Here is a 115343-nt window from a genome sequence, read left to right on the forward strand (position 1 = left end):
CCTTGTCGAAGCCTTGCGTGACGGTTTCCGGTCCGTGACAAACATTGTCCTGGCTCTTCGCCTGCGCAGTCACCGGACCCGTCTCGAGTATTTGCCGGGTTTCAAATCGGACCCCGGCAATTGGTTCAAAATGGCCGACGATGAATGTCTTGCCGCTGGTTTGGCGCTGTCGCTGGATACGTATCCGGTAACGGCCACCCTTCAGCGGATGTGCAAACAACGCCGCCTGGTCTTTGCCGAATACCAGGCTGCGGCGTTCTTTCTCATCGCGGTCATTCTGTTCGACGGAATCAAAGTGCTGATGGCTCTGTTGGCCGACAAGAGATTCAGGCGGACAATCCCAAAGCTCCGCATAGGACGCGTTGACCGCGACATACCGAAGTTCGGAATCCTTTACGAAGGCAGGATTGGGGTCACGCTGGACCCGCTCGCATGCCAAAGCCAGCGCCTCATCGCCCACGATGTTGTCCACTTCACCCACCCGGCAGTCCCCATTAATGCAAATTCGGTCTGGTATACCGTCTGTCACATTGCACAGCGGCGTTGAAGAAAGGGTTAACCATATTTCTTGGGCAATCAGTGCGGCCTGCACAATCTTGTCCGCGCTGCGGGTGTGCACCGCGAAGCTGGAATTCAGCGTGGACCGATGAATAGAGCGTACTCTGTTTATCGCGCCAGGATTTTAGCGTGCTGGGGCGGCTTGCGGGAACGCGCCGTCCGGCATAGCGTCTTGCAAATGGAGGCCCGAAACCGATCAATCCGGATCCGGAAGACGGCAAGCCCCGACCATCACGGAGCCAGATTCAAAATGAGCAGCATCGACGATATCGTACCCGCCGCCATCGAGAACACAGCAGGCGCGCCAGAGCGGCGCAGGCGCATCGGCGGTGGACGTGGTGGGGAACGAGGCAAAGGCAGGAAAAGCCCGGTGACCTTGCGCTACCGGTCTATCCTCAACACACAGGATCCGTCGCTGCTCCTCTCTGAAGAGGGTCTGGAAGCCATCCACGAAGCCTCACTGAACGTCCTCGAACAAATCGGCATGGACTTCATGCTTGCCGAGGCCCGGGATCTGCTCAAGGCTGCCGGTGCGGATATCGCTGACGGAAGCGAACGCGTGCGGATGGATCGCGGCCTGATCATGGATCTTGTCAGCCAGGCACCTGGACCGTTCACGCTGCATGCCCGCAATCCCGAACGGAATGTCTCCATTGGCGGACGCAACATGGCTTTCGCCCAGGTTGCCTCTGCCCCCTATTGTTCGGACCGCGACAATGGCCGCAGAACCGGCACCCAGGAAGACTTCCGCAATCTCGTCAAGCTGGCACAGTCTTTTGACATCATTCACATGAGCGGTGGCTACCCGGTGGAGCCAACCGATATTCATGCTTCGGTTCGTCATCTCGATTGCCTGTCGGACATGGTCAAGCTGACGGACAAGCCTTTCCATGCCTATTCGTTGGGCAGAGAGCGCAATCTGGATGCACTGGAGATCATTCGCATCGGCCGCGGCCTGACCGCCGAGCAACTGGAAGCCGAGCCATCGCTGTTCACGATCATCAACGCCTCGTCACCGCTTCGCTACGATGCGCCGATGCTGCAGGGCATCATCGAGATGTCATCCCGCAATCAGGTGGTGGTGATCACGCCCTTCACGCTTGCCGGCGCGATGGCCCCGGTCACCATTGCTGGCGCCCTGGTGCAGCAGAACGCCGAAGCGCTCGCCGGGATCGCCTTCACACAGTTGGTCAGGCCCGGCGCGCCGGTAGTCTATGGCGGCTTCACCTCCAATGTCGACATGAAGTCGGGCGCCCCAGCCTTTGGAACGCCCGAATACATGAAGGCGGTGATGGCAGGCGGACAATTGGCCCGCCGCTACGGCATTCCCTATCGCACATCCAACACCTGCGCCGCCAACACGCTCGATGCGCAATCGGCCTATGAATCGATGATGTCGCTGTGGGCGGTGGTTCAGGGTGGCGGCAATTTCGTCATGCATGCAGCCGGTTGGATGGAAGGCGGCCTGACAGCGTCGTTCGAGAAATTCATCATGGATGTCGACATGTTGCAGATGGTGGCGGAATTCCTGGCCCCGATCGACACCAGCCCGGACGCACTGGCCATGGATGCCATCTCGGAAGTCGGACCGGGCGGGCATTATTTCGGCACAGCACACACGCTGTCGCGTTACGAGACCGCATTTTACTCGCCGATTCTGTCGGATTGGCGCAATTTCGAGAGCTGGAGCCTCGCCGGTCAGCCGACTACCTACGATCACGCCAATCGCGTCTGGAAAGATACTTTGGCGAATTATGAAGCGCCACCGCTGGATGAAGCCGTTGCAGAAGAACTCGACGCCTTTGTCGCTCGGCGTAAGACCGAAGGCGGCGTGCCGACAGATTTCTGATCAGGCAATCATGCGCGTTTTGCGGTTGGTCAGCCAGACACCGAAAACAACGATCAGGGTTCCCAGGATCATCGGCAGCGTCAGCACTTCTCCGAAAAGAAACCAGCTTTCGACGGCAATGGCGGGCGACACCAGATAGGTCAGCGAAGCGGCACGGGAGACCTGACCGCGACGGATCAGATACAACAACAGCATGATCGAAACCAGCGACAGCCCGAAAACCGACCAGCCCATGGCGAGAACAAATTCGAGGTTCCAGATTATCTCCAAGGGCTCCATCAACAACGCCAACGGCATGACCACCAGAAACCCGCCGACATATTGCAGCGTCGCGATGGCGCGCAGATCACCCTCCTGCAAGTATCGTTTCTGATAAATGGTGCCCAAGGCCACCGATGCCATCGCCACCACATTGATCAGCAAGGGTATCAAGGCCGTCTGCAGCATGGCGGTATCGAGGGCGAGCAACCCCGGCAGGATGGCAATGCAAAGACCAGCAAAACCAAGAATGATTCCAGTTCGTTGAGGCCCGGTCAGACGTTCGCCAACAATGAAGGGTGCGACTAGTGCTGTCAGCAACGGTTGCAGCGCCGCGATTAGGCCTGAAACCGACGCCGGCACTCCCTGATCGATCGCCCACCAGACCCCACCAAGGTAAATGCCGTGCAGAAACACACCTGAAAAGACTGCGTGCAACCAGCCGGCCCGCGTCGATGGCCAGGCGGCGCGACTGACAAGCGTGATGATGAGAAACAAGGCTGCTGCGAGCGTAAACCGAAGGCTGAGAAAGGTCAGCGGATCAGCGTAAGGGCTCGCATATTTTGCCACGATCCATCCGGTCGACCACAGCAGAACGAACAATGCTGGGGCTATGCGATCTAGTGTCATAAAGGGGAGCCTATTTGATCCAGAGCAAGGGAGCATGCCCTCAATGAGGTATATGTTGCCAAGCGATAGACCCGGCCTACCTGATGCGCAAGCATGATGTCCCGGTTAATCAGATCAACAGCAAGACTGCGACCCAATCGCAACAGCGGCAAATAAAATGCACTCTGCGGCGGGAACCGGAGAAACCCTGCATGGTTCTTGCTTTCTGTAACCTGATGCGATCTTATATCCTCAAAATGGGAGCGCCAAACACGTGCCTTTCGATGAAATGCTGACAACGGAAAGCCTGCCGCGAGCACCCTACGAGGGGTACTTCAAGTGGCACTCAGAACAGAAACCCTCGGATCTGATAAAAAAGTCCCGAGACGCGGAGAACATCTTCCGCAAGACCGGCATCACCTTTGCCGTTTACGGCAAGGAGGACTCGGCAGAACGGCTCATTCCTTTTGACATCGTGCCGCGGATCATTTCCGGCTCCGAGTGGCGAAAACTGGCGCAGGGAATCGAGCAACGGGTGATGGCGCTCAATGCTTTTCTCGATGACATCTACCACAAGCAGGAAATCATCAAGGCCGGCCGTGTTCCGCGCGCGTTGATCGAACAGAATGATGCGTTCTTGCCCGAAATGATCGGCATGCGCCCTCCCGGTGGCGTCTACACCCACATCATTGGAACCGACATCGTCCGCACTGGCGAAGGCCAGTTCTATGTGCTGGAAGACAATGCACGGACACCGTCGGGCGTTTCCTACATGCTCGAAAACCGCGAAACCATGATGCAGATGTTTCCCGAACTGTTTCACCTCAACAAGGTGAGACCGGTCGAGAACTACCCGAAGCTTCTGCGGCAGAGCCTGGCTGCCCTGGCCCCTCCCGGCTGCACCGGCAAGCCACGGATCGCCGTATTGACACCAGGCATCTTCAATTCCGCCTATTATGAGCATGCCTATCTCGCCGACCAGATGGGTGCCGAACTGGTTGAAGGCTCGGACCTGCGCGTGGTCAACGGCAAGGTGGCGATGCGCACCGTCCAGGGTTATGAGGCAATTGATGTTCTTTACCGCCGGGTCGATGATGATTACCTGGACCCGCTGACGTTCCGGCCCGATTCGACGCTTGGCGTCCCCGGCATCATGGATGTCTATCGCGCCGGCAACATTACAATCGCCAATGCGCCGGGCACGGGGATTGCGGATGACAAGGCGATCTATTCCTACATGCCGGAAATCGTCGAGTTCTACACCGGTCGCAAACCCTTGCTGGAAAATGTGCCGACTTACCGCTGTTCCGAGCCCGACACCCTGAAATATGTGCTGGAAAATCTGGCTGAACTGGTGGTCAAGGAAGTTCATGGATCCGGCGGCTATGGCATGTTGGTGGGACCGGCGGCGAGCAAGCGCGAACTGAGTGAATTTGCGGCCAAGCTCAAATCAAGGCCAAGCAATTACATCGCCCAGCCGACGCTGTCGCTCTCGACCGTGCCGATCCTTACCAAGAAAGGGCTGGCACCTCGGCATGTGGACTTGCGTCCCTATGTTCTGGTTTCCAACAAGGTTCAGATCATTCCCGGCGGCTTGACCCGGGTGGCGCTCAAAGAAGGTTCACTGGTGGTCAATTCCAGCCAGGGAGGCGGCACCAAGGACACTTGGGTGCTGGAGGATTGAACATGCTGGGAAGAACCGCAAACGGCCTGTTTTGGATGTTTCGCTATATCGAGCGCGCGGAAAACACCGCACGCCTGATTGATGCCGGTCTGCGCATGGCGCTGACGCGAATGGATGGGCAAGAGGAAGACTGGGAATCGGTGCTGCGCAGCTCCGGTGTGTTCAACGGCTACAAGCAGGCCAACGAGGAAGTCACCAGCGCCGACGCGGTGAATTACCTGCTGCGCGACAAGTCAAATCCGTCGAGTGTTCTCTCGGCCATCGAATCCGCCCGCAACAATGGCCGGATGGTGCGCACAGCGTTGACGCGCGAGGCCTGGGAAGCAACCAATGAATGCTATCTCGACATCAAGGCGCAGCTGTCGCGGCGGGTGTCGAGCGCCGACATGCCCGGGATCATCGACACCATCAAGCAACGCACCGGCCTGATCCGTGGCGCCTTTCACGGAACCATGCTGCGAACCGAACGCTATAATTTCTCGCGCATCGGCACCTTCATCGAGCGCGCCGACAACACCTCGCGCATTCTCGACGTCAAATATTACGTGCTGCTGCCTGCGAGCTCTTATGTCGGTTCGTCACTGGACAATGTGCAATGGGAATCGATCCTGCGGTCGGTTTCGGCGCACCGCTCCTATGGCTGGGTCTATGATGATGAATACAAGCCTTCAAACATTGCCGATTTTCTGATCCTGAACGGGCGCATGCCGCGCTCGCTGGCCTATTGCTACGACAAGATCAATGCCAACCTGTCCTATCTGGAACGGCAATATGGAAAGCGGACGTCGTGCCACGAGACCGCGGCTGCGACGCAAGGCATGTTGCGGGACCACGAAATCAAGGAAATAATGGATACGGGCCTGCACGAATTTCTCCAGGGTTTCATCAGCCAGAATAGCCGGGTTGCTGCCGAGATCGCCGAAGCCTACCGGTTCTACCAGGACTGATTCCATGCTGCTTAAAATTTCCCATGTGACTGAATATGCTTATGCGCAGCCGGTTCGCTACGCCTTGCAGCGGCTGAGACTGACGCCGCAGGACAGCCCGTTGCAGACGGTCCATTCCTGGTCGATGCAGGTCGAGGGCGGAGCTGTCGAAGCCCAGTATGTCGATCATTTCGGCAATGTGGTCGAACTGGTCAGCGCAAGCCGCGACACCGATGCAATCCGGGTGGTGGCCACCGGTTCGGTTGAAACCTTTGACAAGATCGGTGTATCCGGCCCGCATCGCGGATACATGCCGCTATGGCTGTATCAACGGGAATCGGCGCTGACCAAACCCGGCAAGATGATCCGAGAACTGGCGCGCGGTGTTGCAAAGGGCGAACCGCTCGAGCAACTTCACGGCCTGATGACGTCGCTGCACCAGGCCATGGCCTATGTGCCGGGCGCAACCCAGACCCAGACGATTGCCGAAGACGCTCTCGCCTCGGGAAAAGGCGTGTGTCAGGACCACGCGCAAGCCTTTGTCGCCGCTGCCCGAGTGATGGGATATCCAGCGCGCTATGTCTCAGGCTACCTGATGATGGAAGAAACGCCCGACCAGGCCGCCAGCCACGCATGGGCTGAAGCCCATGTCGACGGGCTGGGCTGGGTCGGATTCGATCCTGCCAACGACATGTCGCCTGATGACCGCTATGTCCATCTGGCTTACGGCCTTGACTACAAGGATGCGGCGCCAATTTCAGGCATCCGCACCGGGACCGGTGAAGAACAGCTTGCAGTCCGCATCACAGTGGAGCAATAGATTCGCCTAACTCATTAACGGGCGGATTCGCTGATCATGACTTATTGCGTCGGACTACGCCTCAACAAGGGCCTCGTGTTCATGTCCGATACACGGACAAATGCGGGCGTCGACAATATTTCGACCTTTCGCAAGATGTACACTTGGTGCGCGCCCGGCGACCGGTTGATGACGATCATGGCGGCCGGCAATCTGGCAACCACCCAGACGGTTGTCAGCATGCTGGAAGAACATTCCAAGGCCGCCGAAGACCGCCAGCCGAGCATCATGAAGGTGCCTTCGATGTTCGAAGTCGCCCGGTTGATCGGCGAGACCGTGCGCGAAGTCATCAAGACCGCATCGGACAATGGACATCAGAGTGAATCCACCTTCAGCGCCACCTTCATTCTTGGAGGCCAGGTCGCCGGCGGCGCGATGCGGATGTTCCTGATCTATCCGGAAGGCAATTTTATCGAAGCCACAGAGGACAATCCGTTCTTCCAGATTGGCGAGCACAAATACGGCAAGCCGATTCTGGTGCGCGCCTATGATCCCGACATGAGCTTCGAGATGGCGACGAAGCTGCTCTATGTCTCGTTCGATTCGACACTGAAATCGAACCTGTCGGTGGGACTGCCGCTAGATCTGCAGTTTTACGAAATCGACAGTTTGACCAAGGGCTACGAGAAGCGCGTGGTGGCCACCGATCCCTACTACAGCAAGATCTCAGACGGATGGTCGGATGCTTTGCGCGCGGCTTTCAACAGCCTGCCGGATTTCACACGCGACTGAACGACGATCTGCAGGATTATTGCGCAGCCGACGCCACGCGCAATCCGCCAGCCTCTGCGATAAAGGCCACCACATCTTCAACGCCTGCGCCGCGGCGCATGTCGGTGAACAGATGCGGGCGCCCCTTGCGGCCTGCTGAGGCGTCGCGTTCCATCACCGAGAGATCAGCTCCGACATGCGGTGCCAGATCCATCTTGTTGATCACCAGAAGATCCGACCGGGTGATCGCCGGCCCGCCCTTGCGCGGGATTTCCTCGCCCTGACACACCGAAATCACATAGATAGTCAGATCGGCCAGGTCGGGCGAAAAGGTGGCCGCGAGATTGTCGCCGCCGGATTCGATGAAGATGATGTCCAGATCAGGATGGCGCTCGTTGAGGGCATCGATGGCGCGCAGATTGAGCGATGCATCCTCGCGGATCGCCGTGTGCGGACATCCGCCGGTTTCCACGCCAATGACCCGGTCGGACGGCAATGCCTGCATCCGCACCAGCGCCTCGGCATCTTCACGCGTGTAGATATCATTGGTGATAACGCCGATCGAGTAGTGCTCGCGCATCGCCTTGCAGAGCTTGTCGGTCAGCGCGGTCTTGCCGGAGCCAACAGGTCCGCCGATGCCGACGCGCAAGGGGCCATTGGATGATGTCATGACAAAAACAACCTGGGTTCGAGGAACTCGTGGTTCATGGAGGCAGTATCGGCAATGAAGGCCGCACCGCCAAGATCGTCCAGTGTCGCAGTCGCCGCGCGTCCGGCGGTCCGCTCAATGACGGGTTCCAGGCCGGCAAGGGCCTTTGCAGCGCCCTCCTGACCGACAACCGACAACCGGATGGCGCATTGCAACTGGTTGGAAACAAACGCGTGCAGATAGGCGCTGACGGTCAGGCGCGGATCAATCCGCTCATGCCCTGCGGCCGCACCGACGGCAACCGGCAACGGCGTGTCCCTGCCCGGCATCATACTGCGCTCCACCCAATGCGACACCGCCGCAATGAAGGATGTGCCCTGATTGATGGTCTCGTTGAGACGTTCCTGTCCGACACACAGAGCCAGGCAGAGACGGGACAACTCGCTGAGCGCCGGGTCATCACCGGTAGAGCGGTGCGCTTCCACAACAATGACGGCGTCGTTCCAAAGTGTGCCTTGGGTAATCTGCACGGCGATCCAGTCTTCGAGCGACGCGCGATCACCGACGTGACCGGCATGGACGGCTTGCTCAAGACCTGCGGAATAGGCGAAACCACCGATCGGAAACACCGGCGACAGCCAGCTCATCAGCCGCAAAAGCGTTGTTGATCCGGTCATTTCGCCGCCTCGCGGCGCTGCCATTCCGCCACCGCATCCTGCATGGTTGATCCCCGATGGGATTTCATCCATGCCATGAATGGCCGATCGAATTTGAAATGATCGCCGATTGCCGTCTTGAAAAAGCGCCGCACATTCTGCGTGTTGCGGTAGTCCGCATCAATCATCGTCTCGTTTGTGATCGGGTCGCTGTGCCAATCCCGCTTTTCAATCATGGCTGTGCCCCTGATGATCAGGCCCGTGTGGATGATCATGCCCGTCATGATGATGACCGGCATGCTCGCCGCCATAGGCACCGCCTTCAGGATCAAATGGCGCCTCGATGTCGGTGACCGACGCGCCAAGGCCGATGAGCATGTCGAGGATTACATGATCGCTTCTGAGCCGAATCGTCTCCGTGGTGATTTCGGCGGCGAGGTGCCTGTTGCCGATTTGCCAGGCAAGCGACAGCAGATGGCGGGCGTCCCTGCCCCTTACCTCCATCAGCGCTTCAGGTTCAGCGCGCACCTCAATGATGCGTCCGTCATCAAGCACCAGCCCATCGCCATGGCGCAACAGCCGCGCCTGTGGCAAATCAAGCAAAAAAGCGATGGTCGATCCGTTGTCCAGCCGGTCCGAGACCATGCGCATCCGGCGGCGATGCCGCGCTGTTTCATCCAGCGTGATAATGGCGGCAGAAATGTCGAAGTCGGTGGTGACTGAGGAGGCGGTCGGCAGGGTCATGCAACTTTCCTCACCATGGTTCCCGTTTTGAAATCTGGCATGGAAAACCTGATCAAACTGGTTTTAGAGACCAAAGCAACCCGGCGGAGAGGGATCAGAAATGACATTTGCATTCAGCATGACCAGCAACGTTGCATCGGTAAAAACCTTGCCGGGTCGATCAACTGGAGAATTGCGTCCCGGTAGCGAGGTGATCATATGGGCAAACCCATACCTCGCCAAGCGATGCCTGATGATTTTACGCAGACAGATTCTTGAGGCGTTGCGCCACCTCTAAACAACAGCCGCGGCTGTTGGATACGGAAGGCAAGTCCACGTTACCATCTACGGCGCTGCCAATGCACGAACGCGGTGCAGGCTGCGTCAGCTAGTCTTACAACTGGTCCATCAAGTTCCGAATAGCCTGTTCACGAGTAGTCCCGCGTGCCCTGAAAGTCGCGTCCGAGGTATGCGAAAGCAGGTTAGCTTGCCTGGCAAAGCTGAAGGAATCGGCGACACCGCTGAAAAAACGGCGAAAGCGGCTATGGTTCTCATTTTTCATGGCGAAACTCCAATGTTGCACCGCAACAATATCTATTTGTTGCGATTCATAAACTGCTTATTCCATAGGGCAACCATGCGTTTAGCGCATAGCTTGCCTTGCGGGCATATGCGCTTAATTGTCCGGCGTCAGCCTGTGCGTCATCGGCCATCGGACCTGAGGCAGCTATCAGCAACCTCAGGCATGGTGTCTCATCTTAAAAAGGTAGAGCGATCCGAGTGCATCCGAATGGACGCACGGTGCATTATCCAAACAGCATTTTTTCGATATCACGCACCGGGTGACGGGTGAGATCCTTGGCCTCTTCCGCGACAATCCTGTCGGATACGGCTTTTGTCATAGACTTGCGTAACTCACCCAGCACCACCGGCGGCGCAACGACGATCAGTTGGTTGAAACGGTCGGCCTGTGCATTTTTCTCCAGCACCGCTGCGACCTCATGGGCAAATTCATGCTTGGCCAAACGATGCCAGTCGGTTTCCTGCACGGCGCTGCGGTGCGCGCTGCCCATGCCATCGGACAAGCGGCCCGGCCGATCCACGCCCTGAGCTGCAGTTTTCGGGTTTGGCTGCTCGAAAGCATTGAACACCCGCAATGCCGGCTTGTCCGGTGTGCCGGAATTTTCCAGAAACAGCGCTTTCTCGCCATCGGCAACCACGACCCAACCCTTGTGCTTCAATCTGATACCGGACATTGAACTCTCCAATTTGATCTGTGAACACTCCATTTAACCGCATATCGCGGCATTATGGCTTGACCGGGATCAAGGCGGCAAAAGAGATCAAAACAGGAAGTATCTTTGCGCCATCGGCAGCACGGTGGCGGGTTCGCAGGTCAACAATTCGCCATCGGCGCGAACTTCGTAGGTCTCGGGATCGACCTCGATATGCGGCAGGGCGTCATTGAGCATCATCGAGGTTTTGGAAATGCCGCCACGGGTGTTTTCGACGGCCTCCATCTGCTTGGCGGTGCCGAGTTTGTGCGCCAGACCATCCTCGATCGCTGCCTGGCTGACAAAAGTGACTGACGAATTGGTCCGCGCCTTGCCGTAAGCACCGAACATATAGCGGTAATGGACAGGCTGCGGCGTCGGGATCGAGGCATTGGGATCGCCCATGGGCGCAGCGACAATCATGCCGCCCAACAGCACCATGTCGGGTTTAACGCCAAAAAACGCCGGGTTCCACATCACCAGATCGGCGCGCTTGCCGACCTCGATTGAACCGATGTGCCGGGAAATGCCCTGGGCGATGGCCGGATTGATGGTGTATTTGGCAATATAGCGGCGAACGCGGAAATTGTCGTTGTCGCCGGTTTCCTGCGGCAGAGGCCCGCGCTGGCGTTTCATCTTGTCGGCGGTCTGCCAGGTGCGGATGATGACTTCGCCTACGCGGCCCATGGCCTGGGAATCCGACGCTATGATCGAGAATGCGCCGATGTCGTGCAGGATGTCTTCGGCCGCAATGGTTTCCTTGCGGATGCGGCTTTCGGCAAAGGCGATATCCTCGGGGATGGCGCTGTCGAGATGGTGGCAGACCATCAGCATATCCAAATGTTCGGCGATGGTGTTGACCGTGTAGGGCCGGGTCGGGTTTGTCGATGACGGGATGACGTTTTTCAGACCGCAAACCTTGATGATGTCCGGCGCATGGCCACCGCCGGCGCCTTCGGTGTGGAAGGCGTGAATGGTGCGGCCCTTGATCGCGTCGACGGTGCTTTCGACAAAGCCGCTCTCATTGAGCGTGTCTGTGTGGATCATCACCTGCACGTCATACTGGTCGGCGACGGACAGGCAATTGTCGATGGCTGCCGGCGTCGTGCCCCAGTCCTCATGCAGCTTGAGCGCGCAGGCGCCGCCCAAAATCATTTCCTCAAGTGCGCCGGGCAGCGAGGCGTTGCCCTTGCCGGCGAAGGCCAGGTTCATCGGGAAGGCGTCGGCGCTTTCGATCATCCGAGCCAGATGCCAGGGACCGGGCGTGCAGGTGGTGGCGAGCGTGCCGTGGGCAGGACCGGTACCGCCGCCGAGCATGGTGGTCACCCCGCTCATCAGCGCTTCCTCGATCTGCTGCGGGCAGATGAAATGGATATGGCTGTCAAAGCCGCCGGCTGTGAGGATCTTGCCTTCTGCGGCGATCACCTCGGTGCCGGGGCCGACAATGATGTCTACGCCGGGCTGCATGTCGGGATTGCCGGCCTTGCCGATGGCGGCGATGCGGCCGTCCTTCAATCCGATATCGGCTTTGAAGATGCCAGTGTGATCGACCACCAGCGCATTGGTGATGACGGTATCCACCGCACCATCGGCGCGGGTAACCTGGCTTTGGCCCATGCCGTCGCGGATCACCTTGCCGCCGCCGAACTTGACCTCCTCGCCATAGGTGGTGAAGTCTTTCTCCACCTCGATGAACAGTTCTGTGTCGGCCAGCCGGACCTTGTCGCCCACGGTCGGACCATACATTGCGGCATAGGCGGCGCGGGAGATTTTTGCGGGCATGGGTGATCCTCGTTGCGTTCAAACACTCACATAATCAGCAAGCAAAAAACGGGCCATTATCGCTCATCGATCGCCTGGCGGAGTTGGTAGATGCGCTCCCGGGTGATCTGCGCCAAACAGAGACTACCGGCCATTGACTGGCCGGTACCGCCGAAGAACGAATAGGATTGATATTCACACTCGGCGTCGCGGAATTTCAGCCAGGCCCGCTGCGCCGTCAACAGTGCTTCATATGTCGTCGGCACTCCCATCGACTTGGCCTGCTCGGCAACATATTCGTCTCTTTCCTTCGCTGCCGCCGCCACTTCCGGCCACAGCGCGTTAAGCTCATTATCAGCCTTTTCATAATCGACACCGGCGCAATAGGTCATTTCCACCTGAAATTGCGGATCTATGCAATCAGGCAACTCGTCGGCAAGCGCGGGACTGCCCCAGAGCAGGCCTGCGATAGAAAGTGATAAAAAATAAGTCCGAAACATATTAGTTTCCCTTCAAGGTAAAACCCGCTTCGACAGCCGCTTGCGGTTTGCGCGCGCCTTGGTAGTGAGGGATTTGGTGGCAGCCGAAAAGACTTCATCCATTCGTCCGCCTTGCATCGCCACTGTGGTCGCCGCTGATGCGGCCTTGGCGAAGGCGGGTTGCTTTTCCGACATCATGCGATCGTTTTCAGACTTTTCCACTGGCCAGATGCCAGCCATGCCCATCATCCGCATGGTGACGACGGCATGAGTTTCAAATGCCAGTGCGCTCAACTCGGCGCTGGAGCGCCAGATATTGAATGGATCCGACTTGCGCGGCGCCATCAGAGCTTGCCCATGATCTGTTGACGAAAACCATAGACCGTTCGTCCACCCGACAAAGGCACGAGCGTCACATCGCGTTCCTGACCCGGTTCGAACCGGACGGCGGTGCCCGCAGCAATATCGAGCCTTTGACCTCGTGCCATATCGCGGTCAAAGCGCAAGGCAGGATTGGTTTCAAAAAAATGGTAGTGGCTACCGACCTGGACCGGACGGTCGCCGGTGTTGGCCACCTTCAACGTCGCCGTGGCGGCACCGCTGTTGAGTTCAATGTCGCCATCCGGCGTGATGATTTCACCTGGGATCATGAGCAGCTTCCTATGCAATTCGTTTCTGTGCGCAAACCGGCTTGTCCGAGTGAACGCGGAGTTTGGACGGTGGATATTTTTCAAGCAACCGCACGGGACGCTCCGGGCGGCGGACAAATTCACCACCGCAATTGGGACACGCGCCTTGTAGCACACCGCTGACGCAATCGCGGCAAAAGGTGCATTCAAAACTGCAGATCATTGCATCGGCGCTGTCGGGCGGCAGATCCCGATCACAACATTCGCAATTTGGTCGAAGCTCAAGCACTGCTCATTCCCCTTTATTCACCGGATCATTTACCCGGTTCCCATATCTGGGGAGCCTGGTCAGCAAATAAGGCAACATATCAGATTCAGGGCACTTTCCAGTCATGAAATGCCCACGAAATGACCTTGGATCGGAACGCAACCAACTGGACGCGACACCGTTCTTCCTCTGCCACGCGCCAAGATGCGGGTGGAAAATGAAACTGCAGAAGGAACTACACCATGAAACGCATGACCAAGATTCTTACCGCAGCCATGATGACGTCGACGCTTGTTGCAGCCCCGGCCCTTGCGGGCTCGCTGGGCGCTGACGCCGGCGTCAGCATCGGAGCCGACAGTGGATCGAACAGCGGTTCGGCGGACACCTCCATCGGCATCGACGCAGACACCAAGGATGGCAACGCCAAACTGGGACTGGATACAGCTGCAAACGCCACAACCGGAACCCAGGCTGGCACCAGTCAGGGCGAGATCCTCTCGGCAATCAGCGGCAACGCCGGCGCCACGTCCGACATCAATGCGATGACGGATGCGAGCAACCTCACAGTGGTCAATGTCGGATCGACGGCGGACGCTTCTGCCGCGGAAATCGATCAGGCCGTGAGCCAGAACCAGGCAGCTATCTCGGAGCTGCGCACGTCCATCCAGGCCAATGCCGACGTGTGGAACAAGCTCGAAGCCAAGGGCGTTCGATTGGCGAGCGTTGTCGCCGCCAAGACCAGCGCAGACGGCTCGCTGACCGTTTTCGTACGCTAACTCCGTCGCGGAGTGACAGAGGCGCGGGCTTCGGCTCGCGCCTCTTTTGTGCACGCAATCCACGATCATGGAGCGCGCCGATACCATCCCTAGCGGATCGGCTCATGGACGGTGACCAGTTTGGTTCCGTCGGGAAATGTCGCTTCCACCTGAATGTCGTGGATCATCTCGGCGATGCCCTCCATCACCTGAGCGCGGGTGATCACATGGGCGCCGGCTTCCATCAGTTCGGACACAGGACGACCGTCACGAGCGCCTTCGACGACAAAATCGGTGATCAACGCAATGGCTTCGGGATGATTGAGCTTGACGCCCCGCTCCAGCCGTTTGCGCGCAACGATGGCTGCCATGGCGATGAGCAGCTTGTCTTTTTCCCTTGGTGTCAGGTTCATGGCGTCTCTTTCATATCGACCAGACTTTCGGCACGCCGCCCAATGGATTGAGCAGGTGGATCAACGGTACAAGAACTTTGCGCAATTCATAGCTGTCCTTGGCAACAACCCGAGCAAGAAGCTTGCCAGTCTCAGCCATTCCGGGTCCTCCGGGTCGGCGGGCACCGATGTAGCTGACGCCGCCCGATTGTGAGATGATAGTGCGAGCCGAATTCAGCCGGGCTTCGGCATCGGGCGCCACCAAAAGCAGCGTCGCCATGGCCAGCCCGCCATTAGCAACCGCGGTCCGGCCCAGCGCGCTGGCAATATCCGGACCGAGACGCATGTCTTCGGCATGCAGCAGCTGTCCGTCGAGGCGGATGCGCCAGCGATCGCGGAACAGGCCTTCAGTGACCGCTTCGTTCATCGCCAACCGTCCGAACACCACCGGCTCCAGCATCAGCAGGCGCGACCCGGCCACCATGTCCACGTCAATTGTACGCGCCAGCCGCGCCCGATCGAACAGGATGGTTTCCTGCGGCAGCCAGGCCAGCGAGCTTGAGGGGTTAAGCTTGAGTTTCACCGAGACACGAGCCTCGCTCAGACCATGCGCCTTGTAGGTCTTTTCGCAAGCCTGCGTCGCGAGCGTCATCGACGCGCCCTCTCCTGCCTCGAAAGACCATTCCATGCGATCGCCGCCGGTCAGGCCGCCCGCCGTGTTGATCAGCACGGCCTCAAGTGGAGAACCCTGCGGCACCCGCGGGACACGGATGCGGGCAGCACCTTCCTGGAAAAGCCGGTCGATGCGGCTCTGACCAGATGTCAGCTTGACGGAAAGACGCCCGCCACCCTGCGTGCGTTGCATGGGCACGCTGGATTGCGGCGCAGGAAGAGGAAACATGGAAGTCATCAGCACTCATCGGGTTGCCTGCAGATCATCGGAAAAGCCTCGCCCGGGCGCAAGGAGTTTCCGATCATGACCAGTTGAATTTACTGCATGACGGAAGAGCCTGACCAACCAGCAGGCAACATGCCCAATGATTGGGCATGTTGCCTGCTTGCAGATTAACGGCAAAACCGCACCGTTCGGCCTTGATGAGACAGAAAGGCTTGGTCGCGAGAGAATCCATTCATGTGGCGTTCAGGTGAAAGGGTGCAAAAACCCAGCGTTGACGCCGCGAGGAATGCCGTCAAGCCGGTCAATAATAATTCGGCATCTGAAATGAAACCAATCCCGCGGTGCCACGTTGTATGGCTGAACACGCTTAGTTTAGACCCGAAAGGACTGACCATGTTGATTTCAACGCTTGCACTTGCGATGAGCATCGCCATGATGGTGTCAGCCATCGTTATTCTGTACAATGAAACCTTGGCCCGGAAGCAGCCGCCCTCGTTTGAGTGAAACTGCCTCCGTTTTGTAGCCGCATTCAAATGGAGCCTTCGATGACCAGACTCATTCTTTCCACACTTGCAGCTGTCGCTCTTCTTGCCGCAGCTGGTTGCTCGACAACTGAAAAACGGGCTGGTACCGGCGCAGTTGTTGGCGCTGGGACAGGCGCGCTGATCGCAGCGGCTACAGGCAGCAGCGGACGTGGTGTGGCAACCGGTGCCCTGATTGGCGGAGCCGCAGGCGCGCTGATCGGCGCAGCGACTACCCCGGGTATGTGCCGTTACCGTGACAGCTATGGCCGCATCTACGAAGCACGCTGCTGATATCAGATTGCCTTGAAGCGAAGTCTGACCCCGAGCATTCGGGGCCAGACCAATGCTTGCCGCGTTCAAATGGATTCGTTTGAACGCGGCAAGCATGAAATAAAAGTCCTCCAGCGTTCTCTGCGCATCCAATTAGATGCGCGACGCTGCAGGCTCTCGCTGCAGCGTCAAGCTTTCAGCCTGAAGCGCAACCGGACCTTCGCTGAAGGAATTCCGGGGCATAATTCAGAGCGCGTATGCCGCCACACTCGAAACCCAAGATCAAACTGTCCTTGTCAGGGCTTACAGACGTGAGCTTGCTCTCTCCCTGAATGGCGGCGCAGGCGCCAATCACCTGACGAACAACAATGCTCCGGCCCCCGCCCAACTCAAACGCAGTCGGAGCGCCCGCGCGGGTGAATTCATTTTCTTTACAGGAATTCGAATGACCGAGCGGCGAAGCCCGGGCATCCTCGATGCCCAGAACGCCGGTGTGGAGGCCGGACCAAGGCGCATAATTCCGTCCGCCATTGCTCATCCACATCATCGTGACAGGCAGATTTTCCGGACATTTGAGAACGATGATCCGGTCTTGCTCCGCCTTACGGCTGACGACGCTCCACCCCAGTGATTGTTCGGGCGCTTCAACCAGAGTGACAAAATCCTCGTGACTGTCGCCGGGCGGATAGTGCGTCAGGTCGGCAACGCCCCCGCCAGCCAGCGGAAAAGCGGTCAGATCGGTCGTCTGGGCAGGATAGGCAAGAAGCGACCTTCCCCGCGATGGATCGGGCTCCAGCGGATCCGCCGGCGTGAGCGCACGCGTCTTGGGCGAAAACGCAAGGTCGCCGCCATCTTGCATATGCACCATCACATGATGTGCTGCGGAAACGGCCCCTTCGCCGCCGGTGAACCGGTGCTCCTGATAAATGAATGGATGGCCGGCGATCAACGTGATGATCTTTTCCACCTTGGCACCCATTACGGTACGCTGCAGTTGAAACACGATGGTGGTCCGATCATCATGAGCGTTGGTCTCCATGTAATCCCATTCGCTGTTGGCGGGCCAACCATGAGATGGCGCATCCTCGATGTCATTCCGGCCAAACGGCGCACAGAAAAAATCGCCCGACAGGCGCTGCACATTCGGCGCAGTTCCAACCGGAAACGTGACGGCGGGATCGTCCACCCAGGGCGCGCGATGCAGCGGGGTCAAGATTCGGGCACCGTCACGGATCGTCAAACCGGCAATATGCCCGACGCTGGCGTCGATGCTCAGCGAGACGGGGTCAGAATCAAAGCTATGAATGGTCATGGGCAAATCCAACGAGAGCGCGGACAACATTCCTACAGGCGGAGCCGCGGCGATGGCAACAGCGGCGATTGGGTTGATATGCGGGGTTTGTTGCGCCCCTCCATTCTGGTATTGCCTGCGGTCTCAAGGCGGCGGGCGTGATCCGTCCACCCGTTGATCCGGAGCCCATATGTCAGCAGTGAACAAAACCGATGTGGTGATCCTAGGCGCTGGCGCCGCTGGCATGATGTGCGCCATTGAAGCTGCACGACGAGGTAAAAGCGTCACTGTGATTGATCACGCCCGCGCACCAGGCGAGAAAATCCGGATTTCCGGTGGCGGGCGCTGCAATTTCACCAATATGCACTGCACTCCGGCCAATTTCCTGTCGGCCAACCGGCATTTTGCCATCTCGGCGCTCAAATCCTTCACCCAGCATGATTTCATCGACCGGGTGAAAGCCCGCGGCATCGCCTTTCACGAAAAGGCTCTGGGCCAATTGTTCTGTGACGGATCAGCCCGCGAGATCATCGCAATGCTGACCGATGACATGCGTGACGCCGGGGTGCGGCTGGAACTGGCGACGGATATTTCCGATGTCAGTCAGTCCGAAGCAGGCTTCGAGACCCGCACCAGCGCAGGGATCTGGCATTCCACCTCGCTGGTCGTCGCGACCGGCGGCAAATCGATCCCGAAAATGGGCGCCACCGGACTTGGCTATGACATCGCCCGGCAATTCGGACATCAGATCACTGAGACCCGCGCCGGACTGGTGCCCTTCACTTGGGCTTCCAACATGCATGACAGCTGGGGTGCGCTGTCCGGCGTCTCACTGGATGTCCATGCGGCCTGCAACGGCGCGGGATTTGACGAAGCCATGCTGTTTACCCATCGCGGGCTGTCCGGCCCGGCCATGCTGCAGGTATCATCCTACTGGCGCGAGGGTGACGCCGTGGCGATAGATCTCGCACCCCAGATCGATCTGGCCTCCCATTTCAAAGCCGAGCGCAGCGCGCGCCCGAAAACATCAATCTGGACCGCATTGGCTGACGTTTTGCCCAAGCGGCTGGCCCAACAACTCGGAAGCGAGGCTGGCTCAGCACCATCAAAACTGGCTGACTTGAGCAATGCCGCAATTGAAGAGATAGTGGCTGGCATCAGGAATTTTCGCATCGTGCCGGGCGGCACAGAAGGTTATCGCACCGCCGAAGTTACGCTGGGGGGCGTTGAAACGGCTCAGATCAACCAGAAAACCATGGAAAGCCAATTGGTACCGGGGCTGCATTTCATTGGCGAAGTGATGGATGTCACCGGCCATCTTGGTGGGCACAATTTTCAATGGGCATGGTCTTCCGGTGCTGCCGCAGGACGCAGCGTCTGAGCTTTGGCTCAAGCGAATTCCAAAAGAGGAGATAGCAATGCGTGTATTGTTTACTGGTGGATCCGGCAAGGCCGGACGGCATGTCGTTCCCTATCTGGTTGATCAGGGTCATCGTGTGGTCAATGTCGATCTGACACCGCTAAATCATCCGGGCGTCGACAATCTGACCGCCGACATCACCGATTCCGGACAGATGTTCAATGTCATGTCCAGCTACGCCAATTTCGATGAGTTGGAACCCGGAACTGGCGTTCCAAAGTTTGATGCGGTGGTCCATTTCGCTGCCGTGCCACGTATTCTCATACGGCCAGACAATGAGACCTTCAGGATCAACACCGTGGGCACCTACAATGTGATCGAAGCGGCGGTGAAGCTCGGCATCAAGAAGATCATCATCGCCTCGTCGGAAACCACCTATGGGGTCTGTTTCGCCGATGGCGAGGTCAGCCCTGAATCCCTGCCGGTGGAAGAGGACATGGACGTCAATCCGATGGATTCCTACGGCATGTCGAAGGTCGTCAATGAGCAGACCGCGCGCAGCTTCCAGCGCCGCTCAGGGTTCGACATCTACGCGCTTCGCATCGGCAATGTGATGGAGCCGGATGAGTATGACCGGTTTCCCGGATTCTTCGCCAACCCCGAAGTGCGCCGCCGCAACATTTTCTGCTACATCGACGCACGCGATCTTGGCCAGATCGTTGATCGGTGCCTGACAACCGACGGGCTGGGATATCAGATCTTCAATGCCGGTAACGACACCAATTCCGTCGATATACCGACAGCGGAGATTGCTGAGAGGTTCTTTCCCGGCGTTCCCTTCAGCCGCGAGATGGGCGAGCATGAAGCGCTGTATTCAAACCGCAAGATCCGCGACATGCTGGGCTTTGCCGAAGAGCATGACTGGCGCAAGCATGTGAAATAACGGCTGGTGGATTATGGCGCGACACGGCATTCAAGCCTGATCGTCAGTGTTTGAAAATGGAGGGTGAGATGGCGCGATCAATTGCACTTGTCGTCGGGGTGGGAGACGGATTGTCCGCCTCGGTGGCGCGGCAGCTTCATTCGGCAGGCCATGAACTGGTGCTTGCCGCCCGCAACACCGGCAAAATCGCCAGCTTGGCCAATCAACTGGGCGCACGCACGGTGGCATGCGATGCGTCCGATCCGGGAGAGGTCGATGCGTTGATGGCCTCTATTGACGGGCCGCTGCGGGTTTGCGTCTACAATCCGTCTTACCGCCAACGCGGGCCGCTTGTGGATCTCGACCCGATCGAAGTGGAGCGTTCAATCAGGGTGACCGCCTTCGGCTCCTTTCTGGTTGGTCAGTCCGCGGCCCGAAAAATGCTCGATCAGGATGAAGAGGCAGGCGTGCGCGGCACCATTTTGTTTACCGGCGCGTCCGCGGGGGTAAAGGGCTTCCCGCAGTCCGCTCCCTTCGCGATGGGGAAGTTTGCCCAGCGCGGACTAGCGCAATCGATGGCCCGCGAACTGCATCCGCAGGGTATCCACGTCGCCTGGATCAACATCGATGGCGCGATCCGCAATCCCGGACGGACAGAACCGTCCGACAAGCCGCAATCGATGCTTGATCCGGATGAAATTGCCAAAAGCTATATCGCTCTAGTTGAGCAAAACCGCAGCGCATGGTCGGACGAATTGACACTTAGACCGTGGGTCGAGCACTTCTGACCAAGGCTCCGCACGCAAGTTTCAGGCTACCCAACCCGTGCTAATGACTGTTTTAGCCAATTCTTATTGATTGTCGGCTAATTCTTCTGCCCAACTTGGATCGCGCGGGACAGTGGAAACGCTCTGCAAGCGGTGCGATTTTGTCGGAGACAGAGATGCTGAAGAATGCCATGAAATCTCTGGGGCACGGGCATTTCCTCCTGCGCCCGAGCTTTTTGGCTGCAGGCATTGCGCTGGCAGTGACTCTGGCCACAGGCATTTTCGCCGAGCATCAGAACCGTGTTGTCTACACTCAAGCCCTCCGCGCCGACGTAAGCGAGCAGCTCAGTCTGATCCGAGCAAAGCTAGAAGGCAACATCAGCAGCAACATCCAGTTGGCCCGCGGGCTGGTGTCTGTCATTGCCAGCCAACCCGACATGGATCAACGGCAATTCAGCAAGATCGCCTCAGGGCTTGTTGGCGATCACTCACAATTGCGCAGCGTTGCCGGAGCACCTGGTCTGGTGATCAGCCTGATGTATCCGGTCGAGGGCAACGAGAAAGCTATCGGACTGGATTACCGGACAAACGAAGCGCAACGCGAGGCAGCGATGCGCGCAGTCGACTCCGAAAAACTGGTGCTGGCAGGCCCTGTGAAGCTGCTGCAGGGCGGAGAAGGCTTTATCGGCCGGTTCCCGGTTTTCATCGACGATGGCGACGGCGCCAAACATTTGTGGGGTCTCGTATCGGCAGTCGTTGATGTGGACCGGCTTTATGCCGCGAGCGGGCTTTTTTCGTTAAACATGCCGATCGAGATTTCAATTTCCGGAAAGGACGAAACCGGAAGCGAGGGCCCGGTTTTCTTCGGAAAACCGGGGATTTTTAACAACAATCCGGTCTTGTCCGAGGTATCGCTGCCAAGCGGCAGCTGGCAGCTTGCCGCAATTCCCGCCGGCGGCTGGTCCCGCACTCCCGACAATGCCTGGACATTCAGAGCGCTGATTTTGCTCGCCGGATTGCTGGTGGTGACACCCATCTCGATTGCCGGGTACCTCTATGACCAGCGTCGGACAAGCATCCACAGGCTCAAGCGCAACCAGATCGACATGCAAAGGCTGTCTCATCGACTGACCCTTGCCTTGAACACTTCGAAAATAGGCGTGTGGGAGTTCAACCCCTCGACTTCCGAACTGACCTGGGATGAGCGGATGCGGGAGCTCTACACAAATGAGGCAAATCCGGTCAGACTTGGCGGAACTTTGCATGTTGACGACTGGGCACTGAAGCTTCACCCGGACGACCGGGCAAAGGCTGAAGCAGAGTTCAAAAAGGTGCTCGTCACCGGTGGCAGCTATACGTCCGAATTCCGTGTGCTCAATTCCAACGGAATCACACGCTGGATCCGGTCGATTGGCGCGGTCCAGCACGATTTCGACGGTCGCCGCTATATCGTCGGGGTGAACTGGGATGTTTCCGCCGATGTCGAACTCAAGACGCGGTTGCTGGCCGCCAAGCAGAATGCCGAATTGAGAAACAGTCAACTCGAGGACGCTCGCGCACAGATGGAGCGCAACTCGCTGCATGACAGCCTTACCGGCTTGCCCAATCGGCGCTTCATCGACGAACGTCTTCTCAACAACAGTGGCGGGCAGACGGTGACAGCCATGCTGCATATCGACCTTGATCGCTTCAAGCAGATAAATGACACATTGGGACATGCGGCCGGCGACGCCATGCTGGTTCATGCGGCGTCCGTGCTGAAGTCGAATACACGTATCGGCGACATCATCGCCCGAGTTGGTGGAGACGAATTTGTCATTGCCACCACGTCGGAAATCAGCGACGCGCAATTGGCCTCTCTCGCGGACCGCATCATCATACAAATGCGCCAGCCGGTTCCCTATGAAAACCATGAATGCCGGTTCGGGGTCAGCATCGGCATCGCCACGGTTGATCAAAATGACGATCCTTGCGGCAAACGCTTGCTGATAGATGCCGACATTGCACTCTACCGGGCCAAGAACAACGGTCGCAACCGCTTCGAGTTCTTCACGGCCTCGCTGAAAGCTGAAATCATTCGCACCAAGCGGGTTGCCGATGATATCCTTTGCGGCCTCGATCGCATGGAATTCATACCTTTCTTCCAACCGCAGTTCGACGCCAGAACGCTGGATGTCGTGGGTGTCGAGGCACTGGCGCGGTGGAACCACCCGACCGAAGGCCTGCTTGCACCCGACGCCTTCCTCAAGACCGCAAGCGAGTTGAACGTCGTGCCGATCATTGATCGGTCCATCCTTGAGCAAACGCTTTGGCAATCGACTCGCTGGAAAGCAGCCGGCATCTCGATCCCGAAGATGTCGGTCAACGTTTCCGCCGGCCGTCTTTTCGAGGCTGATCTGATCGACAGCCTCGACGGCCTTGCGATCGAAAACGGGACGCTCTCGTTCGAATTGCTCGAATCCATTTTCCTGGATGACCAGAACGAGACAATCGTCGCCAATATCGAACGACTGAAGGCCATGGGAATCGACATTGAGATCGACGATTTCGGCACAGGTTTTGCGTCAATCGTCAGCCTCATCCAGGTGCGCCCGACGCGGCTGAAGATCGACCGTCAGCTGATATCGCCGATTGTCGAGTCTGACAGCCAGCGTCGCCTGGTTGCCTCGATTATCGAGATCGGCCAATCACTTGGGATCAAGGTGATCGCGGAAGGCGTGGAAACCATGCAACATGCGGCTGTTCTGCGCGACCTGGGCTGCGATACGCTTCAGGGCTTTGCCCTGGCCCGGCCGATGTCGTCGGAGGAACTGATGGAATTTGTTCGCGCTGAAAATTGGCGTCAGGTGGCGTAAGGGCAGAGCCTGACATTGCACACTCCACCCCCCTTCCCCTGCTGGGCAGCAGGCAGAATTTACGCGGGTATGACGATTTTCTGATCGTCATCCAGGGCATCATGCGGGAGATGGTTGTCTTCGAGAACCAGAATATTCTCGGCGCCGATGATATCACTCTTGGTCTTGTAACCGATCAAATCCATGACAGGCATATCAAGATGGCGCGCCATCAGCATTGTTTCCTCGGAGGAGAAGTTGGTCAGGCCGCGGGCGACTTCGTCCCCATCTTCGTTGTAGACGTGCAGCACATCGCCCTTGGTGAAATCACCCTGAATTGAAATCACGTCGCTTCGCGTGATTCCGCAGTTGCCCGCTATCACGGAGGCGGCCACTTCGTTGGAAACGACCAGCGTGCCAGCGACCTGCAACCGGTTGGAGAGCCAGACCTTGAGCGGCGATGCCGTTTCGCCGGTAACGAGACACCGGGTGTAACGGCGCTCGTTATTGAGGACAGAGGAAACGGGCCGTTCGATGATCCCATCCGCGATGATTGTCTCAACACCTGCATTCTGCGCCATATTGGCGGCCTGCATCTTGGTCAACATACCGCCACTGCCCAAAGCGCTGATGCCTGTGGTCGACTCCAGGTGCTCGCTGACATCTTCGATTTCCGCGATGAATACGGCGTCGGGGTCTGATGGATCGCGGTCGAACAGGCCCTCGACGCTGGTCAGAATGACGAGGAGATCGGCCTCGACCATCTGAGCTACCTTGGCAGACAGCCGGTCGTTGTCGCCAACCCGCAGGTCGCGTGTCGCGATGGAATCATTTTCATTGATGATCGGCATGATGCCGTTTTCGAGCAACCGCAGCATGGTGTTCTTGATGTTGAGGAACCTGCGCCGTTCTTCCATGTCCTCGACCGTCACCAGCATTTGGGCGACATCCATGTCATGCTCCGAGGCAACCTGCCGGTAGGCATTCATCAACAGTGGCTGGCCACAGGCGGCCGCCGCCTGCTTGTCCAGAATACCCGCATCCTCGGGTCGCTTGCCGATCATGTTCAACCCCAGCGCCACCGATCCCGATGAGGTCAGAATAATGTCGTGTCCTTCTTTCTGCAGCTGCGCCAGGTCGCTCAGCAGACCGTTCATGAAGGCATAGCGCAGGGTCAGTTTATCGCTGTTGGCCAGCAGGCTGGATCCGATCTTGACGACGATCTTCTTTTTCTTCAGCAACTCAAGTCTCCGATATCGTTTTGTTTTTTAAGGCAAAAATGCGAACGGTTTGCGTTTTTCAACGCCAACCTGTAGCACTGCCCTCTTTGATGCATGGGTGCTCTATAGCACGCACACGAGATGTGAATGCAAACAGCTCGCCGCTGCGCACCGCCCCAAGAGGTGCGTCACAGGCGCCAGATGACGAAATAAGAGCCGGGGGATTCGACCTGAACGCGCTGCCTTGCAGCGCGATATCTGACGAGTCCGCCAAAGCAAAGGATGACGAAGATGAACATACTTCTGATTGGATGCGGCAAGATGGGCGGCGCCATGCTGCGCCAATGGGCCACCAATGACGCCAACAAATTTACCGTCGCCGACCCTGCCGCCACCGGCCTGCCCGACACGGTCACCCACGTGACCGACGCGGCGGACGTGCCCGTCGGGGCGTTTAATGTGGTGCTGATCGCGATCAAGCCGCAGATGATCGTGGATGTCCTGCCAAACTACGCCCATGCGCTCAAACCGGGCGGTTGCTTCGTCTCGATTGCCGCCGGCTGCAGTGTCGCCACCGTTGCAAAGGCTGTGGGCGACGTGGCGATCATCCGTCTCATGCCCAATCTGGCCGCGATGGTCGGACTTGGCGTTTCCGGGCTTTATGCCAACAGCGCCTGTACCGAACGGCAGATAGCGGACGTGACCGCGCTGATCGCCGAGACAGGAAGCTGTGTGCGGCTGGCAAGCGAGGACGAGATCGACCGCCTGACCGCCGTCAGCGGCAGCGGTCCGGGCTATGTTTTCGAGCTGATGCGCAGCTATGTCGAAGCAGCCCAATCCGTGGGCTTTGATCAGGCAACATCGCGGACCCTGGTTTTTGATACCATCTGCGGCGCGGTTGAAACGGCACGCCAGTCGGACGCCACGCTCGAAGAGCTGCGCGATTCCGTGACCAGCAAGAACGGCACCACGCAGGCCGGACTGGCTGAATTGATGCGCGATGGTCAGCTTCACCAGCTGTTTGAAAACACCGTGCAGGCCGCCTATCGCCGCGCTGCCGAACTGAAATAGATAGCGGCGTTTCGACCGCCGCCCTGGAGACACTGGAATGAACGACATGAGCACAGATACAGAAAAAATGGACGTCGCAACTCTGGTGGCCGATCTTGGCCAGCGCGCCAAAGCCGCATCGCGCGAGCTCGCCTTGGCCAACGCCGAACAGCGCAACCTGGCGCTGACCGAGGCCGCCAGAGCGCTGCGCGCCCGCGCGACCGAGATCCTGCAAGCCAATGCGAAAGACCTCGACAGCATTCGGGATAGCGGAAAGGACGCGGCCTTCATCGACCGGCTGACGCTGACTGCCGACCGCGTTGCCGCAATGGCCGACGCTGTTGACGCGATTGCCGGCCAGGACGATCCGCTGGGCCGCATACTGGCGACGTTCAATCGGCCTAATGGCCTCAAGATTGACCGTATCAGCGTGCCTATCGGCGTCATCGCCATGATCTATGAATCCCGCCCGAATGTCGGGTCTGACGCAGGTGCGCTGTGCGTGAAGTCCGGCAATGCCGTCATTTTGCGTGGCGGCTCGGAAAGCCTGCACTCGTCGCGCGTCATCGTCTCCTGCCTGGCTGAGGGTCTGAAGGCCGCCGGCCTGCCCGAGGACGCCGTGCAACTGGTCGACACCCGCGACCGGGAAGCCGTGAAACTGCTGCTGCACTGCATCGACTGTGTCGATCTTGTCATCCCGCGCGGCGGACGCGGGCTGGTGTCACTTGTGCAGAAGGAAGCCCAGGTACCGACCCTGTTGCATCTGGACGGCAACAACCACAGCTATGTTCACGAGAGCGCCGATCTCGAAAAAGCCGTTGGCATTGTGGCCAATGCCAAGATGCGCAGAACCGGGATCTGCGGCGCCACCGAATGCGTGGTGATCGACCGCAAGATCGCAGCCCAGCTGCTACCACGTCTGGCAGAGGCGCTTGGCGATTGCGAATTGCGCGGCGATGCAGAGGCACGGGCAATCATGCCGGAAATCACCTCTGCAACCGATGCGGATTGGGACACCGAATATCTCAGCAACATCATCTCGGTGAAGATCGTCGGCGGCTTGCAGGAGGCAATCGGCTTCGTGCAGGCGCATTCCTCGGGGCATACCGACGCGATCATCGCAGAAGACATGGCAGCGGTGAGAGCCTTCATGACGGCGGTGGATTCCGCCGTGGTGATGCACAATGCCTCGACCCAGTTTTCAGATGGCGGCGAGTTCGGCATGGGCGCGGAAATCGGCATCGCAACCGGCAAGATGCATGCGCGCGGGCCTGTCGGAGCAGAGCAACTGACCAGTTTCAAATATTTCGTCTTCGGCAACGGGCAGCAGCGTCCCTGAAGACCGGGGAGAGGAGCAACAAGCTCCTCTGCCGGGTGGGCTGTCTAGTCGATATATTTCCAGAAGCCGTGCTTCCTGCCGTGCCTGTATCTGAGCCTGGAAAGATAGGCGTCGTGGGGTTTGCCATTGCCGAAATCATCAATATGGGGAGCAAGCGCCAGGCATTCGCCGACATGCCGCGCCGCATGCCTGTAGCGGCTGGATCGGGCGCGATCGAGCGTGAAGTCGATCATCGACCGCAACAAAATGGTGGCCGCCAGCGGATGCTTGACTTGCAGGGCCTCGGCGGCCGTCGTCATCAATTCATACAGGTCACCATTGAGCTCGGTCTGCCGCGCGGTGACGAGCCTGGCTGCCTGATCGAGTGACGGCCAGTGCAAGAAGAAAGCGAGCGCCAGGTTAGCGTCGGGGAAAGCCTGGGCGTAGGTGAACGCCTTTTCCTCGGCCTCCATGTCATCGAAGTCCGGCAGACGGCGCAGGAAATCCCGCAGATGCTGGTCGTTCAGCGTTTGCTCGAAGCACATCCATCGATAGGCCTGCGCCTCCTTGCCACGCTCCAGAGCCTCGAGCGTTTCGACGCGGGCCAGGTGCCACTCGAAAGGCACGTCGCGCCGGGCCTGCGTATCCGCTTCATCCAGGGCCATCAGCGCCTCTTCTGCCCGGCCTGCGGCAAGCAGACGATTGGCGATATCCGCCGCGATCAACGGCACCTTGCGCGTGGTCTTGGGTTGCTGAGCGATATAGGCATCAACATCGCCAAGTGCATCGGCGATTTGCTCCAGGGCAATGCGGGCGGTCAAGTTCCCATCGGTGCGGTAGATCTCGTCCTCGTGAACCGGACCTTTGCTGCTCCGCCCGATGACGTGCCGATCCTGCTCAACTGAGTTTTCCTGTGGCTCTTCGGATGACGCCACAAACAAAGTCCTCAGCTGTTCCAGCCCATCCTCGCCAAGCGCAGGCACCATCGCCGTGATCAGCCGGTCATATTGGCCATGATCATTGCCCTGTACGGCGACGAAGATCTTGTCGGCAAGCGCATCGCCATCGATACCGGCCAGTTTGGCGATGGCGCCGGCATCGATGCAGGCCTGATGGAATATTTCCATCAGGGTGCCGCTGGAATCGTCTGACCGGGCAAAGATGGAATCACCCAAAGCGAGGAACTGCCAGATTAGCTCGAAAGCTTCCGCCGGATCTTCGGGGGCAAGAGTATCGACGATCGCCATCCGCTGCGTCTCGAGATCCTTCTTCAACGTCCTCACCTTGCGCCATTTGATGATGCTGCGGGCACGGGCAATGCTGACAAGCCTTTTGCGAATTTCACGCGCGACCTCGGCGCTGCCCTGGCTTCCGGCAAGCTCGAGACGCAATCGCCTTTTGCTAGCTGCACTCCCGGTGCTGATCTCAATCAGGAGCTCAGCAAGACGAGGCGCGCCGAGTGTCTCAAGGTTTTTTGCGTTCAATGTCTTTTTCGGTGCCATGGGATGCCTGTAGAACTTCGTCATTTCAAATTGAACGCGCTATTCACGAACTGCATGCTGATTCTGAATAACTGAACAAGTCAACGCAACGAGAACGACAACCGACACACCACCGGCACGCCCGTCAGGGTTCGAAGCTCTTACTGGCGCTTGGAGAGAGCAGTACCAACTCGATGATTATTGCATTGATGCGCCGCGCATGATGAGCTAGAAGACCGCTTGTCAGCTGCTTCGCGGCGGTGAATTCAAACCGGATTTCCGGATTGACCCCGCCCGCCAGGCGCCACGGATGCACCCGTAGCTCAGCTGGATAGAGTGCTGCCCTCCGAAGGCAGAGGTCACAGGTTCGAATCCTGTCGGGTGCGCCACTTATTTCAACGAGTTATGAATTTTTTTGGCTTTTCTCGCGTTTGCAGAAGAAACCGCATAGTAACCCCCGTCCCGAGATTCACCGGCGATCAGACATCACCCATATCGTCGTCAAACACCCGAACCAGTGACATCAATTTTCCCGTCACCCGTTTGACAATCGTCTTGTTTCGCCAGTCTCTGGCAGTGACCGAGCCACCCAACATTCGTTTCTCCTTGCCGCTCGGGTGTATTCACTGTCCCGAAAGTTGCAATATGAACATTGCAAACAATTCCGATTGACTGGAAACATCGAGCTTTTGGTAGATGTGCTTGCGGTGGTTTTTCACGGTCCCCTCGGCGATGTTGAGACGTCGGGAAATCGACCCACTGGAGTGTCCACGCAGGACAAGGGCGGAGATCTCGATTTCGCGTGGTGTCAGGATGCCATCGGTCATCCGATTGAGCGTTTCATCAATCGGATCACGCGACACCTCGGTCTCCTCACCGGCGGACGTGCTGGCCGAAGCGCTCTGGTTCCAGTGCCGCTTTGCCAACGTCTGGATCACCGGCTCTGCAGCCCTGATTGAGGCAAGGTCACGGCGGCCGAACGCCGGGGCGTCGACCGGCCGGGTGAAGCTGATGACGACGCCGGTCCAACCGGCGGGCCGGCAAACAATGCCGACTTCGTCACGTATCCCTGTTAGCCCATAATGCCGCCTGTAATATTCAGAATTCTGGAACCGGTCGGGCGCCATATCGCGGAGCCGCAGCACGCCCTTGGTGCCTTGATCTGTTGCTGCGCTGAAAAACGGGTCCAGAAGATACGGACCGGACACATAGGCGCCAACCACGGTTTGAGCCCGTTCCGGATCCATGTTGTGATGAAGGCAGACTGGCTTTTCCGACCCCAGATACGCAAACACCATCAGGATGTCGAAGTCGATTATGCTCGCAAGTGCCGCTTCGATTCGGTGTGGGAAATTATCTGATCCAACCGCGCCGATCGCCTCTGCAATAGCTCCGTTCCACGCGGCAAATTTTCGGTGCAATTGACACCATTCCCTTCTGTTGCGTGCCAAACGGAGCACAATTTTGTTTGGCCTACTGTCCCCATAGGGCTATTCCCTTGCCCGGAAGGCAGCCCTAGTCTCGGCATATTGTAAAGAGAGCCACCCCGAGATCAAGCCACATGCCCGATAGTTTGCAAACCGCACTTCAAGAGATCAATGCCCGATCGGTTCACGTCGGCATGGTCGATCCTGAAGCTGAGTTTCGCGACAAGCTGATAACCGCGGACAAGGCAGTGAAACTCGGGCAGGCTGGCTATCCGTTCTGTGAGGTTCTCTATTTCTGGGACATTGCCGAGAAGGCTTACAGGGATGGCGCCTTTATCGATCGTCCGGCGAAAATCTTCGCCGATAGCGTACGAAAATACCCGTTTGCCGAAAACTCCGCCCTGTGCCTCGCCGATTTCACCGGCGAGTTCGGCAAGCGCTCGCCACGCAATGTCTGCATGGCGTTGCTCGCCGAGGCGGCCGACATGGGCTTTGACGTCTATTCTGCCTTCGAGTTCGAATTCTTCGTCTTTGACGAGACGCCGGAAAGCCTGCGGGCCAAGAATTTTCGCGATCTTACCCATTTTGCTCCGGGCAACCGCACTTATTCACTGCAGACCTCTGCGCTTCACGGCGAGTTGCTTGAGGGACTCGATGAAACCATGACGACCATGGGCATTGGGCTGGATGCCATTCACACCGAGCTTGGACCCGGCTGCTTCGAGGCACCCTTGACCTATGCAAAGGGCATGAAGTCGCCTGACGACGCCATGCTCTTCAAGAATTTTGCCAAGGCCTATTTCTCCCGCAACGACCTGACGGCGAGCTTCATGTCTAAGCTCTCTCCGGCACTTTCCGGCCAGTCCGGTCACTTGCACGTTTCCCTGCGCGACAGTCAGGGCAATCCGGTCTTTTCGGATCCTGATGCACCCGATGGTTTGAGCCGCACGGCCAGACATTTTATCGGCGGACTTGTGCAGCTGATGCCGGAGCTGCTGGCCATGTGCGCCTCCACGGTCAATGCCTACAAGCGATTGGTGCCGGGAGCCTGGGCGCCGACCTCGTCCAACTGGGGCGTTCAAAACCGCACTGCCGCAGTCCGCGTCATCAACGATGTACCGGAAGCCACGCGGCTTGAATTTCGTGTTCCTTCGGCGGACACCAATCCCTATCTGGCCTTGGCACTTTGCCTCGGCGCGGGTCTGCACGGCATCCGCAACGGCATCGAGCCTGCCGCCGGCAGTGACGAGAATTTCTATGCAGCAAAACCAGCCGCCGAAACCGCCTTTCCGCGCGATCTCGGCGAAGCAGCGGCGCGGCTCGACCGCAGCGCCGTGGCCCGCGACATCTTCGGGGCCGACTTCGTCGACTGGTTCGTGGCAGCCCGGCAGTTCGAATATGCCGAATATCAGAAGCATGTGAGTGAATGGGAGATCAGACGCTATCTCGGCGTAGTCTGAGTATCCCCAATCTTGATGTTTGACGACAGGAAGGAACACAAAATGAAAAAAGGAACAGCGGACATGAGCAATCAACTCAATGACATGAAGCGCCGTTCGGTGCTCAAGGGCATGGGCGGCATGGGGCTGGCCGCTGCCGGCGCCGGATTCTTCGGAACACCACGCGGCGCATCGGCTGCCGAAAGCCTCAACTACATGTGCTGGGAGGGCTACAATTCGCCATCCATCCTCGAGCCGTTCCAAAAGACCAAGGACGCGACCATTGCGATCGATCTGATCACCGACTCGGCCGGGGGCTTCGCCAAGCTCGCTGCTGGCGCTTCGCGCGATTTCGATCTCGTATCTTCCGATAGCCCCTGGATCCAGCGCATGGGACCTGCCGGCTTCTGCCGCTTCATTGATGACGCCGATTTCGCCGAGCAATATGCCGATTTCTATCCGCAGTTTCGCGCGCCGTTCGAGCCATTGCAGTTCGAAGGCAAGGCGACCGGTCTTCCAACCCGCTGGGGCTGGGTCGGACCGACGGTCAATACCAAGTTCGACAAGCTGGAAGCATGGTCGAGCTATGCACCGGTTTTCGACAGCGCCTACAAGGACAAGATCTGCCTGCTCGATTGGGGCGACTGGCCGATCATGCCGCTGGTTCTGTATGCCGGTATCAATCCTTATGAGGAACTCGATGAAGCTGCCCTCGGCGAGGTCCGCAAGGTTCTCCGTGCGGCGTTCAAGAACACCCGCGCCATCGTCGGTGACCTCGCGGTGGCCCAGAAAGGCCTGCTTGACGGATCGTTCCGGGCCCTGATCGGTGGCGGCACCTATTGCACCTCCTCCCTGCGGCTCAAGGGCCACGATTATATCCACTCGATCGTACCTGAGCCGAAAGACGGCCTCAAACAGGGCATCATCTGGATGGAAGCCACCGGCCTCATCGACAATGGCACCAACTCAGAGGTCGCTGCCGACTTCCTGAAATATATCGTCTCGCCGGAAGTTGCCAAGCAGTTGGCAATTACCGAGGCAACCTGCAATCTGGTGCCGAACCAGAAGGCGGAAGCGCTGTTCTCCGAAGAGGAAAAGAAGGCGTTGCAGATGGACTACATGTGGACGGCCTGGGAAAACAGCCAGTTCCACACAGTCGCGCCGAACATCGACGACATGCTGGCAATCTGGCAGGAAGAACTCGCTGCCCGCTGATCCGGTCAAAATTCAAACCATCCCGTCCGCTTTCGAGCGGGCGGGGCAGATGACGATAATCCCAAGCCGAGGAACGCTGCCATTGGCAACTCCGATTATTGATGCAACCTTGATCATCAAGGATTATGGCAACGTCCGCGCGCTGCACGGCGTTTCTCTTGAAGTGGCGGCCGGTGAATTCGTCGCCCTTGTCGGGCCTTCCGGTTGCGGCAAGACTACATTGCTGAAGATCCTGGCCGGTTTCGAGGACGCGACGGACGGGCGGCTCGAAATTCAGGGCAAGGACATGGACGGGGTCCCGGCAGCAAGCCGTCCGACCCGCATGGTGTTCCAGAAACTTGCACTGTTTCCGCACAAGACCGTTGCCCAGAATATCGGCTTCCCCCTGAAATTGCAGAAAGTCGAAAAGGCAGAACTTGACCGGCGTATCGCGCGCATGCTCGAGCTGATGCATCTCAAGCCCGAATATCTCGATCGCTACCCGGCGCAACTCTCCGGCGGTGAACAGCAGCGCGTTGCGCTGGCCCGGGCCCTGATCTCGCAGCCGGGCGTTTTATTGCTGGACGAGCCAATGAGCGCGCTCGATGCCAAACTGAAGAAATCGCTACAGGCAGAGCTCAAGAAACTGCACCGCGAACTTGGAACCAGCTTCGTGCTGGTGACCCATGATCTCGAAGAGGCGATGATGCTGGCCGACCGGATTTGCGTGATGCGCGCTGGCCGTGTCGTGCAGATCGGAACGCCGTCGGATATTTATTACCGCCCGGCCAACATGTTTGTCGCAGGTTTCATCGGCGAGACGAATTTTCTGCCGGTCGATGTCAGCCACTCGGCAGGCGGTGCCGTGACGGTAAGGTCGTCACTGGTGAAGGGCGACAACGTCACCATGGCTACCGGCAATGTTTCGGAGTTCCTCGGCGACGGCAACACCGCGCTGCTGGTCAGGCCGGAAACCGTCGGCTTTGTCACGAGCGAGCCGATGCCTGACGAATGGACGCTTGACGGTGTGGTTGAAGAATACTTCATCAAGGGGGCTTCCACCCAATACCGCGTTCGTGTCGACGGATTGGAAGCGCCCGTCATCATGGACCTTCAGGGATCCATCGATCTGCCGGCGAAAGTCGGCGAGAAGGTCCGTGTCGGCTTCGAACCGTCGCGCGCCTTCCTGCTGTCGGAGTAGCTTATGAAGACCGAAGCGAAAAAATGGAACGACCCGGTCCTGCTTGCCGCTGTGGCGCCGCTGGCTGTCGTCATGCTGGTCTTCTTCCTTGTTCCGCTGGTCATGACGGTGATCTTGACGTTCCAGACAACGGAATATTACCGGTTGAACTGGACTTGGGATCTGAGGATATGGACGGAGATTTTTTCCAAGCCGCATTACTGGACAGTGATGCTGCGGACAGTCTGGATGGCCGTGGTCTGTGTGGTGATTTCCATTCTGATCGCCTTCCCGGCAGCCTATGCGCTGACGACACGGTTGAAGACCTACAATACGCAGATCCAGATCCTGATTATTTTCGCCTTCCTGACCGACGCCGTACTGAAGACATTTGGCTGGATCCTCGTGCTCGACAAGCACGGCGTGGCCAATTGGCTGTTGTCCTATCTCGGGCTCGGGCAAGAGGCCGCGGACATTCTCTTCACACCGACGGGAACCATGGTCGGCATGGTCTATAATCTCGCTGTCTATCCGATGTTTACCATCTACTTGTCTCTCGTCCGCATCGACCGCGATCTGGTTCTGGCCTCCTATGACGCCGGCGCCTCCCGTGTCCGCACGTTTTTCGAGGTGACGCTGCCGCTATCGCGCCCAGGGCTTTACTCGGGTGCAGTGCTGGTTTTCGTGCTCAGTCTCGGGGCATTCCTGGAACCCAAGGTGCTGGGTGGCGGCATGAAGCCGATGGCCTCGGAATTGATCCGACAGAGTTTCGAAACGCGGGTCAACTGGCCGCTCGGCGCGGCATTGACGATCGTGCTGATTGCCATTGGTGCGCTGACACTGGCGATTGCAGCAGCCTTCGTGTTTCGCAGCACAAAGGCGACAGGGAGGGCTGCATCATGATATCGCAACGCTTGAGCAATGCCATTGTAGATGTAGCGCTCGTCGGCACCGTTGTCCTGCTACTGCTGTTCTTCTACGCCCCGATCATGACTTTGGTGGCCTTTTCGTTCACATCGAGCCGTGTCCTGACCTTCCCGATCGAGGGCTTTTCGCTGGAATGGTATGGCGAATTGATCCGCAAGCCGGATTTCTTCCCCGCCGTCATCAACTCGGCCACAGTTGCTGCCATTTCGACGGTCTTTGCATCCGTGCTTGGCACCGCCGGGGCAATCGCCTGGATCCGCTACCGGTTCCGTTTTCAGAACCTGTTTCGCGCCGTGACCTTCGCCCCGCTGTTGTTTCCGCAGCTTTTGCTCGGTGTCGTCATGTTGTTGTGGTTTTCCGTTCTCGGCAACTGGCTCGGATTTTCCAATGGTCTCGTTACTGTCATCATCGGCCATATTGTCTACATCACACCTTTCGCGCTGGTGATTGTCGCCGTGCAAGTCTACGGCTTTGACGAAGCGCTGGAAGATGCTGCGCGTGATGCCGGCGCCAGCGGGTGGGAGGTTTTCCGCGAAGTGACATTTCCGCTGCTGTGGCCGGGAATATTTTCAGCGGCGATCTTCGCTTTCCTGCTGTCCTGGGGGAATTTCTACGTTTCCTATTCCCTTGCCGGTACGGTGCGCACGCTGCCAGTCTTTGTCTACAGCGGCATCGCCGTGGGTTCGTCTCCCATCTATCCGGCTCTGGCAACGCTGAATTTCATTCCGGCATTGCTGCTGGTCGGACTTGCCGAGTTCATGCGTCGCAGGGCGCTGAAGCGGCAAAGCATCACGCACACCCCCTCCTGACGTCACCCTGTAGAGGCAATGATCATGTCCTTTGATACCAAAGCTGTATCCAGCAATTGGAGCTTTCCAACCTCCGTACGTTTCGGCAGTGGCCGAATTTCGGAACTTGCTGCCGTGGTGCGCGAACTCGGTTCCCATCGTCCACTGGTGGTCACCGACAATGGATTGAAGGATCTGTATCCGGTGCAACGCACGCTGGAGGCGCTGCGATCGGGCGGTGTGGATGCCAAACTGTTCCATGGGGTCAAACCGAATCCGACTGGTTCCAACGTCACAGACGGAGTGGAAGCCTTTCGGGCCGGCGGACACGATCTCATCGTCGCTATCGGCGGCGGCAGTGCGCTTGATGCTGCCAAGGCCATTGCCCTGATGGCTGGCCAGACGATCGAGATGTGGGACCTGGAAGATATCGGGGAGAACTGGAAACGCGCGAACACGTCGCATCTGGTTCTGGTCATTGCCATTCCCACAACAGCTGGAACCGGCTCGGAACTTGGTCGATCATCGGTCATCACCCATGAGGCCGAAATGCGCAAGGTGATCGTGTTTCACCCCAGGATGATGCCGGATGTCGTCATCATGGACCCCGAACTGACGACCGGTCTGCCGGCCCCAATCACCGCTGCGACCGGAATGGATGCGCTCTCCCACGCGCTGGAAGCCTATTGCGCGCCGAGTTTTCACCCCATGGCGGAAGGCGTCGCCCTCAACACCATGCGGATCATCAAGACCTGGTTGCCGGTGGCCACGCTGGAAGGCGGTAATCTTGAGGCGCGGAGCCAGATGCTGGTTGCGTCCGGGATGGGCTGCGTTGCCTTGCAGAAAGGCCTTGGCGCAATTCATGCGCTGGCCCATCCGCTCGGCGCTCTGCACGATGCCCCTCACGGACTTCTCAATGCCGTGCTGATGCCTTATGTGCTGGAATTCAACGCGCCGGCGATCACCCAGAAGCTGGAACTGCTCGGGCGTTTCCTCGATCTACCGAACCCCACGGCAGCAGGGGTGATCGAATGGATCCTCGACTTGCGCGAGACATTGAGTATTCCGAGCACCCTTGCAGGTATCGGACTTGTAGACATAGACATCGACAAGGTCGCGCGTATGGGCGTGGTCGATCCTTGCGCCGGTGGAAACCCCGTACCGCTCGATGAAGCGGGATTGAGGTCAATTCTCACTGCCGCGCAAAATTCACGATCACATCCCTGACGCTCCGGAAACAATTTCCATCGATATGTAAGGTGCGGCTACGCGTGGCCATTCAGTTTGTTTATTGTTGATTTCCACTGAGAACTGATGGCTTCCAAAATCACACATGACCGCCAAGGAGCGCATGGCCCAAACTGCGAACCCGACGGACATATGCCTGGTTTAGCGTCCTAAATTGGACCTCACCATCTATGGGAATACCGCCTGGCAGGAAGTCAGAACCGAACGCCCTGTTCATATCAGATGCTATCCCAGCCCGGGCTCAACGATTTCCGTCACTTTCTTTTTCTTGGTTCGAATTGAAGGTGGATGATTGGCGTCATGTTCAATCCATTTTCGACATGGGTGAGCGGGCCATGGCCCGCTCACCGTCGTTGGACAGCTACTTCACGCATATGCCGTTGAGCATGATACGGCAGCGTTTCGTATCTGCAGCGGCACCGCCAACGTGATCATCCCGATCCGGCTTCTGTGGGCGTCCGATCGAGACCGAGACACAGCCTGCGCCTGGCACGCGCAATGATCCAGGCGGGCAGGATTTAGGCTTCGGAGCCACTTGGTCAGGTTTGGGCTTCGGAGCCGCCTGATCAGGTTTGGGCTTTGAAACCCTCACCTTCACGCAGCCCTTTTTACCGTTCAGCTTGTAGCCCTTCACACACCCGCACTGGGTTGGGCTTACTTTGGCAGAATGGCTGAATTTGCATTTGCAGCTCTCGCCATTTCCGACCGTTGTGCGCGCATCGCATTTGAGAGCTGGTGCAGGCATCTTCGGCAATTGCACACTCGCACAAGAAGCAGCACCTTGTGTTTGCGCACTCAAACCAAGTGCTTCAAACACCTCGCCCAGCGACTCGGACGGCGGCAGGTCCAGTTGTTCTCTCAACTTCGCAAGACCACGGCGGGTTTTGGGACCAATCTCGCCATCGACCTTGCCCACATCAATGCCACGCTTGTTCATAATGTCCTGTGCAAAAGCAAGCTGCTGGCCTTCACCATCGCCCAGTCCGAGGATGGCGCAGTTGTCAAACGTGCCGCCATTGCGAATGCCACGCACGATCACCGTGGATACAATCGTAGATGATTGACCCGGCGCAAGACGCAGATTGTCATTCAGCCCGACGATACCTTTCGGTGCAGGCGTCAGATCCCAATCTTCGCCGAGCAGTTTGCCGGGGCGGATGCCACCCTTGCCAAACTCGTCGGTCATCACGATTGGTCCAGAAAACGTCTGCTCGCCGGTGTTGGCAATCTCGATGTCGAACGGGCATTCATAGATCTGGCCATCGCGATCAACACGGCACGCGCCGGATGTTGTTTTTTCGAGGACAAGCTCTGGTTTTGGCGATGGCTCGGGCGGGAGGTCAACCACCAGGCTCTTGTTGCTGGTAACCTCGAACGTCGTGCAATCGCCCCAGCTTCCATATATTCCACGCGCCGTTGCCGTGGGGCTTACTGCCGACCCAAAACCTGTTGGGGTGGGCGATTTTCCATCGGAAACAAAGCAGTTTTCGTATGAGGTCCCGGGAGGCGGCGCGGTCATGGAGACCGTAAACGTCGCGGTTGCGTTCGCCGCAAGAACCAGATTGTCAGTGCAGGTGCGGCCCTCAGCTGTCGTCGCCCACTGGGATGGGTAGGCACACACCGCCGGCGATACATCATTGGTGATGGATGTAACGGTCGGTGCAATCACATCGCCGCCGGAAGTCGATAATTGATCACCAAAGAACACAGGGCCATCGTAACCCAATGCCGGGCAGCTCTGTCTGACTTTGATCTCAAACTCGCAATCGGAGCCTTGTACGCACGCTTCCCCAAAGGTCGGATATTTATCCACCAGCAAGGAATTAACGCTACATTCTGGCGATATATAATCTTGCAGGTAAGCACAGTATTTCGCGCTGGACTCATCTCCTTCTGCAGCCGGGCCCGCCGCTGGATCCATGTTATTGGGCGTTGATTGGAGAGTTCCGTCTACTGCGGTGACTTGCGCGTAATTGGTACCATAGCGCTCAGTTGTACATACATCCTCGGTTGGTTTTGCAATATCAACCCTGAAAATCGCGTTTTCGGTTGCTCCCGCTGCAAGCGATGGGATTGTCCAACTGAAATTCTGCCCGGTAAACGTGGCTGTCCCGACATTTACCACGGCATTGCCGGGATTGGTCAGATCTGCAGGGATCAGATCTTCCACAACAACAGATGTCATTGGACTGGAAGTCGGATTTTGAATCTTCAACATGACCGCGATACGCTTTGTCGCCGGATCGCTGCTGGAAAACGCAACGGTCCTTGTGTCAACGCCACCAATGTACTTGTTCAAGTAAATGTTCGGACACATATCCCCAATGCTCTGTGCCAAATCTGACTGAAGATTGGAGAAACTTGACCCTTGGGTGTTTCCACCAAGCAGTGCATCCAGATAAGTGGATACGACCATGCCATTGGCATCTGAAGCTCCGACGCCAATGATTTTCACACCTTTGGCGTAAATACTGTTCACCACCGGAATTGCTTCATTGGTTGCGCTGAGCCACGAGGCAGCATTGTCCGGCAAGTTCACATTGTTGCCACTGCCATCCACATAGGCCGTTGGACGACCATCCGTGATGAAATACATGATCGTATCACGGCCGCCATTGGGCAGGATTGAATCCGCAGCAATGAGCGCTGCTTCCCAATTTGTTCCGCCACCGGCTGACATCCAATAGGAGTTGGCGATTGCGTCAAGGCTGGCGGTGCTCATCGCCGTGGGCACTGTGGCACCAGAATCAAACTCGATCAAAGAGGCTTGCGATCCATTCCCGACCGCGATTTTGGCCATGTTTCTAACCGCCACCGACACTTTGCTGGCGCGTTGTGGGCTGTAATTACCGTTGGCGTCCTCATTGAGTGAACCAGATTTATCAACGACGAAGATGAAGTCTGTCTCACAGGTTCCTGCGACTTCCGGTGCGGGATTGGGTTCATCAAATTCACCGCCGATCAAGACGCAATCTGACTGTGGCTCCATGGTCGAGTGGGATCCCGAGGCACAATTCATCAAGCCTTCCTGATCTGAAGCAGGCATATCAACTGTGAACGTTGCTGTATTTGGCGGGCTGTAGCCCGAAATCGTGTTGTGCGTAATTGTGCAGGACATGCTGGCATCGTCGCACGCCGTGCCATCTGGCCCAACGATGCTCATACCGCTCGTGTCGTCGATATTGAGGGTGTCGTTGATGGTCAAAGCACCGCTAAACGGAACACCGTTTGTGGTAACGACGATCGTGCATTGCAGGCCAGTGGCGCTGTCGCCACAGGTTTTTTCAACCGTATAGGCCGGGATGTCCGTTGCAACTTCGTCAGTCGGATCATCGTTTTCCGGCTTATCAACTGTCACGCAGCTTTGGTTGTTGAACGCATGCGCATCATGCAGGTTTGCTGTTTCTTCGGCACCGACAACCGCACAGTTTTCAAAGGCACCAAATGGTCCATCTCCGGTTGCTGTGGCCGCAATGCTGATCGGCGGCAGAACTTGCCCAGAACCAACCGGTCCTGCGCCCGTGTAAGTGCAATCGACTGAGTCACCGGCGTTGGCGGGCAGACTGTCGCAGGTCCAGTCCGTACCAGTGGCCGTGTCGAAGACCATGCCATCGGGCACAATATCGCTGACCTGGATTGAACCGGCATCGTCAACCTCGTCCCCGAGATTGGAGACCGTGATTTCAAAGGAATAGTAAGGTGCCTCCGGCGCCGGACTTGTGGCACCGGTTTTCGCAACCGCAAGGTCATAGCCATTGTGGTCGCATTCGATGTCTTCAGGAATGGTGATTTCGATTTCGCCATTGCAGCAGATGCTCATGCCGGTTTCAGACGACAGATCAAAAGTGGAACCGGAAACCATCAGCTTGATTGTATCGCCAGGATTTGCACCGACGAGCGTGAACTGCGCCTGGCCGTTTCTAACCGGAACAACATGTGTCGACGATGAAAGTGTGACGCCAGTCGTCAGCGATTCCACTTCGACATAGGCGGGCAATTCGCCGCCTGCCCCGAGCGGATCAATCGTCACGACAAAAGTGCCGGGTTCGCTGCCGCAGGCAATGGTCGGATCACCCGAGAAACAAGATGCCTGTGTCGGCGGCGGTGGAGGCGCTTCGCAGTTTTCTCCCTGCGCTTCACCCAGATCAACCATCTTGCTGACACTGGTTTCACCGGCACCAGAAGCTGACGCGCTGCCCATGACCGCTGTGTTGGTCACAGGACCGCAGGTGGTCACTTCGGCCTGGTAGCATATTTCCGGATTCTTATCAGCAGCATACCCAATCTTGATATCGATGGATTCAGCTGATCCTGCCGCAGGGGTGAAGGCGATTGTAAGTGTCTCCGACCCAGTGCCGATAGCGGCAGGCATCGGGTAGTCTGTCGAATTACTGGTAATGGCAAGCGTTACAGGAGAGCCATTTCCTTTTGTAAACGTCAGCGTCCCAGCTGCGCCGCCTGTCACAATGCTTACTCGGTCCCAAGCAAACTTTTCGGGATCAGGAGCGCCATTGCAAAAAAGCGTATCAATTGGCGGCGTGCTAAAGATCTTGCTATCGCCATCGACCGGCGCAGTGCCGTCGCCAGCGACGGGAACCGGTGCAGCCAAACCGGAAACGGTTAAACTGACATAATTTCTCGGCCCTATCTGCGGATTGACGTATGTTTCCATATTGCCCGAAGAATAAGGCGTTGCACCCCAGGTCCAGCCGGGGGCCGCCGTGGTTGGGGCCACATAGGTCTGGCTAGGCGACAGCGTATCGACAATCTTCACCGGCCCGGAAAAATCGACGCCGTCGCCAGTGTAGCTCAACACATACTTGACGGTATCGCCCACACTGGCGGGCCCGCTCCATGGCGTGCCGTCCAGTTTGTAAGCGGTCTTTTCGAAGCTCCAGGGATTTGCGGATTCAGTATCCTGCGCACTCAGACTTGTCGGCGCCAACCCCGCCAACGCACACACGGCGCCAATGGCAAATATTCTTGCAGACCGGAAGAACGACGATTTTTCAAAGAAATTTCTCATGGTCATTCTCCTGCCTTTTCACATGCTTCAGCTGGAACACTGGCAGCAATTGTTGCCTTGCAGCAGGCGAATGGGCCGCCCTTCTGGGATGCGGCCTCGTCAAAAATACAAACATCAGTGCTGATCAGCTGACCGGAAACGCCGCCCGACAAAGTCAGACGGATACCGGGGACGGAATAGCTCATCAAAGGCCCGCCCACGACACTCACGCCGGGTGAGCTGGCAACAATTTTCACCTTGTCAGCAAGGCCCGCATCGGTCCGCAAAATCCCGTCATAGATCCAGGTGCCGGTTTTCACGTCGCAGAAGAATTGCCCGGTCATCGCCGCGCATTGCGGAGCGCTTGGCAGAGGTTGTGGCGGTGGCAGAGTGTCGTCACCTGTACCACCGTCAGTGTACGGCAAGTCACTCACATAATACGGGCCTTCGGGCCAGCCACCGGTAGCGCCACCTGCAACAGCGTCGCCATCACAACCCGTGCGAAGAATTTCAACATCGCCAATCCACCCGGTCGTGTTTATGTCGCTGTAGGGCGTCGGTCTTTCGTCTTCATCGACGAGATCAGTGTTGAACTGATCATTGTCGAACATGTAACTCACCCAAGGAGGGGAGTTGTTGAACTTTTCGTATTGCTTGACTGGCCGGATCGGCATGCCCTGAAGGCCGTCGATAACCAGGGCCCCCCCCAGGAGCAGAGTGTCTTCCAGTTCGTTGTTGTCACGCAGGTTTTCGCCCGTGGTCCAAAGCGACGCCTCGCATGACCCCGTATCGAGATAGCCCTGCTTATCGTAGCCATAATTGAGCGCCACGCCGCCATTGGTCGAGCGTTCCTGGCCGTTGAAGCCAACAGAATATTCTTCCGGTTCGGCTATCCATCTGCTTGGTGTATCGGGATCATCCTCCGGCTTCTCCAGCCAGTAGCGCAACAGCCGTGACTTTCCATGATCTGCAAAATTGGCATAGTCATAGGTCGACGTGACGTCGCCGCGCTGCGCCAGGACCATCGCGCCCGAACGGGTGAACAGCATATCTGTGACCGGCAGTTTTTTCGGTTTTTTGGGAACATCGAGTTCCCACTGTGCGCTGTCGAGAAACTCGCCGGTTTCCTCGTCAAAACCAACGGACCAAATCTGGCTTTCGCCTACAACGGAATAATAGAGGCGGCCTTTGTTGAACGCCAATGCGTAAATACGGCGATCTTCATCGGCAAAGCCCCATGTCTCGGAATCTTCCGGATCAAAATCTGCACTGTCAAAATCCGGCGCATTTGACGGGTCGAACGGCAATGGTGATTTTTCAATTGAGGCGCGGCCGGTGACGCCGTGATCAAAGGTCTCGATCTCCACGCCGTCCATGTCCAGACGGTGAATCAGACCGGTGGATAAATCCGTGACAAACAACTGCCCGAACTGAGGCACATAGGTGATGTTGCCAAGCCCGACGCCGGAATTGTTTTCACCATTGTGCAAGATGTTTGCAAAAAGCGTTACCTTGCCGGACTTTCCATCAACCTTCCAGATCGAGCCGGGACCACCTTGGCTCGGCGTCGTGTCGGTCTCGTCGGCCTTGCCCCACATGCCCTCCATCCAGTCGGCACCAGGCACGCCAATTGTGGTGCGCTCGGGTCTTCCATCGTTGTCAGCATCTGGCAAAACGCGGTACAGGCCATAGGCGGATGAGGCGGCCAAATAGACATTCGGGAACTTCGCATCGTCTATCGCAACGCCAAAGACCTGGCCTACGTCGCGCGCCTTGATATCGAAATAGGCTTCGGCAAACCAGGTTCGTGCATCCCAAATATAGCCTGGCGCCGCCAACCCGTTAACTCTTGCTGATGCGCTTTCCAAATCAATGAACGTTTCGTCCAAGGTTTGGAGCGCAGTGAGCGGCGGGTCTTGTTGCTCCGGCTCAACAACTCCTGAAAATCCGGTAACGACTGCATCACCCGGTATCAACAAACCTGTTTCTTGCGCCTGCGCACCCGTTGGCGAAGCAGTCCATACCAGGACAAATGTACTTAAAGCGACAAAGATGCGATCCAACATGATGTATGCGCCAATCCAAAATCAATAAGCAGCTGCCGCACAATTGGGTGCAACCACCCGCTCAGCATTGGAAAATTCGAAATGCGGGCTCGGGATCAGGTTATTTCGCAAACTTTCTGAACTGAATGACCATATGGTAGTCACCGGATATTATTTTCAGGCTTTCTCACACGCACCTTCTGATTGCTTTCCAACCCGACATGGAAATCGCGGATACGAGTATCTGAGGCCCTAGACTTTCCCCAAAGACGCGCAGGACGGATTGCATTTTTGATATTTGTTCATGTTGCATTCAATTTCAATTAGTTACTCATACTGAATGACGATATGGAATGTTTGGTACGGTTCGTGAATTTTATCGAACCAATTGCTTGGGGCGCTTATGGAAACTGTTTGGAAACGTCTGGATGACGCGCTCGACCTGGCAATTGATGACGCTCAGTATTGGGAAAATGTCTGCAATGAAGTGGTAGACATTTTCGGCGCTACAGGCGCCATTCTCATTCCCACCGATCCCTCTTTTCGCGGCGTATGGATGTCATGCTCCACCAGGCTGAAGCTGACTTTGGGAGAGTATATCGAGGGCGGCTGGCATCTGCGTGACCCGCGTGAAAAAGTGACGGCCTTGATGCTTGAACATGGGTATTCGACCGATGATGAAATTTTCCCTGATCGAGCAGCCAAGGCAGAGATGCCTTTTTACAAAGACTTTCTCTACAAGCACAATTTTGGCGTCCTGACTGCCATCCGTATTCTCACGCCCAATAGATATTGGGGTTTAATGTTGCATTTTGCCAATGATCATCCGCCAATCTCAGAAGCAGAAATAGCGCTGATAGGCAAAATACGCCCGATTCTCGAAAAAGCAGTCACCAAAGCCGACGAGATTGCGCATAGGCGAATAGCCGCGTTTGCACATTTCTTTAAGGGAACGAAATCTGAAGTCTATGTGATGGATGTTGATGGTGAGCAGTGTTTCAACTTGGATAATGATGGAAAATTGAGCAATCAAATCAATGCTTCAGACCTGTTGCCCAAGGAAATGAGCAACGAGTTGAACGATGAAATCAAAGAGATTTGCGCAAGTGATCCAGAATTATCGTTGAGCAAATCGTTTCAATTCAGAGAGCGCGGCGAAAACACCAATGTTCTGGTCATTCAATTTCCACCCAGCCTAAGACATTACTTCATGGCCTTTAAGGTATGCGCCATTACCACTGAATGCAGCGATATGGATTCATTGAAGCACAACCGCTTGCGTGAAAACTATCAACTTTCAGAGACTGAAATTGCCACCGTAGACCTGCTGTCGACCGGAAAAACACCAAACATGATTGCGGATCTGATGAGTCTGAAGGCGGCGAGCATTCGGCAACGGCTGAAAGTGATCTACCAGAAGACAAATGTCAGCAGCCAGGTCGAATTGGTCGCGCTTTACGGACAATTATAATAACCGCCCCGAGCTTGACGGAGGCTGTCTGGGCAGACCTGTGCGTGTGTCAACGCCGCTGCGAACATGTGCCACTGAATTTCAGTGCGCCTATCAGGCAAGCCCCAGCGAACAAGCTCAAAATCACCGGTGAGGCTGGACAAACATGCAGCCAGAAACAACAGGCGCGTGCAGTTCTTTGTCGCCTCGACACGATTACGGTTGTAAACAGGCGTTGGCCGGACATGGCCGCATCAGAATGAACCGGTCGAAATTACTTCGAAAGTGCGTCCGGCATAACAAAAAGTGGACTCCTGCATGCGTGAAAAACAACTCACCCTTCGTCAGTTTCTGCTGCTCGACCACCGGCAGCACGCGCTCGACAAGGATCTGATCTTTCTGCTGGAAGATATCGCCACCTCCTGCCGAATTATCTCCAACCATGTCCGCAGCGGTGCCTTCGTCGGCAATCTGGGCAGCGCCGGGTCGACCAATATCCAGGGTGAAACCCAGAAGCAAATGGACGTGCTGGCAAATGAGGAGTTTGTCCGCCACTGTTCCAACTGTGGCCGCGTGGCGGCGCTGGTGTCGGAAGAAGTCGACGAGGTGTATTGGTTGAAAGCCAACCCGGAGGCCGGTGACTATCTGGTTTATTTCGATCCGCTTGATGGCTCGTCCAATCTTGAACTGAACCTGTCGGTTGGCTCGATCTTTTCGGTGGTGCGGATTGCACACGCGATTGACGCCAGCGACGACAGGTCGGTCTTGCGGGCCGGGCACGAACAGGTCTGCGCCGGTTATTCTGTCTATGGTCCGTCGACCTCGCTGGTTGTGACCACAGGAACCGGTGTGAACGGGTTCACCCACCAGCAAGGCACCGGCGAATTCCGCCTGACGCATCCCGATATGCGGATTCCGGAGGAAACCAGCGAATTCGCCATCAACGCCTCGCGGTACAAGCTGTGGGATGCCCCGATACAGCGCTATTTCGATGAATGCATCGCCGGCGAAGACGGTCCCCGCGGAAAAACCTTCAACATGCGCTGGGTTGCTTCGATGGTGGCCGAAGTCCACCGCATCCTGACGCGTGGCGGCGTGTTCCTGTACCCTTGCGATGACGGCAACCGCGCCGATGGCGGCAAATTGCGCCTGATGTATGAAGCCAATCCAATGGGCATGATCATTGAGCAAGCCGGCGGCGCGGCCTCCACCGGAACTGAGCGGATCATGGACGTCACCCCAACATCGCATCATCAGCGCGTCGCGGTCATTCTGGGTTCCAAATCCGAGGTCGCGCTGCTTGAGCAGTATCACGCCGACAGTCGATACTGAATCACCCCATCAATGAAGCAGATGCATGGCGAAGTCATTTCGGCCGTCGCTCCAAGCTGTCGGCGGAGTAACCTTGGGTGCGGGCGGCGTATTGTCTGTACCGCCCGCAATGGTGAGCAACTTCCTTAGCAGCAGGAAGGTCAGACTTGCGCAGACCACTCCGCGTACCAGGTGCGGAACAGGTGATACTGGCTTTCTACGTAGTTGCGTTGCGAGTCCGTCAGCGCATCGGTCTCATAGAACTGCAGTTCGTATTCGGCGTCTCCGGTCAGCACCATCAGGTGCTTGTAGTAAAGAACCAGGTCGGCGCCCTCATCAAAGGACGACAGCACACCCAGCGCCTCATCGAGCTGCTGGGCCTGCAGCCGCGCCTTGGCGTCGCCGGCGGCTGCCTTCTTGCACAGCGAAACAAGATGGAGAACTTCGCGCGGCAGGGCGTTGCCGATGCCGGTGATCGCGCCGGTGGCGCCGCAATTGACGAAACCATGGAAGACATTGGTGTCGACGCCTACCATCAGGGTAACGCTGTCATCGGCGGAAGTGATGTGCTCGGCCGCATAGCGCAGATCATTGGCGCCGCCGAATTCCTTGAAGCCGATCAGGTTCTTGTGTTCCCTGCGCAGCGCGAAGAACAATTCGGCGCGGGTGGCAAAGCCATAATAGGGGCTATTGTAGATCACCGCCGGAAGTTCCGGAGCTGCCGACAGCACCGCCTTGAAATGCGCCGCCTGGGCGCCGGCCGAACTACCGCGTGACAACACCCGCGGGATCACCATCAGGCCCTGGGCGCCGACTTCGGCGGCGTGGGCTGCATGGGCAACCGCAGAAGCGCTGTTGATCGCGCCGGTGCCGACGACGGTGGGAACGCCTGCGGCAACCAGACGGGCAACGCCTTCCATACGCTGCGCATCGGTGAGCAGCGGCCAGTCACCCATCGAGCCGCAATAGACCACGCCGGACATGCCGGCAGCGACCAGTTCCTGGCCCTTGCGGACCAGGGCGTCAAAATCAGGTGTCCGGTCGGGACGGCACGGGGTCATCAGTGCTGGTATGCAGCCGGTGAAAATCGAATTGTCCATCGGGCGTCTCCTTTATTTTTTAGTGAATGGTTTCAGAATCCGACGATCTGCGACGGCAGCCATGTCGACAGCGCCGGGAACAGGGCCACCGCCATCAGTGTTGCGATCTGCAGAAGGATGAAGGGCACCACGCCGCGGCACATCTGGCCATAGGTCATGTCCGGCGGCGCGATGGATTTGAGATAGAAGATCGACGAGGCCATCGGCGGCGTCAGGTAGCTGGTCTGGATGACAATGATCATCATCGTGCCGAACCAGACCGGATCGATGCCGGCAGAACGGATGAACGGCGTAAACAGCGGTACCGCGATCAGCACATTGGCGGTCCAGTCGAGCACAAAGCCAAGAAGCAGCACTATCAGCAGGAAAAAGATGATCATGCCGGTGTCGCCAAACCCGGCAGCCTCGATGAAAGAGCGGATCATGCGCGAGCCGCCATTGGCCGCAAATGTGCCCATGAACATGGTGCCGGCGGCGACAATCAACAGGATCATCGCCGAAATCCGGACGGTGATCCTGAGCGATTCAAACAACATGCCGAGATTGAAACGGCCATAGATGATGCTGAGGATGGCGGCGCCGACAGCGCCCACTGATGCGGCCTCGGTGGGCGAGGCAATGCCCGCCAGCAGAGACCCAAGCACCGCAAAGATCAGCAGGCAGATCGGCAGCAGCGACGACACCGTCAGCCGCAGTTTCTCGCCCAGCGGCATTTCCGGCTCGCTGTCTTCGTGCAGCGGCTGCGGCGGCGCCATAACGCCCTGGATGATCAGATAGATGATGAACAGGCCGACCATCAGCAGGCCCGGCAACATCATGCCGGCGAGCAGCTCGCCCACCGACATCTGCGCCAGCGAGGCATACATCACCGCGATCACCGACGGCGGGATCATGGTGCCGAGCGAGCCGCCGGCGCAGATGGTGCCGGCAATCTGGCTGTTGCGGTAACCGCCGCGCTGCATCGCCGGGATCGCCATCATGCCGATCATCACCTCGACAGCGCCAACGACACCGGCAGCGGCGGCGAAAATCGCACCCATGGCAATGGTCGCGACGGCCAGCCCACCGGGCAGTTTCGACATCCAGATCTGCATGACGCGGAACAGACGCTCGGCAATACCCGAACGCTCCAGAATGGCGCCCATCAGCACAAACATCGGAATGGCGGCGAGAATGAAATTGGTCGAGGCGGAATAGAACGCCCCGTAAAGCTGGGCAAAAGCGTGCGGCCCGAATTTGGCAAGTCCTGCGCCCGCCGAAACGATGGCGAGCGAGAATGCAATCGGTATCCCCGTCAACACGAGCAGGAACAATGCTGGAAACATCAATGCGGCAATGGTCATCGGGTCAGGCTTCCAGTTTGAACGTCGGTTCATCCTGGCCGCGAAACGCCCGCAACCCATGGACAAGCTGCTGCAGGGTCAAGGCGATCAGCCCGACAGCAAGAATTGAAAAGAACGGCCACATCAACGGCGCCCAGGGACTGACGCTTTCGACCTCCGACGTGGTCCAGGCACGCCAGGCGCGCTCGACTGCGAATTTGGACAGCGCCGCAAACATCGGTGTCAGCAGGAACACAAAGACGACGCCTTCAAGCCGGCGCCGGAAGGCAGCAGGCATCTTCTGGGCGAGGAAGTCGATCCGCACATGGGCATCTTCCCTGAGCGCATAAGCAGCGCCCAGAACAAACAGCGACCCGGTGCACATGTAGGAGATATCAAAGGCCCACATGGTTGGCGCGCCAAATGCATAGCGCGCCACCACTTCGTAGATCATCGAAATGACCAGAACCACCGTCACGAGTTGGGCGATCCAAAACAGCAGACGGGAGAAGGCGTCGACGATGTTGAAAAGCCTTGTCATGACGGTGGGTTCCGTTGTCTCGGTTAGTCCTGGTTCCGAACCAGGTAGGAGCTTTCTGCAGACCACAGGGTCTTGAAGGCCATGTAGTCGGCGAGAATGTCAGCCATGTCCGACTTGCCTTCAGCCTTCTGGGCTTCGGCAGTCTTGCTGATCCAGTCAACGCCCGCATCCGAAAGCTGCTTGATGAACTCCGGCGACAGCGTGATCACCTCGTTCGGGCCCTTGCGGTAGCTGTCCATGGCGACGACGTCTTCACCGTAGAAATGCACCAGCGCCTGCATGGTGGTCAGTTCGGCAGCCATTTCCAGCAGTGGCTTGAGATCGTCAGGCAACGCATCCCAAGTTTCCTGCTTGAGCACGACTTCCCAGAGGAAGGTCGGCTGGTGCACGCCCGGAACAATGATGTATTTGGCGGCTTCATGGAACCCTTCAGGCAGGTTGGCCGACGGAGGCCCCCATTCGATCAGGTCGACGCCCTTGCGCTGCAGCAGCGTGTAGATTTCCCCAGGAGGAACAACCGTTGGCACGGCACCGAAATACTCTTCCATCACCTTGGCCCATGGGCCGGACGTGCGGTACTTCATGCCCTTGAGATCTTCGGCCTTGGTGATCGGCACATTGGAATGCGCCATGACTTCGGACGAACCGATGCCGACGATCAGGTTTTTGAAGCCTTCCTTGGCGCGCAATTCGGCAAGCTTTTCCTTGCCGCCCTTTTCATAGATCCAGGTGACATAAGCCTCAGGTCCCATTCCGCCCGGGAAACCGGCGAAAATAGCGTTGATCGGATCCTGGTTGACGAGATAGCTCGGCGTTGAATGTCCGGCCTGGACGATGCCGTCGCGCACGCCGTCATAGACCTGCAATGCGGGTACGAGCACGCCGGCGCCGAAAGGCTCGATGAGCACTCGGCTGTTGGTGAGAGCGTCGACATTGTCGGCGAAACGCTCGAGGAAATTGACATAGAAGGGCGAACCTTCGGGCACCGATGTCGGCACCTGCCACGTGACTTCCTGGGCAACGGCCGGGAATGCTGCAACCGACAGCATGGAGACCAGCGCCCACTTTCTGATTTTTTGAAACATAGAACCCTCTGTGTTTAGACCGCGCAGCGGACGTTGATGGTGTTCTGACCGACGACATATTCCGCGTATGTGCGAATGGACCGCCGTGCGTGTCTCTCTCTGGAGACAAGGAAAACCATAGTTTATTGTATTTTCGTTGTCGACAAGAAAATTTAAGACGACGAGAACAGCTGAAAAATCGTCGTTATTCGAGTAAGATCAGAGAGTTATATCCGCATTCAACCGGCGGTCCTCGGTCATGCTGGCCTGAATTTGCCGGATGATCTGCTCCGCATGCGCTTTTGCAATGCGGTCGGCTGCGTCGACATCCTGCTTCTCTATGGCCGCCAGCATGACCTCGTGTTCCTGAAGGTAGATCCTTGGAAGCTTGTCATTGTAGGAGGAATAATAGAGCCGCAACAGCCGGCGGCCTTCGTCGAGAAGCCGCTCGAAGAGTTCGGCGTAATAGCGGTTCTTTCCCGCCTTTGCGATCTGTGCATGGAAGTTGCGGTTGACCTCGATCATCATCGGCACATCTCTGGCCTCGACGGCGCGCGTGTAGTCGTGCTGAAGCACCCAGATCCTGGCCAGTTCGGCCTCGGTCCGGTTAACTGCGGCCAGCCGCGTGGTCACCCGGTACATCAACGTCAGGGCATCGAAGAATTGCGGCAGATTGGGAAAATCGATCGGCGCAACGATGGTGAAGCGATTGGGCAGAGTGACGACCAGACCTTCGCCAGCCAGCTTGACCATGGCCTCGCGCACCGGTGTCCGCGATATGCCGAAACGCTCCGCCAGCTTGACTTCGTCGATGGCGCTGCCGGGGTCCAGCGTCAGATTGAGGATTTCACGCTTGAGCGTATCATAGACGGCGCCGACGCCCTGCCCGCGCTTGCGTTTTGTCTCCGGGTGATCTGCGGGAATCGGCTCTTCAACGCTCATAAATATCTCCAAACATCCGTGCGCCTGTCAGGAGCACTACAACTCCGCGCGCTCAAATACAATTCTTCGGCGCGCCGACCCGGGCGCGTCGGCGGCGCTTGAAAATGGCCTCTCTGACTTGCCGGTAATAGACTAACGTGACATCGACGAACATTGAGGTTTTGGGAGGACAAGCGCCATGATGTCTGAGGCAGATGCGATTGCAGAGAGCTTTGAGTTGTCGTCCGGGTGGAGCGTGACCAATGGCCAGCACAGCGCGCTGCTGCCAGTGCCCGGCGATGTGCATTCGGCGCTGCTCGATGCAGGCATCATCACCGATCCCTATTGGCGTGACACCGAGATCGCGCTCGACTGGGTGCATGAGAGCGAGTGGACCGCAACCAAACGCTTTGAACTGACCGATATAGAAGGCGGACACTGGACGCTGTCGTTTGACGGCATTGATTGTGTCGCCGACATCAGCCTGAACGGCATATCGCTCGGTCGCGTCGAAAACCGGTTTCTGCGCCACGATTTCGAAGTCGGCGACGCCCTGATCGGCGGCGAGAACTGCCTGCAAGTCCACTTCCTATCCAACTCCACCGAGGCTATCCGCAAAGCCGCCGCTTCGCCCTACCCGGTGCCCTATTCAACCGACAACAACCGGCTGCCGCATTACAACTTCCTGCGCAAACCGCAGTGCGATGCGGGCTGGGACTGGAACATTGCACTCTCGCCGCTGGGATTGTGCGGTCCGGTCACACTCCGCCGCAATCAACTGGCGCGGCTTGATGATGTCATGGTCAGGCAGTTACATGATAGCGGAAAAGTCACGCTGGAAATTGATCTGCATTACACAGCCTTTGCAGCGGGCACTCTGGAAACCAGCGCCGCGTGCGACGGACAGTCGGCCAATCAAACGATACAGGTTTGGCCCGGATCAGGTCAGACCCGTTTGAGCGTTGACATAGAGAATCCGCAACTGTGGTGGCCGGCAGGACACGGGTCGCAGTCGCTCTACGATCTCGAGCTGCGTCTGGGCGAAGACATCGCCGCACGCCGCATCGGGCTGCGTACCGTTGAACTCGTCACCGACGCGGATGACATCGGCAGCCGCTTCGCATTCAAGGTCAATGGGCGCGAAATCTTCATGCGCGGCGCAAACTGGATTCCCGCCGATGCATTGCCGGCGCGCGCGACACCGGATGCGATCCGTGACCGCCTGACCTCGGCAGTCGAAGCCAACATGAACATGATCCGCGTCTGGGGCGGCGGCCAATATGAACCGGACTGGTTCTACGAGCTCTGCTCGGAGCTCGGGCTGATGGTGTGGCAGGACTTCATGTTTGCCTGCAGTCTCTACCCGGCGCACGATCACGCCTGGCTCGAAAGCGTGCGCCGCGAAGCCCGCCAGCAGATCCGGCGGCTGTCGGCCCATCCCTGCATGGCGCTGTGGTGCGGCGACAACGAGGTCATCGGCGCGCTGACCTGGTTTGAGGAAAGCCGCAGCAATCGCGACCGGTATCTCGCCGTCTATGCCCGCCTCAGTGCGGCGCTGGAGGAAGCTGTCGCCGCTGAAAAGCCCGACATTGCCTTCTGGCCGTCTTCGCCCTCGGTCGGGCCGCTCAATTTCGGCGATGGCTGGCATGACGACAGCTCCGGCGACATGCATTTTTGGGATGTGTGGCATTCCTCAAAGGATTTCGAGCACTACCGCACGGTCCAGCCGCGCTTCTGTTCCGAATTCGGCTTTCAGTCGTTTCCGTCCAACCGGGTAATTGAAAGCTTCACCGAGGAGGAAGACCGCAATGTCTCCGCGCGGGTCATGGATGTGCATCAGCGCAATGCCGGCGGCAACAGCCGCATCGTTGAGACGCTGACACGCTATTTCCGGTTTCCGGATAACTTCGCAGATATGACCTGGCTTAGCCAGGTGAGCCAGGCGCTGGCGATGAAGACGGCGATCGAATTCTGGCGCTCCGCCAAGCCGCGCTGCATGGGAACCTTGTACTGGCAGCTCAACGACACCTGGCCGGTGGCGAGCTGGGCGTCGCTGGAATATGGCGGCGGCTGGAAGCTGACCCATTACATGGCGCGTCGTTTTCACGCACCGGTGCTGGTAACCGCACAACCCGACGCCAAGACCGGCGATATTGTGTTCTGGGCCATCAATGACAGCGACCGCCCGGTTTCCCTCACTGTTGCAGCCCGGCGCGTCTCGACCCTGGGCTTCATGAGCGATTGCGGCAATTGGTCCTGCCTTTGCCCGACGGAGCGCGCTGTCGAAGTTGCGCGCCTTCCGGCCGGGAAGCTCACTGCCGATGAATTCCTTCATTTCACATGGCAAGACGCCACCGGCGGGCACGTGGGCGAGAATGACTACCTGCCACGCCGCCCGAAAGACTACAGGTTGCAGAAACCATCTATCCAGTTGATTGAAGATGGCGACACCGTGACGCTGACCAGCGATATCCCTGCAATGTATGTCAGCTATGATCATGGCGGTTCGGATATCTGGTCCGACAACGGATTCACGCTGCTACCGGGCGTTGCGAAGGTACTTCATCGCTGCCGTGATCGCGGTGGACTTCGTGGCGATCACAGGGTCCGTTATCTGAAGAGCTGACGCCGGTCTCCAACATCGCCAGCAATATAGCATTTTTCTGGTCGGAGATGGACACATGGGAACAAACCCACATGCCGTAAATTGGACGGGATAGACATCCTGCAGCGGCTTTGCTAGTCGCTGCCAAAGCTATATATACAGCGAGTGAAATTTCATCACCGGAGGCAGATCTGCTGCCCAAACCGGCTGGATCTGACGCCGCACAAGCCTTTGGGGCAAAGTGGCAGGCAAAACACGAAGAAAGTTGCGAAAAATGGGTAAGAACGCCGACATCCAAACCCGCAAGACCGATGCCATCGCACGCGGTGTTGGCATGATGACGCAGATCTATGCCGACCGCGCCGAAAACGCCGAAATCTGGGACGTCGAAGGCAACCGCTATATCGACTTCGCCGCCGGAATCGCCGTGGTCAACACTGGCCACCGTCACCCCAAGGTGATCGAAGCGGTGAAAGCCCAGCTCGACCGCTTCACCCACACCTGCCATCAGGTCATTCCTTATGAGAATTATGTTCATCTGGCCGAACGGCTGAATACGCTGGCACCGGGCGATTTCGACAAGAAGACGGTGTTTGTAACCACTGGCGCTGAAGCCGTGGAAAATGCCGTCAAGATCGCCCGCGCCGCCACCGGACGCCCGGCAGTGGTATCGTTTTCCGGCAGCTTTCATGGCCGCACCTTCATGGGCATGGCGCTGACCGGCAAAGTGTTCCCCTACAAGGCAGGATTCGGCGCAATGCCGAGCGACGTCTATCACGTCCCCTTCCCTATTGAACTGCATGGCGTCTCGGTCGCGCAGTCACTCGCGGCACTCGAGACCCTGTTCAAGGCCGATGTCGACCCCGCGCGGGTGGCAGCGATCATTGTCGAGCCGGTTCAGGGCGAAGGCGGGTTTTACGAAGTTCCGGCAGGGTTCTTCAAATCATTGCGCGAGATCTGCGACAAACATGGCATTTTGCTGATCGCAGACGAGATCCAGACCGGGTTCGCCCGAACCGGCAAAATGTTCGCCATGGAGTATCACGGCGTGGCGCCGGATCTGATGACGATGGCCAAGGGACTGGCTGGCGGATTTCCGCTGGCAGCTGTCACCGGCCGGGCCGAGATCATGGATGCTGCCAATCCGGGTGGATTGGGCGGCACCTATGGCGGCAATCCGATCGGCATCGCAGCAGCCCATGCTGTGCTTGACGTGATCGAGGAAGAACAGCTTTGCGACCGCGCCATGCAGCTTGGCAATCGTCTGAAGCAGCGGTTGCAGGGCATCCGCGAAGATGTGCCCGAGATCGTCGACATCCGTGGCCCCGGTTTCATGAACGCCATCGAGTTCAACGACGCCAAGACCGGCAAGCCAAGCCCTGATTTTGCCAATGCCGTCAAAGGCCGGGCCCTTGAAAAAGGCCTGATACTTCTCACCTGTGGGGTATATGCCAATGTCATCCGCTTCCTTTCGCCGATAACCATTCAGGATCCGGTGTTCCAGGAAGCGTTGGACCTTCTCGAAGCATCCATTCGCGAAGTCCATTCAGAAATCGGAGCCAACGCATAATGACCAGCAAACCTCTCACAGACATTCTGAAAAATCCGGACCTTCTGGTCAGCGCAGCCTTTGTCGGCGGCGAGTGGATCAAGACTGCCCCGGACGGCAAGACCTTCGATGTACTCAATCCGTCCACCGGTGATGTCATCACCTCGTTGCCAGACCTCGGCGTTGCGGAAACCAAAGCGGCCATCGACGCAGCCTATCTGGCGCAAAAGGACTGGGCCAAGAAAACCGGCAAGGAGCGCGCCGCGGTGCTGCGCAAGCTCTATGACCTGATGGTGGCCAATGCTGATGATCTGGGTGCTATCCTGACCGCTGAAATGGGCAAGCCGTTCGCCGAAGCCAAGGGCGAAATCCTCTACGGCGCCAGCTTCATCGAGTGGTTCGCGGAAGAAGCCAAGCGTGTCTATGGCGATGTCATTCCCGGCCACCAGCCCGACAAGCGGATTGTGGTTATCAAGCAGCCGGTCGGCGTTGTCGCGGCGATCACGCCGTGGAACTTCCCCAATGCGATGATCGCACGCAAGCTCGGACCGGCGCTCGCCGTCGGCTGTGCCTTCATTTCCAAGCCTGCAGGCGAAACCCCGCTATCGGCTCTGGCGATAGCAAAGCTTGCCGAAGATGCCGGCCTGCCCAAGGGCTTGCTCAGCGTCATCACCTCGCGCTCGAGTGCGGCGATCGGGCAGGAGTTCTGTTCCAACGAGAAGGTCCGCAAGATCACCTTCACCGGCTCGACCGAAGTCGGCCGTATCCTGATGCGGCAGTCTGCCGACCAGATCAAGAAGACCTCGATGGAGCTGGGTGGCAATGCGCCATTCATCGTGTTCGACGATGCCGATCTCGACGCTGCGGTCGAAGGCGCGATGATCTCCAAGTACCGCAACAACGGCCAGACCTGCGTCTGCGCCAACCGCATCTATGTGCAGGCAGGCGTCTATGATGCCTTTGCCGAAAAGCTCGCAGTCGCGGTCGGCAAGATGAAGATCGGCGACGGCTTTGGCGACGGCGTCACCACCGGCCCGCTGATCAGCGAAGATGCAGTGGTCAAGGTCGAGGATCACATCGCCGACGCCAAGAGCAAGGGCGCCAAGGTTCTCACCGGCGGCAAGCGCCACGATCTCGGCGGCACCTTTTTCGAACCGACAATCCTGACCGGCGTCACCCGCGCCATGAAGGTTGCCGGCGAGGAAACCTTTGGTCCGGTGGCGCCGCTGTTCAAGTTTGACACGGTCGAGGATGTGATCGAACAGGCCAATGACACCATTTTTGGCCTGGCATCCTATTTCTACGCCAATGACCTGACACGGGTCTGGCGGGTTGCCGAGGCGCTGGAATATGGCATGGTCGGAGTCAACACTGGCCTGATCTCGACCGAAGTCGCCCCGTTCGGCGGCGTCAAACAGTCGGGCCAGGGCCGCGAAGGCTCGAAATATGGCTGCGACGACTATCTGGAAATGAAATATATCTGCCTCGGCGGCATCTGAACCAGTTCATTGGCCGGGGCGGGAAACTGCCTCCCTCCCCGGTCAATCACACATTACCGACCCATCAGGCGCTTCCCGTTTTCAGTCTTCCCAATCACTGCCGGCGGGCGACCGGTTGCGGCTGCTTTCGACCTTGACCGCCTCATCGGCTTCCGCGATGTCGTCACCGGTTGGTTCCGGCGGCGTCTCGTTGCGGTCGCGGTCGGTCAGGGCAAGGCGATAAAACATCGGGAAGTGATCGGAGCCGACAAAACGCTGCCGTTCGAGAGTCACAAGCTCGAAATCACGCGAATGGAAAATGTGATCCAGCGGCCAGCGCAGGAACCAGTATCGCGCGTCAAACGAATTGAACAGACCACGGCCCTGGCGCGGATCGAGCAGACCGGAAATCCGCAAGAACCGACGCGTGGTGCGCGACCAGGCGACGTCGTTGAGATCACCGGTGACAATCAACGGCAAGGGCTCGTCACGCGCCTCCTCCGCCACCAGCAGGATCTCGGCGTCACGACCGAGGGTGTCGCGCAGCGGCAATGGTGGCTCCGGATGAAGCGCGATGACCCGAACCTCCCGACCGCCGGGCAGTTCGGCGACACAGGAGATGCTCGGCACTTCCTCGTTCAGCAAAAACCGTACCGCGCTGTCATGCAATGGCAACCGGCTGGCCAGGATGATGCCGAAACTGTCTTCCTGCGGTTGCTCGATGGTTTCCCGGAAATCTTCAAGGCAAGGTTTGAGAGCCTTGGCCCAGGCGGTGTCGGTTTCCATAAAAACGGCGATGTCGGGTTTGGTCTCCCGCAACAGATCGACCACGCGCTGATAATCCCGGTTGCCCTGCTTGACGTTGCAAGCCAGCACCGAGATCGTCGCGGCGGAGTCGATATCGCCGGAAAACCGCGCGGTCTGGCTGCGCCAGATCGGCGTGAAGCGCAGCACATAGACTAGCTGAATGCCAATGGCGATGGCGGCCATGCCAATGGCCGCCAGAACAACCGGCGTCAGCTCCCCGACGATCAGTGCTGCGGCAATGACCAGCACAGCAACCCCGATGGCCTGCAGCCGGCCAAAGTCGAACGACCGGACCATTCCGTGCGCAAATGGCAGCAACGGCACAAGGCTCGCCACCAGACAGAGCGAGGCCAACACGGCAAGTATTATCGAAATCACGTGCATGCTCCATCGGGAGGAAGGCGGTCTGTCAGGGGCTAACCAAAACACCAGATCCGTTTTTGTTCAACTGTCGTGTGTCAGCCCAAATCCGAAAACGACGGAACCCGGGCCAAGGAGACGCGCAGCGGAATGCGGTGACAAGTGCCGGACTTCACCAGATCTCTGGTCGCCGCTGCAATGGCATCGTCATGGCGATGGAACGGGCCGGTGTAGCGGCTTCCAAACTTGTAATACCAGTTGCCTCGCCAGTTTTCGATTTCGAACAGGGGCTCGTCCATTGCGCGTTCTCCGGTCTCTGCATGTGGTCTTTAACGCGAGATGTCGCTGCCGGTTCCGCGACCCACGGTTATATCTGTCGGGAACTTCACGCCGCTTTGCTCGTTTAGCCATCTCCCCGCCTGTTGAGGCTTTTGGAGAGTGAGTGAAGTACCGATGACCGACATATCCAACTCATTTCAGCAGTTCATCCAGAGCGCCGAATTTCCCTGCGTCGGCGCCAAATCGGCGCTCGCCCGCGACGCCCTTTCGGTGCTCGAAGTTGGCCAGATCGACAGTCCTGTCAGCGATGTCGAAATCCACCGGGCGCTGCGCGAGTTCAGCGACAATCTCGATCATCAGAGCCCGACTGTACGGTCTTTCGTGGTGATTTTCGATGGCCCCGGCGAGCTTGATGAAGAAGCCTTCGAGAAGGCGCTGTGGAACCGGCTGCAGTCGCTGCACAATCTCGATGTCGTCAGCGGCAATGCATGGAGCGACGCCGTCGATCATGATCCCGAATCGCCGCATTTCTCGCTTAGCATCGGCGGCGAACCCTTCTTCGTCATCGGGCTGCACCCCCATGCGTCCCGTCCGGCTCGGCGTTTTGAAAAGCCGGCGCTGGTGTTCAATTCGCACCTGCAGTTCGAAAAACTGCGCGCCGACGGTCGTTTCGACAAGATGAAAGAGATCATCCGCAAGCGCGACGCAGCGCTGGCCGGCTCCATCAACCCGATGCTCAACGACCACGGCGATGCCTCCGAGGCGCGGCAATACAGTGGCCGTGCGGTCGACGCCGAATGGAAATGCCCCTTCGCACACAAGGAAGTTGCCTGAGATGACCCACCGGATCCTACCACGCAGCGGCACCGCGTTTGAATTGAAGAAGGGCCAATTGCTCACGGTTATCGACCCGGAAGGCGAGCAAGTCTCCGACCTGGTGGCATTCAGCGCGGCCGACACCCGCGAATATTTGTCCTCCGGACGGTCGATCGATTATGCCGGGCGGATATTTCTGACCACCGGAGATATTCTCTATTCGAACCGGTCAAGACCGATGCTGAGCATTGTCGAGGACGAAGTCGGACGGCATGATTTCAGCCTGACCCCATGCTCGCGCGACACGTTCCGCATCATCTATGGCGACACCGATCCGCATCATGGCTGCCAGGGCAATCTGGAAAACGCACTTGCGCCCTATGGCATAGGGCCTGACGCGATTCCGATCGCGTTCAATGTCTTCATGCATGTGGCGGTCGACAGCGACAGCGGCGAGATCAAGGTGCTGCCTCCCCTGAGCAAGCCGGGGCAAAAGACCGTGTTCCGTGCCGAGATGGATCTGGTCATCGCCATGACCGCCTGCTCCGCCGGACAATCCAACAATTTCCGCTACAAGCCGATCGATTACCGGATCGAAGATGCTGCCATAGCCTGACCGGTTCTAGAAGATGACGCCAGGCAGCCAGGTCGCCAGTTGCGGCAGCAGCCAGACCAGAGAAATGCCGACGATCTGCAACCCGATGAACGGCACCACACCGGCATAGATCTGGCCGGTGGTGACTTCCGGCGGCGCCGCTCCGCGCAGATAAAACAGCGAGAAACCGAAGGGCGGGGTGAGGAAACTGGTCTGCAGATTGATCGCCAGCAACACGCCGAGCCAGATCGGGTCATGCCCCATCATGATCAGCGGCGGGGCGATCAGCGGCAGCACGATCACCGAGATCTCGACGAAATCGAGAAAGAAGCCAAGTACGAAAACAAAGGCCATGCAGAATAACAAGGCGCCCGCCGGACCGCCGGGCATGTTGGCAAGGATATGCGCCACCCGCTCCTCGCCACCAAGGCCGATAAAGACCAGCGAAAACATGCCGGCGGCAAGAATGGTGGCGAAGATCATTGCGGTCATGGTCAGGGTGGAATCGACGGCGGCATGCAGCGTTTTGGTGCGGAACGTGGCACGAAGGGCTGTCAGGATCGCTACCGCACCGACAATGGTCAGCATGATGTATAAGCCACCGGCGCTCAGCGAGCCGATGCCGAGATCATTGCGCTGCAGGCGCACCGGGAACAGACCGGCAAGGATGCCCAGGCAGATCAGCGCCGCCGCACCCCAAAGAATGATTCGCGGGCTTTTGCCGACCCGCATGCCGGCCATCAATAAGGCGCCAATAGCTCCGACCGATGCGGCTTCGGTGGGAGTCGCGACACCACCGAGAATGGCGCCGAGAACCGTGAATATCAGCAACACTGGCGGAATAATTGCCGAGATGATCTCACGCCTGTCCGGCTTGGGTGTATCGAGCGTCGCCGGAGGCATGTCGCCGGGGCGGATCAGGCCGTGCACCAGAATGTAGATCAGGTAAAGCACCACCAGCGTCAGGCCGGGAATAAGCGCGGCGGCAAAAAACTGGCCCACCGACAGTGCTTCGACAGAGAACTTGCCCTGCTCGTACTGCGCCTGCTGAAACGCGTTGGACATGACATCGGCGAGAATGATCAGCAGCGTCGAGGGCGGGATGATCTGGCCCAAGGTGCCTGCGGTGCATACAATTCCCGAAGCGACACGCGGATCATAGCCGGAGCGCAGCATGGTTGGCAGCGCAATCATGCCCATGGCAACGACGGTGGCCCCGACAATGCCGGTGGAGGCCGCGAGCAGCGCACCGACGAGCACCACGGAAATACCTAGGCCGCCGCGCAACTGCCCGAACAACCGGCCCATGGTGTCGAGCAGCTCCTCGGCGATGCGGCTTTTCTCCAGCACCGCGCCCATTAGCACAAACAGCGGAATGGCAATCAGAACCTGGTTGGAAATCAGGCCGAAGACACGCTGGCCGGTGGCGCCCATCAGCGTGATGTCCATGACGCCGAGCGCCCAGCCGAGATAGGCGAAGACGACCGCCACCCCGGCAATCGAAAACGACACCGGAAAGCCGAGCAGGATGGCGCCCATCAGGGCTGCGAACATGATGAGATCGAGATACTGGCTCATGCGTCGGCCTTTGGCGCGGAGGTCTGAGGCAGCATCAGCCGGATCAGCAGGGACAGAGATTGCAGCATCAGCAGGATGCAGAAGGCCGGGATCAGCGACTTGAGCAGGAACACCGCTTCAATGCCGCCGACCGAAATCGGACCTTCGAGAATTTTCCAGGAATTGCGCACCGACGGCCAGGACCAGTAGAGCAGCACCAGCATGGATGGCATCAGCAGAAACAGATGGCCGAAAATGTCGATGCGGCGGCGGCCGACGTCAGTTGCCTTGGCGTAGAAGACATCGACGCGGACATGCTTGTCGACCAGCAGCGTGTAGGCAGCACCCAGCATGAACAGCGTCGCGTGCATGTAGAGCACGCTTTCCTGCACGGCGATGAAGTTGACGCCGAAGACGTAGCGTCCGACCACGATGGCGAACTGCACCAGCACCATCAACAGCGCCAGCCAGCGGATGACACTTGCCGTGGCCCGGCTGATAGAATCGAGAATGTCAGCCAGACGCTGCATGCAGTTCCCTCTTGCTGTGATGACCGGCGCGGGACGTGCCCGCGCCGGTCAGAGTCTTGCTATCAGTAGCCCATCACGGAGGCGCGGGCGTTCATCTGCCCGTTGTCGGCATAAGTCATGTAGCCACCGACCAGATCCCGATAGGAAACGTAGCTTTCGGTGATGCGCTTGACCAGTTCATCATCGTTCTGGCGCAACTCGTCAACAACCTCTTCGGCCGCCTTGCCCATGGCGACGATAACATCGTCAGGCAGCTTGCGAACCATGACACCGTGCTCGGAGACCAGCGTCTTGAGTGACTGGGCGTGCTTGGTGGTGTATTCGGTCCAGACCGGATTGTAGAGGCTTTCGCAAGCCAGCGAGACCACCTGCTGCAGATCGTCTGGCAGCTCGGCAAAGGCTGCGGCGTTGACGCCACATTCCTCAGCCGATGATGGCTCACCAACGCCGGGCCAGTAGTAGTTCTTGGCAACCTGGTAGAAGCCGAGAGCGGAATCAGACCACGGGCCGATGAATTCACCGGCGTCGAGCGCGCCGGTCTGCAGCGCCTGGAACATCGCCGGGCCGCTCATGGCTTCAGATGCCATCCCGAGCTTGTTGGCCATTTCCGAGGCGAGACCGGCGGTGCGGAACTTCAGGCCCTTGAGATCTTCAACCGAGTTGATCTCGTTGCGGAACCAGCCAGCCCACTGCGGACCGGAATTGCCGCACAGGAACGGCTTGACGCCGAAGCGGCCATACATTTCGTCATACAGCGCCTGACCACCGCCATGCTGCATCCAACCGAACTGCTCGTCAGCGCGGAGGCCGAAAGGCTGCGAACCGAACAGCAGGATGCCCTTGGACTTGGAGCCCCAGTAGGCAGGAACGGCATGATAGAGCTCGGCAGTGCCTTCGGACACGGCGTCAAAAACACCCGGACCCGGGACGATTTCACCGGCTGCATAGAGCTTGACCTCGATGCGGCCGCCCGACAGCGTGGTGATGCGGTCGGCCAGAAGCTGGGCGGCAACGCCCGGGCCTGGCAGGTTCTTCGGCCATGCGGTGACCATCTTCCACTGGCGCTTGTCCTGCGCAATTGCAGGGGTGGCAAGTGTTGCAGCCGCGGCCGCACCGGCGACGCCGGCCTTCAGGAATTTTCTTCTCTGCATAATCAGTCCTCTCAGTTTATCGTTCACCCAAGTATTGCGGGCAGATTGAGCCCGTGTTCGCGCGCGCAATCGAGCGCGATGTCGTAGCCGGCATCGGCATGACGCCAGACACCGGAAGCCGGATCGTTCCACAGCACCCGCTCGAGGCGTTTGGCTGCAGATTCGGTGCCATCGGCAACGACAACCATGCCGGAGTGCTGGGAGAAGCCCATGCCGACGCCGCCGCCATGGTGGATCGACACCCAGGTGGCACCCGATGCGGTGTTGACCAGAGCATTGAGCAGCGGCCAATCGCTGACGGCGTCGGAGCCGTCCTTCATGGCTTCGGTCTCACGATTGGGCGAAGCGACGGAGCCGGAATCAAGGTGATCACGACCAATGACGATCGGCGCCTTGAGCTCGCCCGAGGCCACCATTTCGTTGAATGCCAGACCGGCACGATGGCGGTCGCCGAGACCGATCCAGCAGATCCGCGCCGGCAGGCCCTGGAAGGCAATGCGTTCGCGGGCCATGTCGAGCCAGGCGTGGAGATGGGTGTTTTCGGGGAACAGCTCTTTCATCTTGGCGTCGGTCTTGTAGATGTCTTCCGGATCGCCCGAGAGTGCGACCCAACGGAACGGACCGATGCCGCGGCAAAACAGCGGCCGGATATAAGCCGGAACGAAGCCGGGGAATGCGAAGGCATTTTCCAGGCCCTCATCCTGGGCGACCTGGCGGATGTTGTTGCCGTAATCGAGCGTCGGAACGCCGGCATTCCAGAAATCCACCATGGCGCCGACCTGATTTTTCATGCTGGCACGGGCGGCTTTCTCAACTGCCTTTGGGTCACTTTCCTGCTTTTCGCGCCATTCGGCGACATTCCAGCCCTGCGGCAGGTAACCGTGCAGCGGGTCATGCGCCGAGGTCTGGTCGGTGACCATATCAGGGCGCGGGCCGCCTGCCTTCATGCGCGCGGCGAGCTCGATGAAGACGTCGGCGGCGTTGCCGAGAAGGCCGACTGATTTGGCTTCACCGGCCTTGGTCCACTTGTCGATCATGGCGAGCGCTTCATCAAGCGTATGCGCCTTGGCATCGACATAGCGGGTGCGCAGGCGGAAATCGATGCGGGTCTCATCGCACTCGACGGCGAGACAACAGGCGCCGGCCATCACGGCTGCCAGCGGCTGTGCGCCGCCCATGCCGCCGAGGCCGCCGGTCAGGATCCACTTGCCGGTGAGATCGCCGTCATAATGCTGGCGGCCGGCTTCGGCGAAAGTCTCGAACGTGCCCTGAACGATGCCTTGCGTGCCGATATAGATCCACGATCCGGCGGTCATCTGGCCGTACATGGCGAGCCCGCGCTTGTCGAGTTCGTTGAAATGGTCCCAGTTGGCCCAGTGCGGCACCAGGTTGGAGTTGGCGATCAACACGCGTGGCGCGTCGACATGGGTACGGACCACGGCCACCGGCTTGCCCGACTGGACCACCAGCGTCTCGTCGTCATTGAGTTCCTTGAGGCTGGCGACAATCTGGTCAAAATCCTTCCAGGTGCGCGCGGCCCGGCCGATGCCGCCATAGACCACCAACTCATGCGGGTTCTCGGCGACATCGGGATGCAGATTGTTCATCAGCATCCGCATCGGCGCTTCGGTGAGCCAGCTCTTGGCTGTGATCTCGGTGCCTGTCGGCGGATAGACATCGCGCTGATTGTGTCTCGGATTGGTCATGATTGGCCTCCCACTAAAGCTGCCAGATCGGCAATTGATGTCAGAATTGTCTTTAGATGCACGCGCAGCCGGTCCGCCTTGGCCTCGTCATAGGCAAAGGGAAGCTCCTCGGTGGCCAGATGCGTGCTTTGCGCCAGTTCCATCTGGATGGCGTGAATGTTGTCAGCCGGCCGGCCATAGTGACGCGTGGTCCAGCCGCCCTTGAAGCGGCCATTGAGGACGCTCGAATAGCCTTCAGCACCAGCGCAGATGCCGTTGACGACCGCCTCGATCACAGGCGCGCAGGTAGCGCCATTGTTGGTGCCGATGTTGAAATCGGGCAGCGTGCTATCGAACAGGAACGGGATTTTGGAGCGGATCGAGTGGCAGTCATAGAGGATGGCGACGCCATGGATCGCGCGCACCCTTTCGAGCTCTGCTTCCAGTGCCACGTGATAGGGTGCATGCCAGGCAAGGCGGCGCGCCTCGATCTCGGCGGCATCCGGCTCTTCCAGCCACAGCGGCTCGCCATCGAAATTTGTCATCGGCACCAGGCCGGTGGTGTTCTGGCCTGGATAAAGGCTTTCGCCCGACGGATCACGATTGGCGTCAACAACGTAACGATGGAAATTGGCCCGGACGGTGGTGACGTCGTCCAGCAGGCCGTCATAGAGCTGGTCAACATGCCAATCAGTGTCGCCCATCGTTTGCCCGAGCGGTGTCAACCGGGCGAAGATATCGGCTGGAACGTGGGTACCGGTGTGCGGCAGACCGAGCACCAGCGGGCTGTCTCCGGGTTTGACCGTGACCGGGGTCATGCCGTCTCTCCCGCGAGCAGACTTGCCACATCGCATTGGCTCTGCACCCTGCCCTCGGCCACCAGCGCTGCGGCGCTGGCGATGTCGCCGGCCATGAAACGGTCATCGATGAGCGTGGCGATTTCCGAGCGGATGAGATCCACAGCGCCCTGCAAGGCCGGGCTTGTGGTCAGCGGTGCGCGGAACTCGACGCCTTGGGCTGCGCACATCAGCTCGACGCCGATGATGACGTTGAGATTGTCGTTCATCCGCAGCAGACGGCGCGCCCCATGGGCGGCCATCGAAACGTGATCTTCCTGATTGGCCGATGTCGGGGTGGAATCGGTCGAGCATGGATTGGCCAGATGCTTGTTCTCGCTCATCAGTGCTGCGGTGGTGACTTCGGCGATCATCAGGCCTGAGTTCAGGCCCGGCTTCGGAGTCAGGAACGGCGGCAGATCGAAGGACAGCGTCGGATCAACCATCAGTGCGACACGGCGCTGGGCGATGGCGCCAATCTCGGCGATGGCGATGGCGATCTGATCTGCAGCAAAGGCCACCGGCTCGGCGTGGAAATTGCCGCCGGAAACGATCTTGCCTTCAGCGACCAGCACCAGCGGGTTGTCAGAGACCGCATTGGCTTCGATCTCCAGCGTCTGCCCGGCAAAGCGCAAAAGATCGAGTGCCGCGCCTGCGACCTGCGGCTGGCAGCGAATGCAATAGGGATCCTGCACGCGGGTGTCGCCATCGCGGTGGCTTTCGCGGATCACCGAGCCGTCCATCACTGCGCGCATGGCGCGGGCGACATCGATCTGGCCACGATGGCCACGGAAGGCGTGAATGCCTGCTTCGAGCGGCGCGGTCGACCCCATGATCGCGTCAGTCGACAGACAGGACGAGACGACGCTGGCCTGGAGATTGCGGATGGCGGAGAAGAGGCCGGTCAGCGAACAGGCCGTGGAAAACTGGGTGCCGTTGATCAGGCCGAGACCTTCCTTCGGGGCAAGAACCGCAGGCTCGACTCCGGCCGCAGCCAGCGCCTGGGCCGCAGGCAAGCGATCGCCCTTGAAGATCGCCTCACCCTCGCCGATCATTGCAGCGGCCATATGGGCCAGCGGTGCAAGATCGCCCGATGCGCCGACCGAGCCCTGGCTCGGGATCACCGGCGTGACGCCTTCGCGCAGCATGTTCTGAATCACCGACAGCGTCTTCCAGGTGATGCCCGAGGCGCCGCGTCCGGCCGAGAGAAGCTTCAACGCCATCATCAGCCTTGTGGTGGCGACATCGAGCACTTCGCCGACGCCGCAGCAATGCGACAGGATCAGGTTGCGCTGCAGTTGCGCAGTATCGCCTGGCTTGATGCGGACGCTGGCGAGCTTTCCGAAGCCGGTGTTGACGCCATAGACGGCCTCATCTCCCGCTGCAGCCTGACGGACAAGCTCCGCGGCAGCCTCGATGCCCGGCAAGGCGCTGTCATCGAGAACAACCGCCACGCCGGTGCGCCAGATCTGTTCGAGTTGGCCAAGCGTCGCCTGGCCGGGCAGTAGCGTCAGCGTCATAGCGTGCCTCCAAAAATCCGCTTCCAGAGCGGGTTGAATCCAATGCGGTAGGCCAGTTCCGCCGGATGCTCGACATCCCAAACGGCGAGATCGGCGCGCAGGTCAGTCTTGATCATTCCGCAGTCGTCGAGGCCAAGCGCATGGGCGGCGTTTCTGGTCACGCCTGCAAGCGCCTCTTCCGGCGTCATCCGGAACAAGGTGCAGGCCATGTTCATGCTGAGCAGCAGGGAGGTCATTGGTGATGAGCCAGGGTTGCAATCCGTTGCTACAGCCATCGCCACGCCATTTTGGCGAAATGCATCGATTGGCGGCGCGGCAGTTTCATGCAGGGTGTAAAATGCACCGGGCAGGATCACCGCCACGGTGCCTGATTTTGCCATGGCGGCAGCATCATTAGCGTTGGCATATTCAAGATGATCAGCAGACAAAGCGCCATAGCTGGCGGCCAATTGCGCACCACCGAGGTTGGACAGCTGTTCGGCGTGCAACTTGACCGGAATACCGAGCGCCTTGGCCTTGTCGAAGACCCGCGCAATCTGTTCCGGCGAAAATGCAATGCCCTCGCAAAAACCGTCCACCGCATCGACCAGGCCTTCAGCATGGGCGACATCGAGTGCCGGGATGCAGACCTCGTCGATATAGGCGTCGGGACGACCCTTGTATTCGGGCGGCACGGCATGGGCGCCAAGAAAACTGGTCCTGACCCGAACCTGGCGGTGCTCGGCCACAGCCTTGGCAGCGCGCAGCATTTTCAACTCGTTTTCAATATCGAGGCCGTAACCAGACTTGATTTCGATTGTCGACACGCCTTCAGCGATCATCGCATCGACGCGGGTCAAGGCCCCGGCAAGCAGTTCGTCCTGATTAGCCTTGCGTGTGGCAGCGACAGTCGAGACGATTCCGCCGCCGGCTCTGGCGACTTCCTCGTAGCTCGCACCTTCAAGCCGCATCTCGAATTCACGGGCGCGATTGCCACCGTGAACAACGTGGGTGTGACAATCGATCAGCGCCGGCGTAACCAGTCGGCCTTTCAGGTCAAGGCTCTCATCCAGCTTGAATTTGCCCGGCAAATCGCTTGCCGGTCCAGCCCAGGCGATACGCCCGGCGCGGATGGCCACAGCCCCCTTCTCCACCAGCCCGTAAGCCGATGAACCATCCATGGTCGCCAATGTCGCGTTGATCAGGAGCATAATTTCGCCGTTGTTATGTTCGTGTTATTGGACTATAAGTATATACATAAAAACCTGTCAAGAGGCGTGACACAATGACGATTGTCTGGGCTGAAAAAGCGTTACTGGAAAGCGGCTGGGTCGAGAATGTGCGGGTCGACATCAGCCAAGACGGTCTGATCGAAGCCATTGAGCCAGACAGGCCGGCAGAAGGCCACAGAACCGGGGTGCTGCTGCCAGCGCCCGCCAATTGCCACAGCCACGCCTTTCAGCGCGCCATGGCGGGATTGACCGAAAGACGCGGGCCCGATGCGTCGGATTCGTTCTGGACATGGCGGCAGTTGATGTTCCGCTTTCTTGACCGGTTGACGCCTGAGCATGTCGAGGCCATCGCCGCTTTCGTGCAGATGGAAATGCTTGAGGCCGGCTATTCGGCCAATGTCGAGTTTCATTATCTGCACCACCAGCCCGGTGGCGTGCCTTATGACAACATGGCCGAGATGGCCGAGCGGATTGCTGCGGCTAGCTCCACCACCGGCATGGGGCTGACGCTGCTGCCGGTGCATTATCAGTATGGCGGCTGCGACAAGCGGGCATTGGGCCCGGGCCAAATCCGTTTCGGCAATACACTCGACGCCTATGCCGAGCTTCATGCCAGATCTGCCGAGGCCATTGCCCACCTGCCCGCCGACAGTCGCATCGGCGTGGCGCCGCACAGTCTGCGCGCTGTCGCACCCGAAGACCTTGTCCATCATGCAAAACTGGCTGGCGACAATCCGTTGCACATGCATCTGGCCGAGCAGATTGCCGAAGTCGAGGAGATCGAAGCGGCCTATGGCAAGCGCCCGGTGGAACTGGTGCTCGATTCAATGGAACTCAATGAACGGCGCTGTTTTATCCATTGCACACAGATGCTGCCCCATGAAACCCAAGGCCTTGCCAGAAGCGGCGCGGTTGCGGGGCTCTGCCCGATCACCGAATCAAGCCTGGGCGACGGCATCTTTGATGGCGTCCGCTGGTTCGAAAACGGTGGCGCGATTGCCATCGGTTCGGATTCCAACATTCGCATCTCGCTGTCGGAAGAACTCAGGACGCTGGACTACTCGCAACGTTTCCGCGATCACTCCCGCGCCGCACTGGCGACGCCGGACAAGTCCACAGGGCGGCGGTTGTTCGATGCTATCAATGCAGGTGGAGCCAGTGTTTCGGCGCGGAATAATGGAGCCCTTGCCGTCGGCAAGCTCGCCGACATGATGGCGCTGGATTCTGGCGCAGTCGATCTGATCGGCAGAACCGGCGACACGATCCTCGACTGTTATGTGTTCGCTGGAGACGATCGCATGGTAGAGGATGTCTGGTCGGCGGGTCGTCACATGGTGAGCGGTGGCCGGCATGTGAAACGGGAGGCCATCGTCGCGGCCTATGCCAGCACGATGAAACAGCTTGGAGAGGCCATTTGAGCGGAGGAGAATTCAACAGCTGGCAAACGGTGCAGGCGGAGGTGCTGCGCCGGATCAATGCCCGCGAGTGGAAGCCGGGTGAGTTCATTCCAAACGAGGCGGAACTGTCGGTCGAATTCGGCTGCGCCAGGGCGACGGTCAACCGGGCGCTGCGCGCGCTTGCCGATACCGGCCTGCTCGACCGACGCCGCAAGGCCGGCACCCGGGTGGCGCTCAATCCGGTGCGCAAGGCCACGCTGGATATCCCGGTCATCCGTTACGAGATCGAAGGCAGGGGACAGACCTACCGCCACACCGTACTCACGCAGGAGCGCGCCCTGCCGCCATCAGGCATCCGGGCCCGCATGCAGATCGAGCCCGGCGTCAAGCTGATCCATCTGGTGACGCTGCATCTGGCTGACGGCAAACCTTATGTGTTCGGAGACCGCTGGATCAACACAGCGGCAGTGCCCGGCATCGAGACAGCCGATCTCACCGTCAAAAGCGCCAATGAATGGCTGGTGGCGAACATCCCGTTTGAAGGCGGCGACTTCTCGTTTTCGGCGATGACTGCCGGAACACGCGAAGCCGAAATTCTTGCCTGCAAGGAAGGCGAAGGCCTGTTCGTCATAGACCGCAGTACCTGGAACAAGGGACTGGTGATCACCTCGGTGCGGCTGACCTTTGCACCAGGCTATCAGATGCACACCAAGATCTGAGCGGTCGGACGTTCACTGCTATTTACCCGTCCAGACCGGATCGCGCTTTTCGGCGAAGGCCCTGGACCCTTCGAGATTGTCCTCGGAACCATAGAGCGTATCAACGGTTTGCAATTGCCGCTTGGTCACCTTGTTCATGGTGTCCTGGAATTTCTCGCCTTCGGCCTCGCGTACCACTTCCTTGATCGCGGCAAAGACCAGCGGCGGGCCGGACGCGAGAAGCTCGGCCATTTCCCAAGCCTTGGCCATCAGCTCATCGGCCTTATGGATCTGGTTGACGAAGCCCCAGCGGTGGGCCTCTTGCGCATCAATCCAGCGGCCGGTGAACAGCATTTCCATGGCGATGTGATAGGGAATGCGCTTGGGCAGCTTGATCGAGGCCGCATCGGCGACGGTGCCGGAACGAATTTCGGGCAGGGCGAAGCTAGCATGTTCAACAGCAAGAATAATGTCGCAGGACAGCGCGATTTCCAGCCCGCCGCCACAGCAAATGCCGTTGACGGCACAAATCACCGGCTTGTTGAGATGCGGCAATTCCTGAAGCCCGCCAAAGCCGCCAACGCCGTAATCGCCATCGACCGCGTCGCCATCGGCTGCAGCCTTCAGGTCCCAGCCGGGGCAGAAGAATTTCTCGCCGGCACCGGTGAGGATGGCGACGCGCAGATCCGGGTTGTCACGGAAATCGCGAAACACTTCGCCCATGATACGGCTGGTTTCCAAATCGACCGCATTGGCCTTTGGCCGGTCAAGCGTGACTTCGAGTACGTGGCCAACAATACGGGTCTTGATTGGTCCGGTCATGGTCGGGATCCTTCCTCATTCAGGCAAATCAGCGCGTCGACGGCTATGGCGTCAGACGCGCGGGCGATCAATGGATTGACTTCCAGCTCAATGAGCCGGTCGGCGTGAGCTTCAGCATAGTTGCCTACAGCCATCACCGCATCGACCAGCGACTCGATGTCTGCGGCCGGTTTGCCGCGATAGCCTTCAAGCAGCCGGCCGACCTTCAGGCTTCTGAATGCGGCCTCGATTTCGGTCCGGCTTGCGGGCAAGAGCAGGCTGGCCGTATCCCCCAGCAGCTCGGTCAAAACACCCCCGGCACCAAGGGTCAACAAAAACATGCCTGTCGGATCCCGGGTGATGCCGATCAACAGTTCGGCAAGCTGACCTGCCACCATTTCCTCGACCAGAAAGCCATGAGCTGTGCCGCTCATGCGCTCAGCCGCAGCAACGAGATCCTGCTGATTTGGAATATTGAGCACCACCAGCCCGGCTTCGCTCTTGTGCGCCGCGCCCGTTCCCTTCAGCACGACAGGAAATTCCAGCGCGGCGGAAGCTTCGGCCAACTCATCGATTGTCGCGGCGGTTCGGCTCTGCGGACACTTTAAGCCAAATCCGGACAGAGCGTCTTTCGAGGCAGCCTCGCTGAGGGTGACCGGCGTTTGGGCATATGTTGATGCCAGTTGCACACCCGGAGCTTCACCACCTCTGGTCCGGCCTGCGGCAATGGCTGAGTTGATGGCGGCGATTCCCTCGCTCATGCCATGGAGGACGGCGACTCCTCCCTCCATGAAACTGCGGGTGAAGCTGTCCGACATATTTTCAGGCAGGCTGGCCAGTACCGCAACGCGCGCGCCGGTGTCGGCCTTTGCTGCAACAATGGCGTCGACTGCGCATTGATAACCCGACGGGTCGCAGCGGTCGGCACGCGGAAGGTCCAGAATGAAGACAATGAGGTCAAATGTTTCGGCCATGACCATCGAGAACATCCGGGTCATGCGAGGCGTGTCACCCCAGATGAAGGTGTGATAATCGAGCGGATTGGCGATGGTGACGATGGGTCCAAGCTCGGCTTTCAACGCGGCGCGTTGAGCTGGCGCGAAATCGACAAACTCCAGATTGGTCCCGCTGCTCAGATCCGCCATCAGGCTTGCTTCGCCACCGGAGCAACTGACCGAACAGATTGCGGACCCCGGCAACGGCCCGACCATATGCAGCAGCTTGAGCGTTTCGAGGAAGACGGCGATGGTCTCGACCTCGATGATCCCGAGGCGTTTCAGCAATGCCGAGCCAGCTGCAGCATTGCCGGCCAGCGAAGCGGTGTGGGTCATTGTTGCGGCCCGTGCCTTGTCGGACCGGCCGATCTTGATGGCGACCACCGGTTTACCCTTAGTGCGCGCCTTGGCAGCGAAGGCTTCCAGTGCACGGATATCACCAAAGCCTTCGAGATAAAGCCCAATGGCGGTAACCCGATCATCATCAAGCAGCGCTTCGGCTATGGCGCTGGCGCCGACCTGCGCCTGATTGCCGGCGGCAATCACATAGGCAATCGGCAGACCGCGGGCCTGCATGGTCATGTTGATGGCGATGTTGGAGGACTGGGCGACGATGGCAATGCCGCTTTCCACGTCAATGCCGCCATGCTGGTCCGGCCATAGCGTGACATTGTCTAGATAGTTGAGAAGCCCGTAGCAATTGGGCCCGAGGATCGGCATATCACCTGCGGCCTCGACAAGCCGCGCCTGCAAATCGGCGCCGCCAGCCGTTTCACTTTCACTTTCGAGAAAGCCTGAGGCAAAGCAGGTCGCGCCGCCGGCCCCCATGGCGCTGAGCTTTTCGACCACCTCGATTGTCGCGTCCCGGTTGACGCCGATGAAGCTCGCATCAGGCACGCCTGGAAGATCGTCAATGGAGGCGATGCAGGGCACGCCGAGGATGTCGCTACGTTTCGGATTGACCGGCCAGATGTCGCCATCAAAGCCGGACTTCTTCAGCTGAGCGACCACATTGACGGCCCAGCCGCCACCAAACAGCGCGATGGATCTAGGCCTTAGAAGGCGGGAAAGGTCAGGTTTCATGGACGGGATCACGCGCCAAACGGACGTAGCAGCGAGCGCGAGATGATATGGCGCTGGATCTCGGATGTGCCTTCCCAGATGCGTTCGATGCGGGCGTCGCGCCAGATGCGCTCGAGCGGCAGCTCATCCATCAGACCCATGCCGCCATGGATCTGGATCGCCTCGTCGGCGACCATGGCCAGCATCTCGGTGGCCTTGAGCTTGGCCATGGCCATGTCGGCGTCGGACACCGTGCCCTGGTCGAATTTCCAGCCAGCTTCCATGATCATCAGCTCGGCGGCCTTCATTTCCATCGCCATGTCGGCGAGCTTGAAGGAGACGCCCTGGAACTTGCCAATCGGCTGGCCGAACTGTTCACGGGTGGCGGCCCATTCGACCGAGTGCTGGAAGGCGCGGTCGGCACGGCCGAGACAGGTGGCGCCGACTTGCAGCCTTGTGGCGCCGAGCCAGGTGTTGGCAACTTCAAAGCCCTTGTGAACTTCGCCCAGCACATTTTCGGCGGGGATGCGGCAATTGTCGAATTCGAGGATGGCGTTGGTATAGCCGCGATGGGAGACATTGCGGTAGCCGTCGCGCACCGCATAGCCGGGCGTGTCCTTGTCGACGAAGAACGCGGTGATCAGTTTTTTCGGTCCGCGCGGTGTATCCTCTTCACCGGTCGCCATGAAGCAGATCGAAAAATCGGCAATATCGGCGTGGGAAATGAAATGCTTGGTGCCGTTGAGCACCCAGTCGGATCCATCCAGCTTGGCGCTGGCCTTCATGCCGCGCAGGTCGGAGCCCGCGCCGGGCTCGGTCATGGCCAGGCAATCCCATTTTTCGCCAGCGACGCAAGGTTCGAGATAGCGGGCGCGCTGATCAGGCGTTCCGGCGCACAGGATATTTGAGGGGCGCGCGATACAGGTCCAGTGCAACGCATAATTGGCGCGGCCAAGTTCCTTCTCGTACAAGAGCCATGTCGGTGTATCGAGACCGGCGCCGCCGAACTCTTCGGGAATGTTGGCAGCGTAGAGCCCCGCGGCAATCGCCTTCTGCTGGATCTCGCGCACCAGATCCATATCGAGATGGCCGGTGCGCTCGACCTGGGCTTCGTGCGGATAGAGTTCATTCTCGACGAAAGCCCGTGTGGTCTCGACGATCATCTCCTGTTCCTGGGTCAGTCCGAAATCCATTTTTTTACACCTTTGGGTCGGGGTTTTCAGTATGGCCATCAACGGCAATCACCTGGCCAGAGACCAGCCGGGCACCGTCGGACGCCAGAAAAACGGCCATGTTGGCAATGTCTTCAGCCGAGACGAAGGAGCGCATTGAAACGCCCGCCTCGTAACCTGCCCGGATGGCTTCGGGCGTGGTTCCCTTGGCCTTGGCCTCGCGCGCGATGACGCCGTCGATCCGCGGACCTTCAACACAGCCCGGCGCGATCGCATTGGCACGGATGCCGTAGGGGCCGAGCTCCATGGCGAGTGTCTTCATCAGTCCGATCTCCGCCCATTTTGCAGAGGCATAAGGTGAGCGGTTGGGAAAGCCGTTGATGCCCGCATTCGAGGAGGTGATCAGGATAACGCCCGATTTCTGTGCCTTCATCATCGGAGCCGCATATTTGGCGGCCAGAAATGCACCTTCCAGATTGACGGCGATGCAGCGGCGAAAATCCTCAATCTGCACGTCCTCGACCAGAGCCGTGGGCCCGGCAATGCCTGCATTGGCGCAGACCACGTCAACGCTACCCCACTCGCTGGCGATACGACCGAAGACCGCCTGCACATGCTCAGGAGCGCTGGCGTCACCGGTCATCTTCAGCCAACTGCCGGGGCACTGAGCCAACGCGGCCTCGTCCATATCGGTGACAAAGACCCGGGCACCATCGGCTGCAAAGGCCTGAGCCATGGCCTTGCCAATGCCCGATCCGCCGCCGGTGATGAGAACCCGCTTGCTCATATCGTGTCCCATTCAGTTGCGCATGCTGGCGGGCTTGGGCAGTTTCGACTGGGCTTCGCCGAGTGCCGTGATCTTAGCCAGTACCGCACCTTCCGGTTCGCAGGAGCGACGGGTTTCGAGCGAGACATGGAGCAGCAGCTGATTGCAGGTCGAAAGCAGTTCCCCGTTAGCGGTCCGGATCATCTCGTGGTAGAGCCGCAGCTTCTTGCCGCGGGCTTCGAGCACCTGGGTGCGGACGTGGATCACATCGCCAAGATGGGTCTCGTTGAGGTAGCCGATTTCATTGGAGACGGTGAAATAGGACAGACCGCCATCGATATAAGCCTGATCTGCGCCAACCATCTGCATCACCACATCGCCGGCATCAGAAAACACCTGGCCGTAGCGGCTTTCGTTCATGTGGCCATTGTAATCCATCCAGTCGACCGGGATGACCCGCTCAAGCGTCGTCAACGGGTGATCAATGTCGGTCGGCAGCGGCGGCTTGTTGCGCGCATCCTGAATATTGAGCAGCTCTCCCGAGCCCCAATTGCGCCCCTTCAAAGCCCGCATTATGGCAACCAGATTGTCGTCGCGGATGCGCTCGAGTTCGCGGATCGAATGCATGCCTGACTGGGCGTCCGACTGATCGGCGATCATGTTGGTCAGTTCTTCAGTGAGTTCCGGCACATCCATCAGCTTGGTCCAGGGCCAGGAGAGGCACGGGCCGAACTGGGCTATGAAGTGGCGCATGCCCGCCTCACCGCCGGCGATGCGGTAGGTCTCGAACAGGCCCATCTGAGCCCAGCGCATACCGAAGCCATAGCGGATGACGTCGTCGATTTCCTCGGTGGTGGCAACGCCATCCTTGATCAGCCACAGCGCCTCGCGCCAGACGGCTTCGAGAAAGCGGTCGGCAATGTGGGCGTCAATTTCCTTGCGCACGATCAGCGGCTTCATGCCGATGTCTTCGAGCACGACTTTTGCGCGCTCGACAGTTTCCTGAACCCCGACAAGCTCGATCACCGGCAGCAGATAGACCGGGTTGAACGGATGGGCGACGAAGATCTGCTCCGGCCTTGCCGCACCCTGTTGCAGTTCAGATGGCTTGAAGCCCGACGTGGACGAACCGATCAGCGCGTCCTGGCCACAATGGGTCTGGATTTCAGCAAAAATGGTGTGCTTGATGTCGAGGCGCTCGGGCGCGCTTTCCTGGATCCAGTCGGCGTCTGCAACCGCTTCTGCGATAGAGGCGGCAAAGCTGAGCTTGCCCGCCTTCGGCACGCTGACATCGGAAAGAGCCGGCAGTGACCGTCTTGCATTGGCAAGCACTTCACCAACCTTGCGTTCGGCTTCCGGATCGGGATCGGAGACGACAACGTCCCAACCGTTGAGAAGGAACCGGGCAGCCCAGCCGCCGCCAATGACGCCGCCGCCAATGATGGCAGCTTTCAATTTTTTGCTCATGCGTTTCGCTCTCTGGCAATGGTTATGTCTGTCAGGGCAACCCGTTCGCCGGCACGGATCACTAAGGGATCGTAGGCTTTGCGGGCGAAGACCTGTTCGACCATGTCGCGGAAGAATTCGATGCCTTCATGCGGGTAATCGGGGTCAAAACTGTTCTGATCCCAGCGTTCGCAGAATGCGGCGCAATCATCGTAATAGGCATGCCCCTTGTAGGCATCGCGCGAATGCGGATTGCCGCCAACATGTTGGGCATAATAGAGTTTTTGAAAATCGCCGTGCTTCTCCACCACCCAGGCGCATTGCTCGCGCACAAAGGGCTTGAGGATGGCGGCGGCATATTCATCGTGATTGTAGGGCGCGTAGATATCGCCGATATCATGCAGAAGCGCGGACACAACCCAATCCACATCGGCGCCATCGCGCCAGGCACGAGTGGCGGCCTGCAACAAATGGCCGAGCCGAGTGACCTGGTAGCCCGACAGGCTCTTGTCGAGATCGACCATGGCTGCCAGAAGCCGCTCGGCGGTTTTGGCGGCATAGTCGATTTCGTGCCCGGTGAGGAATTCATAATCCTCCCGGTCGCCATCCTTCATTGCTGTGAACTTGACCTTTTCCATGGCACCCTCCCCTAGGCGTTTCAATTGGCGGTCGGCGCGCGCTTGGTCAGGTTGAGACGCTCACGCACTTCCTGCGGACCGATGACCCGCGCGCCCATATTTTCGACGATTGACGCGGCGCGCTCGACCAGCTGTGCGTTGGTGGCGAGTTGGCCCTTACCGAGCCAGAGATTGTCTTCAAGACCAACGCGAACATTACCGCCGGCCAGTACTGAGGCTGCGACATAGGCCATCTGGTTGCGGCCAAGCGCGAAGGCCGACCAGTTCCAGTCGTCAGGTACGTTGTTGACCATCGCCATGAAGGTGTTGAGGTCATCGGGTGCGCCCCACGGCACGCCCATGCAAAGCTGCACCAGCGCATCCGGCGCAAGCACGCCTTCCTTGACCAGTTCCTTGGCGAACCAGAGATGGCCGGTGTCGAATGCCTCGACTTCCGGTTTGACACCGAGTTCGGTCATCATGGCGCCCATGGCTCGCAGCATGCCGGGTGTGTTGGTCATGACGTAATCAGCCTCGGCGAAATTCATCGTGCCGCAATCAAGCGTGCACATCTCAGGCAAGCATTCCAGAATGTGTTTCATGCGCTCGGATGCACCGGCCATGTCGGTGCCGACCGGATTGAGCGGCAATGGCCTTTCGGTCGGTCCGAACACCATGTCGCCGCCCATTCCGGCGGTGAGGTTCAAGACGACATCGACTTCCGCTTCGCGGATGCGTTCGGTGACTTCGCGGTAGAGCGCCACATCGCGGCGCGGGCTGCCGGTCTCGGGATCGCGCACATGGCAATGCACAATCGCGGCTCCGGCCTTGGCCGCGTCAATGGCGGACTCGGCAATCTGCTTGGGCGAACGCGGCACGTGCGGGCTTCGATCCTGAGTGGCGCCGGATCCGGTGACGGCGCAGGTGATGAAAACCTCGCGATTCATGGTCAATGGCATGCGGTCACTCCTCTTCTTGATGGTCGCACAATGATGACTGGCTTGCAGCCACATGCATTCCAATTTACGAAGACAACATGACACAAAGCGAACTCACGCAGGAATATTCAGACTCCAAGCCACCCATGAGCGTCAATTTTCTGGTTGTTCCGGGGTGTTCATTGCTGACACTGGCAAGCACTGTCGAGCCCCTGAGGGCCGCCAACAGGCAGGCTGGCAGTACGGTTTTCGACTGGCGATTTGTTTCCGTGGACGGGACCTCACCGATCACATCCTCCGGTATCGCCTGGCCCGTCTCAGGCAAGCATGACCCTTCATCCCGGTGTGATGTGCTGGCGATCATCGCAGGTTTTGGCGCACCGCAGATGACCGACCGCAAGTTGATTGCGCATATCTACCGGGCAGCAAGAAATGCACGTCTCGTCATCGGCATTGAATCGGGAGCCTGGCTGCTGGCGCGCGCGGGACTGCTGGATGAACACCGTGCAGCAACCCATTGGGAAGATTTCGAGGAATTCGCCGCAGCATTCCCGAATGTTGACCTTCGTCCGGATCGCTACGTTATCGACCGGCGTTTCGTGACAACATCAGGCGCATCACCGACGTTAGACATGATGGTGGATCTGGTCGGGCGTGAACTCGGCCATCCGGCAGCGCTGGAAGTGGCAACCAGCTTCGTTCATGACTATTTGCGCGCGGCAGGTGACGCGCAGGTCAACGCGACCCTGGGTGATGCGCGGCATGATCCGCGTCTGGTGCGTTCGATCCGGATCATGGAAACCCATGTCGACGCACCAGTCAGCATCGCCGCGATCGCCAAGCGGGTGTCGATGTCGGCGCGCGGGCTGGAACAATTGTTTTCCCGGCAGATGGGCCAGACACCGGGTGCCTATTTCCTGTCGCTGAGGCTGGCGGCGGCGCGGCGGCTGGTCAGTGACACACGGTTGAGCATGACCGATATCGCATCGCGGACGGGATTCTCCTCGGAATCTGCATTTTCACGCGCGTTCAGCCGGCAGTTCGACCTGTCGCCGAGTGCAAGCCGGAAACGGCCGGCCTCCGCTTAGAGCCAATCATCTTGAACTGGACACAGTCAACTGCCCTTGACCGGCACCTTGGCTTCGAGCCAGCGGAAGGCCAGCACCAGAACACCGGTCAGGATCATGTAGATCAGCGCCAGCAGCAACAGCGGCTCATAGGTCAGATAGGTGTCCTGGCGCACGCGCGAGATGATGGCATAGACATCGACCACAGTGATGGTGGCGACCAGCGGCGTGGCCTTGAGCTGCAGCACGGTTTCACCGGCCAGCGTCGGCAAAGCCCGGTGAATGGCGCGCGGCAGCCAGATGCGCCGGAACGCCGTGAATGGCGACATGCCGTAAGCCCGTGCGGCCTCGAGTTCGCCCTTGGGAACCCCCGCGAAAGCCCCGCGCATTACCTCGCCCTCGTATCCGGCAAACGACATCGTCAGCGCCAACACACCATAGGGCCAGGCCGAGCGCAGATAGGGCCAGGCCCAGGACTGGCGGATTTCCGGCCAGTAGGCAAACAGCGAACCTAGGCCGTAATAGAGAAGCCACAATTGCAAGAGCAAGGGCGTGCCGCGGATCACGGTGCAGAAGGCACGGGCAGGGCCGGAGAGCCAGACAGGGCCTGCCGCCTGGGCGAGCCCGAGCGGCACAGCCAGCAAAAAGCCCAGCACACTGGTCAGAAACAACAGCCAGAGCGTGGTGCCGACGCCGGTGAGCAGCTTGCCGGAATAGCGCGGCAGCCAGTCCCAGCGCATGTTGATCGCAGCAAACAGGATGATCCCAATGGCGATCGCCAGCAGCACCAGGCGGTGCGGTTCATTCCAGCGTCGTGTCTCGGATTGCATCAGCGCACCGCCGGTATGCCGCGGCGGGCATGGCGTTCAATCCGGCGGATGGCGACATTGGAAAGCAGTGTCACCATCAGATAGAGCAAGCCGGCAGCAAAGAAGAATGTGAAATAGTGCTTGGTCGTGCCACCGGCCTGACGCGTGACCAGCGTCAGCTCCGCAACACCGACGACAGCCAGCAGAGCAGTATCCTTGGTAGCGATCAACCAGAGATTGGAAAGACCGGGCACGGCGTGCGGCAACATGCCGGGAAGCGTGATGCGCCGCAGAACCTGCAGCGACGACATGCCATAGGCACGCGCCGCCTCGATCTGTCCGTGCGGCACCGCCTTGAAAGCGCCGCGCAGAACTTCAGTCTGATAGGCGCCCTGAACCACGCCGATGACGAAGATACCGGCAGCCAGACCGCTGATGTCCATGCGCTCGGCGCCGATCAGCACCAGGGACTGGTTAAGGGCATCGGTTCCGGCATAATAGAGCAGCAGAATGAGAACCAGTTCCGGCACAGCGCGGACCAGCGTGGTGTAGACATCCAGCACATCGCGCAGGATGGGGCCGCCATAGAGCTTGCCGGTGGCGCCGCCGATGCCGATCAGGAACCCCAGAATATAGCCGCCTACGGCGACCTGAAGCGAGATCGCCAGACCTTTGAGCAGCACGCCGCCCCAGCCCGGCGGGTTCAGCGCCAGAAGCTCCCAGGCGGAAAGGCCTGTTATCCAGTCAAACATTTGAAACGGCCTCACTGGCCCGGCGAGTTAAACCCGCCGGGCCAGCAGCAGCGCAGTGCGCCTGTTCAGGCATATTACTTGCCGTAGATGTCGAAGTCGAAATAGGCCTTCGAGAATTCCGCATAGGTTCCGTTATCAAGAATGGCCGCGATCGCCGTGTTGAACTTTTCGCGCAGCTCATCGTCGCCCTGGCGCAGGCCAATGCCAACGCCGGCACCGAGAATGGCCGGATCGTCTTCAACAGCGCCGACGATTTCGCAGCAGTCGTCGGATTTGACGAAGGCATCAAGCGCCAGCGAATCCGCCATGACGGCGTCAACGCGACCGGCAGCTAGATCCTGGTTGGCTTCGTCCTGGGTCTGGTATTCCTTGATCTCGGCAGCCACATCACCAAAATGGGTGGTCATGTAGTCCTGGTGGATGGTGGACACCTGAACACCGAGGATCTTGCCCTTGAGGCCAGCGGCGTCCGGGGTGATGCCCGAGCCCTTCGAGGTCGCGATCACGGCCGGAGTGTTGTAATATTTGTCGGAGAAAGCGATCGACTTCATGCGCTCTTCGGTGATCGACATCGAGCCGACAATGGCGTCGATCTTGTTGGACATCAGCGCAGGAATGATGCCATCCCAGGCCACCGGGGTGACCACGCAATCAAGCTTGGCCTCGGCGCAGACGGCGTTCATGAATTCAATTTCCCAACCGGCCCAGTTGCCGGAAGCATCCGGCTCGGTGAATGGCGGGTAAGGTTCGGCAGCAACGCCAACGCGCAGCGCTTCAGCGGATGCTGCACTGGCCGCAAATGTCAGGCCGAGAGCGGCGATGGCTGTGATGATCTTGGTCTTCATGGTTTCTCCCCTTTTATGGAATTCGGGTTATCATATTCGGGCTTTGCCCATTCGCCCCGGACTATTGAACAGTCGCGAGGAATTTTTGCAGGCGCTCCGATTCCGGCGCGCTGTAGACGATATCCGGTGAACCTTCTTCTTCGATCACACCGTCGGCCAGGAACACCACGTGGTTGGCGACCTCCCGGGCGAAATTCATCTCGTGAGTGACCAGCAGCATGGTGCGGCCTTCGCGCGCCAGATCGGCGATAACGGCCAGCACTTCGCCGACCAGTTCCGGATCAAGTGCAGAGGTCGGTTCGTCAAACAGCATGACTTCCGGTTCGACCGCAAGGGCCCTGGCGATGGCAGCGCGCTGTTGCTGACCGCCAGACAGGAATGCCGGGTAGACATCGCGCTTGTCGGACAGGCCGACGCGCTCCAGCAGAACCTCGGCGCGGGCGATTGCCTCATCGCGCGGCACGCCCATGACCTGCACAGGCGCTTCGATAATATTGCCCAGAACCGTCATGTGCTGCCACAGATTGAAGCTCTGAAACACCATGGCAAGGCGGGTGCGGATGCGGCGCAGCTGGCCGGCATTGGCGGGTTTAAGGCCGCCGCGCCCATCGGGCTGCATCTCGATGGTTTCGCCCTTGATGCTTATGGCGCCCTGGGTCGGCAGTTCCAGCATGTTGATGCAGCGAAGCAGGGTCGACTTGCCGGACCCGGATCCACCGATGATGGCCACCACATCGCCGGTTCGGGCCGTCAACGACACGCCCTTGAGAACTTCAAGCTCGCCAAATGTCTTGTGCAGATCAGCGACCTGCACAGCTGGCGGTGAATTGTCGGTGCCGGTCCCTGCAGCGATTTGTGGACTGCTCATACGTTCCCTTTTGTTGCTCCGTCTGTTGCGAAGTTGGCCGATGGTGGCCCTTGCGCACTAATTAATCAAGTGTATAATTTCATAAAATGCACTTCATCCGAACGGACCCCCACATGACATACGGATCTCAATCGATGGCCGCCCCGCTGAAGCGGGTTGCAATGCGCAAACCCGGCAAGAGCCTGCTTTCGGCCAAGGCAGTGGATTGGCACTATGGCCCCGGCTTTGATGGAGCACGCGCCATTGAACAGTTTGACGTCTTTGCCGATCTTGTTGCCTCCTGCGGCACCGAGATCATCTGGATTGAAGACAATGGTGACGGCCTTGCCGACGCGATGTTTACGCATGACCCGTCGCTGGTTTCCGATCATGGGGCGATCATCCTGCGCATGGGCAAGCCCGGACGCATGGCTGAGCCGGACTTGCATGCAGCCGCCTATGAAGCTGCTGGAATTCCGATCCTGGGCCGGATCGAGGCTCCGGGTGCGGTTGAAGGTGGCGATTGTGTCTGGGTCGACACAACAACGCTGGCTGTCGGTCGCGGTGTGCGTACCAATCAGGCCGGTATTGAACAATTGGCGGCAATACTTGCCCCGCACGGCGTCTCAGTGCTGGGCTTCGACCTTCCACTTGGCAATGGCGCCGACGCCTGCCTGCATCTGATGTCGGTTGTCTCACCGCTTGATGAGCGACTGGCGTTGGTCTACGCGCCGATGCTTCCTGTCGCCTTCTGGCAATTGCTCAAGGATCGCGGCTACACCTTGCTTGAAGCCCCGGCGGATGAGTTTGCCGCATCCAACGGCCTCAACCTCAATGTTCTGCCGCTGACGCCGGGCGACGTGCTGATGGTCGACGGGTTTCCCAAAACCCGCGCACTGATGGAAAACGCCAAGTGCCGCGTCCGCGTGTTCAACGCCGATGCGCTGTGCATCCCCTGCGAAGGCGGCCCTACTTGCCTCACCCGACCGGTTTGGCGGGAATGACGCGGCGGACGTTTCATCATCAACCCGAAGCGGTGCGGCAAAACGATCTGATTGCCGCAACGCTCGACAGCATCGCCGAATTGGGGCTGGCGGGCGCAACCGTGCGGGAAGTTGCCGCGCGCGCCGGCGTCACACCGGGCTTGATCCGTCGCTATTTCGTCAACAAGGAGCGGCTGGTCGCGGCGGCCTACCGGACCTTCATATCGGATCTGACAGCGGCGGCTGCAACCGGCTGCGGCGACGGGTCGGCACATTCACGGCTCGCCGGGCTGATCCGCGCCAGCGTCACCGCGCCTGTGGCCGACGGTCGAACACTGTCGATCTGGGCTGCCTTCATCGGCACGGTGAATTCTGATCCGGTGATGGCCGAAGCGCACCGCGAAGGCTACCGGAGGTTCCGTGATCTCATCGAACAACTGGTTGGCGAAGTCATGGCCGAGCGCGGATCGCTGGCCTCCGCAGAAGATATCCGCAGACAGGGGATCGTGCTCAACGCGTTGCTCGACGGTCTCTGGATTGAAATATCCATGGGCGGCGATGACTTCGCGCGCCTCGACGTGGTCCGGATCGCGCTCGATTCAGTGGCAATACTGCTGGGGATCGACCCGGCAGAATTCAGGGAATAATAAAATGCAATATGCCGCAATCACAGATCGTCTGGCTCACACCGGCGGCGCCAAATGGGCCATTCACCAGCGCTGCCGGGAGATGAAGGCCGAAGGCGCCGACATCATCGAGCTGACCATCGGCGAGCCCGATTTGCCGCCGGATCCGCGCCTCTTCGAAGTCTGTCATCAGTCGATGCTTGCCGGGCGCACCGGCTATTCGAGCGGCCGCGGCGAGCCGAAACTGCTCGAGGCGATTGCGGCCCGCTATGCAAAGCGACGTGCTGACGTGGACGTCAACAATGTGCTGTGTTTTCCCGGCACCCAGACAGCGCTGTTTGCGACCATGATGGCCCTGACCGGTCCGGGTGACGGTGTGCTGGTCGGCGATCCGTTCTACGCCACCTATGAAGGCGTCATCGTTGCCAGCGGCGCGCATCGGCAATCGGTGCCGCTGAGACCGGAGAACGGGTTCCGGATGACCGCTGAAGATCTTGAAGCCTCGATTACGCCCCACTCCCGCGTGCTGCTGTTGAATTCGCCGCACAATCCGACCGGCGCCGTGCTTGAGGCTGGCGAATTGGCCAAGATTGGCGCAGTCTGTCAAAAGCATGACATCTGGATAATTGCTGACGAGGTGTATGAAGAGTTGGTATTTGACGGCGTTTTCGCCTCGCCATTCGATAATCCCGATCTTGCTGACCTTGTCATCGCAGTCTCGTCGATCTCCAAGTCGCATGCCGCACCGGGCTTTCGAAGCGGATGGGCTGTCGGCCCGCACGAGTTTTGCGAAAAACTGTTGCCGCTTTCGGAAACCATGCTGTTTGGCAATCAGCCCTTCATCGCCGACATGACAGCGTTTGCGCTGACCTCCGATATGCAGACATCAGCGCTGATGCGGGACTCCTACAAACGGCGCTCTGGCGTTTTTGCCGACCGGCTTGAAAAGGTTGACGGCATTGTGCCGTTCCGCCCGCAGGCAGGCATGTTCATCGTGCTGGATGTGTCCGGCACCGGCCTTGATGGCGAAACATTTGCCTGGCGCCTGCTCGAGGCCGGCGTTGCGGTGATGCCGGGATCCTCCTTCGGCGACAGCGGCGGCAAGCTGGTACGGCTCAGCCTGACCGTGCCGGACGTGGCGGTTGAAGAAGCCTCCCGGCGCATCGCGCGCTTTGTGGGGACAATCTGATGCACGACCGCCCTATGACTGTTGGCGAAGCGCTTGTCGTGATGCTGGAACAGGCCGGTGTCGACACCGTCTTCGGCATTCCCGGTGTTCACACCATCGAACTTTATCGCGGACTGGCCGACAGTGCGATCCGCCACATAACGCCGCGCCATGAACAGGGCGCCGGCTTCATGGCGGATGGCTATGCGCGGGTCACCGGACGTCCCGGCGTGTGCATTGTCATCACCGGCCCGGGCCTGACCAACACACTTACGGCCATGGCGCAGGCGCGGGCCGACAGCATTCCGATGCTGGTGATCTCCGGGGTCAATGCGACTGCGACACTGGGCAATGGGCGCGGTCATCTGCATGAACTCCCCGACCAGTCCGGACTTGTCAGCACCGTGGCGCTGCGGTCCTTCACGCTCACCGATCCGGCACAGCTGTCCGATGTGCTCGCGCAGGCTTTTGCCGTCATGACCAGCGGCCGCCCCGGCCCTGTACATATCGAGATTCCCACCGACATCATGAAGCTGCCTGCCGGAAAGCAGACCTTCACAATGCCGTTAAACCCTCGCCCGAACCCGTCGGCGGCTGATCTGGCGACGGCCCAGCGTATGTGCGCTGATGCAAAAATGCCGGTGATCCTGATTGGTGGCGGCGCTGTTGCTCACGCCTCGGCTGTCCGGAACTTCGCCCAGGCGCTTGATGCCCCGGTGATCAGCACCACCAATTCCCGAGGCATCATGGCGGGCCACGATCTCGATCTGCCCGCTAGCCCAAGCCTGGCCTGCGTCCGGGATTTGCTGATGACAGCTGATCTTGTACTGGCTCTGGGAACCGAATTGGGGCCGACCGATTGCGACATGTATGAGGATGGCGGCTTCACGCTGCCCAAAAACCTGATCCGGGTCGATATCGACAGCGCTCAACTGGCGCGCGGACCATTGCCGGCCTTGCCGGTCACAGCTGACCTCGGCTCATTCCTTGACAACATGCTCTCGAACAGGGATGCGTGGGCACGAAAATCAACCGGTGACGGGGCAAAGCGCAGCAAGGCTGTGCGTGAACTCGCCTTGGCCGAGATCGGCGAGACGTATGGCAGCCATATCGATCTTTGCCACGAAATCTGGCGTGCCATGCCCGACGCCACACTGGTCGGAGATTCAACCCAACTGATCTATGCCGGCAACATGTATGTTGAAGCGCCGCGGGAAACCGCCTGGTTCAATTCCGCCACCGGCTTTGGCACATTGGGTTACGCTGCACCAGCCGCGATTGGAGCTGCGCTCGGCCAACCCGGCCGCCCAGCTGTCGCACTTCTGGGCGATGGCGGGTTTCAGTTCACCCTGGCCGAACTCGGCAGCGCGCGCGATTGCAACGCCGATGTCGCGTTCCTGGTCTGGAACAATTCCGGTTACATGGAAATCGAGACATCAATGGTGTCGGCCAGCATAGCGCCGATCGGCGTCACCCCATCGGCACCGGATTTCTCAATCGTGGCCAGTGCCTACGGACTACCGTCTCGACGAGTTGCAAGTCAGGACGAGCTGATCGCGGCACTCAAGGAACTTCCGCGACCCTGTCTGATCGAGTATCTCGCACCTCGTTGAGCTAAAGCGGGTACGGCCCGCTTCAGGCACACAGCGTATCGAGAAGCCTGTCCATGAACGCTTCGCCGGCGGCAAGCTGTTCGAGCGACAAGAACTCGTCGGGCTGATGCGCCTGGGCGATGTCGCCGGGGCCGCAGATCACGGTGGAATAACCGCGGGTCTGGAACTGGCTGCCTTCGGTACCGTAGCTGACCACGTGCCGGCCGTTGTCGCCGGTCAAGCGCCGCGCCAGCGTTTCGGCTGGGCCATCTGTCTCGGGCGTCAGCGCCGGGAGGCCAAATCCGCGCGTCAGATCAATTCCGGTATCGGGATGGATTTTCTGCATCTCGGCTGTCAGCTCGGCTGCCTTGGCTTCGAAGAGGCTTGCCCATTCCTCGGGGCTTTCCCCGGGGACAAAGCGGAATTCGATGAAGAAGTGGCAATCCTTGGCGGTGATGTTGTGCGCGGTGCCGCCTTCAATGGTGCCGACATGCAGCGTGGTGAAAGGCGGCTCGAACGGCGCGGCAAGTTCAGACGGTGTGCGCGCTACATTTTCGGCATTGCGCTGGTTGGCCCACTCGATCAGTTTTGCCGCCTGCATAATGGCGCTGACGCCATAGGGCAAAAGCGACGAATGGACCTCGAAGCCGCGGACATGGACCCGGTAGCCAAGCCCGCCCTTGTGGCCGGTGACCACCCGCATCATCGTCGGTTCACCGACAATGACTTCGCGGGCGCGCGGCAGAGCGCCGAGCATGGTTTCAACCAGATCAACGACAGCGACACAGCCGACTTCTTCATCAAATGACAGCGCCAATTGCAAAGGCCGCATGAGCGGGCGTGTCGAGGCGCGCGCCATGGCGAGCAGCGCCAGCGCATCAAAGCCCTTCATGTCGCAGGACCCGCGCCCGAACAATTTTCCATCCCGCTCGGTCAGTGCCCAGGGATCGGTTGACCAGTTCTGGCCCTCGACCGGAACCACATCGGTGTGACCTGACAAAATGACGCCGCCGTCGATATTCGGACCGGTCTGGGCATAGAGATGCGCCTTCGTGCCGCAGGGGCTGGGGATCCGCTCCGAGGCAATTCCGAAGCTCTCGAGATAGGATTCTACCCACTCGACAAGCGGCAGATTGGTGTCCCGGCTTACCGTAGGGAAGGAAACCAGCTTTGCCAGAATGTCTCGAGAATTAGAATATTTTTCCATCATTTTACCCAAACCAATGTTGTGATTTTCGAGTTACAGCCGATTTCCACATCTTTGTTCGCTCTGAGGAGCCTTGTCCATAGCCGGTTCTGCGGGAAATCTCCTGTCGAATGACGCGGCGTTTGAACACTTATCACTCAATTTCAAAAACCCCACTGGTCAACCACGGGAAAATTGGTCAATAGTAAGGGCAACCGGCAATCGAAAGATCAGACCGGCAACAAAAAATAACGGGAAAACATTCCCGAGGGGTACAGTATGCCAGACACGGCTTTGCCAATTCTGGATGTTAAAGGGCTTAATACGGTTTTCCGTACCCGCGGCGGTGAAGTGCACGCGGTGAACTCAGTCGACTTCCATCTACATCCCGACGAATTGCTCGGCGTGGTGGGGGAAAGCGGTTCCGGAAAATCGGTGACCATGATGTCGCTGTTGCGGCTGTTGCCGTCTCCGCCTGCGGAGATGCGGAACGGTACGGTGATGTTCGATGGTCAGGACCTGCTCAAGATCAGCCCGGAGGAACTGCGACAGGTGCGCGGGTCCAAAATCGGCTTCATCTTTCAGGACCCTATGACATCTCTCAATCCGGTCTATACGATCGGCTTTCAACTGGCGGAGCCGTTGCGGGCGCATCTCGGTCTCTCAAAAGCCGAGGCACGAACGCGTTCGATTGAGCTTCTGCAACTGGTCGGCATTCCAGATCCCGAACGACGGCTGAAGGATTTTCCGCATCAGTTCTCAGGTGGCATGCGTCAGCGCGTGATGATCGCCATTGCACTGGCCTGCGATCCGAAGGTGCTGATCGCTGACGAGCCGACGACGGCGCTGGATGTCACCCTTCAGGCACAGATCATCGAGCTGGTGAAAGACCTGCGCCGGAAGCTCGGCATGGCGATTATCTGGATCACCCACGATCTTGGCGTCATTGCCGGAATCGCTGACAGGGTGATGGTGATGTATGCCGGCCAGGTGGTCGAAGAAGGTCCGGTCAACCAGATTTTCAAGGACCCGCAGCACCCCTACACGCAGGCTTTGCTGAAGACCGTGCCAGCCGTACGCGGCCCGCGCGCCGAGAAATTGCAGGTCATCGAGGGGCAACCGCCGATCATGTACGAGGCGCCGGTTGCTTGCTCGTTCCGCAACCGGTGCAAATATGCCTTCGACCGGTGTGCGGTGGAAAATCCGGCTCTTTATGCAACGGCAGCGCCGGGGCATCGCGCCGCCTGTTTCCTGCTGGACAAGGCGTCAACGCCAGAGCCGGAGGCCGTCAATGGCTGAAGTCACCCACACGGCTGACGCTGACCCTGCACGCCCGCTGGTCAAGGTCCGCGACCTGAAGATGTATTTCCCGATCCATTCGGGACTGTTCCGGACGCATGTCGGCGACATCAAGGCCGTCGATGGCATCAGTTTCGACATCATGCCCGGCGAGACACTTGGTCTGGTCGGCGAATCCGGCTGCGGCAAGTCCACGGTCGGACGCTCCATCCTGCGACTTTACGATGTCACCGCCGGCACCGTCGAAATCAACGGCTCAGAGATAGCCCATGTCGACCGCGACAGCCTGCGGTCAAAGCGGCCGATGATGCAGATGATCTTCCAGGATCCGCAGGCCAGCCTCAATCCGCGGATGACGGTCGCCAATATTATCGGCGAGCCGCTCGACGAGCACATGAAGCTGGCCTCGGATGAACGGCTTGCGCGGATCTATGAGCTGATGGACTGGGTCGGGCTCAACCATGCCTTTGCCAAACGCTATCCGCATGAATTTTCCGGCGGCCAGCGCCAGCGCATCGGCATTGCCCGGGCCCTGGCGCTCAATCCCAAATTCATCGTCTGTGACGAACCGATCGCTGCCCTTGACGTGTCGATCCAGGCGCAGGTGGTCAATCTGCTCGAAAACCTGCAGAAGCGGTTGAATCTGACCTATCTGTTCATCAGCCACGACCTGTCGATGGTGCGCCATATCGCCGACCGCGTGGCGGTGATGTATCTGGGACGGATCGTTGAAGTCGCATCGCGCGAACTGTTGTTTGCCGACCCGTTGCATCCCTACTCCCAGGCGCTGCTGTCGGCGGTTCCCGAACCCGATCCCGACTCCGAACGGAACCGGACCCCGATCGTGCTGCAGGGTGACGTGCCCTCGCCCGCCAACCCACCCAAGGGCTGCAATTTTTCTACCCGATGCCCCAAAGTCATGGATATCTGCCGGCAGATCGAGCCCAGCGTCTATGACTTCGGAGACGGAAGACAGGTGGCATGCCACCTGTATTCGGAGAGCATGACAAAGACCGGGGAACCAACCAACGGCAAAACAACGAACTAGAAGTTCAAAAAGGAGACAGCCATGAGACTTAAGACCATTCTGATGGGCGCCGTTGCCGCGATGGCGATTGCACCTATCGCCCATGCCGAACGCGGCACAGACGGCGACGTCAAGATCATTTACTGGCAGGCGCCCTCGATCCTCAACCCGTACCTCTCGGGCGGCACCAAGGACATTGAAGCTTCCTCGCTCATCGTCGAGCCGCTGGCACGCTTTGACGAAAAGGGAGCTCTGGTTCCCTATCTTGTCGACGAAATCCCGACCGTTGAAAACGGCGGTGTTTCCGCTGATCTGACATCGATTACCTGGAAGCTGAAGGAAGGCCTGTTGTGGTCTGACGGCACCCCAGTGACCTCGGCTGACGTCAAGTTCACAGCAGACTACTGCATGGCGCCAGACGGGGGCTGTGCCCAAAGCGCAAAATTCGACAATGTCGAAAGCATTGAAACACCCGACGACCTTACGGTCATCGTCAAGTTCGACTCGCCGAAGCCTGTTCCGTATGCTGCGTTTGTTGGTGGTCAGTCGCCAGTCATCCAGGCAGCACAGTTCAAGGATTGCCTTGGCGCGAAGGCCCAGGAATGCACCTCGGCCAATTTTGGCCCGATCGGCACCGGACCGTTTGTCGTCACCGACTTCAAGCCGAACGACGTCATCACCATGAAGGCCAATGAAAACTATCGCGACCCCGCCAAGCCGGCGTTTGCGACACTGACCTTCAAGGGCGGCGGCGACGCGGCTTCTGCCGGTCGCGCGGTTATGGAAACCGGCGAATTCGACTATGCGTGGAACCTGCAGCTGGCTCCCGAAGTCATTGCCCAGATGGCAGAAGGCGGCAAGGGCACGCCTGTTTCCGGTTTCGGTACGCTGGTCGAGCGCATTGAAATGAACATGACTGATCCATCGCCTGACTTGGCTGAAGGCGAGCGTTCAACTGCCAAGCATCCGCACCCGATCCTTTCCGATCTCAAGGTACGGCAGGCGCTTTCCATGGCCATCGACCGCACCCTGCTGGTTGAAATCGGTTACGGCCAGGCCGGACGTCCGACCTGCAACCTGGTGCCTGCACCGGAACTGTTTGCTTCGCCCAACACGGATTGCATTGCTCAGGATGTGGACGGTGCCAAGGCACTTCTGGATGAAGCCGGCTGGGCCGTTGGTGGTGATGGCGTCCGCGAAAAGGACGGAAAGAAGCTCAAGCTTCTGTTCCAGTCTTCAACCAATGCCGTGCGTCAGGACTTCCAGGCGCTGATCAAGCAGTGGTGGTCTGACGTCGGCGTCGAAACCGAACTCAAGAACATTGACGGTTCGGTGTTCTTCGGCGGCGATCCGGCTTCTCCCGACACCTTCCAGAAGTTTTATGCGGACGTGGAGATGTACGCCAACAACTTCGACGGCACCGATCCGGAGCAGTATCTTGGCCAGTACACCTGCGAGAAGGCTCCTAAGCCTGAATCACAGTGGCAGGGTGAGAACATCAACCGCTACTGCGATCCGGCTTATGACGAACTGGTCGCCGAGCTCGGCAAAACCGGCGAAATCTCCAAGCGCGCCGAAATCGCCAAGAAGCTCAACGAGATGATCACCAAGGAATCGATGACAATCGTACCGCTGGTCGATCGTGGCCGCGTTTCGGCGCATGCCAACAGCCTCGGCGGTGTTGTGCTCAACACCTGGGATTCCGAACTTTGGAATGTCGCGGACTGGTACCGCATCAAGTAATGCAGAAAACGGATGGTCCCGCTCCGGCGGGGCCATCCATGCTTGCTGCGATTTTTCCGCGCCATACTGCTGAACCGAGGCGTCGCCAATGCTGACATTCATATTCAGACGACTCATGTTGGCCGTACCGACGCTTGTGCTCATCAGTCTGATCATTTTCCTGCTGCTGGATCTGGCGCCTGGCGATCCGCTCGCCAACCAGCCGCTCAGTATCCCGCCGGATGTGCGCCAGAAGATGCGCGATGCACTCGGGCTCGATTCGCCTGCCTATATCCGTTACCTGCTCTGGGCCAAGCAGTTCTTCTGGGTCGAGCCACTGGTGTTCATCGACTGGGCGGTTGGAACGAGTTTCTCCGAAGGCATGCAGCGCATTGTCTCCTGGCAATTCCGCGCACCGGTCTTCGACATCATCATCCAGCGCTTGCCGCAGACGGCCTGGGTTGTCGGACTTGCCTATGTGGTCGGCGTGATGATCGCCCTGCCGATCGGCATCATTTCGGCCTACAAGCAATATTCCTGGTTCGATCAAATCGGCACCTTCGTGTCGATGATCGGATTTTCGGTGCCGCCATTCTTCTCGGGCGTGCTGATGATCGTGTTTTTCGCAATCATGCTGCCCTGGTTTCCATCGATTTACGACACCACGCTGGTGGTCAATGATTTCGAGAGCTTTGGCCAGCAGGTCAGGCAGATGACCCTGCCGGTCCTGGTGCTGGCCTTGCAGACAACGGCGCAGTTGTCGCGGTTCATGCGCGCCTCGATGCTCGACAATCTCAATCATGATTATGTCCGCACCGCGCGCGCCAAGGGCATGACCGAGAAAGTGGTGTTGCTGGTGCATGTGTTGCGCAACTCGATGATCCCGGTGGTCACCGTGATCGCGCTGGGCATTCCCTCGATTTTTGGCGGCGCCATCATTACCGAACAGATCTTCAAGGTGAATGGCCTGGGGCAATTGCTGATCACCGCCATCTACGCCAATGACCTGCCGATGGTGCAGACGCTTGCCTTCATCTTCGCTGTGCTGATCGTGCTGTGCAACCTGATCGCGGACGTTCTCTACGGCCTGCTTGATCCGAGGATCCGCTATGACTGATGCCCCGATTATAGCCCCGGCAGGGCCCGACACCTCCGGCCGCTCGCAGTGGTGGGATGTGTGGGATCAGTTCAAGACCCACAAAGGCGCGCTGTTTGGCGCCGCCATCTTTCTGTTCATCGTGCTGGCGGTGACCATCGGTCCGTTTATCTGGACGCTGGAGCCGACCTTCATTGACATCCGGGCCCGCAATTCCGGACCGATGATGGCTCACCCCTTTGGCACCGACCAGTTGGGCCGTGATATCCTGGCGCGGATGATGGCGGGCGGACAGGTGTCCATCGCCGTTGGCCTGACCGCCATGCTGATCAGTGTGCTGCTGGGTACGCTTGTCGGTGTGACCTCCGGATTTTTCCAGAGACTTGACGGTCTTCTGATGGGGTTGACCAACCTGTTTCTGGCGCTGCCGCTGTTGCCGCTGCTCTTGGTCATGGTGATGCTGTTTCGCGAGACGCTGGCGCGCAGTTTCGGGCCCGAGATGGGGACCTTCATCCTGATCGTTTCGGCCATCGGGGTGACCAGCTGGATGCAGACCGCGCGCATTGTGCGGGGCGAAGTTCTGGCGCTCAAGGAACGCGAATTCGTGCTGGCAGCCCGGTCTATCGGCACCCCGTCGCGGCGCATGATCCTGCGTCACATCCTGCCCAATGTGCTCTCCCCGATCATGGTCTCGGCAACGCTCGGGATCGCCACGGCGATCATCACCGAATCCGCGCTGTCGTTCCTCGGGCTCGGCTTCCCGCCGGATTTTCCGACCTGGGGCCGGTTGCTGTTTGATGCGATCGATTATCTGCAGCAGTATCCCGAGCGGGTGTTCTGGCCGGGACTGGCGATTTCGCTGACCGTGCTGAGCGTCAACTATATCGGTGATGGCCTGCGCGACGCGCTCGATCCGCGCATCCGCGGACGCTGAACGGCCTGTCAGACCTATTCGCTGACCGGAGCCACGTCGACTGACTGATTGCTGGTCTGCCCGCCAGCCGTGCGCATGGCGCCGCGCACCGGGGCGACGTCGGCATAATCGCGACCATAGCCGACCACGATATGATCGGTTCCGGCAAATGTTGCATTGGTCGGATCATATTCGACCCAGCCGACGCCGGGACCGCACCAGGCCGACACCCAGGCATGCATGGCATCTGCACCTTCAAGCCGTTCCTGTCCGGGCGGCGGCAAGGTTCTCAAATAGCCGCTGACATAGCCCGAGGGAATGCCAAGGCTCCTGAGCGCGATGATCATGATATGGGTGAAATCCTGACAGACACCATGCCGATTGGCAAAGGCTTCCGCCGCCGGCGTATCCACCGTGGTGGCGTCTGCGTCAAAGCGCATTTCCCGGTGCAGCGCCAAACCCAGCCCGGCGACGATGTCTGCGCAAGGCTCGCCAGTGCGAAGATGATGTCGGGCCCATTTGGCAATCGCTGCATCCGGCCTGGCATAGGAGGACGCAGCCAGAAAATGCAACGGTGAGCGGGGTCCGAGATCGGTCTCGGCTTCAATCGCCCTGGCGAGGCTGGGCAGATCAACCGAAGCCGCACGGGGTTCGGCGCCACTGGTGACCTCAACCCGGGCTCTGAGCGCCATCACGATGTTGCTGTGCGGTTCGTTGAACGCCATTTCGGTCAAGCGGTTGCCGAAAAAATCTTCACGCTCGGCAAGCATTGCCGGTTGCGGGTCTACATCCACACTGCCGGCAATCAGCCGCTGACGGCCTTCGATCACCATCGGCATGGCCCGCAGGATCTGACGGGCGCCGGCGGCAGGCGCCTGAAAATCATAGTCGATGGTCAGTCTGATATCGTAGAGCATCGCCATCAATCGAGAAACTGTGCATGGATGTCATTGGTCAACAGCCCAATTGCCTGAGCCAGTTCGACCAGTTTGGCCTGATCGAGGCTCTGTGGCGTCAGCACGGCGAGATCGGACTGCACCCGCAACACGGACCGCGACAATTCGGACAATTGTCCGTTGAGATCAGCTCCGGGCAATAGGCTGACCTGATCGCGGATTTCATCGATATGAAACGCGATTGAGCGCGGATTGAGCGGGTCAAGCGCCAGCAGGTCGACAACAGTGTCGCGGCTGGCCGTCACCGGATAGCGTCTGCGATGGGTCATCACGCTGTCGCCGAATTCCACGCAGAGCTCAAAGCCGCCATGCGGGCTGCGCCATTCGCTAAATGTTGCCAGCAGATCAGCCATGGCGAGGGCGCGCTCCAGCGACCGGCCGATGGTCAGAAAACGCCAGCCGCTGAACCGGTACATGTTGTCGTGCACCAGCCCGGAAAACCCGGTGATCTTGCGCAACAGCACACCCATTGCGGATGCTGCATCTTCGCCCGGTCTGACGGTGTGCCCCATCTTCTCAATAGTGGTCTCAAGGTCAGCCAGCGACGCCCAGGCATCGACCGAGAACCGGTCACGCACCTGGTTGGCGGCATTGACGGCGAATGAAATGGTTTTGGCAATCTCCGCCGGCACACCTTCCGAGACATCAAGCGTATGTTCTTCAAGGTAGGCTTCAAGTGCCGTCATCAGCGGCGTGCCGCCCGACGGGGTTTCGTCCAGCCGGCTCATATAGGCCCGCGTCAGCCGCATCTGTCCTTCAGCGCGCTCCACGTAGCGGCCGAGCCAGAACAGGTTGTCGGCAGCACGGCTCGGCAGCAGCCCCGGCGAGGTGCGGACGAAGGATTCACCGGTCTGCACCAGCATGGAATCCTCCGGCACCGGGGTGTCCGACACGACCCAGACATCGGCGACAGTGCCGCCGCGGCTGATCGAGACCGCCGACGGATCCTGTCCGGTCGCCGACAGCCGGGCAAAGCCGCCGGGCATCAGCTGCCAGCCGTCACGGGTGCGCGCCATGAACACCCGAATCCGCATCGGCTTTGGTTTCAGGCCGCCGTCATCCCAGCACGGCGTGGTGGACAGCGACACGAGCTCTTGGCCGACCAGATTTCTGCCCTCAGTTGCCAGCCAAGTGTCGAGATCGGTTCCCATCGCCGTCATGTCGCCCCTCAGAACAACGCCCGGCTCGGCTTCGAGCGGCAAGCGGTTCGAATTGGCCGGTCCGATCAACATGGTGCCGGCGTTGGCGCGCACATGCGCACGCTCATCCGTGGCTCCGCACCACCAGGTCGCAAGGTTGGGTACGGCCAGTTTCTTGCCATGCAGCACTTCCGACAGGCGCGGCAGGAAGGCAAGGAAAGCGCGACTTTCGAGAATGCCGGCGCCAAGCGCGTTGATCATGGTCACGCCTTCGGAGCGGACAGCGCCCAGTAGCCCGGGCGTGCCCAGACGCGAACTCGCCTCCAGCTCCAGCGGATCAGCCCATGCCGCATCAAGCCTGCGCCATAACACGCTGATCGGCTTGAGACCGGAGACCGTACGCACCATCAAGCGACCATCGTCAACGGTCAGGTCATCACCCTCGAGCAGCATCATGCCGAGATAACGGGCGATATAGGCATGCTCGAAATAGGTCTCGTTCATCGGACCCGGCGTCAGGATGCCGGCGCGGCTGCCCTCTTCATGGCGCAAGGCGTTGAGCCCGTCGCGGAAGGCGCGGAAGAACCCGGCCAGGCGTTCAACATTGCTGCTGTTGAGAAATCCGGAATAGGATCGCGCCGAGGCCACGCGGTTTTCCAAGGCGTAGCCGGCGCCGGAGGGGGCCTGGGTCCGGTCGCCCAGAACCCACCAGCCACCATCGGGTCCGCGCCCGATTTCAAAGGACACAAAATGCAGGAAATGGCCCGATGCCGGTTTTACCCCGACCAGAGGGCGCAGCCATTCCGGATTTGAGGCAATGACGTCTGCGGGAAGATGGCCCTCGGCAACAAGCCGGTTTTCGCCATAGAGGTCGGCCACGACGGCCTCGAGCAGATCTGCCCGCTCTGCAAGCCCCTCAGCCAGCGCCTGCCATTCGTCGGCCGGCTGGATCACCGGCACCGGGCTCCAGGGCCAATCCCGCTGGCTTTTGTCTTCGCCGTAATTGCGCACAAACACACCCGCATCGCGCAGATATTGCGCACCGCGGGCAAAGGCGCGCTCGCGCTCGTCGGGCCTCATTGCGTCCAGATGCGCAATCAGACCGACCCAGACTGGACGAATGCTGCCGTCAGCCGCCAGCAATTCGTCGGGCACGCCGGGCAAGGGCGTGTAATCCGACAAAATTGACGGCCGCCCCGGATTTTCGGCCGCTGCTCGTTCCGGCACGGCTCAAATCCCCGGCTTGCGACGCAGATCGAGCGTGAACGGAAACTCCGGATGCGGCGTTTCGGGAGTCGGCATTGGTGCACCCGGCGTATGACCACGGTGCTCGAACCGTGCCAATCGGCGCGCTTCGGCTTCGTTGCCGTTGACCGGGAAGGTGTCATAGCTGCGGCCGCCGGGATGGGCGACATGGTAGACGCATCCACCCAGGGCCTTGCCCGACCAGGTGTCGAAAATGTCGAAGGTCAGAGGCGCATTGACCGGCAGCACCGGATGCAGCGCCAGCGTCGGCTGCCAGGCCTTGTAGCGTACACCGCCAACGGAGGAGCCGGTCTGGCCCATTTCCGTCAAAGGCACCGGGCGGCCATTGCAGGCCACAACATAGCGGGACGGATCGGCGGTTTCGAGCTTGACCTGCAAGCGCTCGACGGAGCTGTCGGTGTAGCGGACGGTGCCGCCGATGGCTCCGGTTTCGCCCAGCACATGCCACGGCTCCAGCGCCTGACGCAGTTCGAGCCGGACGCCCTCGTATGTCACCTCGCCGCAGAACGGGAAGCGGAATTCGGCCTGCGCCTCGTACCATTCGGAGCGTAGATCAAAGCCGTGATCGCGCAAATCGCGCAGCACATCGAGAAAATCCTGCCAGATGAAATGCGGCAGCATGAAGCGGTCAGTCAGCGTGGTACCCCAGCGGGTGAAGCGGCCCTTGGCCGGGCTCTGCCAGAACCGGGCCACTAGAGCGCGGATCATGACTTGCTGGGCCAGGCTCATGCGCGGTTCCGGCGGCATTTCAAAGCCGCGGAATTCGACCAGCCCAAGCCGGCCGGTCGGGCCATCAGGCGAATAGAGCTTGTCGATGCAGATTTCCGCCCGGTGGGTGTTGCCGGTGACATCGGTCAACAGATTGCGCAGCAAGCGGTCAACCAGCCACGGCAGCGGCGGGGTGCCGGCATCGGGGTGCGGGATCTGCTCGAGCGCCGTCTCTAGCTCGTAGAGGCTGTCATGACGGGCTTCGTCGATGCGCGGCGCCTGGCTGGTCGGGCCGATGAACAGGCCGGAAAACAGATAGGACAGGCTTGGATGACGCTGCCAGTGCAGGATGAGACTGGCGAGCAGGTCAGGCCGGCGGAGAAACGGGCTGTCGAGCGGCGTGGCGCCACCGACGACCACGTGATTGCCGCCACCGGTGCCGGTGTGACGTCCGTCGATCATGAACTTGTCGGCGCCAAGACGGGTCTGACGCGCCTCCTCATAGACACCTTCGGTGATCGCCTTGCATTCATCCCAGTCGCTGGCGGGGTGAACATTGACTTCAACAACGCCGGGATCGGGTGCGACGCGGATGACATTGAGGCGCGGATCATGCGGCGGCCCGTAGCCCTCGATATGGACTTTCAGGCCAAGCCGGTCAGCGGCAACTTCAGCAGCGGAAACCAGCTCGAGATAGTCTTCTACCTTTTCCACCGGCGGCATGAAGATGCACAGTCGTCCGTCTCTGGGTTCGACCGAAATGGCGGTGCGAACGGCGCCGTCCAGATCGCCGATTTTCTGTTCGACGCGGTTCTGGGTGGCCTCCGCAGCGGTGAACTGCGCAACCGGCTGTGCCGAAGCCTCGGCAGGGCGGGCATCGGACAACGCGTCGGCGAGTGCTGCTGCCGCAGCTACGGGATCTGGCAAATCGCCGCGTGGCTCGGTGGGGTCAGCCGGATTGACGAACGGATAGGACGATTCCGGCACATGCGGCAGTGATCCGAGCGGCAGGCGATAACCGACAGGGCTGTCGCCGGGCACCAGGAAAACATGGCCGCGCCGGGTTTTCCATTTCTCAGAGCGCCAGCCATGTCCGGCGGCTTTCGACTGCCAGCGCTGAACCGGCAGTACAAAGCCCGAAGGCGTCGCCAGTCCGCGTCCGAAGACAGTCGCAATCCGGTGACGCTCCTCGGCGTCTTCCAGCTTGGAGTTTTCAGGTGTCACATTGTCAGGAAGGTTGCCCTCCTTGAGGATCCATTCCGCCGGATCCTCATAGGCTGCGACGACATGATCGTCTTCAATCCCCAGATTGTCGGCAATGGCTGCGAGCAACTGCTTGGCGGTTTCGGGGCTCGCCTGACCGGTATCCGTGCCCTCATCGGCGATGAGTTCGGGATTGTGCCAGATCGGCTTGCCGTCGCGGCGCCAATAGAGCGAAAAGGTCCAGCGCGGCAGGGTTTCGCCGGGATACCATTTGCCCTGGCCATAATGCAGGAAACCGCCGGGAGCGAAGCGTGTGCGCAACCGGCGGATCAGCTTGTCGGCGGCCTCGCGCTTTTGCGGACCGACGGCGGCGGTGTTCCACTCTTCGCTCTCGAAATCGTCGATCGACACGAAGGTCGGTTCGCCGCCCATGGTCAAGCGGACATCGCCCTCCTTCAGCTTGGCGTCGATATCGTGACCGAGTGTGTCGAGCGCTGCCCAGGATTCCTCGTTGAACGGCTTGGTGATGCGCGGATGTTCGGCCATCCGATCAACACGCATGTCGAACGCGAAATCAACCTCTGCATAGCTTGCGAGGCCGGAAATCGGCGCGGCATTGCGGAAATGCGGCGTTGCGGCGAGCGGGATGTGGCTTTCGCCGGTCAGCAAGCCCGAGGTCGGGTCAAGACCGATCCAGCCGGCGCCGGGCAGATAGACCTCGGTCCAGGCATGCAGGTCGGTGAAATCGTGATCCGTGCCGGCAGGACCATCGATTGCCACCAGATCGGGCTTGAGCTGGATCAGGTAGCCCGAAACGAAGCGCGCGGCAAAACCCAGATGCCTGAGAATCTGCACCAGCGTCCAGCTTGAATCACGGCAAGAGCCCTTGCCTGTCGAGAAGGTTTCCTCCGGCGTCTGGACGCCGGGCTCCATGCGGATCACATAGCCGATTTCATTGGCCAGCCGGGCATTGAGACCGACTACAAAATCCACCGTGCCGGTTTTGCCGCGCGGGATCGTGTCCATGAAGGCTTTCAGCCGCGGGCCAGCCGGCTCGGGCGTCCGGTAGATCACCAGATCCGGCGCAATGTCCTCGGGATATTCGAATGGCCAATTTTCGGCGGATTCCTCGACGAAGAAATCGAACGGATTGTAGACGGTCATGTCGGCCACCAGATCGACCTCGATCTTCAGCTCCATCACCGGATCTGGGAACACATAGCGCGCCATCCAGTTCCCATAGGGATCCTGCTGGTAATTGACGAAATGCTGTTTGGGGCTGATCTTGAGGGAGTGGGAGACCACCCTCGTCCGGCTGTGCGGTGCAGGCCGCAGGCGGATGATCTGCGGGCCAAGTGTAACCGGGCGATCATATTTGTAATGGGTGAGGTGGTAGACGCTTGCCAGAATCGACATGGGGTGTATCCGTTGATCGGGCGGCCTTGCGGCACGGTCAAGCATGCCCTGCCCGCCAGATCATGTCCACTGTTCATGACGCAGCGCACACCAAAACGCGCCCTGAACTGGTATCCAGAGCCTTATGCGGTGAAGAAGAGGCTTAAGATTCGAGAAACTGCGCGGTGTCAGGCGGCGAGTGCACCCGCTTCATCGAGCACCGAATCGATATCCAGATGAGATATCATCTGACTTCCCTTGGAGATGATTGATGTTGTCATTCTCTGGACTTCGGTCGCGCCGATCTCGGGAACAGACTGGATCTCCTCTGCGGACACGGTGACCATATCAGAGACATTGTCGACCAGAAGGCCGACCAGTTGGCCGCGGACACTGGTAACGATAATGGCGGAGCGTTCGGTCGGCGCGATCGCCGCAAGTCCGAGCCGCAGCGCCATGTCGACCACCGGTATAACGGCTCCGCGCAGATTGATCACACCCAGAACGTGGCGGGGCACGTGGGCCAGTGGTGTGGCAGGCGTCCAGCCACGGATTTCCCGAACTGACATGATGTTCACGCTGAACAGCTGCTCGCCGAGAAAAAACGAGATGATTTTCAAATCTGCTGCCTTGCCGTCCTGGGTCTCGTTCATCGTGTCCTCGTCTCAAGTTTGCCTGATCAGGCCGAGCGATGCCGGGCCTTGCTCCGCCAATCCGGGTCAAAACATCCAAACAGGTGGCTCCAACGAGCCTTGCCGGAACATCCATCTCTTCCCGTCTCTGGATTCAATCATGGTTTGGTTAAGAATGGGGAAACATACACCGGCGAAGACCATCACGACTGGATTTGAAAATCGCACGGTTCAGCATCCACCGGTGCCGGGTCCGTCGGCTCGCTCGGAACGACGTCAAACAACTGGGCTTTAAGGATCAGAATCAAAAACCGCCGGATCGCATACGCAATCCGGCGGCCCATTTCGGTTGAGACCCGTGACTGTCAAACGTGACAGGCAGTGTTCAGCTCTTTGGCTTGCGCTTTAGACCCTTCTCACCGCCCGAAGCGGGCTCAGCTGGAGCGCCCGGGCCTTTGCGATGCGGCTTGGCCGGTTTTGCGTCGGGTTTGAAATCCGGCTTGAAGCCAATCTTCTCGCGCTTGGGCTTCTTGTCCTTGGCAAAGGGCTTGTCGCCGTCGGTTCGCACCGCTGGCTTGCCCGGCTTTGCAGGCTTGACATAATCGGGTGCCGGTTTCTGATAGGCATCGGCAGCTCTTGGCTTGTCTGCGGCCGGCTTTGGCGCCGGAGCCACATCATCATAGGGCCATGCGCCGGCCTTGGCGCCGGATGGCACGTCAACCCGGCTTGAAGGCTTCTTGTCGGCATAGGCATCCTGACGCGGCGGACGGTCATCGCGCTTCTTGCCACCGGTAAAGGGGCGCTTCTTGGCATAGTCCGGCTTTGCCTTTTCGCCGGGCGCATAATCGCTGCGGGGACCCCGGTTGAAATCATCATCCTTCGACCGCGGCGGACGGGCCGGGCGGGCCGAGGCTTCGGGCACGCCATCCATGCGCGTGATCGTCACATTCTTCTCGAGCGTGCGCGTCGGACCGACTGCGGCCTCGAATTTCGCAGCGGCTGCGCCCGAAATCTCAACATGGGTTTCAAGATCGTGGATCTTGATGGAGCCGATGTCGGTCTTGGTGATGTTGCCGGCACGACAGATCATCGGCAGAATCCAGCGCGGCTCGGCCGATTGCTTGCGGCCCAGCGACAACGAGAACCAGACCGCATTGGTGATCGGCACATGCTCGCCGCGTGGCGCGCGCTCTGGATAGGTTCCACCAGGGGCCGAAACCGGTCCGCCGTCAATCAATTCCTCGGGCGAGGAGCGGCCGGCACGATGCAAGCGCATCAGCGCCGCAGCGACCTTCTCGGGCCCGTGCTTTTCCAGCAGGGCTGCGACCATCGTGGCTTCGTCCTCAGCAACGTCAGCCTCGAAAGATGCGTCGCCCATCAGCCGTTCATCGTCGCGGGCAAGAATTTCGTCAGCCGACGGCGGGCGTGCCCAGGCGGCGGTGATGCGGGCGTCAGACAGCAAGCGTTCGGTACGGCGACGGGCGCTGTAAGGCACGATCAGCGCAGAGACGCCTTTGCGTCCGGCACGGCCGGTGCGGCCCGAACGGTGCAGCAAGCCTTCCGGGTTTTTCGGCAGATCGGCGTGGATCACCAGTTCGAGGTCCGGCAGATCGAGGCCACGGGCGGCAACATCGGTTGCCACACAGACCTTGGCCCGGCCATCGCGCAAAGCCTGCAAGGCGTGGGTACGCTCGTTCTGACTGAGTTCGCCCGACAGGGCCACAACCGAAAAGCCGCGATTGGAGAACCGCGCGGTCAAATGGTTGACCGTGGCGCGGGTGCTGCAAAACACGATCGCGTTCTTGGCATCATAATAGCGCAACACGTTGATGACCGCGTTTTCGCGGTCATTGGGCGCAACCGTCAGCGCCCGGTATTCAATGTCGAGATGCTGCTTGGCGTCGCCGGCGGTGGTAACGCGAACCGCCTTGGTCTGGTAGCGCTTGGCCAGATTGGCGATTCCTGTCGGCACGGTGGCCGAAAACATCAGCGTGCGGCGCTGGTCGGGTGCTGCATCGAGAATGAACTGCAGATCATCGCGGAAGCCGAGATCGAGCATTTCGTCAGCTTCATCAAGCACGACGGCACGCATTGCCGACAAATCGAGCGAGCCGCGATCAATGTGATCGCGCAACCGGCCCGGCGTTCCCACAACAATGTGCACGCCGCGCTTCAAGGTCTGACGCTCGGTCGTCATGTTCATCCCGCCAACGCAGGTGGCAATGCGCGCGCCGGCGTCGGCATAGAGCCAGGTCAGCTCGCGCTCAACCTGCAAGGCAAGTTCACGTGTCGGCGCAATGCACAGCGCCATTGGCAGGTCGGCGCGCGGCAGCGTTGCCTCGTCGCCCATCAGTGTCGGTGCAAGCGATATGCCGAAGGCGACCGTCTTGCCCGATCCGGTCTGTGCCGACACCAAAAGGTCGGCGTCACGCACATCGGATGCCAGCATGGCCTCCTGAACGGGAGTGAGGGTTTCATAGCCACGTTTTGCCAATGCGCCGGCAATTGCCGGATGAATTTCTGTCTTGGACGTCATTTGATACTTTCAACTGAAAAAATGGCCGGGCCGGCTGGATTGGGCGTGAGCAGCAAAACGCAGCTCCGGCGGATCGGTGCGGTATAGGGCATAGGCGCTGTGGTTCAAAGCGCCAAATTCAGCAAAATAGCAACCTCCCGGGCCTATTTCGAAGTAATTCGAGCCTGAGAGGGTTCATGCTGATGGAACCATGACTGCTATGCGGCGTTATTGTGTCATGAAAAAGATCACGCTCATCACCGCAGCCATTGCCGCACTGGCCGCTGCTACTGTTGCCGCCCAGACCGGTGACCACACCACAGGTTCGAACGAGTCTGATATGGTTGTGGCGTCTCTCCAGGTTCAGGAAGCTCCCTTGCGGCGCACCACCCGCACAATTACCCAAAAGCAGTCCGGCACGGGTATTGATCAGATCCGCTATGTGATCGGACCACGGAAACCTGGCGAATCCTGTGAACAGGCGGCTTGGCCATACTATCCCGTTGATTGCCTGCAACGTGTGGAGCAGTCTGGCCTCTGATACCGGTTGATGTTTCCCGTCGGGTGCGGCGACAACCAAATATCGTCACGAAGATGTTGTCAGCCGCGACGAATGCTGGTTGTTTGAGGCATGGCCTTCACGCTTCGCCAATTGCAATATTTCGTCGCTGTCGCCGCCCAGGGCACTGTCTCCGGGGCGGCGCAAAATCTGTCGATTTCTCAATCCGCCGTCACAGAGGCGATCAAGGAACTCGAGGGTGACCTGGGTGTGGAGCTGTTCGACCGGCATTCGCGCGGGTTGACCATTACGCACAAGGGACACCAGTTCCTTCGCCATGCGACCAAGATTTTGTCCGATGTCTCTGATGCACGTCGAACCTTCTCCGATGACAAGGAAAACCTGACAGGCACTCTTAATTTGGGCGTCACCTCACTGGTGGCAGGCTACGTGCTATCTGACCTACTGGCGCGCTACCGCCGCGCCTTTCCTGGCGTTACTGTTTCGGCGATCGAGGACAATGGCGATTATCTCGAACATCTGCTGATCGGCGGCGAATTGGATGTCGCCGTGATTGTCATTTCCAATTTACGCAACAGGATGGCGCTGCAGACCGAGATTCTGGAGGTTTCGCCCTACCGGCTGTGGCTGCCACTCGGTCATCGTCTGGCGTCGGCTGAAAGCATTACGGTCGCTGACGTGGCGGAAGAGCCTGTGATCATGTTGACCATTGACGAAATCGAGGAAAGCACGGGCAAATTGCTGAGCGCCATTGGCTCCCGCCCGAAGATTGCCTTCAGGACAAGATCTGTGGAAGCCGTGCGCAGTCTGGTCGCCACCGGTGCCGGTGTGGCGCTGTTACCGGATCTTGTCTATCGGCCATGGTCCCTGGAAGGCGACCGGATCGAAAGCCGTGACGTATCGGGAAGCCTGCCTATGGTGCAGGTCGGCGTGGCCTGGCGGCGTGGCAGCCAGATGACACAGGCCGCGCGCGATTTCATCGACCTTTCTCAGGCGCAGAGAGCTATTCGTCAGCGCTGATCGCATGATCCCCGCAGACATCACAAAACCGCTGACACAGACTAATGGGCGCGGAGTTCTCGTTTCGGGGATTGCATAATACTATTTATCTAATATTCTTGATTTATTGATGAGATAACCATCGATGAAAACTTTTCCGGGCGAACAGTCGCCCACAAACTCGATGTCAAAACGAGCGAGCAAACCATGACAGACAAGATCTACAACGTGCTGTTCTTGTGCACAGGCAATTCGGTGCGGTCGATTCTGGCGGAAGCGATCATGAACCGGGTTGGGCAGGACCGTTTCAAAGCCTACTCGGCAGGCTCCCAGGCAAAAGGTGAAGTGCACCCGTTCACGCTGGATCTGCTTCGGCAACTCAATTTCAACACCGATTTCGCAAGATCGAAGAACTGGGACGAATTTGCCGGGCCCGACGCCCCTAAAATGGATTTCGTCTTTACGGTCTGTGACAATGCAGCGAACGAAAGCTGCCCGGTCTGGCCCGGTCAACCGATATCGGCGCACTGGGGCATTCCCGATCCTGCCAGCGCCGAAGGCACTGATGCAGAGCGGCGGCTGGCCTTTTCTGAAGCCTCCCGTATGCTCAATGCTCGGATCTCCATCTTCGCGAATCTTCCGTTGAGCAGCATCGACAAGCTTGCATTGAAAGACCGGCTGGATGCGATTGGTCAGACACCGGATTCCAAAGGTGCGGCTGAATCGCAATAACAGCAGATAAAGGCGCGAAATACTGCAAAATGTGTCCTGAAAGCCTGGTTTCGGCTGTCGGCAGCACTGAATCGGAGACAAGCGACAGGTATCGGTTTTTCCGATATCAGAATTCTGATAAAAGTATTTGCGCACTCAGACTGGCCGTATCAGTGTTGGCTCCCGACGCTGGTCGCTATTTTGGCGGCCACCAACGGTGGGAGCTCAAGCAAATGAAAAAGATGTTGAACACATGTACGGCCATGGCGATGGCGCTTTCGGTCATGACGCCAGGAATTGCCTCGGCGGAGATGATGAAAGAAGTTGGACCCGGCGAGGGTCAAGTCAATATCGTCGCTTGGGCTGGCTATATCGAGCGTGGCGAAACCGACAAGGCCTTTGACTGGGTCAGCAAGTTCGAAGAAGCCACCAGCTGCAAGGTCAACGTCAAGACTGCCAACACATCCGACGAGATGGTGGCGCTGATGAACGAAGGCGGCTTCGATCTGGTCACCGCTTCTGGCGACGCCTCGCTTCGGCTGATCGCCGGCAAGCGCGTACAGCCGATCAACACTGATCTCATTCCGTCCTGGTCGACGGTCGATGACCGCCTCAAGAGTGCCCCATGGCACACAGTCGACGGCGTTCACTACGGCACGCCCTATATGTGGGGCCCGAATGTGCTGATGTACAACACCGAAGCCTTCAAGGACGCCGCACCTACATCCTGGAACGTGGTGTTCGAAGAGATGGACCTTCCCGATGGCAAGACCAACAAGGGCCGCGTTCAGGCCTATGATGGCCCGATCCACATTGCCGATGCGGCGCAGTACCTCATGTTCCACAAGCCGGAACTTGGCATCAAGAGCCCCTACGAGCTCAACGAAGACCAGTACAAGGAAGCGCTTGACCTGCTGCGCGTGCAGCGGACACTCGTCGGCCGTTACTGGCATGACGCGTTCATCCAGATCGACGACTTCAAGAACGAAGGCGTTGTGGCGTCGGGCTCCTGGCCGTTCCAGGTCAACCTGCTCAAAGCCGACAACGTGCCGGTGGCTTCTGTCCTCCCGCAGGAAGGTGCGACCGGCTGGGCTGACACCACGATGATGCATTCGGAGGCCGCCAACCCGAACTGTTCCTACATGTGGATGGAGCACTCGCTGGCTTCCAACCTGCAGTCCGACCTCTCGGTCTGGTTTGGCGCCAACCCTTCCGTTCCTGCCGCCTGCACCGATGGCCGCGGCATGCAGACTGCCGAGGGCTGCACCGCCAACGGTCTGGATGATTTCGACCGAATCAACTTCTGGACCACACCGGTCTCGAAGTGCGAAAGCCAGGGCGAATGCGTGCCCTATTATCGCTGGGTCTCTGACTATATCGGCGTCATTGGCGGCCGCTAAGCGCAACCGCCACTTCGTACCCGCCTCTCCCTCCCCTCGTTTGGGGAGGGAGAGCTGCTTCACTGCAATATCCTGATGTAGACTTGCCTGCAGCCGCTCGCTTTTCGCCGGGCCATCAGGACTGATTTGGACTCTCCATGCCGTATGCTGTCTCATTTCAACAGGTCTCACGTCACTTCGGGTCTGTTCGCGCTGTCGACGCCGTCGATCTGGAGATCGAACCGGGCGAATTCTTCGCAATGCTTGGACCTTCGGGGTCAGGAAAGACAACCTGCCTGAGACTGATTGCCGGCTTCGAGCAACCGACGGCCGGACATATCGAGATTTTTGGAGAGACTGCGGAAGGCGTTCCGCCCTACCGGCGCAACGTCAACACCGTGTTTCAGGATTATGCGCTGTTTCCGCATCTCAACGTGGCAGACAATGTGGCCTACGGACAGATGATCCGCGGCGTCGGCAAGGCTGAACGTTTACGCGAGGCCGAGGCTGCGCTGGAGATGGTCAAACTGCCTGGTTACGGGTCCCGCAAGCCCGGGCAATTGTCCGGCGGCCAGAGGCAACGGGTGGCGCTGGCGCGCGCCTTGGTCAACAAGCCGAAAGTGCTGCTTCTCGATGAACCGCTCGGTGCGCTGGATCTCAAGCTGCGCGAGCAAATGCAGGAAGAACTGAAAGTTCTGCAAAAGGCACTCGGCATCACCTTCGTCTTCGTCACTCATGATCAGGGCGAAGCCTTGTCCATGGCCGACCGGATCGCGGTTTTCAATGAAGGCCGGATCATGCAGACCGGCACGCCCGAAGATATTTACCGCCGCCCGAAAACCCGTTTTGTCGCCGATTTCGTCGGCTCCTCCAACGTGCTTCCTCCCAAAATCACACAACAACTCGGCGGTCCTGCGGAATGGGCCAGCCTCCGGCCTGAGGATATCCGTCTCGGCACGGATTCCGGCCACGAAGCCCAGGTCACCGGGACAAGCTTTCTCGGCAGCGCCACCCGGGTGACGCTGGATCTGGCAGGCGAAAAGATCAACGTGCTTCTGCCGTCCGGCTCCGATGTGCCGGAACAGGGCACCAACGTCCGGTTCTCCTGGGAGCCTTCTGCGCTGCACCTGATGGGAGCGGATGCATGAGCACCGCAACGCTCCAGCCTGCGGCCATATTGCCTGGACGGGGCGGACTTGGTGGCGCGCTGTCGGACGCATTCTGGCGCAACCCTAAGCTTTTGCTGTTTTTGATGCTGACACCGCCACTGCTGTGGCTCGGGGTGATTTATCTCGGCAGCCTGTTTGCGCTGCTGATCCAGAGCTTTTTCTCGATTGATGAGTTCTCCGGCATGGTGGTGCGTGAATTCACGCTGAAAACCTATGGCGAGCTGCTGCGGCCATCCAATCTCGACATCATCGTCCGCACCGTCACGATGGCAGGGCTAGTGACCATTGCGTCAGCCATCATCGCTTTTCCGATCGCCTATTACGCCGCGCGCTATGCCCGCGGGCGCTGGAAGGTGGTGTTCTATCTCGGCGTGATGCTGCCCTTGTGGTCGAGCTATCTGGTCAAGATCTATGCCTGGAAACTGATCCTCGCCAAGGAAGGCATTCTCGGCTGGGTGTTTGCAAAGCTTCATCTGACATTTCTTCTCGACGCCTGGCTTTCACTGCCGGTTGTCGGCGGCAACTCCCTGTCGGTGAGCCCGACTGGCACATTTCTCGTCTTTGTCTATGTCTGGTTACCTTTCATGATCCTGCCGATGCAGGCAGCACTCGAGCGGGTGCCGAAAAACCTGCTCGAAGCCTCGGCCGATCTTGGCGCCTCGCCCAGCCAGACGTTTCGCAATGTGCTTTTGCCGCTGGCGCTGCCGGGCGTGATTGCCGGGTCGATCTTCACATTTTCGCTGACACTGGGCGATTACATCATCCCTCAGATCATCGGCACCTCGCACCTGTTCATCGGCATGGCTGTCTACGCGCATCAAGGGACGGCCGGCAACATTCCGCTGGCAGCGGCCTTTACCGTGGTGCCGGTGGTGATCATGGGCATCTATCTGTGGCTGGCCAAACGTGCGGGAGCATTCAATGCGCTCTGACAAGCAAAACCGCACGCCCATGGGCCTGAAAATCGCCGCCGGCATCGGCCTCGCCTTCCTGCATCTGCCAATCCTGCTGATCTTCCTCTATGCGTTTACCACCGAGGAGAAAAGCTACCAGTTCCCTCCCCCGGGGCTGACGCTGAAATGGTTTGCGGTCACCTGGAACCGGCCTGATGTCTGGGAAGCGCTTGGGCTTTCTGTGCGGGTTGCCTCGATCTCGACAGTGGTGGCGCTGACGCTGGGCACCTTATGTGCAGCCGCCATCTCGCAGACAAAGTTTTTCGGGCGGGAAGCAATTTCGTTGCTGGTGATCTTGCCGATAGCCCTGCCCGGCATCATCACCGGTATCTCGCTGCGCTCGGCCTTCAACCTGGCCGAAATCCCGTTTTCGTTCTGGACCATCGTTCTGGGTCACGCCACCTTCTGCGTCGTCGTGGTCTACAACAATGCAGTGGCGCGGTTCCGGCGGATGCAGGGGTCGCTGATCGAAGCCTCGATGGATCTTGGCGCTGACGGTTTCCAGACCTTCCGCCATGTCATCCTGCCCAATATCGGCACAGCACTTCTGGCCGGCGGCATGCTTGCCTTCGCTCTGTCATTTGACGAGGTGATCGTCACCACATTCACCGCCGGCCAGCAGGCCACGCTACCGATCTGGATGCTTGAAGAACTCGTGCGCCCCCGCCAGCGCCCGGTCACCAATGTGGTGGCGATGGTGGTGGTGCTGGTGACCTTCCTGCCCATCCTTGCTGCCTATTACCTGACCCGGGACGGAGACCAGATCTCCGGACAGGGCAAATAACACACGGGAGAAACGCCATGGACACCCAAATGCTGATCGGCAATCGCTTCGAGGCCGGCACGGAAGCCGAAGAGAAAATCTTCAACCCGCGCACCGGCGAGACCATCCTCAACCTGCCCGAAGCTTCCTCGATCCAGATCGAGGCTGCAGTCAATGCCGCCGAAAAGGCATTCGCCACATGGTCCCGGACCACACCGGCGCAGCGCTCCGGCTACCTGCTCAAGATCGCCGACCGGATCGAAGCCGAAGCCGACGGTTTCGCAGCGCTGGAAGCGCTCAATTGCGGCAAGCCGATCAATGCGGTGAAAAACGACGAAATCCCGGCGATTGTCGATTGCTACCGGTTCTTCGCCGGTGCGGTGCGCTGCATGCCCGGCACGGCTGCGGGCGAATATATGGAGGGGCACACCTCGATGATCCGCCGCGATCCGATCGGCATCATTGCCTCGATAGCGCCGTGGAACTACCCGCTGATGATGATGGCATGGAAGCTGGCGCCGGCAATCGGCGGCGGCAACACAGTGGTCTTCAAACCCTCCGAGCAGACACCGCTGACTTCGCTGAAGTTTGCCAAGATCCTGGCCGACATCCTGCCTGAAGGTGTGGTCAACGTCATTCTCGGTCGCGGTGAAAGCGTCGGCAATGCCCTGATCAATCATCCCAAGATCAGCATGGTCTCGATAACCGGCGATGTCGCTACCGGCAAGAAGGTGCTGCAGGCGGCTGCCAAATCGGTCAAGCGCACGCATCTGGAACTGGGCGGCAAGGCACCGGTCATTGTGTTCGATGACGCCGACCTCGACGCTGTCGTCTATGGGCTCCGCGCATTCGGCTACTACAATGCCGGGCAGGACTGCACAGCAGCCTGCCGCATCTACGCCGGACCGAAGATCTACGAAAAGCTCGTCGACAGGTTGGCGAGCGCCGTTTCTACCATCAAGTATGATCAGGCCGATGATGCCGAAAACGAGATCGGTCCGCTGATTTCCAAACGCCAACGCGACCGAGTGGCAAGCTTTGTCGAACGCGCCACAGAAATGAAGCACATCGAAATCGCCACCGGCGGCAAGCCGGGCGATGGCAATGGCTATTACTACCAGCCAACCCTGATCGCCGGCGCGCTGCAGACCGACGAGATTGTCCAACGCGAAGTCTTCGGCCCTGTGGTTTCCGTGACCCGGTTCTCCGATGCAGACGAGGCCGTCACCTGGGCCAATGATTCCGAATATGGTCTGGCTTCCTCGGTCTGGACCAAGGACATTTCCAAGGCGATGACCTGTGCGGCGCGATTGCAATATGGCTGCACCTGGATCAACACCCACTTCATGCTGGTCAACGAGATGCCGCATGGCGGCATCAAGCAGTCGGGCTATGGCAAGGACATGTCGATGTATGCGCTTGAGGATTATACCGCTGTACGCCACGTGATGATCGCTCACGGGTAGAAAGCTTTGCACCCGCCGTGCGGTGCAATCGCGCGGCGCGCATTCCGGGGCGGTCTTGACCGCCCCGGGGCAATGCCGCAAAACCGGATGACGAGGCGTGGCCATCGGCGCACGACGATCTGGATCAGGGGCGGCTTTCCCCTGCCTTCCGCCTCCTCACTGAAAGCGGCAATGGCATGAACTGGGATGACATAAGGGTTTTTCTGGCTGTTGCCCGCGCGGGACAGATCCTGGCCGCGGCAAAACGGCTGGGCATCAATCACGCCACTGCAGCGCGACGGATCACCTCGCTCGAAACCGCGCTTGATGCACAACTGATCGTGCGCCGCACCAATGGCTGCGGCCTGACCGGCGAAGGCGAGGCCTTTCTGGCCCATGCCGAACGCGTCGAAGCCGAGATGCTGGCGGCACAAGCCAGCCTAGGCCGCACCGACAGCGCTATTTCCGGCACCGTGCGGATCGGCGCGCCGGATGGGTTCGGAGTTTCCTTTCTGGCGCCGCGGCTTGGCGCTTTGATCGCCAAACATCCGGACCTGCGGCTGCAACTGGTGCCGGTGCCGCACAGCTTCTCCCTTTCGCAACGCGAAGCCGACATCGCCATTACCATCGAACGTCCCGCAGAAGGCCGCTTGGTGGCCCGCAAGCTTGTTGACTATTCGCTGTCGCTCTACGCCTCACGCGGCTATCTCGAGGCCCACGGAACTCCGGCGCATACCGATGATCTCAAGAGCCACCGGTTGATCAGCTATGTGGAAGATCTGATTTTTTCGCCTTCGCTGCATTTCACCCGTGACATCCTGCGCAACTGGACGGCGCAGTTCGAAATCTCGAGCGCCACAGGGCAAACCGAAGCGGTGCGCTCAGGCGCCGGCATTGCCGTGCTGCATGATTATATCGCCGGGCTCGACCCGGATCTGGTGCGGTTGCTGCCCGAGCACCGCATCGAACGGTCCTACTACATGGTCTATCATGAATCCGCCCGCGATCTGGCGCGGGTTCGCACAGTGGCAGATCACATCTCGACGGTCGCGCATGAGCACAAGGCCCGGTTCTTCCCGACCGACAGATAGAGAGCTCGCAACCGTTCGAGCGGCCATCCAAGACGGTGAAAAACAAAACGCCTGCCAGATTGAAACCTGGCAGGCGCTTTAATGTCGTCGTGATGTCCAAACCGGTGCTTGGGAGGAGGATCCCGGTTCCGATCATCTCGACTTATGCCATGCCGAATTGGGAGGAGGAGGAGTTCGGCGTGGCGTTGAGACCAATATGATACCATTCATGCTGCATTGCAACAACTATTTTGAGATTCTTTTATCTTTTAGTAAACTTCGGTAAATTCTTGTTATTTTGTGTGTTTTCCAAGCTCGCAAGCTTCAGGGATCGTTCCATTTGAACGCCAATATCGCAACGCAACAAAAAACCGGAGCAGATAGCCCCGGTTTTGCGTCTGATCAGGCGGATTGCAGAGCGCCCGGCCCCGGTATCGCACCGGGGGGACATTTGCCCATGATGATCATGCCCAGGACTTCGTCCTTGGTAACATCCGAAGTTTTGGCGTGGCCGACGATCTGGCCATTCTTCATCACGCTGACGCGGTCGGCGAGATCGAAGACATCGTGAATGTCATGGCTGATCAGGAAAATACCGAGACCTTCCTTTTTCAGCTGCTTGATCAGATCTGCGACCTGTTCCGTCTCCTGCGGGCCGAGCGCTGCAGTCGGTTCATCCATGATCAGGATGCGCGCATTGAACAGGATTGCCCGGGCAATCGCCACCGACTGACGCTGTCCGCCGGACAATTTGCTGACCGGTTCCTTGAAGCGCTGAAAGTTCGGATTCAGACGCCCCATGACCTTGCGGGCCTCGACTTCCATGGCAATATCATCGAGCGTGCCCCAGGCGGTCTGGAGTTCGCGACCAAGATAGAGATTGGCCGCAGCGTCGACATTGTCGGCGACTGCCAGCGTCTGATAGATCGTTTCAATGCCATAGCGTTTGGCGTCGCGCGGGTTGTCGATCTGGGCTTCCTTGCCCTCGATGAAGATCTGGCCGGAGTCGCGCTTGTAAGCACCCGACAGGATCTTGATCAACACCGATTTACCGGCTCCGTTGTGACCAAGCAATCCAACCACTTCTCCGGGGAAAAGGTCCATTGAGACATGGTCCACAGCCTTGATGCCGCCGAAGGCAAGTGAGATATCCCTGAGTTCGACCAAGGGCGTCGTTTTGGAAATGTCTGACATGATGGTTCTCCCTACTTCGCCCGGCGTCGGTACATGGTGTCAACCCAGACGGCGAAGACGAGCACGCTGCCCACCACCATCTGCTGAATAGCGGCATCAAATCCGATCAGCACCATCCCGGTCTGCAAAGACTGCATCACGATCGCACCCAGGATAGCGCCGTAGATGGTGCCAACGCCGCCAGCAAAGGATGTGCCGCCAATCACAGCCGCCGCGATCACGTAAAGTTCGTCAAGCGTGCCGAGATTGTTGGTCGCCGAATTTAGCCGGGCACTCGCGATCACAGCCGACAATCCGCACATCAATCCCATCAAGGCGAAGATCTTGACCGTCACCCAGCGGGTGTTGATGCCGGCAAGTTCGGCGGCTTCAGGATTGCCGCCAATTGCGAAAACGTAACGCCCGAAGCGGGTCCGCGAGGTCAGGAATGTCATGAATATGCCGACCCCCATCAGAATCAGAACCGGAATGGCAAACCCGTGCGAGATGAAGATCTCCTTGGCCGGCGTCTGGATGTTGTTGGCCTCGGCATATTGCCTGACGATGCCGATCGGCCAGGGATAGGAATTGACCAGAAGCACGAAAC

101 protein-coding genes and 1 tRNA gene (2 of these 102 running past the window's edge) are annotated in these 115343 nt (G+C 59.1%); 48 read left to right on the forward strand and 54 right to left on the reverse strand.

The window, feature by feature from the left end:
* Nucleotides 1–481 carry the start of a PAS-domain containing protein gene (locus IMCC20628_RS14255; RefSeq protein ID WP_052766436.1) on the reverse strand. The gene continues 3467 nt to the left of window position 1, outside the view, so only the first 481 of its 3948 coding nucleotides appear in the window; it begins with the start codon at nt 479–481; the stop codon falls past the left edge of the window.
* Between the two features lie 327 nt (nt 482–808).
* On the opposite strand from IMCC20628_RS14255, the gene IMCC20628_RS14260 reads away from it, so the two are divergent.
* Nucleotides 809–2407 (forward strand): trimethylamine methyltransferase family protein, encoded by a 1599-nt coding sequence (locus IMCC20628_RS14260; RefSeq protein WP_047030765.1) that lies wholly within the window; start codon nt 809–811, stop codon nt 2405–2407.
* On the opposite strand, the gene IMCC20628_RS14265 is transcribed toward IMCC20628_RS14260, so the two are convergent.
* Nucleotides 2408–3295 (reverse strand): DMT family transporter, encoded by an 888-nt coding sequence (locus IMCC20628_RS14265; protein ID WP_047030766.1) that lies wholly within the window; start codon nt 3293–3295, stop codon nt 2408–2410. It abuts the gene before it with no gap.
* A gap of 268 nt (nt 3296–3563) precedes the next feature.
* Here IMCC20628_RS14265 and IMCC20628_RS14270 point away from each other — a divergent pair, with 268 nt between their 5' ends.
* The 4 genes from IMCC20628_RS14270 to IMCC20628_RS14285 are packed head-to-tail and all read left to right on the forward strand — an operon-like array spanning nt 3564 to nt 7475.
* Nucleotides 3564–4958 (forward strand): circularly permuted type 2 ATP-grasp protein, encoded by a 1395-nt coding sequence (locus IMCC20628_RS14270; protein WP_047032597.1) that lies wholly within the window; start codon nt 3564–3566, stop codon nt 4956–4958.
* A 2-nt stretch (nt 4959–4960) separates the two neighbouring features.
* Complete coding sequence (locus IMCC20628_RS14275) at nt 4961–5905, forward strand: alpha-E domain-containing protein (protein WP_047030767.1); 945 nt, start codon at nt 4961–4963, stop codon at nt 5903–5905.
* A 4-nt stretch (nt 5906–5909) separates the two neighbouring features.
* A complete protein-coding gene (locus IMCC20628_RS14280) occupies nt 5910–6704 on the forward strand; it encodes a transglutaminase family protein (protein ID WP_047030768.1) in 795 nt (264 codons plus the stop codon).
* A 36-nt stretch (nt 6705–6740) separates the two neighbouring features.
* Nucleotides 6741–7475, forward strand: coding sequence for a proteasome-type protease (locus IMCC20628_RS14285; RefSeq protein WP_047030769.1), 735 nt, complete (start codon nt 6741–6743; stop codon nt 7473–7475).
* A 16-nt stretch (nt 7476–7491) separates the two neighbouring features.
* Here IMCC20628_RS14285 and ureG read toward each other — a convergent pair whose 3' ends face one another.
* The 10 genes from ureG to IMCC20628_RS24750 all read right to left on the reverse strand — a co-directional run bounded on the left by ureG (nt 7492) and on the right by IMCC20628_RS24750 (nt 13914).
* Nucleotides 7492–8124 carry an urease accessory protein UreG gene (ureG, locus tag IMCC20628_RS14290; protein ID WP_047030770.1) on the reverse strand — a complete coding sequence of 211 codons (633 nt, stop codon included), beginning with the start codon at nt 8122–8124 and terminating at the stop codon, nt 7492–7494.
* Nucleotides 8121–8780 carry an urease accessory protein UreF gene (locus tag IMCC20628_RS14295; RefSeq protein WP_047032598.1) on the reverse strand — a complete coding sequence of 220 codons (660 nt, stop codon included), beginning with the start codon at nt 8778–8780 and terminating at the stop codon, nt 8121–8123. The genes ureG and IMCC20628_RS14295 overlap by 4 nt, the downstream gene beginning before the upstream one ends.
* Nucleotides 8777–8995 carry a DUF6434 domain-containing protein gene (locus IMCC20628_RS14300; protein ID WP_082128144.1) on the reverse strand — a complete coding sequence of 73 codons (219 nt, stop codon included), beginning with the start codon at nt 8993–8995 and terminating at the stop codon, nt 8777–8779. The genes IMCC20628_RS14295 and IMCC20628_RS14300 overlap by 4 nt, the downstream gene beginning before the upstream one ends.
* The gene (locus IMCC20628_RS14305; RefSeq protein ID WP_047030771.1) at nt 8988–9503 is read right to left on the reverse strand and encodes an urease accessory protein UreE; all 516 of its coding nucleotides are present in this window, start codon (nt 9501–9503) and stop codon (nt 8988–8990) included. The genes IMCC20628_RS14300 and IMCC20628_RS14305 overlap by 8 nt, the downstream gene beginning before the upstream one ends.
* 785 nt (nt 9504–10288) lie before the next feature.
* The gene (locus IMCC20628_RS14310; RefSeq protein ID WP_047030772.1) at nt 10289–10738 is read right to left on the reverse strand and encodes a host attachment family protein; all 450 of its coding nucleotides are present in this window, start codon (nt 10736–10738) and stop codon (nt 10289–10291) included.
* A gap of 87 nt (nt 10739–10825) precedes the next feature.
* Nucleotides 10826–12538, reverse strand: a complete 1713-nt coding sequence (ureC, locus tag IMCC20628_RS14315; RefSeq protein ID WP_047030773.1) for an urease subunit alpha — start codon at nt 12536–12538, stop codon at nt 10826–10828.
* Between the two features lie 56 nt (nt 12539–12594).
* Nucleotides 12595–13017 (reverse strand): lysozyme inhibitor LprI family protein, encoded by a 423-nt coding sequence (locus IMCC20628_RS14320; protein ID WP_047030774.1) that lies wholly within the window; start codon nt 13015–13017, stop codon nt 12595–12597.
* Between the two features lie 12 nt (nt 13018–13029).
* Nucleotides 13030–13341: a hypothetical protein gene (locus IMCC20628_RS14325; RefSeq protein ID WP_047030775.1), complete on the reverse strand. Its 312-nt coding sequence runs from the start codon at nt 13339–13341 to the stop codon at nt 13030–13032.
* Nucleotides 13341–13646 (reverse strand): urease subunit beta, encoded by a 306-nt coding sequence (locus IMCC20628_RS14330; RefSeq protein WP_047030776.1) that lies wholly within the window; start codon nt 13644–13646, stop codon nt 13341–13343. Before IMCC20628_RS14330 ends, IMCC20628_RS14325 begins: the two co-directional genes overlap by 1 nt.
* 10 nt (nt 13647–13656) lie before the next feature.
* Nucleotides 13657–13914 carry a DUF1272 domain-containing protein gene (locus IMCC20628_RS24750; RefSeq protein WP_082128145.1) on the reverse strand — a complete coding sequence of 86 codons (258 nt, stop codon included), beginning with the start codon at nt 13912–13914 and terminating at the stop codon, nt 13657–13659.
* 221 nt (nt 13915–14135) lie between these two features.
* On the opposite strand from IMCC20628_RS24750, the gene IMCC20628_RS14335 reads away from it, so the two are divergent.
* Nucleotides 14136–14669: a hypothetical protein gene (locus IMCC20628_RS14335; RefSeq protein WP_047030777.1), complete on the forward strand. Its 534-nt coding sequence runs from the start codon at nt 14136–14138 to the stop codon at nt 14667–14669.
* An 89-nt stretch (nt 14670–14758) separates the two neighbouring features.
* Here IMCC20628_RS14335 and IMCC20628_RS14340 read toward each other — a convergent pair whose 3' ends face one another.
* From IMCC20628_RS14340 to IMCC20628_RS25145, 3 genes are all read right to left on the reverse strand, one after another.
* Nucleotides 14759–15061, reverse strand: coding sequence for an urease subunit gamma (locus IMCC20628_RS14340; protein ID WP_047030778.1), 303 nt, complete (start codon nt 15059–15061; stop codon nt 14759–14761).
* Between the two features lie 10 nt (nt 15062–15071).
* Complete coding sequence (locus IMCC20628_RS14345) at nt 15072–15950, reverse strand: urease accessory protein UreD (protein ID WP_156174520.1); 879 nt, start codon at nt 15948–15950, stop codon at nt 15072–15074.
* A 155-nt stretch (nt 15951–16105) separates the two neighbouring features.
* Complete coding sequence (locus tag IMCC20628_RS25145; protein WP_156174521.1) at nt 16106–16387, reverse strand: hypothetical protein; 282 nt, start codon at nt 16385–16387, stop codon at nt 16106–16108.
* A 96-nt stretch (nt 16388–16483) separates the two neighbouring features.
* Here IMCC20628_RS25145 and IMCC20628_RS14350 point away from each other — a divergent pair, with 96 nt between their 5' ends.
* Entirely contained in the window at nt 16484–16753 is a 270-nt protein-coding gene (locus IMCC20628_RS14350; RefSeq protein WP_047032600.1) for a glycine zipper domain-containing protein, read from the forward strand.
* A 175-nt stretch (nt 16754–16928) separates the two neighbouring features.
* Here IMCC20628_RS14350 and IMCC20628_RS14355 read toward each other — a convergent pair whose 3' ends face one another.
* Nucleotides 16929–18044 (reverse strand): hypothetical protein, encoded by a 1116-nt coding sequence (locus IMCC20628_RS14355; protein ID WP_047030780.1) that lies wholly within the window; start codon nt 18042–18044, stop codon nt 16929–16931.
* Between the two features lie 169 nt (nt 18045–18213).
* On the opposite strand from IMCC20628_RS14355, the gene IMCC20628_RS14360 reads away from it, so the two are divergent.
* From IMCC20628_RS14360 to IMCC20628_RS14375, 4 genes are all read left to right on the forward strand, one after another.
* Nucleotides 18214–19404 carry an NAD(P)/FAD-dependent oxidoreductase gene (locus IMCC20628_RS14360; RefSeq protein ID WP_047030781.1) on the forward strand — a complete coding sequence of 397 codons (1191 nt, stop codon included), beginning with the start codon at nt 18214–18216 and terminating at the stop codon, nt 19402–19404.
* Nucleotides 19405–19435: 31 nt separating this feature from the next.
* Entirely contained in the window at nt 19436–20326 is an 891-nt protein-coding gene (locus tag IMCC20628_RS14365; protein ID WP_197078484.1) for an NAD(P)-dependent oxidoreductase, read from the forward strand.
* A 56-nt stretch (nt 20327–20382) separates the two neighbouring features.
* Nucleotides 20383–21093, forward strand: a complete 711-nt coding sequence (locus tag IMCC20628_RS14370) for an SDR family NAD(P)-dependent oxidoreductase (protein WP_047030783.1) — start codon at nt 20383–20385, stop codon at nt 21091–21093.
* Nucleotides 21094–21248: 155 nt separating this feature from the next.
* On the forward strand, nt 21249–23927 hold the full coding sequence (locus tag IMCC20628_RS14375) for an EAL domain-containing protein (RefSeq protein WP_156174522.1): 2679 nt from the start codon (nt 21249–21251) through the stop codon (nt 23925–23927).
* 59 nt (nt 23928–23986) lie between these two features.
* Here IMCC20628_RS14375 and proB read toward each other — a convergent pair whose 3' ends face one another.
* A complete protein-coding gene (gene proB, locus IMCC20628_RS14380; protein ID WP_047030784.1) occupies nt 23987–25147 on the reverse strand; it encodes a glutamate 5-kinase in 1161 nt (386 codons plus the stop codon).
* A 270-nt stretch (nt 25148–25417) separates the two neighbouring features.
* Between proB and proC the strand changes: the two genes are divergently transcribed.
* On the forward strand, nt 25418–26197 hold the full coding sequence (gene proC / locus IMCC20628_RS14385) for a pyrroline-5-carboxylate reductase (RefSeq protein ID WP_047030785.1): 780 nt from the start codon (nt 25418–25420) through the stop codon (nt 26195–26197).
* A gap of 46 nt (nt 26198–26243) precedes the next feature.
* Nucleotides 26244–27515, forward strand: a complete 1272-nt coding sequence (locus IMCC20628_RS14390) for a glutamate-5-semialdehyde dehydrogenase (protein ID WP_197078304.1) — start codon at nt 26244–26246, stop codon at nt 27513–27515.
* A 44-nt stretch (nt 27516–27559) separates the two neighbouring features.
* On the opposite strand, the gene IMCC20628_RS14395 is transcribed toward IMCC20628_RS14390, so the two are convergent.
* Nucleotides 27560–28996, reverse strand: coding sequence for a DUF6880 family protein (locus IMCC20628_RS14395; protein ID WP_047030787.1), 1437 nt, complete (start codon nt 28994–28996; stop codon nt 27560–27562).
* Nucleotides 28997–29287: 291 nt separating this feature from the next.
* Here IMCC20628_RS14395 and IMCC20628_RS14400 point away from each other — a divergent pair.
* Nucleotides 29288–29364: transfer RNA gene (locus tag IMCC20628_RS14400), tRNA-Arg, on the forward strand.
* A gap of 234 nt (nt 29365–29598) precedes the next feature.
* Here IMCC20628_RS14400 and IMCC20628_RS14405 read toward each other — a convergent pair.
* On the reverse strand, nt 29599–30396 hold the full coding sequence (locus IMCC20628_RS14405; RefSeq protein WP_052766438.1) for a helix-turn-helix transcriptional regulator: 798 nt from the start codon (nt 30394–30396) through the stop codon (nt 29599–29601).
* A gap of 140 nt (nt 30397–30536) precedes the next feature.
* Between IMCC20628_RS14405 and IMCC20628_RS14410 the strand changes: the two genes are divergently transcribed.
* The 6 genes from IMCC20628_RS14410 (at nt 30537) to IMCC20628_RS14435 (ending at nt 37157) form a co-directional block, all read left to right on the forward strand.
* Nucleotides 30537–31862, forward strand: a complete 1326-nt coding sequence (locus tag IMCC20628_RS14410; RefSeq protein ID WP_047030788.1) for a glutamine synthetase — start codon at nt 30537–30539, stop codon at nt 31860–31862.
* Between the two features lie 42 nt (nt 31863–31904).
* Nucleotides 31905–33056: a PotD/PotF family extracellular solute-binding protein gene (locus tag IMCC20628_RS14415; RefSeq protein ID WP_047030789.1), complete on the forward strand. Its 1152-nt coding sequence runs from the start codon at nt 31905–31907 to the stop codon at nt 33054–33056.
* Nucleotides 33057–33138: 82 nt separating this feature from the next.
* The gene (locus IMCC20628_RS14420; protein WP_052766439.1) at nt 33139–34236 is read left to right on the forward strand and encodes an ABC transporter ATP-binding protein; all 1098 of its coding nucleotides are present in this window, start codon (nt 33139–33141) and stop codon (nt 34234–34236) included.
* Nucleotides 34237–34239: 3 nt separating this feature from the next.
* Nucleotides 34240–35118: an ABC transporter permease gene (locus tag IMCC20628_RS14425; RefSeq protein ID WP_047030791.1), complete on the forward strand. Its 879-nt coding sequence runs from the start codon at nt 34240–34242 to the stop codon at nt 35116–35118.
* Nucleotides 35115–35951, forward strand: coding sequence for an ABC transporter permease (locus IMCC20628_RS14430; protein WP_047030792.1), 837 nt, complete (start codon nt 35115–35117; stop codon nt 35949–35951). The genes IMCC20628_RS14425 and IMCC20628_RS14430 overlap by 4 nt, the downstream gene beginning before the upstream one ends.
* A gap of 24 nt (nt 35952–35975) precedes the next feature.
* Nucleotides 35976–37157, forward strand: a complete 1182-nt coding sequence (locus IMCC20628_RS14435) for an iron-containing alcohol dehydrogenase (RefSeq protein WP_047030793.1) — start codon at nt 35976–35978, stop codon at nt 37155–37157.
* A gap of 382 nt (nt 37158–37539) precedes the next feature.
* Here the strand turns inward: IMCC20628_RS14435 and IMCC20628_RS14440 are convergent, their stop codons facing one another.
* Together IMCC20628_RS14440 and IMCC20628_RS14445 are read right to left on the reverse strand one after the other, a co-directional pair.
* Nucleotides 37540–42204 carry a VWA domain-containing protein gene (locus IMCC20628_RS14440; RefSeq protein ID WP_047030794.1) on the reverse strand — a complete coding sequence of 1555 codons (4665 nt, stop codon included), beginning with the start codon at nt 42202–42204 and terminating at the stop codon, nt 37540–37542.
* A 2-nt stretch (nt 42205–42206) separates the two neighbouring features.
* The gene (locus IMCC20628_RS14445; RefSeq protein ID WP_156174523.1) at nt 42207–44246 is read right to left on the reverse strand and encodes a hypothetical protein; all 2040 of its coding nucleotides are present in this window, start codon (nt 44244–44246) and stop codon (nt 42207–42209) included.
* A gap of 385 nt (nt 44247–44631) precedes the next feature.
* On the opposite strand from IMCC20628_RS14445, the gene IMCC20628_RS14450 reads away from it, so the two are divergent.
* Both IMCC20628_RS14450 and IMCC20628_RS14455 read left to right on the forward strand, forming a co-directional pair.
* Complete coding sequence (locus IMCC20628_RS14450; protein ID WP_047030796.1) at nt 44632–45699, forward strand: LuxR C-terminal-related transcriptional regulator; 1068 nt, start codon at nt 44632–44634, stop codon at nt 45697–45699.
* Between the two features lie 297 nt (nt 45700–45996).
* Nucleotides 45997–47010, forward strand: coding sequence for a class 1 fructose-bisphosphatase (locus tag IMCC20628_RS14455; protein WP_047030797.1), 1014 nt, complete (start codon nt 45997–45999; stop codon nt 47008–47010).
* 140 nt (nt 47011–47150) lie between these two features.
* Here the strand turns inward: IMCC20628_RS14455 and IMCC20628_RS14460 are convergent, their stop codons facing one another.
* From IMCC20628_RS14460 to IMCC20628_RS14480, 5 genes are all read right to left on the reverse strand, one after another.
* Nucleotides 47151–48089, reverse strand: coding sequence for a dihydrodipicolinate synthase family protein (locus IMCC20628_RS14460; RefSeq protein WP_047030798.1), 939 nt, complete (start codon nt 48087–48089; stop codon nt 47151–47153).
* A 32-nt stretch (nt 48090–48121) separates the two neighbouring features.
* A complete protein-coding gene (locus IMCC20628_RS14465) occupies nt 48122–49432 on the reverse strand; it encodes a TRAP transporter large permease subunit (protein WP_047030799.1) in 1311 nt (436 codons plus the stop codon).
* A gap of 4 nt (nt 49433–49436) precedes the next feature.
* Nucleotides 49437–49952 carry a TRAP transporter small permease subunit gene (locus IMCC20628_RS14470; RefSeq protein ID WP_047030800.1) on the reverse strand — a complete coding sequence of 172 codons (516 nt, stop codon included), beginning with the start codon at nt 49950–49952 and terminating at the stop codon, nt 49437–49439.
* Nucleotides 49953–49975: 23 nt separating this feature from the next.
* On the reverse strand, nt 49976–51037 hold the full coding sequence (dctP, locus tag IMCC20628_RS14475; RefSeq protein WP_047030801.1) for a TRAP transporter substrate-binding protein DctP: 1062 nt from the start codon (nt 51035–51037) through the stop codon (nt 49976–49978).
* Nucleotides 51038–51235: 198 nt separating this feature from the next.
* The gene (locus IMCC20628_RS14480) at nt 51236–51958 is read right to left on the reverse strand and encodes a GntR family transcriptional regulator (RefSeq protein ID WP_047030802.1); all 723 of its coding nucleotides are present in this window, start codon (nt 51956–51958) and stop codon (nt 51236–51238) included.
* Between the two features lie 178 nt (nt 51959–52136).
* On the opposite strand from IMCC20628_RS14480, the gene IMCC20628_RS14485 reads away from it, so the two are divergent.
* From IMCC20628_RS14485 to IMCC20628_RS14495, 3 genes are all read left to right on the forward strand, one after another.
* Nucleotides 52137–54563 (forward strand): glycoside hydrolase family 2 protein, encoded by a 2427-nt coding sequence (locus tag IMCC20628_RS14485; RefSeq protein ID WP_082128149.1) that lies wholly within the window; start codon nt 52137–52139, stop codon nt 54561–54563.
* 253 nt (nt 54564–54816) lie between these two features.
* A complete protein-coding gene (locus tag IMCC20628_RS14490) occupies nt 54817–56112 on the forward strand; it encodes a 4-aminobutyrate--2-oxoglutarate transaminase (protein WP_047030803.1) in 1296 nt (431 codons plus the stop codon).
* Nucleotides 56112–57590, forward strand: a complete 1479-nt coding sequence (locus IMCC20628_RS14495) for an NAD-dependent succinate-semialdehyde dehydrogenase (protein WP_047030804.1) — start codon at nt 56112–56114, stop codon at nt 57588–57590. Before IMCC20628_RS14490 ends, IMCC20628_RS14495 begins: the two co-directional genes overlap by 1 nt.
* Nucleotides 57591–57671: 81 nt before the next feature.
* Here IMCC20628_RS14495 and IMCC20628_RS14500 read toward each other — a convergent pair whose 3' ends face one another.
* A complete protein-coding gene (locus IMCC20628_RS14500; protein WP_197078305.1) occupies nt 57672–58754 on the reverse strand; it encodes an endonuclease/exonuclease/phosphatase family protein in 1083 nt (360 codons plus the stop codon).
* Between the two features lie 80 nt (nt 58755–58834).
* Nucleotides 58835–59035 carry a hypothetical protein gene (locus IMCC20628_RS14505; RefSeq protein WP_047030806.1) on the reverse strand — a complete coding sequence of 67 codons (201 nt, stop codon included), beginning with the start codon at nt 59033–59035 and terminating at the stop codon, nt 58835–58837.
* Nucleotides 59036–59189: 154 nt separating this feature from the next.
* Between IMCC20628_RS14505 and gntA the strand changes: the two genes are divergently transcribed.
* Nucleotides 59190–59849, forward strand: coding sequence for a guanitoxin biosynthesis heme-dependent pre-guanitoxin N-hydroxylase GntA (gntA, locus tag IMCC20628_RS14510; protein WP_047030807.1), 660 nt, complete (start codon nt 59190–59192; stop codon nt 59847–59849).
* Nucleotide 59850: 1 nt separating this feature from the next.
* Nucleotides 59851–60447, forward strand: coding sequence for an urea carboxylase-associated family protein (locus IMCC20628_RS14515; protein WP_047030808.1), 597 nt, complete (start codon nt 59851–59853; stop codon nt 60445–60447).
* 6 nt (nt 60448–60453) lie between these two features.
* On the opposite strand, the gene IMCC20628_RS14520 is transcribed toward IMCC20628_RS14515, so the two are convergent.
* From IMCC20628_RS14520 to hutI, 7 genes are all read right to left on the reverse strand, one after another.
* A complete protein-coding gene (locus IMCC20628_RS14520) occupies nt 60454–62004 on the reverse strand; it encodes a TRAP transporter large permease subunit (protein ID WP_047030809.1) in 1551 nt (516 codons plus the stop codon).
* Nucleotides 62001–62513 carry a TRAP transporter small permease subunit gene (locus tag IMCC20628_RS14525; RefSeq protein WP_047030810.1) on the reverse strand — a complete coding sequence of 171 codons (513 nt, stop codon included), beginning with the start codon at nt 62511–62513 and terminating at the stop codon, nt 62001–62003. The genes IMCC20628_RS14520 and IMCC20628_RS14525 overlap by 4 nt, the downstream gene beginning before the upstream one ends.
* A gap of 62 nt (nt 62514–62575) precedes the next feature.
* Complete coding sequence (locus IMCC20628_RS14530) at nt 62576–63664, reverse strand: TRAP transporter substrate-binding protein (protein ID WP_047030811.1); 1089 nt, start codon at nt 63662–63664, stop codon at nt 62576–62578.
* Nucleotides 63665–63687: 23 nt separating this feature from the next.
* Nucleotides 63688–65370 (reverse strand): urocanate hydratase, encoded by a 1683-nt coding sequence (gene hutU, locus IMCC20628_RS14535; RefSeq protein ID WP_047030812.1) that lies wholly within the window; start codon nt 65368–65370, stop codon nt 63688–63690.
* Nucleotides 65367–66167 (reverse strand): N-formylglutamate deformylase, encoded by an 801-nt coding sequence (gene hutG, locus IMCC20628_RS14540; RefSeq protein ID WP_047030813.1) that lies wholly within the window; start codon nt 66165–66167, stop codon nt 65367–65369. The genes hutU and hutG overlap by 4 nt, the downstream gene beginning before the upstream one ends.
* A complete protein-coding gene (gene hutH / locus IMCC20628_RS14545) occupies nt 66164–67705 on the reverse strand; it encodes a histidine ammonia-lyase (protein WP_047030814.1) in 1542 nt (513 codons plus the stop codon). The genes hutG and hutH overlap by 4 nt, the downstream gene beginning before the upstream one ends.
* Complete coding sequence (gene hutI / locus IMCC20628_RS14550; RefSeq protein WP_047030815.1) at nt 67702–68895, reverse strand: imidazolonepropionase; 1194 nt, start codon at nt 68893–68895, stop codon at nt 67702–67704. Before hutI ends, hutH begins: the two co-directional genes overlap by 4 nt.
* 74 nt (nt 68896–68969) lie before the next feature.
* Here hutI and IMCC20628_RS14555 point away from each other — a divergent pair, with 74 nt between their 5' ends.
* Both IMCC20628_RS14555 and IMCC20628_RS14560 read left to right on the forward strand, forming a co-directional pair.
* Nucleotides 68970–70334, forward strand: a complete 1365-nt coding sequence (locus IMCC20628_RS14555; RefSeq protein WP_047030816.1) for a formimidoylglutamate deiminase — start codon at nt 68970–68972, stop codon at nt 70332–70334.
* Nucleotides 70331–71032 carry a GntR family transcriptional regulator gene (locus IMCC20628_RS14560; protein ID WP_047030817.1) on the forward strand — a complete coding sequence of 234 codons (702 nt, stop codon included), beginning with the start codon at nt 70331–70333 and terminating at the stop codon, nt 71030–71032. The genes IMCC20628_RS14555 and IMCC20628_RS14560 overlap by 4 nt, the downstream gene beginning before the upstream one ends.
* A gap of 18 nt (nt 71033–71050) precedes the next feature.
* Here IMCC20628_RS14560 and IMCC20628_RS14565 read toward each other — a convergent pair whose 3' ends face one another.
* The 7 genes from IMCC20628_RS14565 to IMCC20628_RS14595 are packed head-to-tail and all read right to left on the reverse strand — an operon-like array spanning nt 71051 to nt 78829.
* On the reverse strand, nt 71051–71833 hold the full coding sequence (locus IMCC20628_RS14565) for a carnitinyl-CoA dehydratase (RefSeq protein WP_047030818.1): 783 nt from the start codon (nt 71831–71833) through the stop codon (nt 71051–71053).
* On the reverse strand, nt 71830–73890 hold the full coding sequence (locus IMCC20628_RS14570) for an acetate--CoA ligase family protein (protein ID WP_047030819.1): 2061 nt from the start codon (nt 73888–73890) through the stop codon (nt 71830–71832). The genes IMCC20628_RS14565 and IMCC20628_RS14570 overlap by 4 nt, the downstream gene beginning before the upstream one ends.
* An 8-nt stretch (nt 73891–73898) precedes the next feature.
* Nucleotides 73899–75062, reverse strand: coding sequence for an acyl-CoA dehydrogenase family protein (locus IMCC20628_RS14575; RefSeq protein WP_047030820.1), 1164 nt, complete (start codon nt 75060–75062; stop codon nt 73899–73901).
* Between the two features lie 4 nt (nt 75063–75066).
* Complete coding sequence (locus IMCC20628_RS14580) at nt 75067–75828, reverse strand: SDR family oxidoreductase (protein ID WP_197078306.1); 762 nt, start codon at nt 75826–75828, stop codon at nt 75067–75069.
* A gap of 12 nt (nt 75829–75840) precedes the next feature.
* Nucleotides 75841–77274, reverse strand: coding sequence for a carnitine 3-dehydrogenase (locus IMCC20628_RS14585; RefSeq protein WP_047030822.1), 1434 nt, complete (start codon nt 77272–77274; stop codon nt 75841–75843).
* On the reverse strand, nt 77271–77891 hold the full coding sequence (locus IMCC20628_RS14590) for an inositol oxygenase family protein (RefSeq protein WP_047030823.1): 621 nt from the start codon (nt 77889–77891) through the stop codon (nt 77271–77273). The genes IMCC20628_RS14585 and IMCC20628_RS14590 overlap by 4 nt, the downstream gene beginning before the upstream one ends.
* 20 nt (nt 77892–77911) lie before the next feature.
* Nucleotides 77912–78829: a 3-keto-5-aminohexanoate cleavage protein gene (locus IMCC20628_RS14595; protein ID WP_047030824.1), complete on the reverse strand. Its 918-nt coding sequence runs from the start codon at nt 78827–78829 to the stop codon at nt 77912–77914.
* 77 nt (nt 78830–78906) lie between these two features.
* On the opposite strand from IMCC20628_RS14595, the gene IMCC20628_RS14600 reads away from it, so the two are divergent.
* On the forward strand, nt 78907–79896 hold the full coding sequence (locus IMCC20628_RS14600) for a GlxA family transcriptional regulator (protein ID WP_047030825.1): 990 nt from the start codon (nt 78907–78909) through the stop codon (nt 79894–79896).
* Between the two features lie 26 nt (nt 79897–79922).
* Here the strand turns inward: IMCC20628_RS14600 and IMCC20628_RS14605 are convergent, their stop codons facing one another.
* The 4 genes from IMCC20628_RS14605 to IMCC20628_RS14620 all read right to left on the reverse strand — a co-directional run bounded on the left by IMCC20628_RS14605 (nt 79923) and on the right by IMCC20628_RS14620 (nt 83149).
* Nucleotides 79923–80705, reverse strand: a complete 783-nt coding sequence (locus tag IMCC20628_RS14605) for an ABC transporter permease (protein ID WP_047030826.1) — start codon at nt 80703–80705, stop codon at nt 79923–79925.
* Complete coding sequence (locus IMCC20628_RS14610) at nt 80705–81436, reverse strand: ABC transporter permease (RefSeq protein WP_047030827.1); 732 nt, start codon at nt 81434–81436, stop codon at nt 80705–80707. Before IMCC20628_RS14610 ends, IMCC20628_RS14605 begins: the two co-directional genes overlap by 1 nt.
* Before the next feature lie 74 nt (nt 81437–81510).
* Nucleotides 81511–82281 carry a transporter substrate-binding domain-containing protein gene (locus IMCC20628_RS14615; RefSeq protein WP_047030828.1) on the reverse strand — a complete coding sequence of 257 codons (771 nt, stop codon included), beginning with the start codon at nt 82279–82281 and terminating at the stop codon, nt 81511–81513.
* Between the two features lie 61 nt (nt 82282–82342).
* On the reverse strand, nt 82343–83149 hold the full coding sequence (locus IMCC20628_RS14620; protein WP_047030829.1) for an ATP-binding cassette domain-containing protein: 807 nt from the start codon (nt 83147–83149) through the stop codon (nt 82343–82345).
* Nucleotides 83150–83262: 113 nt separating this feature from the next.
* On the opposite strand from IMCC20628_RS14620, the gene IMCC20628_RS14625 reads away from it, so the two are divergent.
* The 4 genes from IMCC20628_RS14625 to IMCC20628_RS14640 are packed head-to-tail and all read left to right on the forward strand — an operon-like array spanning nt 83263 to nt 87518.
* The gene (locus tag IMCC20628_RS14625; RefSeq protein ID WP_047030830.1) at nt 83263–84132 is read left to right on the forward strand and encodes an arginine deiminase family protein; all 870 of its coding nucleotides are present in this window, start codon (nt 83263–83265) and stop codon (nt 84130–84132) included.
* The gene (locus tag IMCC20628_RS14630) at nt 84129–84758 is read left to right on the forward strand and encodes a TetR family transcriptional regulator C-terminal domain-containing protein (protein WP_047030831.1); all 630 of its coding nucleotides are present in this window, start codon (nt 84129–84131) and stop codon (nt 84756–84758) included. The genes IMCC20628_RS14625 and IMCC20628_RS14630 overlap by 4 nt, the downstream gene beginning before the upstream one ends.
* A 4-nt stretch (nt 84759–84762) precedes the next feature.
* On the forward strand, nt 84763–85926 hold the full coding sequence (locus IMCC20628_RS14635; protein ID WP_047030832.1) for a pyridoxal phosphate-dependent aminotransferase: 1164 nt from the start codon (nt 84763–84765) through the stop codon (nt 85924–85926).
* Nucleotides 85926–87518, forward strand: coding sequence for a 5-guanidino-2-oxopentanoate decarboxylase (locus IMCC20628_RS14640; RefSeq protein ID WP_047030833.1), 1593 nt, complete (start codon nt 85926–85928; stop codon nt 87516–87518). The genes IMCC20628_RS14635 and IMCC20628_RS14640 overlap by 1 nt, the downstream gene beginning before the upstream one ends.
* Nucleotides 87519–87540: 22 nt before the next feature.
* Here the strand turns inward: IMCC20628_RS14640 and argE are convergent, their stop codons facing one another.
* Nucleotides 87541–88704, reverse strand: a complete 1164-nt coding sequence (gene argE, locus IMCC20628_RS14645) for an acetylornithine deacetylase (protein WP_047032604.1) — start codon at nt 88702–88704, stop codon at nt 87541–87543.
* A 258-nt stretch (nt 88705–88962) separates the two neighbouring features.
* On the opposite strand from argE, the gene IMCC20628_RS14650 reads away from it, so the two are divergent.
* The 5 genes from IMCC20628_RS14650 (at nt 88963) to IMCC20628_RS14670 (ending at nt 94761) form a co-directional block, all read left to right on the forward strand.
* On the forward strand, nt 88963–89982 hold the full coding sequence (locus IMCC20628_RS14650) for an ABC transporter ATP-binding protein (protein ID WP_047030834.1): 1020 nt from the start codon (nt 88963–88965) through the stop codon (nt 89980–89982).
* Nucleotides 89975–91030 (forward strand): dipeptide ABC transporter ATP-binding protein, encoded by a 1056-nt coding sequence (locus tag IMCC20628_RS14655; RefSeq protein WP_047030835.1) that lies wholly within the window; start codon nt 89975–89977, stop codon nt 91028–91030. Before IMCC20628_RS14650 ends, IMCC20628_RS14655 begins: the two co-directional genes overlap by 8 nt.
* Nucleotides 91031–91051: 21 nt before the next feature.
* A complete protein-coding gene (locus IMCC20628_RS14660) occupies nt 91052–92752 on the forward strand; it encodes a peptide ABC transporter substrate-binding protein (RefSeq protein ID WP_047030836.1) in 1701 nt (566 codons plus the stop codon).
* An 88-nt stretch (nt 92753–92840) separates the two neighbouring features.
* On the forward strand, nt 92841–93848 hold the full coding sequence (locus IMCC20628_RS14665; protein ID WP_047030837.1) for an ABC transporter permease: 1008 nt from the start codon (nt 92841–92843) through the stop codon (nt 93846–93848).
* Complete coding sequence (locus IMCC20628_RS14670) at nt 93841–94761, forward strand: ABC transporter permease (RefSeq protein WP_047030838.1); 921 nt, start codon at nt 93841–93843, stop codon at nt 94759–94761. Before IMCC20628_RS14665 ends, IMCC20628_RS14670 begins: the two co-directional genes overlap by 8 nt.
* Before the next feature lie 14 nt (nt 94762–94775).
* Here IMCC20628_RS14670 and IMCC20628_RS14675 read toward each other — a convergent pair whose 3' ends face one another.
* The 5 genes from IMCC20628_RS14675 to IMCC20628_RS14695 form a co-directional block, all read right to left on the reverse strand.
* On the reverse strand, nt 94776–95657 hold the full coding sequence (locus IMCC20628_RS14675; protein WP_047032605.1) for a transglutaminase family protein: 882 nt from the start codon (nt 95655–95657) through the stop codon (nt 94776–94778).
* A 5-nt stretch (nt 95658–95662) separates the two neighbouring features.
* Nucleotides 95663–98062: a circularly permuted type 2 ATP-grasp protein gene (locus IMCC20628_RS14680; protein WP_047030839.1), complete on the reverse strand. Its 2400-nt coding sequence runs from the start codon at nt 98060–98062 to the stop codon at nt 95663–95665.
* Nucleotides 98063–98065: 3 nt separating this feature from the next.
* On the reverse strand, nt 98066–101428 hold the full coding sequence (locus tag IMCC20628_RS14685) for a transglutaminase family protein (protein ID WP_047030840.1): 3363 nt from the start codon (nt 101426–101428) through the stop codon (nt 98066–98068).
* A 167-nt stretch (nt 101429–101595) separates the two neighbouring features.
* Nucleotides 101596–102060: a chemotaxis protein CheW gene (locus IMCC20628_RS14690; RefSeq protein WP_047030841.1), complete on the reverse strand. Its 465-nt coding sequence runs from the start codon at nt 102058–102060 to the stop codon at nt 101596–101598.
* 364 nt (nt 102061–102424) lie between these two features.
* The gene (locus IMCC20628_RS14695; RefSeq protein ID WP_047030842.1) at nt 102425–104575 is read right to left on the reverse strand and encodes a DEAD/DEAH box helicase; all 2151 of its coding nucleotides are present in this window, start codon (nt 104573–104575) and stop codon (nt 102425–102427) included.
* Nucleotides 104576–104792: 217 nt separating this feature from the next.
* Here IMCC20628_RS14695 and IMCC20628_RS14700 point away from each other — a divergent pair, with 217 nt between their 5' ends.
* The 9 genes from IMCC20628_RS14700 (at nt 104793) to IMCC20628_RS14740 (ending at nt 113584) form a co-directional block, all read left to right on the forward strand.
* Nucleotides 104793–105095, forward strand: coding sequence for a hypothetical protein (locus tag IMCC20628_RS14700; protein WP_047030843.1), 303 nt, complete (start codon nt 104793–104795; stop codon nt 105093–105095).
* A gap of 90 nt (nt 105096–105185) precedes the next feature.
* On the forward strand, nt 105186–106094 hold the full coding sequence (locus IMCC20628_RS14705) for a LysR substrate-binding domain-containing protein (protein WP_047030844.1): 909 nt from the start codon (nt 105186–105188) through the stop codon (nt 106092–106094).
* A gap of 186 nt (nt 106095–106280) precedes the next feature.
* A complete protein-coding gene (locus IMCC20628_RS14710; protein ID WP_047030845.1) occupies nt 106281–106805 on the forward strand; it encodes an arsenate reductase ArsC in 525 nt (174 codons plus the stop codon).
* 212 nt (nt 106806–107017) lie between these two features.
* Nucleotides 107018–108184, forward strand: coding sequence for an ABC transporter substrate-binding protein (locus tag IMCC20628_RS14715; protein ID WP_047030846.1), 1167 nt, complete (start codon nt 107018–107020; stop codon nt 108182–108184).
* Nucleotides 108185–108321: 137 nt separating this feature from the next.
* The gene (locus tag IMCC20628_RS14720; protein WP_047030847.1) at nt 108322–109311 is read left to right on the forward strand and encodes an ABC transporter ATP-binding protein; all 990 of its coding nucleotides are present in this window, start codon (nt 108322–108324) and stop codon (nt 109309–109311) included.
* A complete protein-coding gene (locus IMCC20628_RS14725) occupies nt 109308–110264 on the forward strand; it encodes an ABC transporter permease (protein ID WP_047030848.1) in 957 nt (318 codons plus the stop codon). Before IMCC20628_RS14720 ends, IMCC20628_RS14725 begins: the two co-directional genes overlap by 4 nt.
* The gene (locus tag IMCC20628_RS14730) at nt 110254–111069 is read left to right on the forward strand and encodes an ABC transporter permease (RefSeq protein ID WP_047030849.1); all 816 of its coding nucleotides are present in this window, start codon (nt 110254–110256) and stop codon (nt 111067–111069) included. The genes IMCC20628_RS14725 and IMCC20628_RS14730 overlap by 11 nt, the downstream gene beginning before the upstream one ends.
* A gap of 17 nt (nt 111070–111086) precedes the next feature.
* Nucleotides 111087–112514, forward strand: coding sequence for a gamma-aminobutyraldehyde dehydrogenase (locus IMCC20628_RS14735; RefSeq protein WP_047030850.1), 1428 nt, complete (start codon nt 111087–111089; stop codon nt 112512–112514).
* A gap of 176 nt (nt 112515–112690) precedes the next feature.
* Nucleotides 112691–113584, forward strand: a complete 894-nt coding sequence (locus IMCC20628_RS14740) for a LysR family transcriptional regulator (protein ID WP_047030851.1) — start codon at nt 112691–112693, stop codon at nt 113582–113584.
* A gap of 381 nt (nt 113585–113965) precedes the next feature.
* Here the strand turns inward: IMCC20628_RS14740 and IMCC20628_RS14745 are convergent, their stop codons facing one another.
* The gene (locus tag IMCC20628_RS14745; RefSeq protein WP_047030852.1) at nt 113966–114757 is read right to left on the reverse strand and encodes an ATP-binding cassette domain-containing protein; all 792 of its coding nucleotides are present in this window, start codon (nt 114755–114757) and stop codon (nt 113966–113968) included.
* 11 nt (nt 114758–114768) lie between these two features.
* On the reverse strand, nt 114769–115343 hold the 3' portion of the coding sequence (locus tag IMCC20628_RS14750) for a sugar ABC transporter permease (protein WP_047032606.1). Its footprint extends 697 nt past the window's final position; 575 of the gene's 1272 nt are visible here — the last part of the coding sequence; the start codon falls outside the window, past its right edge; it ends in the stop codon at nt 114769–114771.

Origin of the sequence: Hoeflea sp. IMCC20628 (assembly GCF_001011155.1) — a bacterium.
Taxonomy (GTDB): Bacteria; Pseudomonadota; Alphaproteobacteria; order Rhizobiales; family Rhizobiaceae; genus Hoeflea.

Coding starts and splice junctions, on each gene's coding strand:
- IMCC20628_RS14260 (WP_047030765.1), top strand. CDS start 809: ATGAGCAGCATCGACGATATCGTACCCGCCGCCATCGAGAACACAGCA.
- IMCC20628_RS14265 (WP_047030766.1), bottom strand. CDS start 3,295: ATGACACTAGATCGCATAGCCCCAGCATTGTTCGTTCTGCTGTGGTCG.
- IMCC20628_RS14270 (WP_047032597.1), top strand. CDS start 3,564: ATGCTGACAACGGAAAGCCTGCCGCGAGCACCCTACGAGGGGTACTTC.
- IMCC20628_RS14275 (WP_047030767.1), top strand. CDS start 4,961: ATGCTGGGAAGAACCGCAAACGGCCTGTTTTGGATGTTTCGCTATATC.
- IMCC20628_RS14280 (WP_047030768.1), top strand. CDS start 5,910: ATGCTGCTTAAAATTTCCCATGTGACTGAATATGCTTATGCGCAGCCG.
- IMCC20628_RS14285 (WP_047030769.1), top strand. CDS start 6,741: ATGACTTATTGCGTCGGACTACGCCTCAACAAGGGCCTCGTGTTCATG.
- ureG (WP_047030770.1), bottom strand. CDS start 8,124: ATGACATCATCCAATGGCCCCTTGCGCGTCGGCATCGGCGGACCTGTT.
- IMCC20628_RS14295 (WP_047032598.1), bottom strand. CDS start 8,780: ATGACCGGATCAACAACGCTTTTGCGGCTGATGAGCTGGCTGTCGCCG.
- IMCC20628_RS14300 (WP_082128144.1), bottom strand. CDS start 8,995: ATGATTGAAAAGCGGGATTGGCACAGCGACCCGATCACAAACGAGACG.
- IMCC20628_RS14305 (WP_047030771.1), bottom strand. CDS start 9,503: ATGACCCTGCCGACCGCCTCCTCAGTCACCACCGACTTCGACATTTCT.
- IMCC20628_RS14310 (WP_047030772.1), bottom strand. CDS start 10,738: ATGTCCGGTATCAGATTGAAGCACAAGGGTTGGGTCGTGGTTGCCGAT.
- ureC (WP_047030773.1), bottom strand. CDS start 12,538: ATGCCCGCAAAAATCTCCCGCGCCGCCTATGCCGCAATGTATGGTCCG.
- IMCC20628_RS14320 (WP_047030774.1), bottom strand. CDS start 13,017: ATGTTTCGGACTTATTTTTTATCACTTTCTATCGCAGGCCTGCTCTGG.
- IMCC20628_RS14325 (WP_047030775.1), bottom strand. CDS start 13,341: ATGGCGCCGCGCAAGTCGGATCCATTCAATATCTGGCGCTCCAGCGCC.
- IMCC20628_RS14330 (WP_047030776.1), bottom strand. CDS start 13,646: ATGATCCCAGGTGAAATCATCACGCCGGATGGCGACATTGAACTCAAC.
- IMCC20628_RS14335 (WP_047030777.1), top strand. CDS start 14,136: ATGAAACGCATGACCAAGATTCTTACCGCAGCCATGATGACGTCGACG.
- IMCC20628_RS14340 (WP_047030778.1), bottom strand. CDS start 15,061: ATGAACCTGACACCAAGGGAAAAAGACAAGCTGCTCATCGCCATGGCA.
- IMCC20628_RS14345 (WP_156174520.1), bottom strand. CDS start 15,950: ATGACTTCCATGTTTCCTCTTCCTGCGCCGCAATCCAGCGTGCCCATG.
- IMCC20628_RS25145 (WP_156174521.1), bottom strand. CDS start 16,387: ATGGCTGACACCATCATGGCGATGCTCATCGCAAGTGCAAGCGTTGAA.
- IMCC20628_RS14350 (WP_047032600.1), top strand. CDS start 16,484: ATGACCAGACTCATTCTTTCCACACTTGCAGCTGTCGCTCTTCTTGCC.
- IMCC20628_RS14355 (WP_047030780.1), bottom strand. CDS start 18,044: ATGACCATTCATAGCTTTGATTCTGACCCCGTCTCGCTGAGCATCGAC.
- IMCC20628_RS14360 (WP_047030781.1), top strand. CDS start 18,214: ATGTCAGCAGTGAACAAAACCGATGTGGTGATCCTAGGCGCTGGCGCC.
- IMCC20628_RS14370 (WP_047030783.1), top strand. CDS start 20,383: ATGGAGGGTGAGATGGCGCGATCAATTGCACTTGTCGTCGGGGTGGGA.
- IMCC20628_RS14375 (WP_156174522.1), top strand. CDS start 21,249: ATGCTGAAGAATGCCATGAAATCTCTGGGGCACGGGCATTTCCTCCTG.
- proC (WP_047030785.1), top strand. CDS start 25,418: ATGAACATACTTCTGATTGGATGCGGCAAGATGGGCGGCGCCATGCTG.
- IMCC20628_RS14390 (WP_197078304.1), top strand. CDS start 26,244: ATGAGCACAGATACAGAAAAAATGGACGTCGCAACTCTGGTGGCCGAT.
- IMCC20628_RS14395 (WP_047030787.1), bottom strand. CDS start 28,996: ATGGCACCGAAAAAGACATTGAACGCAAAAAACCTTGAGACACTCGGC.
- IMCC20628_RS14410 (WP_047030788.1), top strand. CDS start 30,537: ATGCCCGATAGTTTGCAAACCGCACTTCAAGAGATCAATGCCCGATCG.
- IMCC20628_RS14415 (WP_047030789.1), top strand. CDS start 31,905: ATGAAAAAAGGAACAGCGGACATGAGCAATCAACTCAATGACATGAAG.
- IMCC20628_RS14425 (WP_047030791.1), top strand. CDS start 34,240: ATGAAGACCGAAGCGAAAAAATGGAACGACCCGGTCCTGCTTGCCGCT.
- IMCC20628_RS14430 (WP_047030792.1), top strand. CDS start 35,115: ATGATATCGCAACGCTTGAGCAATGCCATTGTAGATGTAGCGCTCGTC.
- IMCC20628_RS14435 (WP_047030793.1), top strand. CDS start 35,976: ATGTCCTTTGATACCAAAGCTGTATCCAGCAATTGGAGCTTTCCAACC.
- IMCC20628_RS14440 (WP_047030794.1), bottom strand. CDS start 42,204: ATGAGAAATTTCTTTGAAAAATCGTCGTTCTTCCGGTCTGCAAGAATA.
- IMCC20628_RS14450 (WP_047030796.1), top strand. CDS start 44,632: ATGGAAACTGTTTGGAAACGTCTGGATGACGCGCTCGACCTGGCAATT.
- IMCC20628_RS14455 (WP_047030797.1), top strand. CDS start 45,997: ATGCGTGAAAAACAACTCACCCTTCGTCAGTTTCTGCTGCTCGACCAC.
- IMCC20628_RS14460 (WP_047030798.1), bottom strand. CDS start 48,089: ATGGACAATTCGATTTTCACCGGCTGCATACCAGCACTGATGACCCCG.
- IMCC20628_RS14465 (WP_047030799.1), bottom strand. CDS start 49,432: ATGACCATTGCCGCATTGATGTTTCCAGCATTGTTCCTGCTCGTGTTG.
- IMCC20628_RS14470 (WP_047030800.1), bottom strand. CDS start 49,952: ATGACAAGGCTTTTCAACATCGTCGACGCCTTCTCCCGTCTGCTGTTT.
- dctP (WP_047030801.1), bottom strand. CDS start 51,037: ATGTTTCAAAAAATCAGAAAGTGGGCGCTGGTCTCCATGCTGTCGGTT.
- IMCC20628_RS14480 (WP_047030802.1), bottom strand. CDS start 51,958: ATGAGCGTTGAAGAGCCGATTCCCGCAGATCACCCGGAGACAAAACGC.
- IMCC20628_RS14485 (WP_082128149.1), top strand. CDS start 52,137: ATGATGTCTGAGGCAGATGCGATTGCAGAGAGCTTTGAGTTGTCGTCC.
- IMCC20628_RS14490 (WP_047030803.1), top strand. CDS start 54,817: ATGGGTAAGAACGCCGACATCCAAACCCGCAAGACCGATGCCATCGCA.
- IMCC20628_RS14495 (WP_047030804.1), top strand. CDS start 56,112: ATGACCAGCAAACCTCTCACAGACATTCTGAAAAATCCGGACCTTCTG.
- IMCC20628_RS14505 (WP_047030806.1), bottom strand. CDS start 59,035: ATGGACGAGCCCCTGTTCGAAATCGAAAACTGGCGAGGCAACTGGTAT.
- gntA (WP_047030807.1), top strand. CDS start 59,190: ATGACCGACATATCCAACTCATTTCAGCAGTTCATCCAGAGCGCCGAA.
- IMCC20628_RS14515 (WP_047030808.1), top strand. CDS start 59,851: ATGACCCACCGGATCCTACCACGCAGCGGCACCGCGTTTGAATTGAAG.
- IMCC20628_RS14520 (WP_047030809.1), bottom strand. CDS start 62,004: ATGAGCCAGTATCTCGATCTCATCATGTTCGCAGCCCTGATGGGCGCC.
- IMCC20628_RS14525 (WP_047030810.1), bottom strand. CDS start 62,513: ATGCAGCGTCTGGCTGACATTCTCGATTCTATCAGCCGGGCCACGGCA.
- IMCC20628_RS14530 (WP_047030811.1), bottom strand. CDS start 63,664: ATGCAGAGAAGAAAATTCCTGAAGGCCGGCGTCGCCGGTGCGGCCGCG.
- hutU (WP_047030812.1), bottom strand. CDS start 65,370: ATGACCAATCCGAGACACAATCAGCGCGATGTCTATCCGCCGACAGGC.
- hutG (WP_047030813.1), bottom strand. CDS start 66,167: ATGACCCCGGTCACGGTCAAACCCGGAGACAGCCCGCTGGTGCTCGGT.
- hutH (WP_047030814.1), bottom strand. CDS start 67,705: ATGACGCTGACGCTACTGCCCGGCCAGGCGACGCTTGGCCAACTCGAA.
- hutI (WP_047030815.1), bottom strand. CDS start 68,895: ATGCTCCTGATCAACGCGACATTGGCGACCATGGATGGTTCATCGGCT.
- IMCC20628_RS14555 (WP_047030816.1), top strand. CDS start 68,970: ATGACGATTGTCTGGGCTGAAAAAGCGTTACTGGAAAGCGGCTGGGTC.
- IMCC20628_RS14565 (WP_047030818.1), bottom strand. CDS start 71,833: ATGACCGGACCAATCAAGACCCGTATTGTTGGCCACGTACTCGAAGTC.
- IMCC20628_RS14570 (WP_047030819.1), bottom strand. CDS start 73,890: ATGAAACCTGACCTTTCCCGCCTTCTAAGGCCTAGATCCATCGCGCTG.
- IMCC20628_RS14575 (WP_047030820.1), bottom strand. CDS start 75,062: ATGGATTTCGGACTGACCCAGGAACAGGAGATGATCGTCGAGACCACA.
- IMCC20628_RS14580 (WP_197078306.1), bottom strand. CDS start 75,828: ATGAGCAAGCGGGTTCTCATCACCGGCGGCGGATCGGGCATTGGCAAG.
- IMCC20628_RS14585 (WP_047030822.1), bottom strand. CDS start 77,274: ATGAGCAAAAAATTGAAAGCTGCCATCATTGGCGGCGGCGTCATTGGC.
- IMCC20628_RS14590 (WP_047030823.1), bottom strand. CDS start 77,891: ATGGAAAAGGTCAAGTTCACAGCAATGAAGGATGGCGACCGGGAGGAT.
- IMCC20628_RS14595 (WP_047030824.1), bottom strand. CDS start 78,829: ATGCCATTGACCATGAATCGCGAGGTTTTCATCACCTGCGCCGTCACC.
- IMCC20628_RS14600 (WP_047030825.1), top strand. CDS start 78,907: ATGACACAAAGCGAACTCACGCAGGAATATTCAGACTCCAAGCCACCC.
- IMCC20628_RS14605 (WP_047030826.1), bottom strand. CDS start 80,705: ATGCAATCCGAGACACGACGCTGGAATGAACCGCACCGCCTGGTGCTG.
- IMCC20628_RS14610 (WP_047030827.1), bottom strand. CDS start 81,436: ATGTTTGACTGGATAACAGGCCTTTCCGCCTGGGAGCTTCTGGCGCTG.
- IMCC20628_RS14615 (WP_047030828.1), bottom strand. CDS start 82,281: ATGAAGACCAAGATCATCACAGCCATCGCCGCTCTCGGCCTGACATTT.
- IMCC20628_RS14620 (WP_047030829.1), bottom strand. CDS start 83,149: ATGAGCAGTCCACAAATCGCTGCAGGGACCGGCACCGACAATTCACCG.
- IMCC20628_RS14625 (WP_047030830.1), top strand. CDS start 83,263: ATGACATACGGATCTCAATCGATGGCCGCCCCGCTGAAGCGGGTTGCA.
- IMCC20628_RS14630 (WP_047030831.1), top strand. CDS start 84,129: ATGACGCGGCGGACGTTTCATCATCAACCCGAAGCGGTGCGGCAAAAC.
- IMCC20628_RS14635 (WP_047030832.1), top strand. CDS start 84,763: ATGCAATATGCCGCAATCACAGATCGTCTGGCTCACACCGGCGGCGCC.
- IMCC20628_RS14640 (WP_047030833.1), top strand. CDS start 85,926: ATGCACGACCGCCCTATGACTGTTGGCGAAGCGCTTGTCGTGATGCTG.
- argE (WP_047032604.1), bottom strand. CDS start 88,704: ATGGAAAAATATTCTAATTCTCGAGACATTCTGGCAAAGCTGGTTTCC.
- IMCC20628_RS14650 (WP_047030834.1), top strand. CDS start 88,963: ATGCCAGACACGGCTTTGCCAATTCTGGATGTTAAAGGGCTTAATACG.
- IMCC20628_RS14655 (WP_047030835.1), top strand. CDS start 89,975: ATGGCTGAAGTCACCCACACGGCTGACGCTGACCCTGCACGCCCGCTG.
- IMCC20628_RS14660 (WP_047030836.1), top strand. CDS start 91,052: ATGAGACTTAAGACCATTCTGATGGGCGCCGTTGCCGCGATGGCGATT.
- IMCC20628_RS14665 (WP_047030837.1), top strand. CDS start 92,841: ATGCTGACATTCATATTCAGACGACTCATGTTGGCCGTACCGACGCTT.
- IMCC20628_RS14670 (WP_047030838.1), top strand. CDS start 93,841: ATGACTGATGCCCCGATTATAGCCCCGGCAGGGCCCGACACCTCCGGC.
- IMCC20628_RS14675 (WP_047032605.1), bottom strand. CDS start 95,657: ATGCTCTACGATATCAGACTGACCATCGACTATGATTTTCAGGCGCCT.
- IMCC20628_RS14685 (WP_047030840.1), bottom strand. CDS start 101,428: ATGTCGATTCTGGCAAGCGTCTACCACCTCACCCATTACAAATATGAT.
- IMCC20628_RS14690 (WP_047030841.1), bottom strand. CDS start 102,060: ATGAACGAGACCCAGGACGGCAAGGCAGCAGATTTGAAAATCATCTCG.
- IMCC20628_RS14695 (WP_047030842.1), bottom strand. CDS start 104,575: ATGACGTCCAAGACAGAAATTCATCCGGCAATTGCCGGCGCATTGGCA.
- IMCC20628_RS14700 (WP_047030843.1), top strand. CDS start 104,793: ATGAAAAAGATCACGCTCATCACCGCAGCCATTGCCGCACTGGCCGCT.
- IMCC20628_RS14705 (WP_047030844.1), top strand. CDS start 105,186: ATGGCCTTCACGCTTCGCCAATTGCAATATTTCGTCGCTGTCGCCGCC.
- IMCC20628_RS14710 (WP_047030845.1), top strand. CDS start 106,281: ATGACAGACAAGATCTACAACGTGCTGTTCTTGTGCACAGGCAATTCG.
- IMCC20628_RS14715 (WP_047030846.1), top strand. CDS start 107,018: ATGAAAAAGATGTTGAACACATGTACGGCCATGGCGATGGCGCTTTCG.
- IMCC20628_RS14720 (WP_047030847.1), top strand. CDS start 108,322: ATGCCGTATGCTGTCTCATTTCAACAGGTCTCACGTCACTTCGGGTCT.
- IMCC20628_RS14725 (WP_047030848.1), top strand. CDS start 109,308: ATGAGCACCGCAACGCTCCAGCCTGCGGCCATATTGCCTGGACGGGGC.
- IMCC20628_RS14730 (WP_047030849.1), top strand. CDS start 110,254: ATGCGCTCTGACAAGCAAAACCGCACGCCCATGGGCCTGAAAATCGCC.
- IMCC20628_RS14735 (WP_047030850.1), top strand. CDS start 111,087: ATGGACACCCAAATGCTGATCGGCAATCGCTTCGAGGCCGGCACGGAA.
- IMCC20628_RS14740 (WP_047030851.1), top strand. CDS start 112,691: ATGAACTGGGATGACATAAGGGTTTTTCTGGCTGTTGCCCGCGCGGGA.
- IMCC20628_RS14745 (WP_047030852.1), bottom strand. CDS start 114,757: ATGTCAGACATTTCCAAAACGACGCCCTTGGTCGAACTCAGGGATATC.